Source organism: Luteibacter sp. W1I16 (genome assembly GCF_050434905.1).
Classification (GTDB): domain Bacteria; phylum Pseudomonadota; class Gammaproteobacteria; order Xanthomonadales; family Rhodanobacteraceae; genus Luteibacter.
The window spans coordinates 745,005-856,232 of the sequence record NZ_JBNDJJ010000001.1 but is presented as its reverse complement, the minus strand read 5'-3'; the positions used below and the strand labels follow the sequence as shown (position 1 = coordinate 856,232).

106 protein-coding genes and 2 pseudogenes are annotated in these 111,228 nt (G+C 66.5%); 60 read left to right on the top strand and 48 right to left on the bottom strand.

From position 1 onward, the window contains the following. The first annotated feature begins 81 nt into the window (after positions 1-81). Entirely contained in the window at positions 82-1,668 is a 1,587-nt protein-coding gene (locus QFZ41_RS03855; RefSeq protein WP_429197534.1) for a TerC family protein, read from the top strand. 15 nt (positions 1,669-1,683) lie between these two features. On the opposite strand, the gene QFZ41_RS03850 is transcribed toward QFZ41_RS03855, so the two are convergent. Beyond that, positions 1,684-2,112, bottom strand: a complete 429-nt coding sequence (locus QFZ41_RS03850) for an MAPEG family protein (RefSeq protein ID WP_429197533.1) — start codon at positions 2,110-2,112, stop codon at positions 1,684-1,686. 105 nt (positions 2,113-2,217) lie between these two features. Between QFZ41_RS03850 and ypfJ the strand changes: the two genes are divergently transcribed. The 3 genes from ypfJ to QFZ41_RS03835 all read left to right on the top strand — a co-directional run bounded on the left by ypfJ (position 2,218) and on the right by QFZ41_RS03835 (position 5,401). Beyond that, entirely contained in the window at positions 2,218-3,087 is an 870-nt protein-coding gene (gene ypfJ / locus QFZ41_RS03845) for a KPN_02809 family neutral zinc metallopeptidase (protein ID WP_429197532.1), read from the top strand. 3 nt (positions 3,088-3,090) lie between these two features. Further along, positions 3,091-3,435 carry a YkgJ family cysteine cluster protein gene (locus QFZ41_RS03840; protein ID WP_429197531.1) on the top strand — a complete coding sequence of 115 codons (345 nt, stop codon included), beginning with the start codon at positions 3,091-3,093 and terminating at the stop codon, positions 3,433-3,435. A gap of 787 nt (positions 3,436-4,222) precedes the next feature. Beyond that, positions 4,223-5,401, top strand: a complete 1,179-nt coding sequence (locus QFZ41_RS03835) for an IS30 family transposase (protein WP_429197367.1) — start codon at positions 4,223-4,225, stop codon at positions 5,399-5,401. Between the two features lie 298 nt (positions 5,402-5,699). Here QFZ41_RS03835 and QFZ41_RS03830 read toward each other — a convergent pair whose 3' ends face one another. Further along, a complete protein-coding gene (locus QFZ41_RS03830; protein ID WP_429197530.1) occupies positions 5,700-7,541 on the bottom strand; it encodes a DEAD/DEAH box helicase in 1,842 nt (613 codons plus the stop codon). A 146-nt stretch (positions 7,542-7,687) separates the two neighbouring features. Between QFZ41_RS03830 and fghA the strand changes: the two genes are divergently transcribed. Together fghA and rimJ are read left to right on the top strand one after the other, a co-directional pair. Beyond that, positions 7,688-8,536, top strand: a complete 849-nt coding sequence (gene fghA, locus QFZ41_RS03825) for an S-formylglutathione hydrolase (RefSeq protein WP_429197529.1) — start codon at positions 7,688-7,690, stop codon at positions 8,534-8,536. Next, complete coding sequence (gene rimJ, locus QFZ41_RS03820; RefSeq protein ID WP_429197528.1) at positions 8,533-9,087, top strand: ribosomal protein S5-alanine N-acetyltransferase; 555 nt, start codon at positions 8,533-8,535, stop codon at positions 9,085-9,087. The genes fghA and rimJ overlap by 4 nt, the downstream gene beginning before the upstream one ends. 46 nt (positions 9,088-9,133) lie before the next feature. Here the strand turns inward: rimJ and QFZ41_RS03815 are convergent, their stop codons facing one another. From QFZ41_RS03815 to QFZ41_RS03805, 3 genes are all read right to left on the bottom strand, one after another. Next, on the bottom strand, positions 9,134-10,516 hold the full coding sequence (locus QFZ41_RS03815) for a DEAD/DEAH box helicase (RefSeq protein ID WP_429197527.1): 1,383 nt from the start codon (positions 10,514-10,516) through the stop codon (positions 9,134-9,136). A gap of 228 nt (positions 10,517-10,744) precedes the next feature. After that, complete coding sequence (locus QFZ41_RS03810) at positions 10,745-11,407, bottom strand: class I SAM-dependent methyltransferase (RefSeq protein WP_429197526.1); 663 nt, start codon at positions 11,405-11,407, stop codon at positions 10,745-10,747. 58 nt (positions 11,408-11,465) lie between these two features. Beyond that, positions 11,466-11,744, bottom strand: coding sequence for a hypothetical protein (locus tag QFZ41_RS03805; RefSeq protein ID WP_429197525.1), 279 nt, complete (start codon positions 11,742-11,744; stop codon positions 11,466-11,468). A gap of 122 nt (positions 11,745-11,866) precedes the next feature. Between QFZ41_RS03805 and QFZ41_RS03800 the strand changes: the two genes are divergently transcribed. Together QFZ41_RS03800 and QFZ41_RS03795 are read left to right on the top strand one after the other, a co-directional pair. Next, positions 11,867-13,102 (top strand): MFS transporter, encoded by a 1,236-nt coding sequence (locus QFZ41_RS03800; RefSeq protein WP_429197524.1) that lies wholly within the window; start codon positions 11,867-11,869, stop codon positions 13,100-13,102. A gap of 53 nt (positions 13,103-13,155) precedes the next feature. Next, positions 13,156-13,644 (top strand): FKBP-type peptidyl-prolyl cis-trans isomerase, encoded by a 489-nt coding sequence (locus QFZ41_RS03795; RefSeq protein WP_429197523.1) that lies wholly within the window; start codon positions 13,156-13,158, stop codon positions 13,642-13,644. Between the two features lie 167 nt (positions 13,645-13,811). Here the strand turns inward: QFZ41_RS03795 and QFZ41_RS03790 are convergent, their stop codons facing one another. Next, positions 13,812-14,270: an organic hydroperoxide resistance protein gene (locus tag QFZ41_RS03790; protein WP_429197522.1), complete on the bottom strand. Its 459-nt coding sequence runs from the start codon at positions 14,268-14,270 to the stop codon at positions 13,812-13,814. Positions 14,271-14,396: 126 nt separating this feature from the next. Then, on the bottom strand, positions 14,397-14,969 hold the full coding sequence (locus QFZ41_RS03785; protein ID WP_429197521.1) for a C40 family peptidase: 573 nt from the start codon (positions 14,967-14,969) through the stop codon (positions 14,397-14,399). Positions 14,970-15,101: 132 nt separating this feature from the next. On the opposite strand from QFZ41_RS03785, the gene QFZ41_RS03780 reads away from it, so the two are divergent. The 3 genes from QFZ41_RS03780 to hutG all read left to right on the top strand — a co-directional run bounded on the left by QFZ41_RS03780 (position 15,102) and on the right by hutG (position 18,599). Next, positions 15,102-16,361, top strand: coding sequence for an NAD(P)/FAD-dependent oxidoreductase (locus tag QFZ41_RS03780; RefSeq protein WP_429197520.1), 1,260 nt, complete (start codon positions 15,102-15,104; stop codon positions 16,359-16,361). A 62-nt stretch (positions 16,362-16,423) separates the two neighbouring features. Next, positions 16,424-17,785, top strand: coding sequence for a glutathione-disulfide reductase (gorA, locus tag QFZ41_RS03775; RefSeq protein WP_429197519.1), 1,362 nt, complete (start codon positions 16,424-16,426; stop codon positions 17,783-17,785). Positions 17,786-17,801: 16 nt separating this feature from the next. Next, positions 17,802-18,599 (top strand): N-formylglutamate deformylase, encoded by a 798-nt coding sequence (hutG, locus tag QFZ41_RS03770; protein ID WP_429197518.1) that lies wholly within the window; start codon positions 17,802-17,804, stop codon positions 18,597-18,599. Between the two features lie 106 nt (positions 18,600-18,705). Here the strand turns inward: hutG and QFZ41_RS03765 are convergent, their stop codons facing one another. The 6 genes from QFZ41_RS03765 to asnS are packed head-to-tail and all read right to left on the bottom strand — an operon-like array spanning position 18,706 to position 23,962. Further along, on the bottom strand, positions 18,706-19,125 hold the full coding sequence (locus tag QFZ41_RS03765; protein ID WP_429197517.1) for a RidA family protein: 420 nt from the start codon (positions 19,123-19,125) through the stop codon (positions 18,706-18,708). Further along, positions 19,115-20,566: an aldehyde dehydrogenase gene (locus QFZ41_RS03760; RefSeq protein ID WP_429197516.1), complete on the bottom strand. Its 1,452-nt coding sequence runs from the start codon at positions 20,564-20,566 to the stop codon at positions 19,115-19,117. Before QFZ41_RS03760 ends, QFZ41_RS03765 begins: the two co-directional genes overlap by 11 nt. A 7-nt stretch (positions 20,567-20,573) precedes the next feature. Next, a complete protein-coding gene (locus QFZ41_RS03755) occupies positions 20,574-21,362 on the bottom strand; it encodes an SDR family oxidoreductase (protein ID WP_429197515.1) in 789 nt (262 codons plus the stop codon). A 35-nt stretch (positions 21,363-21,397) separates the two neighbouring features. Then, the gene (locus tag QFZ41_RS03750) at positions 21,398-21,730 is read right to left on the bottom strand and encodes a hypothetical protein (RefSeq protein WP_429197514.1); all 333 of its coding nucleotides are present in this window, start codon (positions 21,728-21,730) and stop codon (positions 21,398-21,400) included. A 3-nt stretch (positions 21,731-21,733) separates the two neighbouring features. Continuing rightward, positions 21,734-22,543, bottom strand: a complete 810-nt coding sequence (locus QFZ41_RS03745) for a MalM family protein (protein WP_429197513.1) — start codon at positions 22,541-22,543, stop codon at positions 21,734-21,736. 15 nt (positions 22,544-22,558) lie between these two features. Continuing rightward, positions 22,559-23,962, bottom strand: a complete 1,404-nt coding sequence (gene asnS, locus QFZ41_RS03740; protein ID WP_429197512.1) for an asparagine--tRNA ligase — start codon at positions 23,960-23,962, stop codon at positions 22,559-22,561. Between the two features lie 121 nt (positions 23,963-24,083). On the opposite strand from asnS, the gene QFZ41_RS03735 reads away from it, so the two are divergent. The 8 genes from QFZ41_RS03735 to radA all read left to right on the top strand — a co-directional run bounded on the left by QFZ41_RS03735 (position 24,084) and on the right by radA (position 31,170). Continuing rightward, on the top strand, positions 24,084-24,410 hold the full coding sequence (locus tag QFZ41_RS03735) for a HesB/IscA family protein (protein WP_429197511.1): 327 nt from the start codon (positions 24,084-24,086) through the stop codon (positions 24,408-24,410). Between the two features lie 183 nt (positions 24,411-24,593). Continuing rightward, positions 24,594-25,016: a 30S ribosomal protein S6 gene (gene rpsF / locus QFZ41_RS03730; RefSeq protein WP_429197510.1), complete on the top strand. Its 423-nt coding sequence runs from the start codon at positions 24,594-24,596 to the stop codon at positions 25,014-25,016. 15 nt (positions 25,017-25,031) lie between these two features. Further along, positions 25,032-25,262, top strand: a complete 231-nt coding sequence (gene rpsR, locus QFZ41_RS03725; RefSeq protein ID WP_029214018.1) for a 30S ribosomal protein S18 — start codon at positions 25,032-25,034, stop codon at positions 25,260-25,262. 72 nt (positions 25,263-25,334) lie between these two features. Next, positions 25,335-25,781, top strand: a complete 447-nt coding sequence (rplI, locus tag QFZ41_RS03720; RefSeq protein ID WP_429197509.1) for a 50S ribosomal protein L9 — start codon at positions 25,335-25,337, stop codon at positions 25,779-25,781. 170 nt (positions 25,782-25,951) lie between these two features. Next, complete coding sequence (locus tag QFZ41_RS03715) at positions 25,952-27,367, top strand: replicative DNA helicase (RefSeq protein ID WP_429197508.1); 1,416 nt, start codon at positions 25,952-25,954, stop codon at positions 27,365-27,367. Positions 27,368-27,531: 164 nt separating this feature from the next. After that, a complete protein-coding gene (locus QFZ41_RS03710; RefSeq protein WP_429197507.1) occupies positions 27,532-28,500 on the top strand; it encodes a CsgG/HfaB family protein in 969 nt (322 codons plus the stop codon). A 109-nt stretch (positions 28,501-28,609) separates the two neighbouring features. Next, on the top strand, positions 28,610-29,698 hold the full coding sequence (alr, locus tag QFZ41_RS03705) for an alanine racemase (protein ID WP_429197506.1): 1,089 nt from the start codon (positions 28,610-28,612) through the stop codon (positions 29,696-29,698). A gap of 83 nt (positions 29,699-29,781) precedes the next feature. Continuing rightward, entirely contained in the window at positions 29,782-31,170 is a 1,389-nt protein-coding gene (gene radA / locus QFZ41_RS03700; protein ID WP_426287260.1) for a DNA repair protein RadA, read from the top strand. Between the two features lie 63 nt (positions 31,171-31,233). Here the strand turns inward: radA and QFZ41_RS03695 are convergent, their stop codons facing one another. Further along, complete coding sequence (locus QFZ41_RS03695; protein ID WP_429197486.1) at positions 31,234-32,160, bottom strand: IS110 family transposase; 927 nt, start codon at positions 32,158-32,160, stop codon at positions 31,234-31,236. Positions 32,161-32,458: 298 nt separating this feature from the next. Next, a complete protein-coding gene (locus QFZ41_RS03690) occupies positions 32,459-33,256 on the bottom strand; it encodes a cytochrome C assembly family protein (RefSeq protein ID WP_429197505.1) in 798 nt (265 codons plus the stop codon). 122 nt (positions 33,257-33,378) lie between these two features. Here QFZ41_RS03690 and ffh point away from each other — a divergent pair, with 122 nt between their 5' ends. From ffh to rplS, 5 genes are all read left to right on the top strand, one after another. Beyond that, on the top strand, positions 33,379-34,758 hold the full coding sequence (gene ffh, locus QFZ41_RS03685) for a signal recognition particle protein (RefSeq protein WP_306851335.1): 1,380 nt from the start codon (positions 33,379-33,381) through the stop codon (positions 34,756-34,758). 126 nt (positions 34,759-34,884) lie between these two features. Further along, a complete protein-coding gene (gene rpsP / locus QFZ41_RS03680) occupies positions 34,885-35,136 on the top strand; it encodes a 30S ribosomal protein S16 (RefSeq protein WP_429197504.1) in 252 nt (83 codons plus the stop codon). Continuing rightward, on the top strand, positions 35,136-35,651 hold the full coding sequence (gene rimM / locus QFZ41_RS03675; protein ID WP_429197503.1) for a ribosome maturation factor RimM: 516 nt from the start codon (positions 35,136-35,138) through the stop codon (positions 35,649-35,651). Before rpsP ends, rimM begins: the two co-directional genes overlap by 1 nt. Before the next feature lie 19 nt (positions 35,652-35,670). After that, on the top strand, positions 35,671-36,432 hold the full coding sequence (gene trmD / locus QFZ41_RS03670) for a tRNA (guanosine(37)-N1)-methyltransferase TrmD (protein ID WP_429197502.1): 762 nt from the start codon (positions 35,671-35,673) through the stop codon (positions 36,430-36,432). 34 nt (positions 36,433-36,466) lie between these two features. Next, positions 36,467-36,862, top strand: coding sequence for a 50S ribosomal protein L19 (rplS, locus tag QFZ41_RS03665; protein ID WP_029213713.1), 396 nt, complete (start codon positions 36,467-36,469; stop codon positions 36,860-36,862). A gap of 326 nt (positions 36,863-37,188) precedes the next feature. Here rplS and QFZ41_RS03660 read toward each other — a convergent pair whose 3' ends face one another. Together QFZ41_RS03660 and epmB are read right to left on the bottom strand one after the other, a co-directional pair. Continuing rightward, positions 37,189-39,252 (bottom strand): EAL domain-containing response regulator, encoded by a 2,064-nt coding sequence (locus QFZ41_RS03660; RefSeq protein WP_429197501.1) that lies wholly within the window; start codon positions 39,250-39,252, stop codon positions 37,189-37,191. 98 nt (positions 39,253-39,350) lie between these two features. Continuing rightward, positions 39,351-40,376, bottom strand: a complete 1,026-nt coding sequence (epmB, locus tag QFZ41_RS03655) for an EF-P beta-lysylation protein EpmB (protein WP_429197500.1) — start codon at positions 40,374-40,376, stop codon at positions 39,351-39,353. A gap of 88 nt (positions 40,377-40,464) precedes the next feature. Here epmB and efp point away from each other — a divergent pair, with 88 nt between their 5' ends. From efp to folE2, 7 genes are all read left to right on the top strand, one after another. Continuing rightward, complete coding sequence (efp, locus tag QFZ41_RS03650; protein WP_429197499.1) at positions 40,465-41,043, top strand: elongation factor P; 579 nt, start codon at positions 40,465-40,467, stop codon at positions 41,041-41,043. Positions 41,044-41,139: 96 nt separating this feature from the next. Next, a complete protein-coding gene (locus QFZ41_RS03645) occupies positions 41,140-42,477 on the top strand; it encodes a TRZ/ATZ family hydrolase (protein WP_429197498.1) in 1,338 nt (445 codons plus the stop codon). Next, a complete protein-coding gene (locus tag QFZ41_RS03640; RefSeq protein ID WP_429197497.1) occupies positions 42,474-42,758 on the top strand; it encodes a YciI family protein in 285 nt (94 codons plus the stop codon). Before QFZ41_RS03645 ends, QFZ41_RS03640 begins: the two co-directional genes overlap by 4 nt. A 3-nt stretch (positions 42,759-42,761) precedes the next feature. Then, entirely contained in the window at positions 42,762-43,469 is a 708-nt protein-coding gene (gene ubiG, locus QFZ41_RS03635; RefSeq protein WP_429197496.1) for a bifunctional 2-polyprenyl-6-hydroxyphenol methylase/3-demethylubiquinol 3-O-methyltransferase UbiG, read from the top strand. Beyond that, positions 43,466-44,146 carry an HAD family hydrolase gene (locus QFZ41_RS03630; RefSeq protein WP_429197495.1) on the top strand — a complete coding sequence of 227 codons (681 nt, stop codon included), beginning with the start codon at positions 43,466-43,468 and terminating at the stop codon, positions 44,144-44,146. Before ubiG ends, QFZ41_RS03630 begins: the two co-directional genes overlap by 4 nt. Further along, positions 44,143-44,979 (top strand): squalene/phytoene synthase family protein, encoded by an 837-nt coding sequence (locus QFZ41_RS03625; RefSeq protein ID WP_429197494.1) that lies wholly within the window; start codon positions 44,143-44,145, stop codon positions 44,977-44,979. The genes QFZ41_RS03630 and QFZ41_RS03625 overlap by 4 nt, the downstream gene beginning before the upstream one ends. 98 nt (positions 44,980-45,077) lie before the next feature. Continuing rightward, positions 45,078-46,001, top strand: coding sequence for a GTP cyclohydrolase FolE2 (gene folE2 / locus QFZ41_RS03620; RefSeq protein WP_429197493.1), 924 nt, complete (start codon positions 45,078-45,080; stop codon positions 45,999-46,001). A gap of 287 nt (positions 46,002-46,288) precedes the next feature. On the opposite strand, the gene QFZ41_RS03615 is transcribed toward folE2, so the two are convergent. The 3 genes from QFZ41_RS03615 to yidD are packed head-to-tail and all read right to left on the bottom strand — an operon-like array spanning position 46,289 to position 48,613. Continuing rightward, positions 46,289-47,062: a M23 family metallopeptidase gene (locus tag QFZ41_RS03615; protein ID WP_429197492.1), complete on the bottom strand. Its 774-nt coding sequence runs from the start codon at positions 47,060-47,062 to the stop codon at positions 46,289-46,291. A 14-nt stretch (positions 47,063-47,076) separates the two neighbouring features. After that, complete coding sequence (locus QFZ41_RS03610; RefSeq protein ID WP_429197491.1) at positions 47,077-48,414, bottom strand: dihydroorotase; 1,338 nt, start codon at positions 48,412-48,414, stop codon at positions 47,077-47,079. Continuing rightward, positions 48,407-48,613, bottom strand: coding sequence for a membrane protein insertion efficiency factor YidD (yidD, locus tag QFZ41_RS03605; RefSeq protein WP_429200177.1), 207 nt, complete (start codon positions 48,611-48,613; stop codon positions 48,407-48,409). The genes QFZ41_RS03610 and yidD overlap by 8 nt, the downstream gene beginning before the upstream one ends. A 170-nt stretch (positions 48,614-48,783) precedes the next feature. Here yidD and dksA point away from each other — a divergent pair, with 170 nt between their 5' ends. After that, positions 48,784-49,875 carry an RNA polymerase-binding protein DksA gene (gene dksA, locus QFZ41_RS03600; RefSeq protein ID WP_429197490.1) on the top strand — a complete coding sequence of 364 codons (1,092 nt, stop codon included), beginning with the start codon at positions 48,784-48,786 and terminating at the stop codon, positions 49,873-49,875. Between the two features lie 67 nt (positions 49,876-49,942). Here dksA and QFZ41_RS03595 read toward each other — a convergent pair whose 3' ends face one another. Further along, positions 49,943-50,380: a SufE family protein gene (locus QFZ41_RS03595; protein ID WP_429197489.1), complete on the bottom strand. Its 438-nt coding sequence runs from the start codon at positions 50,378-50,380 to the stop codon at positions 49,943-49,945. Further along, on the bottom strand, positions 50,377-51,756 hold the full coding sequence (cysS, locus tag QFZ41_RS03590) for a cysteine--tRNA ligase (protein ID WP_429197488.1): 1,380 nt from the start codon (positions 51,754-51,756) through the stop codon (positions 50,377-50,379). Before cysS ends, QFZ41_RS03595 begins: the two co-directional genes overlap by 4 nt. A gap of 204 nt (positions 51,757-51,960) precedes the next feature. Here cysS and QFZ41_RS03585 point away from each other — a divergent pair, with 204 nt between their 5' ends. From QFZ41_RS03585 to QFZ41_RS03540, 10 genes are all read left to right on the top strand, one after another. After that, positions 51,961-52,524, top strand: a complete 564-nt coding sequence (locus tag QFZ41_RS03585; protein ID WP_429197487.1) for a glycine zipper 2TM domain-containing protein — start codon at positions 51,961-51,963, stop codon at positions 52,522-52,524. A gap of 364 nt (positions 52,525-52,888) precedes the next feature. Beyond that, positions 52,889-53,815 carry an IS110 family transposase gene (locus tag QFZ41_RS03580; RefSeq protein ID WP_429197486.1) on the top strand — a complete coding sequence of 309 codons (927 nt, stop codon included), beginning with the start codon at positions 52,889-52,891 and terminating at the stop codon, positions 53,813-53,815. Positions 53,816-54,154: 339 nt separating this feature from the next. Continuing rightward, positions 54,155-55,189: an N-acetylornithine carbamoyltransferase gene (locus QFZ41_RS03575; protein WP_429197485.1), complete on the top strand. Its 1,035-nt coding sequence runs from the start codon at positions 54,155-54,157 to the stop codon at positions 55,187-55,189. A 43-nt stretch (positions 55,190-55,232) separates the two neighbouring features. Continuing rightward, a complete protein-coding gene (locus tag QFZ41_RS03570; protein WP_429197484.1) occupies positions 55,233-56,438 on the top strand; it encodes an argininosuccinate synthase in 1,206 nt (401 codons plus the stop codon). A 9-nt stretch (positions 56,439-56,447) separates the two neighbouring features. Continuing rightward, positions 56,448-57,545 (top strand): acetylornithine deacetylase, encoded by a 1,098-nt coding sequence (locus QFZ41_RS03565; protein WP_429197483.1) that lies wholly within the window; start codon positions 56,448-56,450, stop codon positions 57,543-57,545. Next, positions 57,535-58,851, top strand: a complete 1,317-nt coding sequence (locus tag QFZ41_RS03560; RefSeq protein WP_429197482.1) for an acetylglutamate kinase — start codon at positions 57,535-57,537, stop codon at positions 58,849-58,851. The genes QFZ41_RS03565 and QFZ41_RS03560 overlap by 11 nt, the downstream gene beginning before the upstream one ends. Positions 58,852-58,857: 6 nt before the next feature. Beyond that, entirely contained in the window at positions 58,858-59,805 is a 948-nt protein-coding gene (argC, locus tag QFZ41_RS03555) for an N-acetyl-gamma-glutamyl-phosphate reductase (RefSeq protein ID WP_429197481.1), read from the top strand. Between the two features lie 16 nt (positions 59,806-59,821). After that, entirely contained in the window at positions 59,822-61,117 is a 1,296-nt protein-coding gene (locus tag QFZ41_RS03550) for an argininosuccinate lyase (RefSeq protein ID WP_429197480.1), read from the top strand. A gap of 97 nt (positions 61,118-61,214) precedes the next feature. After that, a complete protein-coding gene (proB, locus tag QFZ41_RS03545; protein ID WP_429197479.1) occupies positions 61,215-62,342 on the top strand; it encodes a glutamate 5-kinase in 1,128 nt (375 codons plus the stop codon). A gap of 11 nt (positions 62,343-62,353) precedes the next feature. Further along, positions 62,354-63,619, top strand: coding sequence for a glutamate-5-semialdehyde dehydrogenase (locus QFZ41_RS03540; RefSeq protein WP_429197478.1), 1,266 nt, complete (start codon positions 62,354-62,356; stop codon positions 63,617-63,619). A 121-nt stretch (positions 63,620-63,740) separates the two neighbouring features. Here QFZ41_RS03540 and QFZ41_RS03535 read toward each other — a convergent pair whose 3' ends face one another. The 12 genes and pseudogenes from QFZ41_RS03535 to QFZ41_RS03480 all read right to left on the bottom strand — a co-directional run bounded on the left by QFZ41_RS03535 (position 63,741) and on the right by QFZ41_RS03480 (position 75,579). Next, positions 63,741-64,442, bottom strand: a complete 702-nt coding sequence (locus QFZ41_RS03535) for a hypothetical protein (RefSeq protein ID WP_429197477.1) — start codon at positions 64,440-64,442, stop codon at positions 63,741-63,743. After that, positions 64,439-65,716 (bottom strand): kynureninase, encoded by a 1,278-nt coding sequence (gene kynU, locus QFZ41_RS03530; RefSeq protein ID WP_429197476.1) that lies wholly within the window; start codon positions 65,714-65,716, stop codon positions 64,439-64,441. The genes QFZ41_RS03535 and kynU overlap by 4 nt, the downstream gene beginning before the upstream one ends. Positions 65,717-65,732: 16 nt before the next feature. Then, positions 65,733-66,230, bottom strand: a complete 498-nt coding sequence (locus tag QFZ41_RS03525; protein ID WP_429197475.1) for a hypothetical protein — start codon at positions 66,228-66,230, stop codon at positions 65,733-65,735. Positions 66,231-66,325: 95 nt separating this feature from the next. Further along, entirely contained in the window at positions 66,326-67,351 is a 1,026-nt protein-coding gene (locus QFZ41_RS03520; RefSeq protein WP_429197474.1) for an amidohydrolase family protein, read from the bottom strand. A gap of 111 nt (positions 67,352-67,462) precedes the next feature. After that, positions 67,463-69,532: an FUSC family protein gene (locus tag QFZ41_RS03515; RefSeq protein ID WP_429197473.1), complete on the bottom strand. Its 2,070-nt coding sequence runs from the start codon at positions 69,530-69,532 to the stop codon at positions 67,463-67,465. 64 nt (positions 69,533-69,596) lie between these two features. Beyond that, positions 69,597-70,163 carry an elongation factor P-like protein EfpL gene (efpL, locus tag QFZ41_RS03510; RefSeq protein ID WP_429197472.1) on the bottom strand — a complete coding sequence of 189 codons (567 nt, stop codon included), beginning with the start codon at positions 70,161-70,163 and terminating at the stop codon, positions 69,597-69,599. A gap of 20 nt (positions 70,164-70,183) precedes the next feature. Further along, on the bottom strand, positions 70,184-70,951 hold the full coding sequence (locus tag QFZ41_RS03505; protein ID WP_429197471.1) for an SDR family NAD(P)-dependent oxidoreductase: 768 nt from the start codon (positions 70,949-70,951) through the stop codon (positions 70,184-70,186). A 103-nt stretch (positions 70,952-71,054) separates the two neighbouring features. After that, complete coding sequence (locus tag QFZ41_RS03500) at positions 71,055-71,624, bottom strand: N-acetyltransferase family protein (protein WP_429197470.1); 570 nt, start codon at positions 71,622-71,624, stop codon at positions 71,055-71,057. Next, positions 71,621-71,956: a GNAT family N-acetyltransferase gene (locus tag QFZ41_RS03495; RefSeq protein ID WP_429200176.1), complete on the bottom strand. Its 336-nt coding sequence runs from the start codon at positions 71,954-71,956 to the stop codon at positions 71,621-71,623. Before QFZ41_RS03495 ends, QFZ41_RS03500 begins: the two co-directional genes overlap by 4 nt. Positions 71,957-72,106: 150 nt before the next feature. Continuing rightward, a pseudogene (locus tag QFZ41_RS03490) lies at positions 72,107-72,592 on the bottom strand (GNAT family N-acetyltransferase); the annotation flags it as partial. Between the two features lie 84 nt (positions 72,593-72,676). Continuing rightward, positions 72,677-73,573 carry a hydroxymethylglutaryl-CoA lyase gene (locus QFZ41_RS03485; protein ID WP_429197469.1) on the bottom strand — a complete coding sequence of 299 codons (897 nt, stop codon included), beginning with the start codon at positions 73,571-73,573 and terminating at the stop codon, positions 72,677-72,679. Then, entirely contained in the window at positions 73,570-75,579 is a 2,010-nt protein-coding gene (locus tag QFZ41_RS03480; protein WP_429197468.1) for a biotin carboxylase N-terminal domain-containing protein, read from the bottom strand. Before QFZ41_RS03480 ends, QFZ41_RS03485 begins: the two co-directional genes overlap by 4 nt. Positions 75,580-75,765: 186 nt before the next feature. Between QFZ41_RS03480 and QFZ41_RS03475 the strand changes: the two genes are divergently transcribed. Next, positions 75,766-76,248 (top strand): FKBP-type peptidyl-prolyl cis-trans isomerase, encoded by a 483-nt coding sequence (locus QFZ41_RS03475; protein ID WP_429197467.1) that lies wholly within the window; start codon positions 75,766-75,768, stop codon positions 76,246-76,248. Between the two features lie 42 nt (positions 76,249-76,290). Here the strand turns inward: QFZ41_RS03475 and QFZ41_RS03470 are convergent, their stop codons facing one another. Continuing rightward, positions 76,291-77,358, bottom strand: coding sequence for a phospholipase A (locus QFZ41_RS03470; RefSeq protein ID WP_429197466.1), 1,068 nt, complete (start codon positions 77,356-77,358; stop codon positions 76,291-76,293). A 137-nt stretch (positions 77,359-77,495) separates the two neighbouring features. Continuing rightward, positions 77,496-78,020, bottom strand: coding sequence for a hypothetical protein (locus QFZ41_RS03465; RefSeq protein ID WP_429197465.1), 525 nt, complete (start codon positions 78,018-78,020; stop codon positions 77,496-77,498). A 119-nt stretch (positions 78,021-78,139) separates the two neighbouring features. Here QFZ41_RS03465 and QFZ41_RS03460 point away from each other — a divergent pair, with 119 nt between their 5' ends. Further along, the gene (locus QFZ41_RS03460) at positions 78,140-79,408 is read left to right on the top strand and encodes a winged helix-turn-helix domain-containing protein (RefSeq protein WP_429197464.1); all 1,269 of its coding nucleotides are present in this window, start codon (positions 78,140-78,142) and stop codon (positions 79,406-79,408) included. Here QFZ41_RS03460 and QFZ41_RS03455 read toward each other — a convergent pair whose 3' ends face one another. After that, on the bottom strand, positions 79,409-79,882 hold the full coding sequence (locus tag QFZ41_RS03455; RefSeq protein WP_429197463.1) for a hypothetical protein: 474 nt from the start codon (positions 79,880-79,882) through the stop codon (positions 79,409-79,411). It lies immediately after the preceding gene. Positions 79,883-80,208: 326 nt separating this feature from the next. Between QFZ41_RS03455 and QFZ41_RS03450 the strand changes: the two genes are divergently transcribed. The 4 genes and pseudogenes from QFZ41_RS03450 to QFZ41_RS03435 all read left to right on the top strand — a co-directional run. Then, entirely contained in the window at positions 80,209-80,418 is a 210-nt protein-coding gene (locus QFZ41_RS03450; protein ID WP_371024729.1) for a cold-shock protein, read from the top strand. A gap of 303 nt (positions 80,419-80,721) precedes the next feature. Further along, entirely contained in the window at positions 80,722-80,925 is a 204-nt protein-coding gene (gene cspE, locus QFZ41_RS03445; RefSeq protein WP_429197462.1) for a transcription antiterminator/RNA stability regulator CspE, read from the top strand. 98 nt (positions 80,926-81,023) lie between these two features. Continuing rightward, positions 81,024-81,890, top strand: coding sequence for a pirin family protein (locus tag QFZ41_RS03440; protein ID WP_429197461.1), 867 nt, complete (start codon positions 81,024-81,026; stop codon positions 81,888-81,890). An 11-nt stretch (positions 81,891-81,901) separates the two neighbouring features. Next, positions 81,902-82,027: pseudogene (locus QFZ41_RS03435) on the top strand (Mpo1-like protein); the annotation flags it as partial. Between the two features lie 33 nt (positions 82,028-82,060). Here QFZ41_RS03435 and cqsA read toward each other — a convergent pair. From cqsA to QFZ41_RS03415, 4 genes are all read right to left on the bottom strand, one after another. Beyond that, positions 82,061-83,326, bottom strand: coding sequence for an alpha-hydroxyketone-type quorum-sensing autoinducer synthase (gene cqsA / locus QFZ41_RS03430; RefSeq protein WP_429197460.1), 1,266 nt, complete (start codon positions 83,324-83,326; stop codon positions 82,061-82,063). A gap of 279 nt (positions 83,327-83,605) precedes the next feature. Next, the gene (locus tag QFZ41_RS03425) at positions 83,606-84,643 is read right to left on the bottom strand and encodes a response regulator (RefSeq protein ID WP_306847883.1); all 1,038 of its coding nucleotides are present in this window, start codon (positions 84,641-84,643) and stop codon (positions 83,606-83,608) included. After that, entirely contained in the window at positions 84,643-86,019 is a 1,377-nt protein-coding gene (locus QFZ41_RS03420; RefSeq protein WP_429197459.1) for a sensor histidine kinase, read from the bottom strand. Before QFZ41_RS03420 ends, QFZ41_RS03425 begins: the two co-directional genes overlap by 1 nt. A 49-nt stretch (positions 86,020-86,068) precedes the next feature. Continuing rightward, complete coding sequence (locus tag QFZ41_RS03415) at positions 86,069-86,458, bottom strand: cytochrome c (RefSeq protein WP_429197458.1); 390 nt, start codon at positions 86,456-86,458, stop codon at positions 86,069-86,071. A 65-nt stretch (positions 86,459-86,523) separates the two neighbouring features. Between QFZ41_RS03415 and QFZ41_RS03410 the strand changes: the two genes are divergently transcribed. Continuing rightward, positions 86,524-87,342: a tRNA threonylcarbamoyladenosine dehydratase gene (locus QFZ41_RS03410; RefSeq protein WP_429197457.1), complete on the top strand. Its 819-nt coding sequence runs from the start codon at positions 86,524-86,526 to the stop codon at positions 87,340-87,342. 4 nt (positions 87,343-87,346) lie between these two features. Here the strand turns inward: QFZ41_RS03410 and QFZ41_RS03405 are convergent, their stop codons facing one another. Continuing rightward, complete coding sequence (locus QFZ41_RS03405; protein WP_429197456.1) at positions 87,347-88,417, bottom strand: PLP-dependent aminotransferase family protein; 1,071 nt, start codon at positions 88,415-88,417, stop codon at positions 87,347-87,349. A 24-nt stretch (positions 88,418-88,441) separates the two neighbouring features. On the opposite strand from QFZ41_RS03405, the gene QFZ41_RS03400 reads away from it, so the two are divergent. The 4 genes from QFZ41_RS03400 (at position 88,442) to QFZ41_RS03385 (ending at position 92,866) form a co-directional block, all read left to right on the top strand. After that, entirely contained in the window at positions 88,442-88,693 is a 252-nt protein-coding gene (locus QFZ41_RS03400) for a GIY-YIG nuclease family protein (protein WP_429197455.1), read from the top strand. Positions 88,694-88,764: 71 nt separating this feature from the next. Beyond that, a complete protein-coding gene (locus QFZ41_RS03395; protein ID WP_429197454.1) occupies positions 88,765-89,625 on the top strand; it encodes a 2OG-Fe(II) oxygenase in 861 nt (286 codons plus the stop codon). Between the two features lie 74 nt (positions 89,626-89,699). Further along, entirely contained in the window at positions 89,700-91,958 is a 2,259-nt protein-coding gene (locus tag QFZ41_RS03390; RefSeq protein ID WP_429197453.1) for a M1 family metallopeptidase, read from the top strand. Then, on the top strand, positions 91,955-92,866 hold the full coding sequence (locus tag QFZ41_RS03385; RefSeq protein WP_429197452.1) for a hypothetical protein: 912 nt from the start codon (positions 91,955-91,957) through the stop codon (positions 92,864-92,866). The genes QFZ41_RS03390 and QFZ41_RS03385 overlap by 4 nt, the downstream gene beginning before the upstream one ends. 8 nt (positions 92,867-92,874) lie before the next feature. Here QFZ41_RS03385 and QFZ41_RS03380 read toward each other — a convergent pair whose 3' ends face one another. The 3 genes from QFZ41_RS03380 to QFZ41_RS03370 all read right to left on the bottom strand — a co-directional run bounded on the left by QFZ41_RS03380 (position 92,875) and on the right by QFZ41_RS03370 (position 94,335). Beyond that, positions 92,875-93,411 (bottom strand): GNAT family N-acetyltransferase, encoded by a 537-nt coding sequence (locus QFZ41_RS03380; RefSeq protein WP_306847975.1) that lies wholly within the window; start codon positions 93,409-93,411, stop codon positions 92,875-92,877. A gap of 21 nt (positions 93,412-93,432) precedes the next feature. Continuing rightward, complete coding sequence (locus QFZ41_RS03375; RefSeq protein WP_429200175.1) at positions 93,433-93,894, bottom strand: SET domain-containing protein-lysine N-methyltransferase; 462 nt, start codon at positions 93,892-93,894, stop codon at positions 93,433-93,435. Between the two features lie 105 nt (positions 93,895-93,999). Next, complete coding sequence (locus QFZ41_RS03370; RefSeq protein ID WP_429197451.1) at positions 94,000-94,335, bottom strand: ComEA family DNA-binding protein; 336 nt, start codon at positions 94,333-94,335, stop codon at positions 94,000-94,002. A 195-nt stretch (positions 94,336-94,530) separates the two neighbouring features. Between QFZ41_RS03370 and QFZ41_RS03365 the strand changes: the two genes are divergently transcribed. The 4 genes from QFZ41_RS03365 to QFZ41_RS03350 all read left to right on the top strand — a co-directional run bounded on the left by QFZ41_RS03365 (position 94,531) and on the right by QFZ41_RS03350 (position 99,231). After that, positions 94,531-95,973 (top strand): M20 family metallopeptidase, encoded by a 1,443-nt coding sequence (locus QFZ41_RS03365; protein WP_429197450.1) that lies wholly within the window; start codon positions 94,531-94,533, stop codon positions 95,971-95,973. Further along, complete coding sequence (locus tag QFZ41_RS03360; protein ID WP_429197449.1) at positions 95,970-96,680, top strand: YggS family pyridoxal phosphate-dependent enzyme; 711 nt, start codon at positions 95,970-95,972, stop codon at positions 96,678-96,680. Before QFZ41_RS03365 ends, QFZ41_RS03360 begins: the two co-directional genes overlap by 4 nt. A 267-nt stretch (positions 96,681-96,947) precedes the next feature. After that, complete coding sequence (locus QFZ41_RS03355) at positions 96,948-97,655, top strand: C40 family peptidase (RefSeq protein ID WP_429197448.1); 708 nt, start codon at positions 96,948-96,950, stop codon at positions 97,653-97,655. Positions 97,656-98,427: 772 nt separating this feature from the next. Beyond that, a complete protein-coding gene (locus QFZ41_RS03350) occupies positions 98,428-99,231 on the top strand; it encodes a pseudouridine synthase (RefSeq protein ID WP_429197447.1) in 804 nt (267 codons plus the stop codon). Positions 99,232-99,335: 104 nt separating this feature from the next. Here QFZ41_RS03350 and kbl read toward each other — a convergent pair whose 3' ends face one another. From kbl to tdh, 3 genes are all read right to left on the bottom strand, one after another. Next, positions 99,336-100,535, bottom strand: a complete 1,200-nt coding sequence (kbl, locus tag QFZ41_RS03345) for a glycine C-acetyltransferase (RefSeq protein ID WP_429197446.1) — start codon at positions 100,533-100,535, stop codon at positions 99,336-99,338. Between the two features lie 83 nt (positions 100,536-100,618). After that, positions 100,619-104,206, bottom strand: a complete 3,588-nt coding sequence (locus QFZ41_RS03340; RefSeq protein ID WP_429197445.1) for a DUF748 domain-containing protein — start codon at positions 104,204-104,206, stop codon at positions 100,619-100,621. 80 nt (positions 104,207-104,286) lie between these two features. Further along, positions 104,287-105,309 (bottom strand): L-threonine 3-dehydrogenase, encoded by a 1,023-nt coding sequence (gene tdh / locus QFZ41_RS03335; protein ID WP_429200174.1) that lies wholly within the window; start codon positions 105,307-105,309, stop codon positions 104,287-104,289. A 173-nt stretch (positions 105,310-105,482) separates the two neighbouring features. Between tdh and QFZ41_RS03330 the strand changes: the two genes are divergently transcribed. From QFZ41_RS03330 to QFZ41_RS03320, 3 genes are all read left to right on the top strand, one after another. After that, positions 105,483-107,636: a S46 family peptidase gene (locus QFZ41_RS03330; protein ID WP_429197444.1), complete on the top strand. Its 2,154-nt coding sequence runs from the start codon at positions 105,483-105,485 to the stop codon at positions 107,634-107,636. A gap of 174 nt (positions 107,637-107,810) precedes the next feature. Next, positions 107,811-109,973, top strand: a complete 2,163-nt coding sequence (locus tag QFZ41_RS03325; protein ID WP_429197443.1) for a S46 family peptidase — start codon at positions 107,811-107,813, stop codon at positions 109,971-109,973. 43 nt (positions 109,974-110,016) lie between these two features. Continuing rightward, positions 110,017-110,868, top strand: a complete 852-nt coding sequence (locus QFZ41_RS03320; protein ID WP_429197442.1) for a helix-turn-helix transcriptional regulator — start codon at positions 110,017-110,019, stop codon at positions 110,866-110,868. Positions 110,869-111,228 lie beyond the last annotated feature (360 nt).

Sequence of the window (111,228 nt, the reverse complement as noted above, 5' to 3'; positions counted from 1 at the left end):
TTACGGCACAGTCCGTCACGCGGCCCCTGTATAGTTGACCGTCCCTGAAGGAGGAAGACGGGCGCCCCGACGCGCCGACCCATGTTTGCATTCGACTGGTTAGCCGACCCTTCGGCCTGGGCGGGACTCCTCACGCTGATCGTGCTGGAGATCGTGCTCGGCATCGATAACCTGGTGTTTGTGGCGATCCTCGCCGACAAGCTCCACGCGCGCCAACGCGACCACGCCCGCCTGCTCGGCCTGGGCCTGGCGCTGGTGATGCGCCTGTGCCTGCTCGCCGCCATGTCCTGGCTGGTGACACTCACGCGCCCCTTGTTCGAATGGAACGGCTTCGGCCTGTCCTGGCGCGACGTCATCCTGCTGGTCGGCGGCGCCTTCCTGTTGTTCAAGGCCACGCTCGAACTGCACGAGCGCCTGGAGGCTTCCGAACATGACGAAGGACGCAACGGCCGCCGCGCCAGTTTCTGGCTGGTCGTCGCGCAGATCGTCGTCCTCGACGCGGTGTTCTCGCTCGACTCGGTGATCACCGCCGTCGGCATGGTGGATCACCTCTCGATCATGATGATCGGCGTGGTCGTCGCCATGGCCCTGATGATCACGGCGAGCAAGCCGCTCACCGTTTTCGTCAACGCGCGTCCGACGGTGGTGATCCTTTGCCTGTCGTTCCTGTTGATGATCGGTTTCAGCCTCATCGCGGAAGGCTTCGGCTTCCACATTCCGAAGGGCTATCTGTACGCCGCGATCGGCTTCTCGATCATGATCGAGGTGTTCAACCAGACGATGCGGCGCAATCGCCGGCGCTCGCTGCTGGTCGGCGGCCGGATCATGCGCGACCGCACGGCCAAAGCCGTGTTGCGCCTGCTCGGCGGCGCGCCGGACGAGGAAGGCGATGCCAGCAAGGGTGGCAAGGGCGACGGCGCCACCGAGGTCGCGGAGACGGCGGTGTTCGGCAAGGACGAGCTGGAGATGGTGCAAGGCGTGCTGGATCTCTCCCAGCGGCCGGTGCGTTCGATCATGACGCCACGTACCGAGATCGTCTGGGTCGATCCCGGTGAAGACCTGCCGACGCTGCTGAGCGAAGCGCGTGAGTCACCGCATCACTGGATGCTCGTGGCCCATGGCGACCTCGATGAACTGGTCGGTGTGGTGTCGTCACGTGACCTCCTGGCGAGCCTGGCGGACCATGGCCGCCTGGACACGGAAACGGTCGTGCGCAAGCCGATCACGGTGCTCGAATCGCTGAGCGTGTTGCGCCTGATCGACGAGTTCCGCCGAGCCTCCTTGCAGGTGGCGCTGGTGGTGGACGAATACGGCAGCATCCTCGGCGTGGTCACCCCGGCCGACGTGCTCGAGGTGATCGCCGGCGAGTTTCCGGACGAGAGCCGCGAGGGCGACCCCTCCGCGGTAAGCGAACCCGATGGCGCCTGGCTGCTCGATGCCAGCCTCGACGTGCGTCGCGTGGAACACCTGCTGGGCCATCGCCTGCCTGGCGCGGGCGACGGCAATTTCTCGACGCTGGCCGGTTTCGTGTTGCAACGGTTGGGCCGCCTGCCCACCGCGGGCGACCGCTTCGAGTCCGACGGGCTCGAATTCGAGGTCACCGCGATGGAAGGCGCACGCATCCAGCGAGTGCGCGTGCTGGCGCTGGCGCGGGACGACGAGGACTAGAGGCCGCGCACCGGCTCAGACGGCCGCCGCGTCCTCCGCGGGCGCGGCGTTGTTCTCCATGATCGCCATGCCGATTCCGCCCGCGGCCATCAGCACCAGCGCGGCCCAGGCGATCATCGAGACCAGGTAGCCCGGGCCCCGGCGCGATGGATCGCGCAAATAGGCCAGGGCGTACCAGACGCGGCCCGCCAACCAGACCATGCCTGCGATTCCGGCCCACAGCGGATCCACGTACTGCGCGGCCAGCCACAGGGCCGGAATGAACATCACCGCGTTCTCGAGGGTATTCATCTGCACACGCCAGGCGCGCTCGAACGCGGGATCGCCCGAGATCGAAGGGGCCTTGATGCCATAACGTTCACGCGCCCGGCCTACCATCCAGACCGTGGCGAACATCAGGAGCAGGGTGAGCAAGGTGACGACGGCAGGGAGCTGACTGGTCATGAAACGATCCGGGGGGCGACATCAGCCGCGGAGTGTACCGGCAACGGTCCGTGCGATCATGCCGACCGCGTCTCGCTTGGGACGCATTCACGGGAGGGCGATGCCATGCTTTGGCAAAAAGGCCGTAGAAGCGACAACGTGGAAGACGCCGGCCAGGGCGGCGGCGGTGGGCCGTCTTTTGGCGGCAGGGGCCTGGGCATCGGCGGCATCGTCATCCTCGCCATCCTGGGACTGGTCTTCTTCAAGGATCCCACGGCGCTGCTGGGGCAGGGCGACCCGGGGGCGGCACCCACGCCGCAAACCCAGCAGGCACCTCACCAGGCGGCTTCGAACGACCCGCAGGTCGATTTCGTGCGCGCCATCCTGGGCGAGACCGAGGACACCTGGGGCGAGATCTTCGCCGCCAATGGCCAGCAGTACGAGCAGCCGAAACTGGTGCTGTTCCGCAACGGCGTACGCACGGCCTGCGGCTCGGCGTCGTCCGCGGTCGGCCCGTTCTATTGCCCTGGCGACCATCGGGTGTACCTCGACCTGGGCTTCTTCCAGGACATGCAGGCGCGCTTCCACGAGGCAGGGGATTTCGCTCGCGCCTATGTCATCGCCCACGAGGTCGGACACCACGTGCAGAACCTCGTCGGCGTGTTCGACAAGGTGAGCGACGCCCGTCGCCGTGGGGCGCGGCTCGAAGGAGCATCGGGTTTGTCCGTGCGCCAGGAATTGCAGGCGGATTGCTTCGCCGGCGTATGGGCGAATCATTCGCAGCAGCGCCAGCACTGGTTGCAACCGGGTGACATAGAATCCGCGATCAACGCGGCCACGGCGATCGGTGACGACGCCTTGCAGGAGCAATCCCAGGGTAGGGTCGTGCCCGATTCCTTCACCCATGGCACGTCGGCCCAGCGCGTGCGTTGGTTTCGCACGGGCCTGGAAAGCGGCGACATCGGCAAGTGCAACACGTTCTCCGGCACGATCTGAACCATGACTCATCCTTGCCTGCGCTGCGGCGCATGCTGCGCGACGTACCGCGTCGCCTTCCATTGGCTGGAAACGGACGTGGCCGGCGGCGTGACGCCGGCCAACCTCACCGAGCACCTCGACCCGCATCGCGTGGCGATGCACGGCACGAATGCATACGAACCGCGATGCAAATCGCTGGTGGGCGAGGTAGGCGTGGCCGCCCACTGCGGCGTTTACGCGGTGCGTCCGTCGCCATGCCATGAACTGCAACCGGCATGGGAAAACGGGGAGCCGAGCCCTCAATGCGACAAGGCGCGCATCCGCCACGGCATGCCGCCATTAACTCCAGCCGATTTCGCGACATAAGCCCCGCCCCGGCGAAAGCTCTGGTGGGAGCCGACCCTGTCGGCGATCCCGCGGCAGCGGGCCGGCGGTGGGGCAGAGCCGTCGGCCGCCACCCTCGTCGCTCCGAGCTGCACCGTCGCTTGGGAAAGGATGCCGCTGCGCGGCCATGTCTGATGGCTGACGCCCCGTCGCGCCCGTCACGCCGGGCGGGGTTTCCGACTCGCCTTCCTGGCTCGGCGGAAACGGCCGGCCCTCCCTGGCCGGCCCCCTGACGGGCCTTTTCGCCCGGCGCTCCTCGGTTCCACAAGTCGCGCCGAGGGTGGCGGCCGACGGCTCGTCCGGGCACTGAGGGGTTGTGTGGCAAGAGCAAACGCCCACGACCTGGGCAAGCGATTCCGTGTGAATCCGCTCGCCCTTACCCGGGTGGGAAGCGGGCTGGCCCGCGATTCGCCACCCTGTGTCGAGCGAATGAGGCGGTGCATCGCAACCGAGCGAGCGGTAAAAGCTTGGCCCGATCACCGCAAAGCTTCCTTTGCCAGCAAGAAGATTGAGGACTCGCGGGCCAGCCCGCTTCCCACCCCGGGTGCGGCAACCGGTAAGGGCAGACGGCTCTTCCCCACCAACCCACCGCAGTGTCGAGTGAGCTGCCGGGCGCCACCCTCGGCGCGACATGAGGAGCCGAGGAGGGGCGGGTGGAAAAGGCCCGAAGGGGATCGGCCATGGATGGCCGATCGTTTTCGCTGAGCCACGGGGTGATCTCAACCGATCGATGCAACACCGTAGTCTGATCAAGACGGAGGTGGGCATCATGAGCAGAGCAGTCAGGCTTTGGCGTCATTTGTCGACGGCGGACCGTGAACGGATCTGGGCGGACTGGCGGGCCGGCGTGTCGCCCGCGGCCATCGGCCGGTCGCTGGATCGGCACCCTGAGACGATTCACTACGTGTTGAAGAAGCACGGCGGATTCGCCCCACCGCCTCGGAAGCGGGCGGCCCAGGCGCTTCAGTTGGCGGATCGCGAAGAGATTTCCCGCGGCTTGTGTCAGGGCCATTCCCTGCGCCGGATCGCCCAGAGCCTGGGGCGAGCCCCCTCCAGCATCAGCCGTGAGGTGAGACGTAACGGAGGCCGTGAGGCCTATCGCGCGGCGAATGCCGACCAGCGAGCCTGGGCGCAGGCCAAACGACCCAAGGCGTGCCTGCTGGCCCGCCACGGCGCCCTTCGTCGCGTGGTCGCCCACAAGCTGGCCCATCGCTGGGCACCCCAGCAGATCAGCGGATGGCTTGCCCGACGCTATCCAGACAACGACAGTATGCGGGTGTCCCACGAAACCATTTATCGAAGCCTGTTCATCCAGGCCCGCGGCGTGCTTAAAAAGCAGCTCCTGGCGCATCTGCGCACCCAGCGATCGGTCCGTTACCCGCAGGCGCAGGGGCGTCACGGCAAGGGCCGCAAGGGCGGCCCTAACCTGATTGCCCAGGCCCTGACGATCAGCCAGCGCCCCGCCGAAGCGAATGACCGGGCGGTACCCGGTCACTGGGAAGGCGACCTGCTAGCCGGCACGATCCACTCGCATATCGTCACGCTCGTGGAGCGGCGATCACGCTTCGTGATGCTGATCAAAATTCCCGCTCGCGACAGTGCGACCGTCGTGGATGCCGTGGCTAAACACATCCGCCGGCTGCCGGCCGAGCTGAAGCGCTCGCTGACCTGGGATCGCGGTCCGGAGATGTACCAGCACCAGCGTTTCAAACTGGCCACCGACCTGCAGATCTATTTCTGCGACCCGCATAGTCCCTGGCAACGCGGATCCAACGAAAACACCAACGGCTTGCTTCGCCAGTACTTCCCCAAGGGCCAGGATCTAAGCCATTACACCCAGGCCCAGCTCAACGCCGTGGCTAAGGAACTTAACCAGCGACCGCGGCAGACGCTGGACTTCCAGACCCCTGCCGAGGTACTCAATCAAACCGTTGCATCGACCGGTTGAGATCGCCGGAGGGCGAATCGAAAACCCCCGCCCGACCGTCCGAGCCCGAAGGGGCGCCAGCCATAAGACACGGCCGCGTAGCGGCATCCTTTCCCAAGGGACGGCACCGCCTGTCGCGCCGAGGGTGGCGTCCGGCAGCTCCCCCGCCACGCCGCACACAGCGAGTGCGAGGGCGAAGCCGAGCCCTCAGAAGCGCGAAGTACTGGCCCGCTGCCGCGGGATCGCCGCTGAAGCGGCTCCCACCAGGGTTGGATCCCACCAAAAGAAAAGGCCTCGTTTCCGAGGCCTTTTCGATCGATCAGTAGTCGCGCTTCTTGCGCGGGGGTTTGCCGCCGCCGCTGGCACCCGGGCGGGCGCCGGAGGGACGGAAGCCGCTGCGCTGGGGCGGACGCGAGGCGCCGCCGCCACCGCTCTGCGGTGCTTCCTTGCCGTCCCACTCGGCGATCTTCAACTGCTGTTGCGCGACCCACACCTTCTTCAGGTGGTTGAAGGTCTCCGCCGGCATGCCGTCCGGAAGGTCGATCAGGCTGTAGTCGTCACGAATGCTGACGCGGCCGATGAACTTCGCTTCCACGCCGCCCTCGTTGGCGATCGCGCCGACGATGTTGCCCGGCTTCACGCCGTGCTCATGGCCGACCTCGATGCGATAGGTGCGCTTGCCGGCCTCGGTCACGTGCGGACGGGGCTGGCGCATGCCTTCACGCACCGGGCGGCGATCGTTGAAGTCGCCGCCATCGCGCGACGGACGCTCACGCTCGTACTCGCGCGGCGGCCGTTCCGTGTATTCACGCTTGGCTGGCGGTTCGAGCAGCAGCGGCTGGTCGCCCTGGGCGATGCGCGCCAGCGCGGCGGCGATCTCGATCGCCGGCACGTCGTGTTCCTGCTCGTACTTTTCCACCAACTGCTGGAAGAGGCCGAGGTCACCCGTGGCCAGCGTATCGGTGATGCGCTGGTTGAACTTGTTGACGCGGGTGTCGTTCACCGCTTCGATGGTGGGCAGCTGCATCTGCTCGATCGGCTGGCGTGTCGCACGCTCGATCTGGCGGAGCAGGTTCTTCTCGCGCGGCGTCACGAAGAGGATCGCTTCGCCACTGCGGCCCGCGCGGCCGGTGCGGCCGATGCGGTGCACGTACGACTCCGTGTCGTGCGGGATGTCGTAGTTCAGCACGTGGCTGATGCGTTCGACGTCGAGGCCGCGTGCGGCGACATCCGTGGCGATCAGGATGTCGAGCTTGCCGGTTTTCAGCTGGTCGATGACGCGCTCGCGCTGTGCCTGGGCGATGTCGCCGTTGATCGCGGCGGCGGCGAAACCGCGCGCCTGCAGCTTGCTGGCGAGTTCTTCGGTGGCGGACTTGGTGCGCGCGAAGACGATCATCGCGTCGAAGCTTTCGGCTTCGAGGATGCGCGTGAGCGCGTCGAGCTTGTGCACGCCGCTGACCCACCAGTAGCGCTGGCGGATGTTCGCCGCGGTGGTGGTCTTGTTCTTGATCGTGACTTCGACCGGCTCTTTCAGGTAGGTCTGCGCGATGCGGCGGATCGGGGCCGGCATGGTCGCGGAGAACAAGGCCACCTGACGGCTGGCGGGCGTCGCCTGTAGCAGCTTCTCGACGTCGTCGATGAAGCCCATGCGGAGCATCTCGTCGGCCTCGTCGAGCACCATGAAGCGCAGGCCCGAGAGATCGAGCGTGCCCTTGTCGAGGTGATCGATGACACGGCCGGGCGTGCCGACGATGACCTGGGCGCCGCGCTTCAGGCCCTGCAACTGCGGGCCGTAGCTCTGGCCGCCGTAGATCGGCAACACCTGGAAGCCGGGCAGGTAGGTGGCGTACTTCTGGAACGCCTCGGCCACCTGGATGGCCAGCTCACGCGTGGGTGCGAGCACCAGCGCCTGCGGCTTGTTGCCGGCCTTCAGGTCGATGCGCGACAGCACGGGCAGCGCGAACGCCGCCGTCTTGCCGGTACCGGTCTGCGCCTGGCCGATGACGTCACGGCCTTCGAGCAGGGCCGGGATGGTGGCGGCCTGGATGGGGGAAGGGGTCTCATAGCCCACTTCGGTCAGCGCGCGCACGACGTTCGCGTCGAGCGCGAGCGCGCTGAAACCGGGCAGGGCCGGAGCGTTATTTGTATCGGGGGATGACATGGCGACCTCGAAAGGGGCGCGGCGGCGACATTCGGCGCCGGGCAGTAAAGGTATTGTAGCAGCGATGTGCGTGGTTCGCCGTGGGTCGTGGCCCTCTCGCGTGACGGCGTTACACTCTTTGGTCAGCTTCGGTAAGGGACGGGCAGATGACGGCGATCGAGACGGTGTCGGAACAGCGTTGCTTCGGCGGTGTTCAAGGCTTTTATTCACACGTTTCCGACGCGTGCGGCGGTCCCATGCGCTTCGCCGTCTACCTGCCCCCGGCGGCCGAACACGGCCCCGTCCCGGTGCTCTGGTTCCTGGCCGGACTGACCTGCACGGCCGAGACCTTCACGATCAAGGGTGGTGCGCAGCGCATGGCGGCGGAACGGGGCCTGGCCCTGGTCATGCCCGACACGAGCCCTCGTGACACCGGCCTGGCGGGAGCCACTGGCGACTGGGAGTTCGGCGAAGGCGCGGGCTTCTACCTCGACGCCACCGAGACACCGTGGAGCGCGCGCTTTCGGATGTACAGCTACGTCGTGGACGAGTTGCCGCGCCTCCTGGCCGAGCGATTCCCGCTGGACCTGGGGCGGCAAGGCATTTTCGGCCACTCCATGGGTGGTCATGGCGCGCTCGTGATCGCGCTGCGCAATCCCGGCCGCTACCGTTCGCTTTCGGCCTTCGCCCCGATCGTGGCACCCGCCAGCGTTCCATGGGGCCACAAGGCCTTTTCCCGCTATCTGGGCGCGGACCGGTCGGCCTGGGCGAGGTACGACGCCACGCAGCTGGTCGAGGACGGTGCCCGGTTCGACGGAACGATTCTGGTGGACCAGGGCGAAGCCGATGGATTCCTGCTGGATCAGCTGCAACCCCAGCGCTTCGAGGCCGCCTGCGAAGAAGCCGGCCAGCCCCTCGACCTGCGCATGCGCCCGGGCTACGACCACAGTTACTACTTCATCCAAACCTTCCTCGAGGACCATCTCCGCCACCATGCGAAAGCATTGACCGCATGAGCGAGCCCATCCGGATGCGCACCTCGCGCACGGTGATCCGCCTGCTCGACGTGGAGGAAGCGGAACTCCTGCAGCGCTATCGCGTGGAGAACCGGGACCACCTCGCGCCGTGGGAACCGTTGCGCGGCACATCGCATTTTTCATTGGAAGGCTGCCGGCAGGCGATCGAAGCGGGACTCGAAGCGGCGCGTGCCGATCGGGGTTATCCGTTCGCGGTGTTGACGCCCGACGGTGGCGAGATGATCGCCAGCTTCACCTTCGCCAATGTGGTGCGCGGCGTGTTCCAGGCCTGTCACCTCGGCTATGGCATCGCGCGGCGGCACGAAGGCAAGGGATTGATGTACGAAGCCATCGATGCGGGCATCCGCTATGCGTTCGGGCCGCTGGATTTCCATCGCGTGATGGCGAACTACATGCCCCGCAACGACCGCAGTGGCCGGCTCCTCGAACGCCTGGGCTTCGAGAAGGAAGGCTATGCGAAGCGCTATCTGAAGATCGATGGCCTGTGGGAGGACCACGTCCTCACGGCGAAGATCCGGGCGCAGGGCTGAGCGGCGATGGCCGCATGGGCGGACGAGCGCCCATGCGGCCAGGCCGTCAGGCCTTGTTCGTGGCGGGACCGCGACGCTGACGGCGGCGCTTGTGGCTGCCCGTGCTTTCGCCCGTGCCCGCGGCGGAATGGCCGTGCGGGCGATGCGAAGGCGGACGTCCGCCGCCGCTGCCCGTGCCCTGGCGCGACTGGCCGCCATTGCCTCCGGCGCGGCCCTGGCCACCACCGCTCTGCGAACGCGGCTGGCGCTGCTGCTGCTTCGGACGCGGCGCACCCGCGTCCAGGCGCAGCGGCGTGCTCGGCTCGTAGCCCGGCACGTTGCTGATCGAGAGATCGGTCTTCAGCAGGCGGCCGATGTCGCGCAGCAGGCCCGATTCGTCATGGCTGACCAGTGAGATGGCCTGGCCTTCGGCACCGGCGCGGCCGGTACGGCCGATGCGGTGCACGTAGTCCTCGGCGACCATCGGCAGGTCGAAGTTGATCACCACCGGCAACTGATCGATGTCGATGCCGCGCGCGGCGATGTCGGTGGCGACCAGCACCGTGACGCGGCCGGACTTGAAGTCGGACAGGGCGCGCGTGCGCGCGTTCTGGCTCTTGTTGCCATGGATCGCGGCGGCCTTCACGCCCGCCTGCTCGAGGTGGCGGACGAGCTTGTCGGCGCCGTGCTTCGTGCGCCCGAAGACCAGCGTCTGGCGACGGCTGTCCTGCGAGAGGATGTGCAGGAGCAGGTCGCGCTTGGTGGCGGCGTCCACCGGATGCACCACGTGCGTCACGGTGTTGGCCACGGTGTTCGCGGGCGTCGTGGATATCTCGCGCGGATCGCGCATGAACTGCTGAGCGAGGGCCTTGATCTCGGGCGCGAACGTGGCCGAGAAAAGCAGCGTCTGGCGCTGGCGCGGCACGGCGGCGAGGATGCGCTTGAGCGCCGGCAGGAAGCCCATGTCGAGCATGCGGTCGGCCTCGTCGAGGACGAGCACGTCGACCTTGGACAGGTCGACCGAGCGCTGCTGCATGTGATCGAGCAAGCGGCCCGGCGTGGCGACGACGATATCGACGCCACGGCGCAGCGCCTGCAACTGGTTGCCCATGCCGACACCACCGAAGATCACAGTGCTGGAAAGGCGTACGTACTTGCCGTAGTCGCGCAGGTTTTCCTGCACCTGGGCGGCGAGTTCGCGGGTGGGCGTGAGGATGAGCGCGCGGATCGGGCGGCGGCCTTCGTTGCGTTCGTCGCGGGCCAGGCGCTGCAACACGGGCAGGGCGAACGCGGCGGTCTTGCCGGTGCCGGTCTGCGCGGCGGCCATCAGGTCGTGGCCGGCGAGGACTTCGGGAATGGCGGCGGCCTGGATGGGCGTGGGCTTTTCATAGCCTGCCTCGGACAACGCGCGCAGCAACGCGGGCGCAAGGCCCAGCGAATCGAAAGACATGGAGAAACTCCTGCGTGACCCGAGCGTTCCCTGGAACCGCGCTGCGAGTTATTGATTTGGCGGCCGCGAACCATGACGAAGACAGCAGGCTGGCCGGTGTCGTGCGCGCTTCCGGAGGTGGGGGAACGGGCGGGAAAATCTCCACGCCGGGGGTCCGCAAGGGAGTCGGAGCGCAAGCACGACCCGCCGAGTATACCTTATTGCAGCGCACAATGGGTGGCCGCCGATTCAGGCCTGGCGGGACGCCGTCATCAGGTAGCTGTTGTACGGCGTCCGCCCGAACAGGGGACGGAAGTCGACCCGAATGCCGCGCGGCTCCAGCACCCCGCGGATATCCTCCTCGGTCGGAAAATATTGCGCTCCGCCCGGGATCCAGCCCACGGCCTTGATGAATTTCTCTTCCCAGACCGTGGCCCGGTAGCGCCACGAGCCGTCGCGGATGACATTGCGCAGGATCAGCACGCCGTCGTCCGCGAGGTGGTCCACGGCGAAGGCCAGCAGCTCGCCCTGGCGCTCCTGCGGCAGGTAATGCAGGACATCGAGCATGGCGACGTGGCCGCGCAGCGCTTGTGGCGTCGCGGCATCGCCTTCACGCAGCGCGATTTCCCCGCCAAGCCCCGCCCGTTCGGCGGCGACACGGCCCATGGCGATCTTGCGTGCGTCGTGGTCGAGGCCGATGTATCCATCCAGCGCATCGCACGCGTGCAGGTAATGACCGAGCAGGCCCAGGCCGCAGCCGATGTCGAGCAAGGGCAGCCTGCGCCCCGCGATGGCCTGTGCGGCGGCGGCGTACACGGGATCGGTGGCCAGCTTGCCGTGGATGTAGATCCGGTCGCCGCGGCGACTGAATCGGGAGGCGATGCGCTGCCTCGTCCGGCTGTCGGGAATCATGCGGGGATATCCGTCCTTAGAGAGGGCCGCGCGCGAACATCGCACGCGGCCCCGGATACTAGCGCTGTTGCTGCGGCTGGTTGCTCTTGTTGACGTAGGCGTCGTACTCGCCCTTGTCGACCTTGCCGTCGTGGTTGAGGTCGGCTTCGGGGAAGTGCGCACGCAGTTGCTTGAGTGCGTCGACGTCCTTGGGAACGTCGCTGCGCTTGATGCCTTTACCGTCCTTGCTGATGTCGGAAAAGGCCGGTGCGCCGCCATTTTCCGACTGTGCCGATGCCATGCCGATGCCGAACACGGCCAGCAAGGCGAGTGAAACGATCGATCGCGAGTACTTCATGAGTCCTCCGTCTGTCGTGGTGGCGGCCAGTGTAATGGCGCGCCGTCATCGCGCCGTGAGGCGCACGTCCGATCTTAACGCTGTGCTAGCCTCGGCGCCGCCCGATCGTTGAGGAAATTCTTATGCCGCTTCCCGCCGCGCTGCGCGAACTCGACCACACGCAGCGGCATACCGTGATCGCCAGCTTCCTGGGCTGGACCCTCGACGCCTTCGACTATTTCTTGCTGACCTTCGTCATCCTCGCCGTGGCGCACGAGTTCAACGTGCCCAAGCAAGAGGTGACCTATGGCCTGTTCCTCACCCTGGCCGCGCGGCCGATCGGCGCCCTGATCTTCGGCCGCCTGGCCGACCGCTACGGGCGCCGGCCGGTGCTCATGTTCGACATCGTGCTGTTTTCGCTGCTGGAGGTGGCTTGCGCGTTCTCGCCGTCACTGGGCGTGCTGCTCGGCCTGCGCTTCCTGTTCGGCATCGCCATGGGTGGCGAATGGGGGATCGGCGCGTCGCTGGCGATGGAATCGATCCCGGCGAAGTCGCGCGGCTTCGTTTCCGGCCTGCTGCAGAGCGGGTACCCCTGCGGATTCTTTCTCGCCGCCCTCGCCAACTGGTTGCTGGTGGACCACATCGGCTGGCGCGGGCTCTTCGTGGTGGGCGCGTTGCCGGCGCTGCTGGTGTTGTACATCCGCCGCAAGGTGCCGGAGTCGCCGGTGTGGGAGAGCCGGCGGACGCATGCGCGCGAGAGCGTCTTCGTTTCCATGCGGGGGCACTGGAAGCTGTTCGTCTACCTCATGCTGCTGATGGCGGCGTTCAACATGTTCAGTCACGGGTCGCAGGACATGTATCCGACCTTCGTGCAGGAGACCCTGAAGATTCCCGCCGGCTCCGGCACCGCCTTCCTGTTAACGGCGTTGCTCAACCTGGGCGCGCTGGCCGGTGGCCTGACCTTCGGCTCGCTGTCGGAGCGGATCGGCCGGCGCAAGGCGATCATGATCGCGGCGCTGCTGGCGATCCCGGTGGTGCCGTTGTGGATGTACGGCGGGTCCTTGCTCCTGCTCGGCCTGGGCGCGTTCCTGATCCAGGTGATGGTGCAGGGCGCGTGGGGCGTGGTGCCCACGCACCTCAATGAACTGTCGCCCGATGCCGTGCGTGGCACCTTGCCGGGCTTCGCCTACCAGATGGGCAACCTGCTCGCCGCCATCACCGCCACCGCGCAGACCTGGCTGGCGGGACAGCGCGGTGGCGACTTCGCCTTCGCCATGTCGACCTGGATAGCGGCCGTGGCCCTGATCCTGGCCTTGTTGACCTGGCTCGGACCGGAAGCGCGTGGGGTGGGCTTCGGCCGCCACCGCGACCCGACGTGACGCCGCGGCCGGGCACGGCTAAAATCCCCGGTTTTCCTCCGGTAGAAACGAACATGCAGGCTGGCAAGGGCAAGGTCATCTCGTTCCATTACACCCTCACCGTCGATGGCGAGAAGGTCGAAAGCTCGATCGAGGGCGGCGAGCCGTTGTGGATCCTGCTCGGTCACGGCCAGCTGATCCCCGGCCTGGAAGCCGGCCTGGAAGGCAAGGCGGTCGGCGACACCTTCGATGTCGAAATCGCGCCGGAACAGGGCTATGGTCCGCGCCAGGAAGGCATGACGCAGCGCGTGCCGAAGAAGTATTTCCCGCAGCAAGGCAAGGGCCTGAAGGCCGGCGACAGCACCGTGCTTTCCCTGAAGGAAGGCGGCAGCCGCGTGGTGGTCGTGCAGAAGATCGGTTCCAGCGTCGTCGACATCGACCTCAACCACCCGATGGCGGGCAAGACGCTCAACTTCCACGTGGACGTGCAGACCGTGCGTGACGCGACGGAAGAGGAAATCGCGCACGGGCACGCCCATCCCAACGGCGACGCCGCGCACTGAGGACCGCCGGATCGCCGACAGGGTCGGCTCCCACCCAAGCCATGCAACCTGTTGCAAACAGGGCGGCCTGGTGGGAGCCGACCCTGTCGGCGATTCGCGATGACCTCGAAAACAAAGACGGCGCCCCAGGGCGCCGTCTTTGTTTTTCAACCCGTAACCAGCAGGTCTTAGACCACCGGCTGGCCGTTCACCGAAATCTCGACATCGATGTTGCCGCGCGTGGCGTGCGAGTACGGGCAGACATTCTCGTGGGCGGAGGCGACGATCTCCTTCGCGGTCGCATCGTCGACTCCCGGCAGGCTCACCTCGAGCTTGGCGCGGATGGCGAACCCGTTTTCCTGGCGCTTGCCAATGCTGATGCTGCTGGCGACGGAGGCATCGTCGGCCTTGATCTTCTTCTGGCCGGCGACGTAACGGACCGCACCCTCGAAACACGCCGCGTAGCCGGCGGCGAAGAGCTGCTCCGGATTGCTGCCTTCACCGGTGCCGCCCATGGACTTCGGCAGGCGCAGGTCCATGTCGATACGGCCATCGTCGCTCTTGACGTGACCGTTGCGGCCACCGGAGACCTTTGCGTGTGCGGTGTACAGAGCGTCGCCGTCGAACTTGGAGATGTTGTTGCTCATGGGTTTGTCCTTTCTCGTCAGGGAGGGGGGGGAGGCCGGTCGGCCAGCCACGGAACGTAGTAAAGCACGCAATTTAATCGCGCACAATTCAATTTCCGGAACCATGAACGGCGTGTTGCCGTCCGTTCAGTTTAGGACGCGGCGCCCGTAGGCAAAGTTCTCTTTCCAGTAGGCGCCGTCCAGATCGTCCAAACGTACCGTACCGCCCGAGTTCGGCGCATGCACGAAACGACCCTTGCCGACATAAACCCCTACGTGGGTGATGTGGCCACGACCGAAGAACACGAGGTCGCCGCTGGAAAGCTCGGTCTCGCCCACCTTGGGCTTGTCGAGCGCCGCCATCTCGGCGGACGTGCGGGGCAGGCGCAAGCCGGTGGAGGTCAGGTAGATGTAGTTGATGAGCCCGCTGCAATCGAATCCGCCCTGGGGCGTGTTGCCTCCCCACCGGTAAGGCGTGCCGACCAGGCCGATGGCGCGGAAGAGCACGTCGTTGGCCGCATCGGCCGGTGGCGCCTCCGCCGGCTTGGTGGACCAGCCAAGGTTTTTCGCCAGCGGCACCGCTGAGGCCGGATTCCGTCGTTGCGAGGACGAGGGCTTATGGGGGGCGCTGCCGCAGGCGACGAGCAAGGTCACGACGGCGGCCACGGCGAGCGGCCCGAGCCAGGTTCGGAAGCGGAAAGGACGGGCGGCTGGCGACATCGGGCGTTTCCCCTGTCAGGAACGGCGCGACGAGGTTATCAAATCAACGAGTTGCGTGGAATACCTGCTAAAGCGCGCGAATTCATCCACGGGACAGGCGGTAACGGCGGGTCGCGTCGCTAAAATGGACCGATGGATAGGTCCCGAAGCGACGTTCTGATCATGGGTGGCGGAGTGATCGGGCTCGCGTGCGCCCTTTACCTGCTCAAGGCGGGAGCGACTGTGCGGGTACTCGAACAGGCCCAGCCCGGCAGCGGAAGCTCTCATGGCAACTGCGGCACGATCACGCCCAGCCACGCTGGCCCGCTGACCATGCCAGGCATGGTCGGAACGGCGCTGGGTTCGCTGCTGCGGCGGGATGCGCCACTCTATGTGAATCCCCGTCCCGACGCGGCCCGGGCGCGCTGGCTGCTCGGCTTCGCCCGGAATTGCACATGGGCGAGGTACCGGCAAGCGGGCGAAGCGCGAGGAGCGATCCTCGCGCGCTCCCGGACCTTGTTGGGCGATCTGGTCGCCAGCGAAGGCATGGCCTGCGAATTCGAGGAGATCGGCGAGCTCTACGTGTACCGCCAGGCGCGCACGCTGCGCGACGACCGGCCGCACGTCGACCTGCTGCGCCGGCTCGGCATGGACGTCCGGGCACTGGATGCCGACGAGGCCATCGCGTTGGAACCAGGCCTGTGCGAGGGCGTGGTGGGTGCGTTGCTGCACCCCGGCGACGCTCGGCTGAGACCCGACCGGTACGTCGCCGAACTGGCGCGGCGGGTGCGCGAACTCGGCGGAGCGATCGAGACCGGCGCGCGGGTGGATTCGTTCGTCCTCGACGGTGCGCGCGTTTCCCACGTGCGTACCACGCGTGGCGTCTTCCAGGGCGATCGCGTCGTCATGGCGCTCGGTGCGTGGTCGCCGTTGATCGGCAAGCTGCTCGACATCCGTTTGCCGATGCAGCCGGGCAAGGGTTATTCGCTGACCTGGGAGCGGCCGCCCGAACACGCGCCACGCCATTCGCTGGTGCTGCGCGAAGCCGCCGTTTGTGTCACTCCATGGACCTCCGGGTTCCGGCTCGGCAGCACGATGGAATTTTCAGGCTTCGACGAAGGCCTCAATCCGTTGCGCATCGACGCGTTGCGTCGTGGCGCGGCCAGGTATCTCCGGGAGCCCGAAGGGCGCGGCGAGGTCGTGCCCTGGTGGGGTTGGCGGCCGATGAGCGTGGACGAGGTGCCGATCATCGGCCCGAGCGCGCGATGGTCGAACCTGATGTACGCGACGGCGCACGGCATGCTCGGCATCAGCATGTCGGCGGCGACGGGAGAACTGGTGGCGAGTCTCCTGGCGGGCCCGGCGCCGACGCTGGACCCGGCGCCATATTCCCCCACGCGGTTCGGGCTGTAGAAGCAAGAACCTCCGCGTTCGCATTTGCTACGGTGTCACCTCCCCATCCCAAGGAACATGGCATGACTTCGGAAGCTTTCGACCTGATCGTGATCGGCGGCGGCTCGGGCGGACTCGCCGCGGCGATCAGGGCATCGAAGCACGGCGCGAAGGTCGCGCTGCTGGAACCGAAGGAGCTGGGTGGCACCTGCGTCAATTCCGGCTGCGTACCGAAGAAGGCGATGTGGTACGCGGCGCAGATGGCCGAGGCGCAGTACATCGCGGTGGATTACGGGTTCCACGACAAACCCGGCAGCCTCGACTGGCCCCGTTTCATCGAGCGGCGCCAGGCGTACGTCGAGCGCATCCGGGTGAAGTACCAGCAGGCGCTCGACACCGGCCATATCACCGTCCTGCGTGAATACGGGCGTTTCCTCGCCCCCGATCGCGTCCAGGCGGGCACGCGCGAATTGACCGCGCCGCACGTACTCATCGCCACCGGCTCGACACCCAACCGGCTGGACAAGCCGGGCTTCGACCTCGGCATGACGTCCGATGGCTTCTTCGACCTCCGTGCCTGCCCGCGCCGCACGGCCATCGTGGGCGGCGGCTATATCGCGGTGGAACTGGCGGGCGTACTGCGAGCCCTGGGCAGTGACGTGGACATGTACGTGCGCGGCCGCCTGATGAGCGGCTTCGACGAGGAAATGGCCTATGGCCTCGGTGACGAGATGCGCCAGCACGGCATCCGTGTCCACTACGAATGCCAGATCGACGCGGTGCACGAGAAAGACGGCGTACTCCTCCTGGATTGCGACCGTGGCGACCATCCGGCGCCTTACGACGCCTTGATCTGGGCCGTGGGCCGGCATGCCGATACCGCCTCGCTCGACATCGGCCGCATCGGCCTCGTCACCGGCGACGACGGGCACGTGGAGATCGACGATTACCAGAACACCAACGTGCCCGGTGTCTACGCGGTGGGCGACGTGACCCAGCGCATGGCGCTGACGCCCGTGGCCGTCGCGGCGGGCCGCAAGCTCGCCGACCGCCTGTTCGGGGGCAAGCCGGAGGCGAAGCTCGACTACCAGAACATCCCCAGCGTGGTCTTCTCGCATCCGCCGCTGGGCACCATCGGCATGTCGGAGCAGCAGGCGCGTGAGCAATACGGCGCGGACGTGCACCTGTACAAGCAATCGTTCGTGCCGATGCAGCTGGCGCTGGCGCACCGGCCGATCACCACGCGCTTCAAGCTGATCTGCGTGGGCGGTGATTCCCGCATCGTGGGAATGCAGATGCTCGGCCCGGGGGTGGACGAGATCCTCCAGGGCTTCGCCGTGGCGATCAAGATGGGTGCCACCAAGGCCGACCTCGACGCCACCCTGGCCATCCATCCGACCTCGGCCGAAGAGATGGTGCTGATGGGCGATCGGGTGCCCGGATGAGCGGTACACTCCTTTCATGAGCCCGTACACCCTTCATCGCGGCACCGCGCCGCTCCTGATCAGCCTGCCGCACAACGGCAGCGCCATTCCCGACGACCTCGCCGCCCGGATGAAGCGCCCCGCGCGCCGGTCACCCGATACCGACTGGCATGTGGCCGAGTTGTACGACTTCGCCCGTGGCATGGGCGCGAGCGTGATCAAGCCGTTCGCGTCGCGGTACGTGGTCGACCTGAACCGCCCGGCCGACGGCCACGCCCTGTATCCGGGCCAGAGCGAGACGGGCCTCGTGCCGACCATGCTCTTCAACGGCGAGCCGATCTACCGCGCGGGCGCCGAGCCCGACGCGGCGGAAATCGCCGATCGCGTGAAACGCTGGTGGAAGCCCTACCACCGTGCGCTCGCCGACGAGTTGGCGCGCCTGAAGGCGGAGTTCGGGCATGTCGTGCTGTGGGAAGGTCATTCCATCCGCAGCCATGTGCCGATGCTGTTCGATGGACGCCTGCCCGACCTCAACCTCGGCACGGCCGACGGCGCAAGTTGCTCACCCGGTCTGCAGGCGAAGCTGGCCGACCTGCTGGAAAAGCAGGACGACCATTCCTTCGCGGTGAACGGCCGGTTCAAGGGCGGCTATATCACCCGCCATTACGGCAAGCCCGCGCATGGCATCGACGCCGTGCAACTCGAACTCGCGCAGCTGAACTACATGGACGAGGACTCGTTCGAGTACCTGCCGAAGAAAGCGGCAAGCGTGCAGGTGCTGATCGGGGAGATGCTGAAGGTCTGCCTCGACAGCGCGCGGACGGTCACTCCGTAGGCCAATCGCCGACAGGGTCGGCTCCCACCAGGTTGCGGCGGCCTGGTGGGAGCCGACCCTGTCGGCGATGCTCCTGCACTTGTGGGAGCCGACTTGTCGGCGATGCCTACGGAGCCGCGGCCACGCACTTCAGCTCGATCGCGATCGCCGTCGGCAACGCAGTGACGCCCACCGTGGTCCGGCAGGCATCCACTCCCCGAAACGCTTCCGCATAAAGCCGGTTGTACGTGGGGAAGTCGCGCGCCATGTCGGTCAGGTATACCGTCACATCCACCAGGTCTTCGAAGCGTGCCCCGCTCGCCTCGAGCACGGCGCGTACATTGGCGAACACCTGCCGGCATTGCGCTTCGATGTCGTACGAGACCAGTTTCCCCGCGCCGTCCACGACATTGCCGGGAATCGCATCGGTAGCAGGCACTCGCGGACCGATGCCCGAAAGGAACAGCAGGGGACCGACACGGCGTGCGTGCGGATAAGCGCCAACCGGCGCGGGTGCGCCTTCGGCGCGGATGACGTCATTGCCCATGGTCGATGCAGATGTTCCTGGCTTCGGTGAAGAAACGCATAGCCTCGAAACCGCCTTCGCGGCCGACGCCGGATTGCTTCGTGCCGCCGAACGGCGTGCGCAGGTCGCGCAGCATCCAGCAGTTCACCCAGACGATGCCGGATTCCAGGCGCGCCGAGAAACGATGCGCGCGTGAGACGTCGCGCGTCCACACCGAGGCGGCGAGGCCGTAGGGCGTACCGTTGGCGATCGCCAGCGCCTCGTCCTCCGTGTCGAACGGGATCAGCGTGACGACCGGGCCGAAGATTTCTTCCTGGTTGGTGGCCGTGTCGGGCGCGAGGCCCTCGATGACCGTCGGTGCGATGAACCAGCCTCCGGAACAGCGGCCTTCCACGGCGACGCGTCCGCCTCCGGCGAGAAGGGTGCCGCCTTCCGCGCGTGCCCGCTCGATGCAGGCGACGACCTTGTCGAAGTGCGCGCGGGAAACGAGTGCGCCGAGTTGGCTGGCGCCGTCCAGCGGATCGCCCACGCGCAGCGCCCGTACACGTTCCAGATAGGCCTCGCGGAAGCGGTTGTAGATCGACCGCTGCACCAGCAATCGCGATCCGCAGAGGCAGATCTCGCCCTGGTTGGCGAAGCCGGAGCGCACGATCGTCGCCATCGACGCGTCGTTGAAATCGAAGTCGTCGAAGACGATGGTGGGATTCTTGCCGCCGAGTTCGAGCGACACTTTCTTCAGTCGGGGAGCGGCCGCGGCGGCGATGGTCACGCCGGTCCGCGTGCTGCCGGTGAAGGAGATCGCCTTCACCATGTCATGGGTGACGATGGCTTCGCCAACCGCCGGCCCCGTGCCATGCACGATGTTCAGTACGCCGGGTGGAAAACCGGCTTCCTCGGCCAGCGTCCCCAGCAGCCACGCCGTGTACGGCGTCACTTCGGAGGGCTTGGCGACCACGGTGTTGCCCGCGGCCAGGGCGGGAGCGATCTTCCAGGTGAACAGGTAGAGCGGCAGGTTCCACGGGCTGATGCAGCCGACGACGCCGAGTGGAAGGCGCAGCGTGTAGTTGATCGCGCCCTGTTCCATCGCATGCGACTCCGAGTTCCACTGCCCGGCGGCGGCCGCGAAGAAACGCAGGTTGGCAACGGCGCGGGGAATATCGAGCGAGCGGGCGAGGGCGAGGGGTTTGCCGCTGTCCTGCGATTCGGCTTCGGCGAACGATTCCAGGCGCGCCTCGATGGCATCGGCAAGACGTTGCAGGCAGCGGGCGCGCCGCTCGGCCGGCGTGGCGGCCCAGCCGGGAGCGGCGCGGGCCGCGGCTTGCACCGCGTCGGCGACGTCGTTGGCACCCGAGTCGGGACAGTGAGCGAACGGCTGTCCCGTCGCGGGATCGACGACGTCCAGGTACTGGCCGTCATGCGGTGCGCGCGAACGGCCGTCGATCAGGTTGGCCAGGACGATCATGCCGGCCTCAGTTCAGGCCGCGGGTACGCCCGCCATCGATGGAGATGCTGGTGCCGTTGACGTAGCCCGCGGCGGGGCTGGCGAGGAAGGCGATCATCGCGGCGATTTCCGCCGGTTCGCCGAATCGCGCCGCGGGTACGCTGGCGAGCAGGCCCCGCTCGACCTCTTCGCGCGTGCGGCCGGCGTCCACGCTGGCTTTCACCAGGGCCTCCAGCCGCGGCGTGCGGGTATAGCCGGGAAGGATGTTGTTCACCGTGATGCCGTCGGAAGCCACTTCGGCCGCGAGGGTCTTCGCCCAGCCGGCCATGGCGGCGCGCGTGGTGTTGGAAACGCCCAGGTTCGGGATCGGTTCCTTCACCGACGTGGAAATGATGTTGACTATCCGGCCATAACGCGCCTCTCGCATGCCCGGCAGGCAAGCGTGGGTGATCACCTGCGCGGCGATCACGTGCTGGCGGTAGGCCGTCAGGAACGCCTCCGGTTCCGCGCTCCAGACCGGCCCCGGCGGCGGGCCGCCGCTGTTGTTGACCAGTACGTGCACGGCGTGGTTCTTCACCACGCCGGCGATGGCGCTGGCCAACGCGGCGGTATCGAGCATGTCGACGGCGACGTGGCTGTGCGTTTGCCCCGGCTGCGTGGAAGGAAGTTCGGCGGCGAGCGCGGTGAGTGCGTCGGCGGAGCGGGAGAGCAGCGTGACGCTGGCGCCCAGTTCGGCGAGTTCGAAGGCGGTGGCGCGTCCAAGGCCTTGCGAGGCGCCGCAGACCAGCGCGTGACGACCGGTGAGGCGAAGATCCATGCGGCACTCCCTGGAGTGAAGGGTGGGTGGGGCGGTCAGCCCTGTTTCATTGCCCACCACTGTATCGCCATTGCGGCGAACCAGCACGGCCAGGCGAACCACGGTGCGCGTTTCCACCAGGCCTGCCAGCGGCTGAGGGCGTCGTCGTTGAACAGCGCCGGTGCGTCCGAACGCAGCACGCGGCGCACGCGAAGCCAGTTGGCCATGCCGTTGGGGCGGCCGGTGTCGGCCTCCACGATGGTTTTCCACTGGTCGGGATAACGCTTGCGCAGCAGCGCGGTGAAGCGCCATTGCGCGATGAAGTGCAGGACGAAGAAGGCGACGGCGCCCAGCAGAAGCAGTAGGTAGACAAAGACCGCGCTCTGCATGGGTCAGCTGCCTTTCTCTTTGTCTTTCTTCGCGTCATCGGTACGGAGGAGGTCGGTGGTGACCACCTCGCGGATCGTCGAGATCACGCCATTGCCTTGCTGGGCCTTCGAGCAGACCGCGTTGTTGATCGCTTTCTTGTAAGTGTCGTTCTGCATGCCGACATAGAGTACGCCGTCGGGTCCGTGGGCGATCTTGAAGCTGCCGGCCGGATTCATCTTCACCGGCGCTTCCGCCGAGAAGGTGGTGGGCGACTGCTCCCAGTAGGTCTGGCTCTTCTGTTGCTTGGCCGACGAATACACCACCAGGTAACGAGCCTTGTCGTCGACGACCTTGAACTTGCCGAACGCCCCGGTCGTCTCGCTCGTCCAGCCGATGTATTCGCACAACTGGATGTCTTCGGAATGCAGCGGCTGGAAGGCGTCGTCCAGCAGCACCACCGTGGGCGCGAAGAGGTAGCTCGAACTGAGCCAGCGGCCGTTGAGCTCGGACTTCATCGCGATGGTGTAGGGCAGGTGCGCACCCTGCGGAAGGCGGAACGCGAGGAAGTAACTGCGATCGCCATTGAGGTTGGCGACCGGGCTGTCCTTGCTCAGTTCGAACCGCTGCGGCTGCCAGGGCAGCATGTCCTGGTAGGAGAGGTCGGCGAAGCTGCCACAGCAAGGCGATGCGTCGTCGAGCGTCTTCCGGGCGATGTCGATGGTGTTCGTCGGATTCTCGGGCGGGCGGAAATTCGGCGGCACGATCGTGCGGCAAGCCCCCAGCGCGGTGAGCGCCAGGGCGAGGAGCAGGAGACGGGGGAGGGATGGGGGCATGATCGTCTCAGTGGTTCAGAACTCGGCACTCCCTGCCGCTCGGGGATACGGAATGGCGTCGCGAATGTTGGCAAGGCCGCAGACGTAGACCAGCAGGCGTTCGAAGCCGAGGCCGAAGCCGGCGTGGGGCACCGTGCCGTAGCGGCGCAGGTCGCGGTACCAGTCGTACGTGGCCTTGTCGAGGTGGAACTGGTCCATGCGCCGGTCGAGGTAGTCGAGGCGTTCCTCGCGCTGGGCGCCGCCGATGATCTCGCCGATGCCGGGGGCCAGGACGTCCATCGCCGCCACCGTCTTGCCGTCGTCGTTGAGGCGCATGTAGAACGCCTTGATCTGTTCGGGGTAGTTCATGACGACCACGGGCCGGCCTATATGTTCCTCCGCGAGGAAGCGTTCGTGCTCGGTCTGGAGGTCCACGCCCCAGGCGACCGGGTGCTCGAACTTCTTGCCGGACTTCTGCAGGATCGCCACGGCCTCGGTGTAGTCGATACGCTCGAACGGCTTGGCGATGAAGGCTTCCAGCCGCGTGATGGCGTCCGGCTGCACTCGTTCGGCGAAGAACGCCATGTCGTCGGGACGTTCGTCGAGCACGGCCTTGAAGATGCCCTTGAGGAACAGTTCGGCGAGGTCGGCGTTGTCGTCGAGGTTGGCGAAGGCCACCTCGGGCTCCACCATCCAGAACTCGGCCAGGTGACGCGTGGTGTTGGAGTTCTCGGCGCGGAACGTGGGACCGAAGGTGTAGACCTTGCTCATCGCCAGGGCATAACCCTCGACGTTGAGCTGGCCGGACACGGTGAGGAAAGCCTCACGGCCGAAGAAATCCTTGCGGAAATCGATGCCACCCTTGTCGTCGCGCGGCAGGTTGGCGAGGTCGAGCGTCGACAGGCGGAACATGTCGCCCGCGCCCTCGGCATCCGACGTGGTGATGATCGGGGTATTGATCCAGAAGAAGCCCTGTTCGGTGAGGATCCGGTGGATCGCCGTCATCATCGTGTGGCGAACGCGGGTCACGGCGCCGAACAGGTTCGTGCGCGGGCGCAGGTGGGCGACCTCGCGGAGGAACTCCATGGAGTGCTGCTTGGGCTGGATCGGGTAGGTGAGCGGGTTCTCGACGAAACCGGTGACCTCGATCCGGGTGGCCTGGATCTCATAGGCCTGGCCCTTGCCCTGTGAAGGCACGAGCTTCCCGGTGGCGATCACGGCGGCACCGGCCGAGAGGCGCTTGACGTCAGTCTCATAATTGTCGAGATCGGACGTGGCCACGATCTGGATCGGGGCGAAGCAGGAGCCGTCGCTCACGTTGACGAACGAGAGGCCGCCCTTGGACTCGCGCAGGGTGCGGACCCACCCGCGGACCGTGACTTCATGTTCCCCCGCGGCCGTGCCGCCGGCGAGGGCCTGCTTGACGCTTACCACCGTCATCGATTGAAACTCCAGAAGAGGCGCCGCATCTAAGGGCGCGTAGGACGCGACCTTGCATGATAATGTAAGGGTCGCGTGAACGGCACCGTTCATCGGTATACCACGGGCAGAAAACGTTTTCATGAGCATCCAGATCACCCCAGCCGCCTCCGACCGCATGCGCGCGTTCCTCGACAAGGCGCCCGGCGCCGCAGGCGTGCGCTTCGCCGTCAAGCGGATGGGCTGCTCGGGCTTCGGCTACGTGGTCGACCTTGCCGACACGGTCGCCGAAGACGACAAGGTGCTGGACATCGACGGCATCCGCGTCGTCGTCGACCCGAAAAGCATGCCGCTGGTCGATGGCACCCTGATCGATTTCCAGCGGCAGGGGCTCAACGCGTCTTTCGTCTTCCACAACCCCAACGCCACCGGCGAATGCGGTTGCGGCGAGAGCTTCACCGTCTCCTGAGCCTGCCCTCGAGGTCCCACCTTCCTGGTGGGAGTCGACCCTGTCGGCGATACAAGGCTTGCCGCAACCCCCCGTTTCTCCTTACAATGCGCGGCTGGCCCTCCCGCAGGAGGGTCTTCTTGCCTCACCGCCAGTCGCGGGAGGCTGCCATCCCCGGAAGGGGTGCATCCACAAGGAGCCACCATGCGTCATTATGAAGTCGTGTTCCTGGTCCATCCGGACCAGAGCGAACAGGTGCCCGCCATGATCGAGCGTTACAAGACGCTGATCGAAGGCGACAACGGCAAGATCCACCGTCTCGAGGACTGGGGCCGCCGCCAGCTGGCCTATCCGATCGAGAACCTCGCCAAGGCTCACTACGTGATGCTGAACATCGAGGTTTCGCAGACCGTCCTGAACGAGCTCGAGACGGGTTTCCGTTTCAACGACGCCGTCCTGCGCCACCTCGTGATCCGTCGCGACGAAGCCGATGTCGAGCAGTCCTTCATCCTCAAGAGCAAGGAAAAGGACGAGCAGAAGGGTTCGCGTCGCCGTGACGACGACAGCGACGGCGACGACCGCCGTGGCGGTCGCGACAACGACAACGATCGCGACAGCGACGACTAATCGGGGATTACAACCATGTCCAAGTTTTTCCGCCGCCGCAAATTCTGCCGCTTCACCGCCGAGGGCGTGAAGGAGATCGATTACAAGGATCTCAACACCCTCCGTCAGTACGTCACCGAAAACGGCAAGATCGTCCCGAGCCGCATCACCGGCACGAAGGCCCGTTACCAGCGCCAGCTGGCGACCGCGATCAAGCGCGCTCGCTTCCTCTCGCTGCTGCCGTACACCGACAACCACGACGTCTGATCGTCGTGAACCCTCGGACAACCATCATTGGCTGCACGGGGCCCATCCCGTGCTAACGAAAAGGAACATCCCATGGAACTCATCCTCCTCGAGAAGGTGAAGAACCTCGGCAACCTCGGCGACAAGGTCACTGTCAAGCCGGGCTACGGCCGTAACTTCCTCCTCCCGACCGGCAAGGCCGCCCGCGCGACCGCCGCCAACCTCGAAGCGTTCGAAGCCCGTCGCGCCGAGTACGAAGCCAAGGCCAAGGAGCAGCTCTCCGGTGCCGAGGCTCGTGCCGCCAAGCTCGACGGCGCCGAAGTCACGATCGAAGTGAACGCGTCGCCGGAAGGCAAGCTGTTCGGCTCGGTCACCCCGCGTGACGTCGCCGAGGCGCTCACCGCCAAGGGTCTGGAAGTCGACAAGAGCGAAGTGATCCAGGCCGAAGGCCCCTTCCGCGTCGTGGGCGAATACGAGGTCGTCATCGTCCTCCACGCCGACGTGCAGCAGACGGTCAAGGTCAAGGTCGTCGGCGCGTAAGCTCCGCACTACCCGCGATCCCGAGACGGGCGCCGAAAGGCGCCCGTTTTCGTTTCCACCCACAAGTTATCCACAGACTTATCCTCTCAACGGGTGAGACCAGCCCGCGTATGATCGACGTCGCGGCCAGCCGTTCCGGTGTGGGCGCCGTCTGCAACACGAGGTAATCCATGTCCTTCAATCCCGAGCGAGGCGAGCGCGGCGAACGTAAGCGCCGTCGTGAGCCGTCCGCCATCGATTCACTGCGCATTCCGCCGCATTCCATCGAGGCCGAGCAGGCCGTGCTGGGTGGCCTGATGCTTTCGCCGGATTCCCTGGACAAGGTCGCCGACAAGCTTTCTGAGGAAGACTTCTACCGGAGGGATCATCGCCTCATCTGGCGTGCGATCAACGAACTGGCGAACAAGGGCATGCCTTGCGACGCCATCACGCTCGGCGACTGGTTCGTCGCCAACGAGACCGCCGAGATGGTCGGCGGCGCCACCTACCTGATGGAACTGGCGAACTCGACGCCCAGCGCCGCGAACATCGGCGCGTATGGCGACATCGTTCGCGAGAAGTCCGTGCTGCGGCAGTTGATCGACGCCGGCACGTCGATCACCGAGGACGGCTTTCGCCCGGAGGGCAAAAGTGTCCAGGAAGTGATGGAACTGGCCGAGCAGCGCGTCTTCCGCATCGCCGAATCCGGTGCCCGTGGCAAGAAGGACATCGTGTCGGTGCGCGAGGCCGTGGGCGAAGCCTTCCGCATGCTTACCGAGCGTTACGAGAAGCGCGGACAGCTCACGGGGCTGTCCACGGGCTTCACCGACCTGGACGAACTGACCTCCGGATTGCAGCCGTCCGACCTGGTCATCATCGCGGCGCGTCCGTCGATGGGTAAGACCGCGTTCGCGTTGAACCTCGCCGAGGCCGCCGCCATGCGCGGAAAGAAAGCGGTGGCGGTGTTCTCGATGGAAATGTCGGCCTCGCAGCTGGCCTTCCGACTCATCTCTTCGCTGGGCCGTGTCCACGCGCAGCATTTGCGCAACGGTGATCTCGCGGAAGAAGACTGGCCGCGCGTCACCTCCGCGATCACCATGCTTTCCGACGCGAAGATCTTCATCGATGACACGCCGGCGATGTCGCCGGTGGAGATGCGTTCGCGAGCCCGCCGCTTGCAGCGCGAGCACGGCCTGGGCCTCATCGTCATCGATTACCTGCAGCTGATGCAGGTGCCCGGCAACTCCGAGAACCGCGCGACGGAAATTTCCGAGATCTCGCGGGGATTGAAAGCGCTGGCGAAGGAACTCAATGTGCCGGTGATCGCCCTGTCGCAGTTGAACCGCTCGCTGGAGCAGCGTGCCGACAAGCGTCCGATGATGTCCGACCTGCGCGAATCCGGCGCTATCGAGCAGGACGCCGACGTGATCATGTTCATCTACCGTGACGAGTACTACAACAAGGAATCGCCTGATAAGGGCCTGGCCGAGATCATCATCGGCAAGCAGCGAAACGGACCCACCGACACCGTGAAGCTGGCCTTCCTCGGTCATTACACGAAGTTCGAGAACTGGGCTCCGGATTCCTACGTGGGTTCCTTCGACTAGTCCGTTCGTTCCACCAGGTGTAGCTCGCTCTACAAAGGACAGCTGGCTCCGGTGGAAACCGACACTTCGCGGCGTCTATCGCTTGTCACTTTTAGGACGACATCCTACTGACCTTGGGGTTGCGGTTCTTTAGCATTCCCGTCGCCCTCAGCACAGGATCGCCCATGGAACGTCTCATCAAACCGGCCGCCATCGTCGCGGCCGCGGTCTTCTGCGTCTCGCTTGCGTCGCCCGCTCACGCGGGTTTGCCTTTCTTCAACAAGAAGAACAAGGAGCACGACGCCAAGGTGGCGCAGATTCCCCATTGCACGAAGAAGCTCGGGTCCATTTCGGTCATCGAACCGGAAACGGCATTGAAGTGGTGGACGGGACAGCAATTGCCCGCGCCATCGAAGCTCATCAAGGTGTTCGTCTCGAAATCCGGCTGCTTCACCCTCGTCGATCGCAGCAGCGGCATGGATGCCGCCATGCGCGAACGTGCCTTGGCATCGGGCGGCGAACTGCGCGGTGGCTCGAACGTCGGCAAGGGACAGGTGAAGGCCGCCGATTACGTGCTCGTGCCCGACCTCGTCGACAGCAACCGCGACGCGGGTGGTGGCGGTATTTCAGCCATCGCGCAGAGCGTGCTCGGAGGAACGGCGGGACGTATCGCCGGTTCGGTGCAGCTCAGTTCCAAGACTGCGGACGTGACGCTTACCGTCACGGACGTGCGTTCGTCCGAGCAAGTGGCGATGGTGGAAGGCCATGGCGAGAAGAACGACATCGGTTTCGGCGGCCGGGGCCAGGTGTGGGGCAGCCAGAATCTCGGCGCGGCGGGCCTCGGCGGATATACGAACACGACGCAGGGGCAGGTGATCACCATGGCTTACCTCGATGCGTACACCAAGCTCGTTTCCGAGTTGGGTGGCCTGCCTTCCGACGCGTCGGCGGCGAACGCGCGCCAGTCCGGCACGATGCGTGTCACCAGCCGCATGACCTCGAACGCGGATGGGAAGGGCAAGACGATCCGTTCGCTGGAGCCCGGCATGCTGGTGTATCCGACGGGCGACCGGGTCGGCCTCATGTGGGAAGTGGAGGATGAACACGGCAATCGCGGTTGGGTATCGTCAGCCGACTTCGACCTCGCCAGGTGACCAAAGGTGACGACCTATCCGCCGTGACGCGCCATCTTTGCGCCACACGGTCGCCCAATCGTTGCGGCTAGACTGGGCGACCGACCACTACCGCGTTGCCCCGACATCCATGAGCCGTACCACCGTCGCGACCATTCATCTCGGGGCTTTGCGCCACAACCTGGCCCGCGTGAAAGCCATGGCCGGAAGCGCCAGGGTCATGGCGGTAGTCAAGGCCGATGCCTACGGACACGGTCTCGAACGCGTCGCCCGCGCGCTGGACGAGGAGGCCGAGGCCTTTGCCGTGGCGGCGATCGCGGATGGCTTGCGTTTGCGCGCGGCCGGGCACCGGCAGCGGATCGTCGTGCTTTCCGGCCCGGATACGCCCTCCGACATCGCGGAGATGCAGCGCCTGCGCCTGGAGGCGCTGATCCATCACGATGCGCAGTTGCCGTGGCTGGCCAAGGCCGATCCCGCCCGCGGTCCGTTGCGGGTCTGGATCAAGGTGGACACCGGCATGCACCGGCTCGGCTTCCCACCCGGGCGGGCTCGCGACGTACACGCCACCGTGCTCGCGATGCCCGCGATCGATCCCGATGTCGGCCTCATGACGCACTTCGCTTCGTCGGAGGAGTTCGACGGGCGTGACACGGCGGTGCAGATCGCACGCTTCAAGGAAGCCACCTCCGGTCTCCACGGCCCGCGCGCCCTGTCCAACTCGGCCGCCGTGCTCGGCTGGCCGGACGCACGCGGCGACTGGGTTCGCACCGGTGGCCTGCTGTACGGATTGTCGGTCGTGGAAGGACGTTCCGGGGCCGATTTCGGGTTCCGTCCGGCGATGTCGCTGACGACGCGGCTCGTGGCGATCAACCATCTCGCGAAGGGCGAACGGGTCGGCTACAACGGCACCTACGTCTGTCCCGAGGACATGGCCGTCGGCGTCGCCGCGATCGGCTACGGTGACGGCTACCCACGCAGTGCCGTGGCCGGCACGCCGGTACATGTGAACGGGCGACTCGCCCCCTTGGTCGGCCGCGTCTCCATGGACCTGATCACGCTCGACCTGCGTCAGGTTCCGGACGCGCGCGTCGGCGACAGGGTGACCCTGTGGGGTGATGGCCTGCCGGTGGAAGCCGTCGCGGCCTCGGCCGGCACGATCTCCTACGATCTCACCTGTGGCATGACCCGGCGCGTGCTCTTCGTCGAAGACGAGGCCTGACCAGGGGGCGGATTTTCCGCGTATCGTCCCCTGCGACCGCCATGCGCTATACAGCGTCTACTTCTCCACGGATATCCCGAACGATGGCCAAGGCCAAGACCGCTTACGTCTGCACCCAGTGCGGCGCCGAACACAGCAAGTGGCAGGGGCAATGTGCCGAGTGCAACGAATGGAACGTCCTCTCCGAGTTCGTCGTCCAGGCGGCGAAGCCGAATGCGGTTTCCACCGGTGCGCGCCGTGGCGGCTACGCCGGCGAGGCGGCGGGCGCTCCAAGGATCACGCCGCTCACCGAGGTGTTGCTTACCGCGGAGGCCCGCACGAACACGGGCATCGGTGAGCTGGACCGCGTCCTCGGTGGCGGCCTGGTCGACGGATCGGTGGTACTGATCGGCGGCGACCCCGGCATCGGCAAGTCGACCCTGCTCCTGCAGATGCTCGGTACCCTGGGTGCGGTCCTGCCGAGCCTGTACGTCACCGGCGAGGAATCGCTGGCGCAGGTCGCCGGGCGCGCCCAGCGGCTGGATCTTCCGCTCGCTCCACTGCATGCCTTGGCCGAGACGTGCATCGAGCGCATCCTGGAGCAGGCCGCGTCGGCGCGGCCGCGTGTCCTGGTGATCGATTCGATCCAGACGATCTGGACGGAATTGCTCACCGCGGCCCCGGGTTCGGTCAGCCAGGTTCGCGAGTCGGCGGCGAAGCTCACCCGCTTCGCCAAGGAGACCGGCACCTCGGTCTTCCTGGTGGGTCATGTGACGAAGGAGGGCGGCATCGCCGGTCCGCGTGTGCTCGAACACATGGTCGACGCCGTGCTCTATTTCGAGGGGGAATCCGGTAGCCGTTTCCGCGTCTTGCGTGCCTTCAAGAACCGTTTCGGCGCGGTGAACGAACTCGGTGTTTTCGCGATGTCCGAAAAGGGCCTGCGCGAGGTACCCAATCCCTCGGCGATCTTCCTTTCCGCGCACTCCGGTCCGACGGCCGGCAGCGCGGTGATGGTCACCCGCGAAGGTACCCGTCCCTTGCTCGTGGAAGTGCAGGCGCTGGTCGACCAATCATCGCTGGGCAATCCGCGGCGCGTCGTGCTGGGCCTGGAACAGAATCGCCTGGCGATGCTGCTCGCCGTGTTGCACCGTCACGGCGGCGTGGCCGCCTACGACCAGGATGTCTTCGTCAACGTGGTTGGCGGTATTCGCGTGCAGGAAACCGCGTCGGATGTCCCGGTGCTGATGGCGGTCCTGTCGAGCCTGCGCGACCGGCCCCTGCCGGAGAAGAGCATCGCGTTCGGTGAAGTCGGCTTGTCGGGCGAGATACGTCCGGTGCCGAACGGCGAAGAACGCCTGAAGGAAGCCGCGACGCATGGCTTCCGCCGCGCCGTGGTTCCGGCGGCGAACGCTCCCAAGCGTGGCCGTGTCGGCGAGATGGAAGTCATCGGCGTGGAACGCCTCTCGCAGGCGATCGACGCCAGCCGCGAGTGACAATGTGAGCCGACCCTGTGGGAGCCGACTCTGTGGGAGCAACTGTCTTTTTGCTTTGGCTCCTCAAGGTGCGGAAGATCGCCAGCCGACCTGATCACGGACCATGGCGTTGATGGCGGTGATGAAGCTGCGCATGCAGGCGACGAGGGCGACCTTGGCCAGCTTTCCGCGCGCCCGTAGGGCGCGATACCGTGCGCCGAGGGCGCTGCCCTTGACGCGGATGGCGGACCAGGTAGCCATGTAGAGCGCACGTCGGACGACCCATCGGCCGGCGCGGACGCGTCGAGGCCCGTCGCGCCGGCCGCTTTGGTCGACGTACGGCGCGACACCGACCAGCGCCGCGATCTGTTGTCGCGACAGTCGCCCCAGCTCGGGCAGGTAGGCCAGCAACGTCGCTTCCGTCACCGGTCCCACGCCGGGCACCTCGCGCAACCGTGACGCGGGCGCCGCCGCCGTCGTGGCCGTGGCGATGCGCTTGTCCAGGTCGGCGATCTGGACCTTGGCCGCCTCGATCATGGCCTGCAGGGCATGCCGTGCCGCGGCCAGCCGGGTCTGCGCCAGGCGGCGGCGGTTGTCATCGCGCTGTCCGACCAGTTGCAGACGGCAACGCAGCAACTCGGCCAGTTCCGCTCGCCCGGGCGAGGGCGCTTGATACGGTTGGGGCGTCACATGGGCGGCCATGCGGGCCAGGACCTGCGCGTCCAGGGCATCGCTCTTGGCGAAGTGGCCCAGGGCCCGTGCGTAGGCGGTGGCCCGGTGCGAGGCCAGGCGCGTGACGCAATAACCGGCCTGGGCCAAGGCGTCGAGAATGCCTCGTTCGTAACCGCCCGTGGCCTCGATGGCGATGTGCTGGACCGCCTGTGGCGCCAGCGCATCAAGCAACGCGCGGTGCCCTTGGGGCGAGTTGGCGAAGCGCCCGCCGGGGCCGCGGGGATGGCAGGCCACGTCCAGCGTGGCTTTGCCCACGTCGATACCTACAAAGATGCTCATGGCTTCACTCCGGAGTACGATCGGCAGTGAGAGCACCTCCACCATGCCCCGGCTTGTGAATTCGAGGTACGACTCGAGCAACTGTTCGGGCTGTAGTGGAGGGAGTGCGGCAGCCCTAGCTCCCACACGTGCTCGCAGCACTGCCGTCCATCGGCTTGCCGCACTCCGCTCTCACCTCCAAGCCTAGCCCTTCGGAAAGACACAAGCCGACCTTGTCGGCGATCCCGCGGCAGCGGGCCAGGTCACGGCAAGCACCCATCGCCGCTGAAGCGGCTTCCCACCAGAGCGGCTTCCCACCCTACGCCGTGCGATGCAGGATCAACTCGAGCACCGCCTTGGTGCCGAAGAACGCAAGCAACAGGATGCCCATTCCGATCAGCGTCAGGTACACCGCGCGGATGCCGCGCCAGCCGTACTTCCAGCGGCCCCACAGCAATACCCCGAAGACGATCCACGCGATGATCGACAGCACCGTCTTGTGCACGAGGTGCTGGCCGAACAGGTCGCCGACGAAGAGGGCGCCCGTGATCAGCGTAAGTGTCAGCAGCACGAAGCCCACCGCGATCAGGCGGAACAGCAGCACCTCGGTGAGCGTGAGCGGGGGCAGGGCGCGCAGCCAGTGCCCGAAGCGGCTGCGACGCAGGGCGCGTTCCTGGATCGCCAGCAGGATGGCCAGGGCTGCGGCGATCGATAGGATGCCGAAGGCGAACACCGCGATCGTCACGTGCAGTTCGATCTGCCAGCTCATCGACTCCGGTGCCGTGCGCGGCGCAAGGAAGGCATCCACGGCGAGGAAGGCGGCGGACAGCGGGAAGATCAGGATGCCGAGCCCAGCGACGGGACGCGACAGGTTCACTGCCAGGGTCAGGGCCGAAGCGATCCACGCGACGAGCGACAGCGCGGCGAAGAAGTGCAGGTCGAGGGTGCCGCGATGTGCGGTGAGCAGCAGCGCGGCATGGGCCAGCGCCGCAATCGTCGCCAGGGCCATGCCGACACGGGCAAACGGCTGCCCCCCTGTCACCAGGGGACGCGCGAGCACGCCTGCGGCGGACAGGTAGAAGGCGACGGCGGCCAGCGAGAGGATGGTGACGATCATGGACGCGCAGTGTGGCATAGCCATCCGGCAGCGTGAATGCGACACGTTGGCATTCGAAGCGGCGCGATGCGGCGGGAGTCCGCTATAATCCGTCGTTTACAGCATTCCGACCCGAATCCCCCATGTTCGAATCGCTCAGCCAACGCCTTTCCGAAACCGTCAACCGCCTGCGTGGTCGCGGCCGGCTGACCGAGGAAAATATCCGCGAGACCCTGCGCGAGGTGCGCATCGCGCTGCTGGAGGCCGATGTGGCCCTGCCGGTGGTGAAGGCGCTCATCGAGCGCGTGAAGGTTCGTGCGGTGGGTCAGGAAGTACTGAAGAGCCTTTCCCCGGGCCAGGCCCTGGTCAAGGTCGTCAGCGACGAATTGACCACGCTGATGGGCGCGGCCAACACGGAGCTGAACCTGGCTGCCCAGCCGCCGGCGATCGTGTTGATGGCGGGCCTGCAGGGCGCCGGCAAGACCACCACGGTGGGCAAGCTGGCGCGGTTCCTCAAGGAACGCAAGAAGAAGCGCGTGATGGTCGTCAGCTGCGACGTCTATCGTCCGGCCGCGATCGAGCAGTTGCGCACCCTGGCCGCCCAGGTCGACGTGTCGTTCTTCCCCTCCGAAGCGGGCCAGGATCCGGTCGCCATCGCGAAGGCCGCCGTCGCCGCCGCCCGGCGCGAGGTGATCGACGTACTGCTGGTCGATACCGCCGGCCGCCTGCACGTCGACGAAGCGATGATGGGCGAGATCAAGGCCCTTCATGGCGCCCTCGATCCGATCGAGACGCTCTTCGTCGTCGATTCCATGACCGGTCAGGATGCCGCCAACGTCGCCAAGGCCTTCGCCGATGCGCTGCCGCTCACCGGCGTGGTGCTGACCAAGACCGATGGCGACGCCCGCGGCGGTGCCGCCTTGTCCGTGCGTTACATCACCGGCCGCCCGATCAAGTTCCTCGGTGCGGGCGAGAAGAGCGACGCGCTGGAGCCTTTCCATCCCGACCGCGTCGCGCAGCGCATCCTCGGCATGGGCGACGTCCTGTCGCTGGTCGAGGAAGTCGAGCGCAAGGTCGACCAGGAAAAGGCGCAGAAGCTCGCCGAGAAGGTCATCAAGGGCAAGCGCTTCGATCTCAACGACATGCGAGACCAGCTCGAGCAAATGAGCAACATGGGCGGTCTTGCGGGTCTCATGGACAAATTGCCCGGCATGTCGAGCATCCCGGACAGCGTGAAGTCCAAGGTCAACGACAACGAACTCAAGCGCATGGTGGCCATCATTGGTTCCATGACGAAGAAGGAGCGCCGCCACCCGGATCTCCTGAACGGTTCGCGCAAGGCCCGCGTCGCGCGCGGGTCGGGTACGCAGCCGGCGGACGTGAACCGCCTGCTCAAGCAGTTCATGCAGATGGAAAAGATGATGTCCAAGCTGTCCAAGGGTGGCAGCAAGGGCCTCCTTCGCCAGATGCGCGGCGCCATGAAGGGCATGGGCGGCATGGGTGGGATGATGCCGCCGCGCTGAGCGCTATTTGCGGAAGGGGCTGAACCCCCTTCCATTTTTGGAAACTTTCGCTAAAATGTCCGGCTTTACCGCGCCCGCTTCTCGCGCGCGCCTTGCCGGTCTGCGGCATTCTGGAGCTCGTAACTTATGGTCAAGATTCGTCTTTCGCGCGGTGGCGCCAAGGGCCGTCCGTTTTATCACGTCGTTGTGACCGACCAGCGCAGCCCGCGCGACGGTCGTAACATCGAGCGTGTCGGCTACTACAACCCGGTGGCTTCGGGCGCCGACAAGCGCCTCGAACTCGACGTCGCCAGGGTCCAGGCCTGGGTGGCGAAGGGTGCGCAGCTGACCGACAAGGTCCGTGCCCTCGTGAAGGAAGCCGGCAAGCTGGCTGCTTGATGTCGACGGAGTCCGGTAAGCGCGTCCGTGTCGGACGCATTGTCGGGCTCCACGGCGTGCAGGGTCAGGTCAAGCTCGAAAGCTGGACCGAACCCCGCATCCAGATTTTCCGTTACCAGCCCTGGCTGCTGACCGCGCCGGGCGTGGAACGGGAGATGGACGGAGTCCGAGGGCGCGCGCAGGGTAAGGGCATCGTCGCCAACCTGCCGGGCATCGAGGACCGCGACCAGGCGGCTGCGCTGGTCGGCTGCGAGATCACGGTCTCGCGCGATACGCTGCCGCCACCCTCGCCAGGCGAGTTCTACTGGACCGATCTCGAGGGCCTCGAGGTCGTCACCACGGAGGAAGCCAACCTGGGGCGGGTGAGTCATCTTTTCGCCACCGGCGCCAACGACGTCATGGTGGTGAAGGACGGCGACAGGGAGCGGTTGATTCCGTTCGTCCAGGGCCCCTACGTGCATTCGGTCGATTTCGACGCCGGGCGCATCGTGGTGGACTGGGACCCCGAGTTCTGAACAGCGATACCTGAAGATCATGCGCATCGACGTGGTTTCGCTGTTTCCCGATTTCGTCCGCCAGTCGGCCGCGATCGGGGTGGTCGGCAGGGCGCAGCAGCGCGAACTGTTGCAGGTGGAAACCTGGAACCCTCGCGACTTCGCCACCGACAATTACCGTACCGTGGACGGCCGTCCCTTCGGGGGTGGACCGGGCATGGTGATGCTGATCGAACCATTGCGGGCGGCGCTCGCGGCGATTCGCGAGGCGGCACCGGAACCGGTGCACGTGATTTATCTCAGCCCGCAAGGTGCGCGGCTGACGCAGAAGCGGGTGGAAGCGCTGGCAGGAATGCCGCGAATCGCCCTCATCTGTGGACGTTACGAGGGTGTGGACGAACGCCTGCTCGAGCACGAGGTCGACGAAGAGCTCTCAATCGGCGATTATGTGCTGTCTGGCGGTGAACTCGGCGCAGCGGTGATCATCGATGCGGTGGGTCGTCTACAGGAAGGCGCGTTGAACGACGCGCAATCCGCCCAGCAGGATTCCTTCTCGGATGGTTTGCTGGATTGCCCGCATTACACCCGTCCCGTGCAGCACGACGCATGGGGCGGCGTGCCGGAGGTGCTGCTTTCCGGCGATCACGCGGCCATACGCCGCTGGCGTCGGAAGCAGTCGCTGGGTCGTACCTGGCTACGCCGGCCGGATCTGTTAACGCAGTGTGCGCTCGACGATGAGTCGAGGGCATTGCTGGATGAATTCCGCCGTGACTATGCACGGTCAAACGGTGCGGCCGAATAACTCGGTCGCCGTAAACAATTGCGACAGGTGTGCCATGAACAAACTTCTCCAACAGTTCGAAGCCGAGCAGATCACCCGCCAGCTGCCGGATTTCGGTCCTGGCGACACCGTGATCGTCAACGTCAAGGTGAAGGAAGGTAACCGCGAGCGCGTCCAGGCGTTCGAAGGTATCGTCATCGCCAAGCGCAGCCGCGGCCTGCACTCCGCCTTTACCGTGCGCAAGATCTCGCACGGCACCGGCGTCGAGCGCGTGTTCCAGTCGCATAGCCGTGCGATCGACTCGGTCGAAGTGAAGCGCAAGGGCAAGGTCCGCGGCGCGAAGCTGTACTACCTGCGTGGTCTGGAAGGCAAGGCTGCCCGCATCAAGGAAGACGTCGCCGCCGCCGCTGCCGCCAAGGCCGCGAAGAAGGCTGCTGCCGCCGCCGAGTAATCGGTTGCCGCACGGCGAAGAAAAAGCCCGCGAGCGATCGCGGGCTTTTTTTGTTGTGCCCGAATCGATGGGCGCGCTCGCTGGTACCCGCTCGCTGTAACCTGCTCGGTGGAGCCGACCTTGTCGGCGATGGGTGCTTGCCCAGCCCTCGACCCATGTGTGGGAGCCGGCTATGCCGGCGATGGTGCTTGCCTCAATCTGGCCCGCTGCCGCGGGATCGCCGACAAGGTCGGCTCCCACCAGTCACCGGATGACTGGCCGGTGTTCAGATGACTGGCCGGTGTCCAGATGACCGGCCCGTCCTCGGATGACCGGCCAGCCAGCCATCAAACCGGCATGTATTCCTCGGCCAGCACTTTCGCCGGCTCCTGGAGGAAGTTGCCCTGGATGAAGTCCACGCCACACGCGAACAGTAGCGACGTGCTGACGGCGTCCTCGACCCATTCGGCCACCGTCTGCTTGCCGGAGGCATGGCCTTCCTTGCAGATTTCGGCGATTTTCTTCTGGTTTTCCGGGTGCTGCGGCAGGTCGGTCATGAAGCTGCGGTCGATCTTCAGGAAATCGGCTTCGACATGGTTGAGCATCTGGAAGGAGTTCAGGCCCGAACCGAACTGTTCGATGGCGAAGCCACCGCCCGCCTTGCGCCAGCCGCTCACGAATTCCTGCGTAGGGCGCAGGCTCGTGAGCACTTTCGATTCCGGCATCTCGATCACCAGCTTGCTCCGGCGCAGGTTCGCCGATTCGAGGCGGCGAACGAGCCAGGGAAGCAGGTCGGGATCTTCCAGCGACTGCAGGGTCATCTTCACGAAATAGGTGGTGGTCAGCCCGTCGTTCTCGCGATGGGCGAGGGCGTCGATCGCATGGCCGAGCACCCAGCGGTCGATGGCGGGAAGCAGGCCGTTGCGCTCCGCCACGGGGAAGAAATAGGACGGCAGCACGTCGCCCTTGGGGCCGCGCATGCGCACCAGGATCTCGTAGAACTCGCCCGCCGCGTCCTGCAGGCTGATGATCTGCTGGTGGTACAGGCGCAGGCCGTCCTCGGCGAGCGCCTGGCGGACGAGATCCAGCCAGTACTGCTCGCGTTCCGCGTCGGCCTTCTCGCGGGCGCTGGGGTCGTGCAACTCCACGCGGTTGCCGCCCTGGTTCTGTGCGGCCCGGAGGGCCGCGCTGGCCTGGTCGAGCACCGTTTCCGTGTTCGCGTTCTTCTCGGCCAGCAGCGTTCCGCCCAGCGTGATGGTGACCGTCAGCGAGCGGGAGCCGGCGTCGAAGATGCTTTCGGCCACGGCGTGGCGCAGGCGTTCCGTGAGCGCGGCATGCTCGAGGTCGCCGCGGGAATGAAGCACCAGTCCCAGCGTGTGGTCGCCGAGGACGCCGGCGATGTCTTCATCGTCGATCGATTCATTGACCTTGGCGGCGATCGCGGCGAGCAGGTGGTCCGCATTGCCGATGCCCGCGCTGGCGACGATGTCTTTCCAGTTGTCCGGTTCCAGCAGGACCACGGCCTGGCCGGCGCGTCCGGCCGCGGCGGCGGCCACGGCTTCGTCGATGTGGGCGAGCGTATGGGCGCGATTGAACAGCCCGGTCACCGGATCGCGCTGCAATTGCGCGACGAGGGCCGCGTCGACGGTTTGCTGGCGGAACACGATCTGCAGGCAGGCCTCGCCTTCGAACGTGGCGTGGGCGAACTCGACCATGGCCTTGAACGTGCCGCCATCGTCGCGGCGTGCGAGCAATTCCAGCGGTGGCGGTGTCTTGTCGCCCTTGGAGAGTCCGCGCAGCACGGCCTTGAACTCATCGGCGTGCGTGCCCGCGATGAGGTCGAGGATCGGCAGTCCGATGATGTCGTCGAAGTCGGCGAGGCCGAAGGCTTCCAGGTACGCCTGGTTGACGCGCACGTGCATGCCTTCGTGGACGTACGCGATGGCGTCGCGCGAGGAATCCAGCAGGGCATCGCAACGGCGTTCGGTTTCGCGCAGCGAGGTTTCCAGCCGGCGCACCTGGCGCCGTGTGGACAATGCGTCGAATTCACGTTGGACCACGGCCAGCACCTGGTCGGGACGCTTGCGCATGGCCACGCCGCGGGAACCGCTGGCGAAGAGATCGGCGATGGCGTCGTCGTTGAGGCTGTCCACGACGGCGATCAAGGCCAGGTCGCGGCCGCTGGCGTCGAGCTGGCGCATCACCGAGGCGGCGTCGATGCCGGGCACGGCGGGGTTCATGAGGACGAGGTCGGGCGCCATGTCGTCGAGCGCGCCCCTGATTTCGTCCGCGTTCGTCGCACGGGCGGGGCGAACGGCGATGCCGCCGTTGCGCAGTACGTTGATCAAGAGTTCGGCGTCTTCCACCGAGTTCTCGATGAAGAGGATCCTGATGACGTTGTCGTGTTTCATGCCGTTCCGATGACCGCTTGCCCACCCCGCGAACCGGCTTGCCGGCCCGTTCCCCCCAGCGCGTCCGGACAGGTCATGCTGACCGGATGGCGCCCATACTAGCGCGCGAAATCGGCAATAGGTCGCTTGGAGGCGTCGCCCTGCAGTTCCCGTACCAGCTTGGGCACGAGGAAGCCGGGCAGGCGGGCGCGCAGTTCCTCCATCAGGGCGAGGGCGCGGGTGTCGTCCACTTCGAAATGGGCGGCGCCCCGCACCTTGTCGAGCTGGTGCAGGTAGTAGGGCAGCACGCCGGCGGCGAACGATCGCTCGCAGAGGCTCGCCAGGGCGTCCGCCTCGTCGTTGACGCCACGTAGCAGGACCGACTGGTTCAGCAAAGTGGCGCCTGCGGCACGCAGGCGCGCGCAGGCGGCGTCCACGGCTTCGTCGAACTCGTTCGCGTGGTTGGCATGCAGCACGACGACCTTCTGCAAGGGCAGCGCGGCCAGCCATGCCGTGAAGGCTTCGTCCACGCGCTCGGGCAGGACCACCGGCAGCCGGGTGTGGATGCGCAGGCGGACCACGTGCGGCACGCTGGCGAGGCCGCGGGTGAGTTCCTCGAGCTTGTGCGTTGCCAGCGACAGCGGATCACCACCCGACAGGATCAGTTCGCGGATGGAGGTGTCGGCCTTCACGTGTGCCAACGCGTCGCGCCACTGGGCCGCCGCGGCGATTTCCTCGCCATAAGGGAAGTGACGGCGGAAGCAATAGCGGCAGTTCACGGCGCAACTGCCACTGGCGATCAACAGTGCGCGTCCATCGTATTTGTGCAGCAGGCCATGCCCGGCGCGCGCCGCCATGTCGCCCACCGCGTCGACGGCGAAACCTTCCGCCATATCGTGCTCGGCCGCCCGCGGCAGCACCTGCAGGAGCAGCGGATCGTGGGGGTCGCCCTGGCGCATGCGTGCCACGAAGCCCCGCGGCACGCGGAGCGGGAAGCCCGCGTCGTCCGCGGGAAGCAGGTCGGGGCGGTGGCCCAGGCCGACGGCGGCCAGCAATTCCCCGGCGTCGGTAATGGCATCCCGCCACAGTTCGCGCCAGCCGGGGGCGGGCGACGATAGGCGGGAAGTGGGGCTTGCGGTTATCATTACGGACCTTGGATCGGGCCTAGGAGCCCGTGACAGACCCCATTTTAGCCGCCCAGCGGGGCGGATTTAACCCTGGAGCAGAAAGCGCATGGCGACCCTTGGCCTCAATGATGTCAAAACGGGCAAGAAGATCCTTCACAACGGCGATCCGTGGATCATCACCGAAGCCGACTTCATCAAGCCGGGCAAGGGCCAGGCCTTCACCCGCATCCGCATCCGCAACCTGAAGGACGGCCGCACCACCGAACAGACGCTGAAGTCCAGCGATTCGTTCGAGGAAGCCGATGCCGTCGATACCGATGCCCAGTTCTCGTACGTCGAGGGCACCGGCAGCGAGCGCGAATGGGTGTTCATGCATTCGGAAACCTTCGAGCAGTACCGTGCGAACCTCGCCGCGATGGGCGATGCGTGGAAGTGGCTCAAGGGTGACGAAGAGTGCGTGGTGACGCTGTTCAACGGCAACATCATCGCCGTGACCCCGCCGAAGTTCGTCGAACTGAAGATCACCGAGACCGACCCGGGCGTCCGTGGCGACACCTCCGGCGGTGGCGGCAAGCCGGCGACCCTCGAGACCGGCGCCGTGGTCCGCGTCCCGCTCTTCGTCAACCAGGATGAAGTGATCAAGGTCGATACCCGCACCGGCGAGTACGACAGCCGCGTCAAGTAAGGCCACCAGCGTTTTGCCTGGTATCGCGGCACGGCGGCCCCCGAGGGCGCCGTGCCGTTCTTGTATGAGGCTCCCGTTTCCCCACCGAGGCCCCGAATGACAGCCAGCCTTACCGACATCGACCTCCTTATCGAGGCCCGCTGGGTCGTCCCCGTGGAGCCGCACGCCGTGGTGCTCGACGACCACGCCGTCGCCGTGCATGGCGGCGCGATCCTGGCGGTGCTGCCCATCGCCGCCGCGCGCGCCGCCTATGCGCCGCGCGAACGGATCGAGTTGCCCGAGCACGCGCTGATCCCGGGACTGATCAACGCGCACACGCACAATCCGATGACCCTGCTGCGCGGCCTGGCGGACGACCTGCCATTGATGACTTGGCTGCAGGAACACATCTGGCCGGCGGAAGGACGCGTGATGGGCCCGGAATTCATCCGCGACGGCGTCGAACTCGCCGTGGCCGAGATGATCCGCGGTGGCACCACCTGCGCCAACGAGAACTACTTCTTTCCGGATGTGATCGCGGCCACCTACCGCCGGATGGGTTTTCGTGCGGTCATCGGTTTACCGGTGATCGATTTCCCCACCGCCTGGGCGACCACGTCCGATGAATATTTCAGTCGCGCCTTGGAGGTTCACGACGCCTTGCGCGGAGAGCCCCTGCTGACCACGGCCTTCGTGCCGCATGCGCCCTACACCGTCTCGGACGAGAACTTCGAGCGGATCCGCATCCTGGCCGACCAGCTCGACATCCCCGTCCACCTGCATACGCACGAGACGGCGCACGAAGTGGAAGAGGCCGTGGCGAAAGATGGCATCCGTCCGTTCGCGCGCTTGCAGAAGCTCGGCATCGTCAACGAGCGCCTGGTGGCGGTGCACATGACCCAGCTCACGGATGGCGAGATCGCCGCCTGTGCCGTCGCCGGGGTTTCCGTGGTGCATTGTCCCGAATCCAACCTGAAACTCGCCTCGGGCTTCTGTCCGGCGGAAAAACTGCGTGCCGCGGGCGTGAACGTCTGTATCGGCACCGATGGCTGCGCCTCGAACAACGATCTGGACATGTTCGGCGAGATGCGCACGGCCGCTCTGCTGGCCAAGGCCGTGGCCGGCGATGCCGCCGCCTTCGATGCGGCGTATGCGCTGCGTGCCGCGACGCTCAACGGGGCGACGGCGATCGGTCTCGGAGACCGCGTCGGGTCCATCGAGCCGGGCAAACGAGCCGACCTCGTGGCCGTGCGTCTCGACGCCCTGGAAACCCAGCCGCTCTACCATGTGGCATCGCAGCTGGTGTATGCCACCGGCCGCCATCAGGTCAGCGACGTGTGGATCGATGGAGTCCGCAAGCTCGCCACGGGCGAACTCGTGGGCATCGACACCGCCGCCATCCGCGCCAAGGCACGCGCCTGGCGTGAACGCATCGCCGCGGAGGATCCGGCATGAACGCGCCCATGCATCTCTATCTGGTACTGGCCATGCGCACGCCCGGCTTCCGGCCGGAAGCGGGCGAGGCGCACCAAGCCTTCCTTGCCGACCTGATCGAGCAGGACCTGCTCGAACTCACCGGCCCGTTCACCGACGGCAGCGGCGGCGCGTACATCCTGCGCGCCACCGACCTCGCCACCGCGGTGCAGATCACGCACTCCGATCCGCTGCACATCACCGGCTCGTCGACGCTCACCGTGCATGAATGGCGTGCGCGGCGACCCGTGCCGAGGGACTGACCCATGCAGAACAACACCAACGTCAGCGCGGAAGAAATCGCGCGTTTCGAAAAACTCGCCGCACGCTGGTGGGACCCCGATGGCGAATCGCGCCCCTTGCATGACCTCAACCCCGTACGTGCCGCCTATGTCGCCGGCCGCGCCAACCTGCGCGGCGCGAAAGTGGCCGACGTCGGCTGCGGCGGCGGCCTGCTCAGCGAAGCACTGGCGCGTGCCGGCGCGAACGTCACGGCGATCGACCTCGGCGAGAAACTCATCCAGATCGCGACGCTGCACCTTTTCGAGTCGAACCTGCAGGTCGACTACCGCGTGCAGTCGTCGACGGAACTGGCGGAAGCCGAGCCGGCGTCGTTCGACGTGGTCTGTTGCATGGAACTGATCGAGCATGTGCCCGATCCGGCCGAGCTGGTCCGCGATCTTTCGGCGATGCTCAAGCCGGGTGGGCAACTGTTCCTGTCGACGCTCAATCGCACGCCGGCCGCGTTCGGCGCGGCCATCGTGGGTGCCGAGTACCTCATGCGCCTGCTGCCGCGTGGTACGCACCATTACGCCCAGTTTCTCAAGCCCTCCGAAGTAGCCACGATGCTGCGCCGCTTCGATCTCGAACTGGAGGACATCAAGGGTCTCGCCTATAACCCGCTCACGCGCAATGCGAGCCTGTCGGCGAACACGGCCGTGAATTACGTGCTGGCCGCGAGGAAGCCGGCATGAGCGTGCTTCCGTTCAAGCCGGAAGGCGTGTTCTTCGACCTGGACGGCACCCTGCTCGACAGCGCGCACGAGTTATATGCGGCCTTGTTGACGTTGTGCGAGGAGCAGGGCATCGCCCCGCCTCCTTACGAACGCGTACGCCCCGTGGTCTCGCGTGGTTCCCGCGCGATCATCGGCGCCGGGTTTCCCGGGATCGATCCGGACGCGTTGCTCAGGCTCGTTCCGCGCTACCTGGAAATCTACGAAGCCGGCATGGCCAGCCACACCGTGATCTTCGAAGGCGTGGATCCCTTGCTCGCCGCGCTCGATGCGGCGGGTATCCGTTGGGGCATCGTGACCAACAAGCCGGGCTTCCTCACCGACGCCTTGCTGCCACGTGCCGTGCCGCACTGGAACCCCGCGGCCGTGGTGTCGGGCGATACCTTGCCGGTCAAGAAACCCGATCCGGCGCCCGTGCTGCATGCCTGCGCGGTGGCAGGCTGCGATCCGGCGCGCTCGGTGTTCGTCGGCGATGACCGCCGCGACATCCTGGCGGGCAACGCCGCGGGCCTCTTCACGGTGGCGGTGCGCTGGGGCTACCTCGACGGGGGCGATCCTGACGCATGGGGCGCGGATGTCGTGCTCGACCATGCCGACGAGCTGGCCACCTTGCTCGGTGTGGGGGAGGTCGCGGCGTGACCGACGGTGCGACCGGCAGCTTCGTCGACAAGTGGCTCGCGGTACAGCCGCAGCAGCGGGTCGCGCTCGGTTTCGTCGAACAAGGCACGCGCGACGAGCGGGTCGCGCTGGCCGCGCTCGAACAGGAACTGGTTGCCTCGGCCTATGGCATCCGCGAACCGCAGGTCGCCGCCGCCAAGCTGCAATGGTGGGCGGAGGAACTGTCCGGCGCCGCCGCCAGCGGCGGCCGTCACCCGCTGACCAAGGTCCTGTTCGGCAGCGATCGCGCACGCGACGTCCCAGCCAACCTGTGGCTGGCGCCCGTGCTCGCGGCGATGGCCCAACTGGAACAGGGCACGCCGTCGGACTTCGCCGCGCAGGTCGCTGCGTCGCGCGGCCTGCATGGCGCGCTCGCCACGCTGGAGAACGCATGGTGGTTCGGGACCGGCGCGCCGGTCGAATCGGCATCGCGGATCGCCACGCTGGCGCACCTCGTCTTCGCCTTGTCTCGACTGGAACTGGACGCCGAGCGTGAGCGCCTTCCATTGCCGATGACGCGACTGGCACGCCACGGCCTCGCGCGTGGCCAGCTGAAGAATGATTCCCCGGCGCGGCGCGACGCGCTGCGCGCGCAGTTGGGCGAACTCGCCGTCGGGCTAAATGACGCACTGGCGCTGGGCGAACCGCTGAGCACGTTCCGGGGACTGGAAGGCCGCACGGCGCTTTCCACGGCCCGTGGCGCCGCCCGGGCGGGCGAGCCGCTGGCCGAGTTGCACCGCCGCCAGTCACGCTCCGGTCCGGCCACGGCCATCCGCGCCTGGCTCGCGGCTCGCCATGCCGGCCGATTTACCTGAACGGATCGTTTCCCTTTAAGGACCATTGAGCCCACCTCCGCGGCCCCCATGTCGGGCACGGTAAGCCGGATACCGGCACGTCCCAAGGATATCCCTCGATGTACATCCACGATTCCCCGACCCGACTGCTGCCTGACGTGGCATCGCAGGAGCATGCCCTGGCCATCGGCACGCTCGACTGGGTCGGCATGGACGGCATGGAAATGCCGGTGGCCTTCGACGCGGGGGATGGCGACGTCCGCTCCACGGGAGCGAGGGTGGGAGCCTTCGTCAACCTCAACAAGCCCGAAGCGCGCGGGATCCACATGTCGCGGCTGTACCTCCTGGTCTCGGACGCCCTTTCGGCGGGACCGCTCACGATCGGCGGCATTCGCGAACTCCTGGACTCCTTCCTCGCGTCACACGAGGGGCTGTCGGATCACGCGCGGATCACCATCGGTTTCGAACACCTGGTCCGGCGCAAGTCGCTGCGTAGCGAGAACAGCGGCTGGCGCGCGTATCCGATCACCATCGACGCCACGCTCAGCGGCGACGCGTTCCGCATCGAAATCACCACCGACGTCGTCTACTCGTCGACCTGCCCGGCCTCGGCGGCCCTGTCGCGCCAGCTGATCCAGGACAACTTCGCGAAGACCTTTTCCGCCAGCGAGCCGCTGGACCGCGAGACGATCCTGGCCTGGCTCGGGACGGAGCAGGGCATCGTCGCCACGCCGCACGCGCAACGCAGCACCGCCACCATCCGCGTGCGCCCGGCGGGCGAGGGCGTCTTCCCTCTGATCGGCATGATCGACAATGTGGAATCGGCACTCGGCACGCCGGTGCAGACCGCGGTGAAACGCGCGGATGAACAGGCCTTCGCGTTGGCGAACGGGCAGAACCTCATGTTCTGCGAGGATGCCGCGCGGCGCATCCAGAAAGCGCTGGAAGCCGACGCGAACATCGCCGACTTCCACCTTCGCGTGGCGCACCACGAAAGCCTGCATCCGCACGACGCGGTGGCGTTCGCTTCGAAGGTGCGCTGAGGCCGCTGGCCAGTCTCCCGGCTCCCACCCGGTCGCGATGACCTGGTGGGAGCCGACCTTGTCGGCGATCCCGCGGCAGCGGGCCAGGTTACGGCCAGCACCCATCGCCGCTGAAGCGGCTTCCCACCAACGGCGTCGGGCGAACCAGTTGGGAGCACACCTATGGGAGCCGACCTGTGGGAGCCGACCTTGTCGGCGATCCCGCGGCAGCGGGCCAGGTTACAGGCAGCACCCATCGCCGACAGGGTCGGCTCCCACAGGTCGGCTCCCACCAAAAACACAGCCGCTCAGTGGATGCCCGGCAGCAGTAGCGGGTCGAGGCGCGTTCCGAACCAGTTGAAGCCCCAGTGCAGGTGCGGACCGGTCGCCCGGCCGGTCTTGCCGGCGGCGCCGATCACCTGGCCCTGGCGCACGTGCTGGCCGACCTTCACGTCGATCCGTGACAGGTGCAGGAAATTGGACGACAGGCCGAAACCGTGGTCGAGCAGCACCGTGCCGCCCGTGAGATAGAGGCCCGGCTTGGCGAACGTGATCAAGCCATCGGCCGGAGCCTTCACCGGCGTCCCTTCGGGCACGGCGATGTCCATGCCCGAATGGGGCGCCTTGGGATCGCCGTTGTAGATTCGCTGGTTGCCGAACCGCCCGCTGATGCGTCCGCTGACGGGCCAGACGAACCCGTGCGCGAAGTCCTCGCGGGCATCGTCGCGGTCACGCGCCGCGATCACCTCGGCCTGCTCGCGTTCGATACGGGCCGCGATCTCCGGGGGCGGATTCACTGTTTTCGGCGGGACGCCGTTCACGCGTTCGATCGGCCAGTCACGCGGGTTGACCACGACGCTGCGCCGCGCGCTCCCCAGCGTGACGACGATCGGACCTCGTTCGTCACGGCCGGCACCGAAGACGAAGAGACCGTCGTCGCCCACATGCACCGGTTTCCCTGCCACGGTGACGCGCGTGCCCGGCGTGGCATGCCCGATGACGAGGCCACCTTGCGAGACGGATGCCGGCACGTCCGGCACGGCGGCGACCGCCACGGCGGGAAGGACGAGCGCGGCGAGCATCCCTGCGAAACTTCTCATCGATCGAAGGCGAGACGCTGGCCGCGAACCTCGCCATCCACCTGCTTGCCATCCCACACGCGCTGGCCGTTGACGAAGGTCGCGGCGATGCTGCTGCTGAAGGTCGTGCCTTCGAACGGCGACCAGCCGCACTTGGACAGCACTTCCTCGCGCGTGACCGTGTGCTTGCGCTTCGGATCCACCAGCACGAGGTCGGCCGCATAGCCTTCGCGCAGGAAGCCGCGCTTGTCCACGTCGAACAGCTTGGCCGGCGCGTGGCTGACCGCCTCGACCACACGCTCCAGGGTGAGCTTGCCCTCGAAAACCCGCTCCAGCGCCGCCTGCAGGGCGAACTGGACCAGCGGCAGGCCGGAGGGGGCTTTGTCGTACTTCTGCGCCTTTTCATCGAGCAGGTGTGGTGCATGGTCCGTGGCGAGCACGTCGAGCCGGCCTTCGGCCAGCGCCCGGATGATGGCCTCGCGGTCGGCTTCGTCCTTGATCGCCGGATTGCACTTGATCAGGAAACCCAGGCGTTCGTAGTCCGGTGCCGCGAAGTGCAGGAAGTGCACGCAGGTTTCCGCGGTGATCTTCTTGCCCTCGATCGGACCGGGTTCGAACAGGGCGAGTTCGTCCGCGGTGGAGATGTGCAGCACGTGCAGGCGCGTGCCGTGTTTTTTCGCCAGCGAGATCGCCAGCCGGGTGGACTTGATGCAGGCCTCGCGCGAGCGGATCAGCGGATGTTCACGCGCGGGGATGTCTTCGCCGTAGGTCTCGTGCGCCTTCTCCAGGTTCGCATCGATCATCGGCGTGTCTTCGCAATGCGTGATGATCGGCGTGGGCGCGTCGCGGAAGATGTGATCGAGGGTCTCGGGATTGTCGACGAGCATGTTTCCGGTCGACGCGCCCATGAACACCTTGATGCCGGGTGCGCTCTTCGGATCGAGTGCGCGGATCGCCTCGAGGTTGTCGTTGCTGGCGCCGAGATAGAACGCGTAGTTGACGACCGAGGTTTCCGCCGCGCGGGTGTACTTCGCTTCGAGCGAATCACGGTCCAGGGCCGGGGGCCTCGTGTTGGGCATCTCCATGAAGCTGGTGATGCCGCCGGCGGCGCAGGCCCGGGACTCGCTGGCGATATCCGCCTTCTGCGTGAGTCCCGGCTCGCGGAAATGGACCTGGTCATCGATCATGCCCGGCAGCAGCCATAGGCCGGAGGCGTCGATAACCTCTTCGTCACGATCTTTTTCCAGACTCTGCGCGATGGTCGCGATTTTTCCGTCGCGAAGGCGGACGTCGGCGGTGAAACGCCGGCCTTCGTTGACCAGTTCGGCGTTCTTGATGAGCCAGGCGTCAGTCATGGGTAGATGCTCCTTGGGCGCCGCAGCGGCGCAGGATGAAATGTTCCGGGACGGGGTCGTGGCCGCCTTCGCACAGCGGCTGGCAGCGCAGGATGCGCCAGGCGGCAAGGGTCGTGCCGCGCAACGGGCCGAAGCGCGCTATGGCAACCCGTGCATAATCGGAACAGGATGGATGGAACCGGCATCGGGCCCCCAGCATCGGGCTCAGCCATCGTTTGTACGCAGAGAGCAGGAATAGGAGGAGGCGGGTCACTGTGGATCCGGTGTCGACCGGCGTAGGGCCAATCGACAGTATCCCAGAAGATAGGTTGCTGGGGTAACGCATCTGGGCTATAACACCCCGCCGCCACGGCCACCGAGGTGAAGGAAATGGCGAAAAACGCTCGTAGTTCCACAGCTGCCAAGGGTGCCGCCAAGAAGGGCGGGACCGGTGATGTGAAGGCGACCAGGAAGGACGTGGCCGCGGTGAAGGCGGCCAAGGCGCCGGCGAAGAAGGCTGTCCAGGCCGCGGTCAAGTCCGCGACGAAGACGGCCGCCAAGGCGGCCCCGAAGAAGGCCGCAGCCCCCGCCAGGAAGGCTGCTCCGAAACCGGTGGCGAAGGCCCCGGCCAAGACGTCGGCCGCCAAGGCGGCACCGGCGAAGACCGCCAAGACGGCGGCGCCCAAGGCGACACCGAAGCCCGTGGCGAAGGGGCCGGCGAAGCCCGCTCCCGCCGCGGCGAAGAAAGCGGCGCCTGCCGTGACCAAGACACCGGCGACCAAGACGCCGGCGAAGAAGACCCCCGCAGCGCCCGTGAAGGCCGCGCCCGCCCCGGCGCCCGCGCCTGTGGCGAAGAAAACCGCACCGGCCGCTCCCGCCGCCGCGCCCGAGAAAGGGCGCACGGCATCGGCCGTTGCAGCTGCGACACCGCGGACAGCGTCCGCGGTGGGCAGCACCACCTCATCCAGAAACGAGAAGTCCGCTCAGTCCAGCATGAATAGCACTGCCTCCAATACCGCCGACAACGGCATCACGCGCGAAGACGGCCGCTATGCGCTGCCGGCTTCCACCGTCATCGACCTGCCGAAGGGTTACAAGCCGAACGACGACGAGGAGTACATGAATCCTCGCCAGCTCGCGTATTTCCGCAACAAGCTGAAGGACTGGCGCGAGCAGCTGGTCGAGGAATCGCGCCAGACGATGGACAACCTCCGTGAGGAAGTCCGCGACGTGGGCGACGAAGCCGAGCGTGCCACGCGTGAGACCGAGAACTCGCTCGAACTGCGCACGCGCGACCGCTACCGCAAGCTGATCTCCAAGATCGACAAGGCACTGCGCCGGATCGAGGAAGGCCGCTACGGCTTCTGCGAAGAGACCGACGAGGAAATTGGCGTGGACCGTCTCGACGCCCGCCCGATCGCCACGTTATCGCTCGATGCGCAGGAGCGCCGCGAGCACCTGCAGAAGCAGATGGGCGACTGATCCCTCCCCACTGTTTCGATACGAGACGGCCCCGCTTGCGGGGCCGTCTTGTTTTCCACCCGGGGGATCAGCCTCTGGCCAGCGTGTCCGCCGCGTAGGCCTTCAACTTGGCCAGCATCGCCGCCAGCCCGTTCGAACGGGTGGGGGAGAGGTGCTTGGCCAGGCCGATCTCCTGGATGAAGGATGGCTCGGTGTCGACGATTTCCCGTGCGGAGCGGCCGGAATAGACCCGTAGCACCAGGGCGATGAGGCCGGAGACGATCGCCGAATCGCTGGCAGCGTCGAAGTGCATCCGCGAGGCGTCCCCGGAAGGGATCAGCCAGACCATCGACTGACAACCGTGGACGCGGTTCTCCTCGGTCTTCCGTTCGTCGGGGAAGGGCGGGAGTTGCCGGCCCAGGTCGATCAGGTATTGATAACGCTCGGTCCAGTCACCGAAGAATGCGAATTCCTCCGCGATCGCCGACTGGGCTTCGGTGGCCGTGGCTTCCATCGGTTCGTTCATGCCTTCACCACGCTCCAGCGCGTGCCTTGCGCGCCGTCCTCGATCGCGATGCCCAACGACTTGAGCTGGTCGCGGATGGCGTCCGAGCGGGCGAAATCCTTCGCTGCACGGGCCGCGCGGCGTTCCTCGAGCAAGGCCTCGATGGCGGCCGCGTCGATCGTCTCGCCGGCATTGCCCTGGCGGAACCAGGCCTCCGGTTCCTGCTGAAGCAGGCCGAGCAGGGCGGCGCCTCCGAGCAGGGCGGCCTTGGCCGGACCCCTTGCGGCGCCCGTGGCGCGGCGGGCCGCGTCGGCGAGCTGGGAGATCTCGGCCAGCGCCTGCGGGGTGTTGAGGTCGTCGCAGAGCGTGCTTTCCACCGATGCCGGGACCACCACCTCGCCGGCGTCCACGTCGGCCATGTCGCGCAGCACGCCGTACCAGCCGTCGAGCGTGCGCACGGACTGGGTCATCGCGGCATCGGACCAGTCCAGCGGCTGCCGGTAATGGCCGCGAAGCAGCATAAGGCGCAAGGCTTCGGCAGGATGCTTGCCGAGCAATTCGTGCAACTGGAGCACGTTACCCAGCGACTTGGACATCTTCCGGCCCTCGAACGTGAGCATGCCGTTGTGCAACCAGTAGCGCGCGAAGGTCTTGCCACCGTGCGCGCACACGCTCTGGGCGATCTCGTTCTCGTGGTGCGGGAAGGTGAGATCCACGCCACCGGCATGGATGTCGATCGTCTCGCCCAGGTGCGCCTCGCTCATGGCGGAGCACTCGATGTGCCAGCCGGGGCGGCCCCGGCCCCAGGGGCTGTCCCAGCCGGGCAGGCTGGCGTCGGAGGGCTTCCACAGCACGAAGTCGCCCGGGCTCTTCTTGTAGGGAGCCACTTCGATGCGGGCGCCGGCGAGCAGTTCGTCCGGGTCGCGGCCTGAAAGCGCGCCATAGGCGGAGAACGACTCGACGTGGAAGAGGACGTGCCCCTCCGCCTCGTAGGCGTGGCCCCCGGCGACGAGCCGCTCGATCATCGCGACGATCTGCGGGATGTGTGCCGTGGCGTGGGGTTCGACGTCCGGCGGGGCGACGCCGAGGCGGGCCATGTCGTCCCGGTAGGCCTGGGTATAGCGATCGGTGATCGTCGCGATCGGCACCCCCGCGGCGGCCGCGGCGGCGTTGATCTTGTCGTCCACGTCGGTGATGTTCCGGGCGTAGACCAGGTTCGGGTAATGCCGGCGGAGCAGGCGGGCCAGCACGTCGAAGACCACCGCCGGCCGTGCGTTGCCGATGTGGATGTAGTTGTAGACGGTGGGCCCGCAGACGTACATCGTCACCCGCTGCGGATCGAGCGGTGCGAACGCCTCCATGCGGCGCGACAGGGTGTTGTAGAGCGAGATCGGCATCGTGAATCCATGGACGGGCGCGGCGGGCAGGCCGGTCGGAGATGATAGCAAGCCAGCCAGAACCGGACGCACGCGCGGGGGCGGAATCGGTTGACAGGGTGCGTCGTCATTTCGCCTGCCGGTTCTAAGCGTGGATTCAGCGTGAACTTGCTGAAATGCACGCCAGTAGGCGCTATTCGTGCGCCTGGCTGGAGGTTCTCCTAAATGTCTCGCCTGCTCATCCCCGCGCTCATTCTCGCCCTGTTCGCCACCGGCGTCAGTGCACAGGACGGCCGCTATGTCCCCGGCCCTCCGGGCCCCGGCCCTTCGGCGGGTCCGGACGACAACACCCACTACGGCTGGGCGGACGTCCTGCGCGTCGATCCGGTGTACGGCGTGGCACGCGTGGAAACGCCTCGCCAGGAATGCTACGACCAGCCGGTGGTCCGCCGTGAATCCAGCGGCAGCAGCACCGCCGGCACGATTCTCGGCGCGGTGGTGGGCGGCGTACTCGGCAATACGGTGGGCAAGGGTGACGGCCGCAAGGCCGCCACGGTCGTGGGCGCCGTCGCCGGTGGCGCGGTCGGCAACGGCATCGCCCGCAATGGCGACCGCACCTACGAGAGCACCGAGACGCGCTGCCGGGACGTCAGTACCGTGTCCGAGCAGCGCCGCATCGCCGGCTACGACGTGGAATACCGTTATCGCGGCGAGGTCTACGTCTCCCGCTTGAACTACGACCCGGGCGAGCGCCTGCGTGTCCGCGTTAGCGTGGCCCCGGCGGACTGACCTCCGTCCCCCTTCCACCAAAATGTTCCGCTTATAAAAAGGCCGCGAGCGATCGCGGCCTTTTTGGTTCCGGCTTGGCTTTGGTGGGAGCCGACCCTGTCGGCGATGGGTGCTTGCCCCGAACGGCCCCGCTGCCGCGGGATCGCCGACAAGGTCGGCTTGTGTCTTTCCGAAGGGCTAGGCTTGGAGGTGAGAGCGGAGTGCGGCAAGCCGATGGACGGCAGTGCTGCGAGCACGTGTGGGAGCTAGGGCTGCCGCACTCCCTCCACTACAGCCCGAACAGTTGCTCGAGTCGTACCTCGAATTCACAAGCCGGGGCATGGTGGAGGTGCTCTCACTGCCGATCGTACTCCGGAGTGAAGCCATGAGCATCTTTGTAGGTATCGACGTGGGCAAAGCCACGCTGGACGTGGCCTGCCATCCCCGCGGCCCCGGCGGGCGCTTCGCCAACTCGCCCCAAGGGCACCGCGCGTTGCTTGATGCGCTGGCGCCACAGGCGGTCCAGCACATCGCCATCGAGGCCACGGGCGGTTACGAACGAGGCATTCTCGACGCCTTGGCCCAGGCCGGTTATTGCGTCACGCGCCTGGCCTCGCACCGGGCCACCGCCTACGCACGGGCCCTGGGCCACTTCGCCAAGAGCGATGCCCTGGACGCGCAGGTCCTGGCCCGCATGGCCGCCCATGTGACGCCCCAACCGTATCAAGCGCCCTCGCCCGGGCGAGCGGAACTGGCCGAGTTGCTGCGTTGCCGTCTGCAACTGGTCGGACAGCGCGATGACAACCGCCGCCGCCTGGCGCAGACCCGGCTGGCCGCGGCACGGCATGCCCTGCAGGCCATGATCGAGGCGGCCAAGGTCCAGATCGCCGACCTGGACAAGCGCATCGCCACGGCCACGACGGCGGCGGCGCCCGCGTCACGGTTGCGCGAGGTGCCCGGCGTGGGACCGGTGACGGAAGCGACGTTGCTGGCCTACCTGCCCGAGCTGGGGCGACTGTCGCGACAACAGATCGCGGCGCTGGTCGGTGTCGCGCCGTACGTCGACCAAAGCGGCCGGCGCGACGGGCCTCGACGCGTCCGCGCCGGCCGATGGGTCGTCCGACGTGCGCTCTACATGGCTACCTGGTCCGCCATCCGCGTCAAGGGCAGCGCCCTCGGCGCACGGTATCGCGCCCTACGGGCGCGCGGAAAGCTGGCCAAGGTCGCCCTCGTCGCCTGCATGCGCAGCTTCATCACCGCCATCAACGCCATGGTCCGTGATCAGGTCGGCTGGCGATCTTCCGCACCTTGAGGAGCCAAAGCAAAAAGACAGTTGCTCCCACCAGGCTCGGCCACCGGAGAGGGCCGGGCTTGTTGCGCGCCGCACCAAATCCCGGCATGATCACGGTTCCACCTTTCAAGACCTTGCCGTGTCCCACGCCGTCTACACCGCGATCGTCCTTACCAGCGCCCGTATGGCCGCAGGAATGACCTCGCGTGCTCGTCGACCGTACATCGGACCATTGGCCGGGTAGGCTGTCGCGCGCGTTTCATTCGTATCGACTAAAAAACCCGGCCATGCGCCGGGTTTTTTCGTTTTCGATTCCTCTTTCCTCCACGGCCCTGTGGCCATCGACCGAACTGGATTGCCATGACCGTTCGCCACTTCCTTTCCACCCAGGACTACAGCCGCGCCGAACTCGACGCCCTGCTCGAGCAGGCGGCGGAGTTCAAGCGTTCGCCGCAGGGCCAGCAACTGGCCGGCAAGTCGATCGCGCTGATGTTCTTCAACTCGTCCATGCGCACGCGAACGAGTTTCGAACTGGGTGCCTTCCAGCTCGGCGGCCATGCGGTGGTGCTTTCGCCGGGCAAGGACGCGTGGCCGATCGAGTTCGAGGTCGGCTCGGTGATGGACGGCGATACCGAGGAACACATCGCCGAGGTGGCCCGCGTGCTCTCACGCTACGTGGATCTCATCGGCGTGCGCGCCTTCCCCAAGTTCGTCGACTGGTCGGTGGACCGGCAGGATAAGGTGCTGGCGTCGTTCGCGCAGTACGCGACGGTGCCGGTGATCAACCTCGAGACGATCACGCACCCGTGCCAGGAACTGGCCCATGCGCTGGCGCTCAGGGAGCACCTGGGTGACTTGCAGAACAAGAAATACGTCCTGACCTGGACCTACCATCCGAAGCCGCTGAACACGGCGGTAGCGAATTCGGCTTTGCTGATCGCGACGAAGATGGGCATGGACGTGACCTTGCTGTGCCCGACGCCGGACTATGTGCTCGACGAGCGCTACATGGAATTCGCCAGGAGCAATGCCCGCGATAACGGCGGTTCGCTGCAGGTGTCGCACGACATCGAGGCCGCATATCGCGGCGCCGACGTGATCTACGCGAAGAGCTGGGGCGCCATTCCCTACTTCGGCCGCTGGGACGAAGAGAAGGCGATCCGCGACGCCAACAAGCATTTCATCGTCGACGAGGCCAAGATGGCGTTGACCAACAATGGCCTCTTCAGCCATTGCCTGCCGCTCCGCCGGAACATCAAGGCGACCGATGCGGTGATGGACTCGCCGGCCTGCATCGCCATCGACGAGGCCGAGAATCGCCTGCATGTGCAGAAGGCGGTCATGGCTTCGCTCATTTCACATTCGTCGGGCGTGAAGTCCGGCCTCGGTTTCTGATTCGCCTTTCCCGATCGCCCCTCGTTTTCCTTTCGGAGCCAGCATGTCCAGCAAAGATATCGTCCTCGCCTTCTCGGGCGGCCTCGACACCAGCTTTTGCGTCCCCTACCTGATCGAGCGCGGCTACGCCGTGCACACCGTGTTCGTCGATACCGGTGGTGTCTCGTCCGAGGAACGCGAGTACATCGAGCAGCGCGCGCATGAACTGGGTGCGGCCTCGCACCGCACCGTGGACGCCGCCCAGGCGATATGGGAGAGCTTCGTCACGCCGCTCATCTGGGCCGGCGAGTTCTACCAGGGCCAGTATCCGTTGCTGGTCTCGGACCGCTACCTGATCGTGAAGGCCTCGCTGGAGCGCTGCGATGAACTGGGCACGAAATTCTTCGCGCACGGTTGCACCGGCATGGGCAACGACCAGGTTCGCTTCGACCTGACCGTGAAGGCGCTGGGTGATTACACCATCGTCGCCCCGATCCGCGAGATCCAGCGCGAGCACACCCAGGTTCGCGCTTACGAGCAGAAGTACCTCGAAGACAAGGGCTTCGAAGTGCGTGCGAAGACCAAGCACTACACCATCAACGAGAACGTGCTCGGCGTGACCATCTCGGGCGGTGAGATCGACGCGTGGGAGATCCCGGGCGAAGGTGCCGTGGGCTGGTGCGCGCCGCGTTCCGAATGGCCGTCCGAACCGCTGCGCATCGAACTGGGTTTCGAGAAGGGCACGGCGGTGTCGCTCGATGGCAAGCCGGCATCGGGTCCGGAGATCCTCGGCTTCCTCAACCGTGAACTGGCGAAGTACGGCGTCGGCCGCAGCATGTACACCGGCGATACCAACATCGGCCTGAAGGGCCGCATCGTGTTCGAGGCACCCGCGCTCACGGCGCTGCTGACCGCGCATCGCGCCCTGGAGGAAACGGTGCTGTCCAAGCAGCAGAACCGCTTCAAGCCGGAAATCGGCCGCAAGTGGACCGAGGTGGCTTACGAAGGCTTCTTCAACGATCCCGTCAAGGCCGATCTCGAAGCCTTCCTCGTCTCCACCCAGCGCAAGGTCGACGGCAAGGTGATCATCGAGACCCGTGGCGGCACCGTATACGCGGTGAAGGTGGAGTCGAAGAACATCCTGCAATCCTCCAAGGCGACCTATGCCCAGGCCGCCGACTGGGGCGTGGCCGAAGCCGAGGGCTTCATCAAGCTCTACGGCATGAGCTCCACGCTCTGGGCGGAAGTCGACCGCGCCAACGGAAACTGACCCTCACCCATGGATACGCTCCTCAAGGACACGCTCACCCATCTGCGCGCGCTGGTCGGCTTCGACACGCGCAATCCGCCGCGAACCATCGGCACCGGCGGGATCTTCGATTACCTGCGCGCGAACCTTCCGGGCTTCGACGTGCAGGTGACGGACTTCGGTGCAGGTGCCGTGAATCTCTACGCCGTGCGCGGTACGCCGCGGTACCTGTTCAATGTGCACCTGGACACCGTGCCCGATTCTCCGCACTGGACGGCCAGCCCGTTCGAACTGCGGGTGACGGAAGACCATGCCATCGGCCTCGGTGCGTGCGACATCAAGGGTGCGGCGGCCGCGCTGGTCGCGGTCGCCAATGCCTCGCAGGGCGACATGGCGTTGCTGCTGTCGACCGACGAGGAAGCCAACGACGCCCGTTGCATCGATGGCTTCCTGAAGACGCCACGCGACTACGAGGCGATCATCGTCTCCGAGCCGACCCGGGGCGAAGCCGTGCTGGCGCATCGGGGCATCCATTCCGTGCAGATGCGATTCCAGGGCAGGGCAGGTCACGCCTCCGGCGAGCAGAAGCCTTCGGACAGCGCGTTGCACCAGGCGATCCGCTGGGGAGCCGCCGCGCTGGACCATGTGCAGGCGCAGTCGCACGAACGCTTCGGTGGACTCACCGGCCTGCGCTTCAACATCGGAAAGGTCGAAGGCGGCATCAAGGCCAACGTGATCGCGCCGACGGCGGACGTCCGCTTCGGCTTCCGCCCGTTGCCGTCGATGGATGCCGACCGCCTGCTGGAAACCTTCCGTACCCTCGTCGAACCGCACCCGGTCGAGTATGGCGAAACCTTCCGTGGCGACTCCCTGCCGGCGGGCGACACCGCCACGGCCGAGACGCGCCGCCTGGCCGCGCGCGATCTCGCCGACGAGCTGGGTATCCCGGTGGGCAACGCCGTCGACTTCTGGACCGAGGCCGCGCTGTTCTCGAAGGCCGGCTACACCTCCTTCGTCTATGGCCCCGGCGATATCGCGCAGGCGCACAGCGCCGACGAGTGGGTCGCGCTCGACCAATTGGCTCATTACGCCCAGACCATCCATCGGATCGTGGACAGTGGACTCTAATAAACATACCCGCAGAACCATCGTGCGCCTGCTGTCCTCCATGGGCAGCGCACGCGAGATCCAGCAGTATCTGAAACGCTTCTCGCAGCTGGACGCCGCGCGCTTCGCCGTGGTGAAAGTAGGTGGCGCGGTGCTGCGCGACGAACTGCCCGACCTCACGTCCTCGCTGTCCTTCCTGCAGCAGGTGGGCCTCACGCCCATCGTGTTGCACGGCGCCGGTCCGCAGCTTGACGAGGAACTCTCGGCGGCCGGGATCGAGAAGAAAACCGTGAACGGCCTGCGGGTGACCTCGCCGGAAGCACTGGCGATCGTCCGGCGCGTGTTCCAGGCGCAGAACCTGCGTCTGGTGGAAGCGTTGCAAGAGGCCGACACGCGCGCCACCTCCGTGCCCTCGGGCGTGTTCGCGGCCGACTTCATGGACCAGGAGACCTTCGGCCTCGTCGGCCGCGTGCGCGCCATCAACCTCGCGCCGATCGAGGCCAGCCTGCGTGCCGGCTCGATCCCGGTCATCGCCAGCCTCGGCGAAACCGATTCCGGGCAGATCCTCAACATCAACGCCGACTTCGCCGCGAACGAACTGGTCCGCGTGCTGCAGCCGTACAAGATCGTGTTCCTGACCGGCACGGGTGGCTTGCTCGACGGCGACGGCAACGTCATCGATTCGATCAATCTCTCGACCGAGTACGAGCAGCTGCTCCAGCAGCCGTGGCTTCATTCGGGCATGCGCCTGAAGATCGAACAGATCAAGGATCTCCTCGACGACCTGCCGCTCACCTCGTCGGTCTCGATCACGCGGCCGGCGGAACTGGCCAAGGAGCTGTTCACGCACAAGGGGTCCGGCACGCTCGTGCGCCGCGGCGAGCGGGTGCTTCGCTTCGAGTCGTGGGAGGGCGTCGACCTGGCCCGCATGCGGCAGCTGATCGAGTCCAGCTTCGGCCGCACCCTGGTGGACGATTACTTCGAGCGCACCGATCTCTACCGTCTCTATGTCTCGGAGAACTACCGGGCGGCGATGGTGTTGACCGCGGAGGAAGGGTACGCGTACCTGGATAAGTTCGCGGTGCTCGATGAAGCCCAGGGCGAGGGTCTCGGACGCGCCGTGTGGCAGGTGATGCGCGACGAGAACCCGCGGCTGTTCTGGCGATCGCGCCACGGCAACGTCATCAACCATTTCTATTACGCGGAATCGGACGGCTGCTTCAAGCAAGCCCGCTGGAAGGTGTTCTGGTACGGCCTGGACAATTTCGCCGACATCGAACGTTGCGTCGCGCATTGCGCGACGCGCGAACCCACCCTGCAGGACTGAACGCTCATGGCCAAGAAGACCATCGGCATCGTCGGCGCACGCGGTCATACGGGTGCGGAACTGATCAAGCTCATCGCCAGCCACCCGGGACTGGAACTGGCTTTCGTGTCCTCGCGCGAACTGGACGGCCAGCGTCTGGCCGACCACAGCGAAACTTATGAGGGCGATCTCACGTACGGCAATCTCGATCCCGATGCCGTCGCCGCCGCGCGCGCCGACGTGGTGATCCTGGCCTTGCCGAACGGCAAGGCGGCGCCTTACGTGGAAGCCGTCGACAAGGCGGCCGGGCCAACCGTGATCGTGGATCTCTCGGCCGACTATCGCTTCGACGAACGCTGGTACTACGGTTTGCCCGAGCTATACCGCGATCGCTGGCGTGGCGAGAAGCGCATCAGCAACCCCGGCTGCTACGCCACCGCCATCCAGGTGTCCATCGCGCCGCTCAAGGACCTGCTGGCCGCGCCACCGGTGTCCTTCGGCGTGTCCGGCTATTCCGGCGCGGGCACGACGCCGTCCGATCGTAACGACCCGGAAAAGCTGCGCGACAACCTGATGCCGTACTCGCTCACCGGGCATATGCACGAGAAGGAAGCGAGCCGTCATCTGGGCCTGCCGGTGGAATTCATGCCACACGTCGCCCCGCATTTCCGCGGCCTGACGGTCACCACCAATCTCTATCTGGCCAAGCCGGCCAAGCGCGAGGAGATCGTCCGCCGCTTCGAAGGACGCTTCGAGAAAGAGAAACTGATCCACGTCGTGGACGAGGCCCCGTGGGTGAGCCAGGTGGCGAACAAACATCATCTCGACGTCGGCGGTTTCGCCGTGTCCAACGACGGTCGCCGCGTGGTCGTCGTCGCCACGCTGGATAACCTGTTGAAGGGCGCCGCCACGCAGGCGATGCAGAACGTCAACCGCGCGCTCGGTTTCGATGAACTGACCGCCATTCCGCTGTGAGCCAAAGGAACCCATCATGACCCAGCCGCTCTGGCAGAAATCCGATACCCAGGTCGACGCGCGCATCATGCGCTTCCTCGCCGGTAACGACGTCGTGCTCGATCGCGAATTCTTCCTGCACGACATCACGGCTAGCAAGGCGCACGTGGAAGGCCTCGCCAACATCGGCGTGGTTTCCATGCAGGAGCGCGATGCGCTGCTGCGGGAGCTCGATATCCTCGCGGCAGACTTTTCGGCGGGGGCCTTCGTCCTCGACGAGCGTTTCGAGGATGGCCATTCGGCCATCGAGGCGCGGCTGACCGAACGCCTCGGCGACGCGGGGCGGCGCGTGCACACCGGACGCAGCCGCAACGACCAGATCCTGGTCGCCACGCGCCTGTGGCTCAAGGAGAAACTGGCGACGCTGGAAGCGCTCTGCCGCCGCGTCGCCGGCGTCTGCCTCGACCGTGCGGCTGGCGAACCGCTGCCGATGCCGGGGTATACGCATATCCAGCGGGCCGTGGTTTCCTCTACCGGCATGTGGTTCGCCGCGTTCGCCGAAGCCTTCATCGACAACACGCTGCGGGCCCGCCAGGCTTCCGAGTTGATCGACGCCAATCCGCTCGGCACGGCCGCGGGTTACGGCGTGAACGTCGCGCTCGACCGTGCGCACACGACGGCGGCGCTCGGTTTCAGCCGCATGCAGGTGTCGCCGATCTACGCGCAGCTGTCGCGCGGGAAGTTCGAGATGGCGGCATTGGAGGCCGTCGGCACCGCGCTGCTCGACACCCGGCGGCTCGCCTGGGACCTCTCGCTCTTCACCACCGCGGAATTCGATTTCGTGAAACTGCCGACGGAATACACGACCGGTTCGTCGATCATGCCGAACAAGCGCAATCCGGATGTCGTGGAATTGTTGCGCGCCAGCTACGCCAGCGTGGCCGCGGCGCGCACCGAGATCGAGCAGTTGTTGTCGTTGCCCTCGGGCTATCAGCGTGACCTGCAGCTTTCGAAGGGCTCGCTGTTCCACGGGTTCTCGATGGGCCTGGGCGCGCTCGAGCTGCTGCCGGACATGCTTGCCCGCTTCGAGTGGAAGGCGGACAGGATGCGCGCGGCGATCGAGCCGGCGATGTACGCCACCGACGTGGCGATCAAGCAGGCGGTAGCCGGCGTGCCGTTCCGCGACGCGTACCGCGCCGCGGCGGAAACCGCGGCTTCGGCAGGGGAAGGGCGTACACCGGAATCGAGCCTCGCGGCGCGGACCTCTCCGGGGGCGGGCAACGGTTTGATGCTGGATACCTTGCGGGCGCGGTTGGCAGCCTTGGCCGGCTGACGCCGCCCATCGCCGACAGGGTCGGCTCCCACCAGGCTGCGGTAGCGGGATGGCTCGGTGGGAGCCGACCCTGTCGGCGATAACGAGGGTGCGAATCATGACCAGGTCGACCGGCTTCACCGAACAATCGCTGCCTCCCTGGCGCCGCGCCGTCCTAAAGGTCGGCAGCAGCCTGTTGACCGCGCCCGGTGGCGCGCTCACGGGCATCCATGCCGAGGCGCTGGCGGCGTTCGTCACCCGCAGCCGCGAGGCCGGCCGTGAAGTCGTCATCGTCTCTTCCGGCGCGGTGGCGGCGGGCCGTGGCCTCGCCGCGCCCGAACGCGGTGCGGGACTGGCCGGAAGGCAGGCGTTGGCCGCGCTGGGCCAGACGCGGCTGATCGCGCTCTGGCAAGGATTCTTCGTCGACCCCGTCGCCCAGGTCCTGCTCACCCACGACGACCTGCGCAACCGCCGTCGCTACCTCAACGCACGCTCCACGTTGCGGGAGCTCCTCGCCCTCGGCACGATCCCGGTCATCAACGAGAACGACACCGTCGCCGTCGACGAGCTCAAGCTCGGCGACAACGACAACCTCGCCGCCATCGTCGCCGCGCTCGTCGACGCCGACCTCTTGCTGGTCGCTTCCGACATCGGCGGCTTGTACACGGCCAATCCCCGCACCGATCCGGACGCGCGGGCTGTCGACGACGTCGCCGAGGTCACGCCCGGCCACATGGCCAGCGCGGGTGGCGCGGGCAGTGCGGCGGGTACCGGAGGCATGCGGACGAAGCTGGAGGCGGCGATCAAGGCAGCGGCGGCCGGTATCGAGACCATCCTGTTCGATGGCCGCGATGCCGCCTGCGTGGGCCGCCTGGCCTCGGGCGTGCTCACGGGGACACGCCTGCGCGCGCCACGGAGCCGCCTTGCCGCGCGCAAATACTGGCTGCGGCATACCCCTGCCGGAGGCCGCATCGTCGTGGATGAGGGAGCGGCGGATGCGCTTCGCTCGCGCGGTGCGTCGTTGTTGCCGGGCGGTGTCGTCGGCGCCGAAGGCGAGTTCGCGCGAGGCGACGTCGTCGAGATCGGTGACGGCCACACCGTGTTCGCGCGAGGCGTCTCGCAATATGCCGCCGGCGATGTCCGCCGCATCGCCCGGCGCCATACGCGGGAGATCGATGGTGTGCTCGGCTACAGTTACGGCGAGAGCGTCGTGCACCGCGACGATCTCGTCGTCTTTCCCGAATGAGCGAGGTCGCCATGCCATCCTCCCTGCGTGAACGCGCCATCGCCTGCCGGGACGCCGCCGCCGTGGTGGCCGGCCTGGACACGGTGGCGAAGCGGCGCCTGCTCCACCGCATGGCCGATGCGTTGGCCGCCGACGCGGCCGCCGTCATCGCGGCGAATCGACGCGACATGGATGCGGCGGTGGCCAACGCGACGAGCGGCGCGATGCTCGATCGCCTGCGTCTGGACGAAGACCGTGTCGATGCCATCGTCGGCGCCATCCGCGAGGTGGCCACGTTGCCCGATCCCGTCGGGGTGATCACCCGTCGCGAAACGCGGCCCAATGGCATCGTCGTCGAACGCGAGCGCATCCCGTTGGGCGTGATCGCCATGATCTACGAAGCCCGCCCCAACGTCACCGCCGATGCCGCCGCCCTGTGCCTCATGGCGGGCAACGCGGTGATCCTGCGGGGCGGATCGGATGCCATGCATTCGAACGTGGCGATCGCCAGGGCCTTGTGCCGCGCGTTGCGCGAGGAAGGCATACCCGAATCCGCGTTGACGCTGCTGGACGACCCGCGCCGCGAAACGATGGTGGAACTCCTCCAACTTACCGATATCATCGACCTGGCCATTCCGCGCGGTGGCGAAGGGTTGATCCGCTTCGTCGCCGAGCATGCCCGCGTGCCCGTCATCAAGCACTACAAGGGTGTCTGCCATCTCTACGTCGACGTGGATGCCGACCAGGAGCTCGCGTTGCGCCTGCTCCTGGACGGAAAGACGACTCGTCCGGGCGTATGCAACGCGCTGGAGACGATGCTGGTTCATCGCGATGTCGCCGCGACCTTCCTGCCGCGCGCCATCGCACGCTTGCGTGAGCGCGGTGTCGACGTGCGGGGCGACGACGGTGTCCGCGCCGTGGTAGCCGATGTCGCCGCCGCCGGTGAAGACGACTACGCCGCCGAATTCCTCGACCTGATCATCGCCGTCCGTGTCGTCGATGGCGTGGAGCAGGCGATCGCGCATATCCGTCGCTACGGCTCCGACCACACCGAGGTCATCGCGACACGCGACCAGGCCACAGCGGAACGCTTCGTGCATTCGCTCCGCTCGGCGGTCGTCATGGTCAACGCGTCTTCGCGCTTCAGTGACGGTGGTGAACTCGGTCTCGGGACGGAGATCGGTATCTCCACCACGCGTTTGCACGCCTATGGCCCGATGGGCGCCGAGTCGCTAACCGTAGAGCGATTCGTGGTGCGCGGGGAAGGGCAGGTGAGGCATCCCTCGTCGTTGCAGTGATGGCCGGCGCTTCGTGCTATGGTGGGAGCCGACCCTGTCGGCGATGGGTGCGTGCCGCAACCTGGCCCGCTGCTGCGGAATCGCCGACAGGGTCGGCTCCCACCCACTCCTCTCGACGCGATCAACGCAGTCGCCCGAGCTCCGCGCCGATGCGTTCGGACACATCCATCATCGCGTACCACGCGCGCTCGATCGCGTCCGCCAGCGCATCGCGGTCCAATGCCACTGTTTCCGCGCGCCCACCTTCATCGGGCGTGTATTCGATCAATACGCGCTGGCCATCGATCCATGCCTGTTCCCCCGCGAGGAACAAGGGGTCCTCGAAGCTGCCCATGCCGGGCTCCAACGGCATGGCGAACGCCGTGCGCGTATCGCGCGGAGCGCCGCGCAGGAGTGCCATGGCGCGTGGGAATGAGCCATCCTCATCGTCCAGTTCCAGGTTGACACGGTCGAGCCGCGGGCCTGCGAACAGCTCCACCGATCCCATGAAGATGGCATGCGTGGCATAGCCGTCCAGGCGCACGCGCGGCTGCTTCAGGACCTCGCGAAGCGCGGCGACATAGCGATCGCACGTTTCCGGATGTTCGCGCAGCCAATGGCTGCTGACGTCGTCGATAGCTGTTTCATAGCCATTGGCCTTCGCCTTGATGCCGGGGTGGCTGAGACCGGCCGGGCGTTCCGGCAGGGACACGGGAAGGCCGCCGGCCTTCAGTCCGAGCAGGACCCGGCCCGGCACGACACGCAGCCAGTGCGTGACGCCCTGTACAGCGAAACCAGGGCCGCGTTCGCTGTACGGCGAAGGATAGACATCGCGTTCGCTCATGCCTGCGACCGCCATGCTTCGATGGCTTCCATGGCCCCGAGGCAATCGCTGTAGCGGTTGTAGAGTGGGGTGGGCGAGAGGCGGATGACGTCGGGCTCGCGCCAGTCGCCGATGACGCCCTGCCGCTCGAGATACTCGAACAACGAACGTCCGGCGTCGCGTCCTTCGCGTACGCGCACCGACAATTGCGCACCGCGCTGCGCCGGGTCGTCGGGAGTGACGATGTCCAGCGTGTCGCCGAGACGCGCGCGGATCAGCCAGTCGAGGTACGCGGTGAGCCGCCGGCTTTTTTCGACCAGGCGCGGCATGCCCGCACGGCCGAACACCTCCAGCGAAGCGCGCAGCGGCGCCAGCGCCAGGATCGGCGGGTTGGACAACTGCCATCCATCGGCGCCCGGTGTGGGAACGAATCGCGGGCCCATCTTGAAGCGCGTGTGCTTATCGTGACCCCACCAGCCGGCGAAGCGCGGCACGTCCGCGTGCGCATGCCGATCGTGGACGAAGCAGCCGGCGACGGCACCGGGGCCGGCGTTGAGGTATTTGTATGTGCACCACACCGCGAAGTCCGCGCCGCTGTCGTGCAGCGCCAGTGGCAGGTTGCCGGCGGCGTGGGCGAGGTCGAAGCCCACGATGCATCCGTGTGCGTGGCCGAGGCGCACGATGGACGCGAGATCGAAGACTTGCCCCGTGCGGTACTGCACGCCGGGTAGCAGGATCAAGGCGACCCGGTGGCCGTGCGCGGCGATGGCGTGTTCGAGGGCGGCCATCGAAAGCGTGCCGCCTTCGCCGTCGGGCTGGATCTCGATCAGGTCGGTGGCCGGATCGAAGCCATGGAAGCGTACTTGTGATTCGAGGGCGTAGCGGTCGGTGGGGAACGCGCCGGCCTCCATGAGGATGGCCGGCCGTTCGGCCGTGGGACGGTAGAAGCTGACCAGCATGAGGTGCAGGTTCACCCCGAGCGAATTCATCGCCACTACTTCATGCGGTTGCGCGCCGACCACCTCGGCCATCGCGTCGCGCACGTATTCGTGATAGTGCATCCACGGCGATCGTCCGCGGAAATGCGCTTCCACCGCCAGGCCGGACCAGTCCTCGAGTTCGCCCTCGATCGCGGCACGCACCCCCTTCGGTTGCAGGCCGAGCGAGTTGCCGCAGAAGTACAACGTGTCGTGTCCCGCGTGCCGCGGAATATGAAAGTCGGCGCGGAAGCCGCGCAGCGGATCCGCGGCGTCCTGGGCTTCGGCCCATGCGCGCGTCGCTTCGAAAGCAGTCATGAAAGGAGTCCGGCGATCAGGAAGGCATGCGGGCGGCCACGTCGGCGCAGCCCTTGTCGAAGGCCGCGCTGAATTTCGCGTCGCCGGCGGGGCGGATGCAGCGCAACTGGATGGCGTAGCCCTTGCTGTAGAAATAGCGCTCGAAATATTCCAGCTTCACCGTGCCTTCCTTTGCCGTATAGACGTTCTCGGTGGGCGAGCTGGCCTTGCCTGCCGCATATTCGGGCAAGGCGGTGGCGTGGCTGCGCAAGTTGCCGGCGAACTGCTGGAAGCCGTTGAGATTGGGCACCTTCTGCACGGCGATCGAGACGCGGGCCAGTGTCGCGTCGGCGGCGCTGGATCCCGGCACCTGGAACACCTGGGTTTCCTTTTCGCCCTCGGACTGCATGATCGGCACCCAGCCATCGGGCACGGGAAAGCGGATGTCGCCCCCGGCCATGGAGACGTCGGTCGCGCCGAGGGCGGGGCTTGCCAGAACGGCGGCGATCAGGAGGGCACGCAAAGGGCGGTTCACGATGAGGGGTCCCTGGAATGGCGGCGCGGCCGCGTTAACAGCGGCATTCTGGCACAGCGGCCGTGGACGGATGGCGTACGCCGTTGTGCGCCCGGTCACGCCACGGCGGATACCGCCTGGAAGCGCGTCTTGGGCACGCCCAGCCACTCCAGCGCGGTGCCATGGAACAGGCGGGCGCGCGCGGCATCGTCGAGGCCGAGCGCCTCGATGCCGCTGCCTGGTTCCTGCTCGCCCAGCGGGAAGGGATAATCGGTGCCGAGCATCACGCGATCCGTGCCGGCGGCCTGCAGGAGGTAGCGCAGCGCGGCGTCGTCGTGCACGCAGGAATCGAAGTAGAGGCGCGACATGTACTCGCGTGGGTTGCGCGCGTTGTCCGTGGCGACGAGGTCCGGCCGCATGCGGAAACCGTGCTCGATGCGGCCGATGGAATACGGAAAACTCCCGCCGCCGTGGGCCAGCATGATCTTCAGTTCAGGCAGGCGTTCCAGCACGCCGCCGAAGATCAGGGCGCAGGCCGCGCGCGATTGCTCGGCGGGCATGCCGACGAGCCACGGCAGCCAGTACTTGGGCATGGAATCGGTGCCCATCATGTCCCAGGGGTGGACCAGGATCGCCGCGCCGAGATCGGCGGCGGCTTCGAAAAACGGAAAGAGCTCGGGCGCGTCGAGGTTCCATTCGTTACAGTGCGAGCCGATCTGCACGCCCTGCAGGCCCAGCTCGTCGATGCAGCGTTCCAGTTCGCGTATGGCCAGGGCGGGCGACTGCAGGGGCACCGTGCCGATGCCGGCGTAATGGCGGGGATGCGCTTCGCACACGCCGGCCATGGTGTCGTTGAGATGCGTATGCAGCTCGAGCGCCTGATGGCCCTTGGCCCAGTAGCAGAACATCACCGGCACGGTGGAGACGACCTGCACGCCCACGCCGAACCGCGCGTAGTCGGCGATCCGGTGCTCTGCGTCGAAAGCCGAGTCCCACACCTCCCTGAAGAATTTGCCGTCCTTGTAGATCCGGTGGTGACCGCCGGAATGGGTCATCACCGGAAAGCGATCGTCGCCGTGGCGTGCGGCCAGATCGGGCCAGTCACGGGGCAGGATGTGCGCGTGGGTATCGATCTTGAGCATGGCCCGAGTGTAGCGCCGGGGCCATGACGGGGCCTCTCGCGGTGCAGCAAGCGGCGCCGGCGGGCGATGCCCGATGGACGTTGGCCTTTGTGGGAGCCGCTTCAGCGGCGATCAGGCCGGAGCCGTGCTTCGCCGGTTGACCACGTGCGCGATCGTGTCGACGTTGTCGGTGAGGCGGTCCGTCAGGCGGCCGGCGGCCTCGGCCAATTCACGGTCCTTGGCTCGCGACAGCGCCTCCACCAGTGTGCGCTGGTGTTCGCGCAGGCCAGGCGGCGTGGCGATGGGCTCCGCCCGCGTCAGCGCCCCGGCCTGCGCGCGCAAGGCCACCGAGGCTTCGCGAATGAAGGGCCCGACATGCGCCCAGGCTTCCGGGACGTCGTCGGCATCGATCAGCGACTCGAGGCTCATCGCCGTCCGCGCGAGCCGGTTGCCGTTCGCGTAGAGCGTTTCCGCCAGTTCGAGCAGCACCGCCGGCGTGCCGGGTTCGGCGCGCATGCGGTCCAGCGACGCCTGCGCGTTGGTGCGCGCGGTGCGCGTGCCCATGCGCACTTCGTGACGGGTGCCGCGGTCGGCGGGCTCGACAAGCGCATCGAGGTACTCCGCGTAGGCGCAGAGCATTTCCGAAAGGGCGCTTCGCGCGCGATGCCGCTCCCACGACGGCCAGAGCACATAGGCGATCAGGGCCAGCCCGCTGCCCAACGCCGTGTTGAGCACGCGGTCGGACATGGCCGAGAACGGATCCACGCCTTCGAACGACAGCAGCACGACCACGGTGCCGGTCAGCGCGGCGACGGCGATGCCGTAGTGGGCACCGGCGAGATAACGGAAGGCGACGCAGAGCACGCCCATCACCGCGATGTGCGCCCAGGCGACGTCCGGGGTGAGGCGAAGCACCAGTGTGGTGAGCATGAGGCCGAGCACGGTGCCGACGACGCGCAGCAAACCGAAATTGAAGGTGGCCGCGAAGTCGGGACGGAGCACGATGGCGGCCGTCATCGGCAGCCAGTAGCCATGCGGCAAACCGTAATAGCGCGATACCGCGAAGGCGAGGGTGAGGACGACCGCGCAACGCACCGCATGGCGGAAGGCGACCGACCCTGGTGTGAGGTTGGCGCGCAGGGTGGCCAGTGCCGAGGCACTGCGCAGGGTCTCCGGCAACGCCGTCTCCGCCCGCTGCGCGCGCTCCTCGCCGCGTGAACCGGCCCAGTTGGTGTTGCGCACCACGGCGGCGAGCTGTCCCGAAAGCGCCTGGATGTGGACGCCGAGGCCCATGCCGGTGGAGCCGGCAAGCAGGGCCCGCTCGCTCGCTTGCAAGGTGGCCAGCGCGCGCTCCGCGCGTTGTGGTGGCTCGGCGGCATCGAGCGCGTCGGCGGTCGCGGCGAGCACGCGCGCCGCGTCGTTGCGGAACATTTCGCCCATGCCGTCGCGGCGCGTCTCGAGTTCCGCCATGGCGATAAGCTCGAGGCGGATGCGTTCGGCCAGCTCGAGCAGCACGCGGAAGGCTTCCATCGCGCGGCCGCGCGCATGGTGGCGGCCGAGGAGGGTGCTTTGCAGCGCGTTCATGGCATCGGTGAGGCCGGGTGCCTCGCCATCCTTCTGTGGCTTGCGCGCGAGGTCGGCGAGGCCCCGGTAGACCGTGGCCAGGGCGAGCCGTTCGGGACGGTAGCGTTGCAGCGGCCACGCGGCGATCGAGAACACCGCCAGCAACATGCCACCGGCGAAGATGAGGCTGCCCCCCGCCATCGATCCGTAGAGATCCTTCGGCGTCGCCGCGGTGATCACGAGCAGCAGCATGCTCGTCATGCCCACGCGGGCGATATCCGGGCCGAACACGACCAGCAGGCCGCCGAAGAACCCGCACACCGCGCAGGCGACGCACATCGGCAGGATCCAGTCGCCGATGAGGAAGCCGACCAGCGAAGCGGCACCGGCCGCCAGCGCGGCGAGGAAAAGGCGGCTCAGGCGCTGCTGGTACGGGCCCGGCTGGTCCGAAAACATCGTATCGAGGGCCCCGGCGGCGATACCGGTGCCTACCTGCGGATAACCCAGCCACATGCCGAGCGCCATCGGCAACACCACCGCCGCGGTGTTGCGCAGCGCGACCCTCAGCGGAACGTCGGGTCGCTTCGTGCGGATCAGCGTATCGATGACGCTGGCGCGGAGCGAATAACCGTTGCTCATGGCGTATGCGGAAGACGGGCGGCGCGGGACGGAGTCGCGCTATCGCGATTCCGTCCCGCCACGATCACGAGGCGCGCCCCGCGAACTCCCCGGTGAGGGTGTTCACGGTGACCTTCTCGCCGGTGGTGATGTACTCGGGCACCTGCACTTCGATGCCGGTTTGCAAGGTGGCCGGCTTCGTCCGCTTCGTGGCGCTGGCGCCCTTGAGCTCCGGCGCGGTGTCCGTGACGGCGAGAACGACCGAGGTGGGGACCTGGAGGCCGACCGGCGCATCGTCGATCACCTGCACGTAGTATCCCTCGAGGTCTTCCACGACGTAGCCGGCGTTGTCGCCGACCACCTCGGGCCCCAGTACGTACTGGGTATAGTCCTCGTCGTCCATGAAGACGAACGCGTCGCCGTCCATGTACGAAAACTTCGCCGCGCGCCGGCTCAGTTCGACTTCCTTCAGGTCGTCGTCGGCGCGCAGGCTGAGGTCGAACTTGCGGTTGCCCGGGATCGAATACAGCGTGAAGCGAAACGTGACGTTGCCGCCACGCGCGGTGGGCGCGCTACGTTCGATGTCGCGGACCTGGTACACGGTGCCGTCGTTCTCGACGACGTTACCCTTCTTTACTTCGGATGCTTTCATGTCGTTCGACTTGGAGTGGGTTATTTCGGAGCGAGACGCACGGCGCCGTCGAGGCGGATGGTCTCGCCGTTGATGTAGCGGCTGGTGAGGATGAAAGCGACGGTGTCGGCGAACTCCCCGGGCTTGCCCAGGCGCGAGGGGAAGGGAATCGACGCGGACAACGATTCCTGCACCTGAGGCGGCATGCCGTCGACCATCGGCGTCCAGAAGATGCCGGGGGCGATCGTGTTGACGCGAATGCCGAAGCGCGACAGTTCGCGTGCCATCGGCAGGGTCATGCCGACCACGCCTCCCTTGGAGGCCGAATAGGCGGCCTGGCCGATCTGTCCTTCGTACGCGGCGACGGAGGCCGTGTTGACGATCACGCCGCGTTCGCCGTCTTCGCCCGCGGCATTGGACTGCATGAACTGGGCGGCTGCCTTGGCGACGTTGAAACTGCCCACGAGGTTGACCATCACGGTGCCCGTGAACGTGGACAAGGGCATCGGCCCTTCCTTGCCAAGCACACGCCCCGCACCGAGGATGCCTGCGCAGTTCACCACGACGTTCAGGCCGCCCATCGCTTCACGCGCGGCGGCGACGTTCGTGGCGACGCCTTCCTCGGAGGTGACGTCGGTGCGCTGGAAGGTGGCGTTCGCACCGAGCGCGGCGATCGCGGCCTGGCCCTTTTCCTCGTTGACATCGAAAAGCGCGACCTTCGCGCCGGCGGCGATGAGGCGTTGGGCGACGGCGTGACCCAGACCGGATACGCCGCCGGTGATGACGGCCCTGACCTGTTCGAGTTGCATGAAAGCTCCGCTGGTGCGACTGGCAAAGAGGCACATCTTAGCCGAGGGCACGAAGGTTGGCGTTGTGCGGCGGCACATGCGGCCGCACCTGCCTGGAAGGGCCTCAAGACCGGGCCAGGAGTGCCTTCAGCTCGTCCGATGCGGCCAGGCTGGCGAAGGGGACGACCGCCGGCGGCGGCGTGGCGGGTTCGGAAAGGAACAGGTTCCACACGCCCACGTCCCACCATCGGCCGAGCTTGTAGCCCGCCTTTGGCCAGACGCCGGCAGGCGCGAAACCCATCGACTCGTGCATCGCCACGCTGGTGTCGCCGGGAAGGGTGATCACACCCACGGCCTGGTTGATGCCCTGCAGGTGCATCGCGCCTAGCAACGCACCGTAGAGGCGGCGGGCGATGCCACGGCGGCGGGCCTTTTCGTGCACGTAGATGGAGGTCTCGGCGATCCAGTCGTACGCGGCGCGTTCGCGGAAGCGACCGGCGTAGGCATAGGCGAGCACCTCGCCGTTTTCTTCCCAGACCAGCCAGGGATGGTGGGCGAGCTTGCCGCGAATCCGCCCACGCATGGCTTCCTCACCGGGCAGCTCGGTCTCGAAGGTGATCGCACTGCTTTCGACGACCGGCGCATAGATGGCATGGCACGCGGCGGCGTCCGCATCGGCGGCGATACGGATCACAGCGGCTTCTCCATGAAAACACTGGAGGGTTGGGCGCCGTGCTCTCCGAATGGCCGGCAACGGCGATACCCCGAACGTTCGTACAGTTCGATGGATTCGGTCTGGGCCGTGCCGGTCTCCAGCTTCACCATGGTTCCGCCGTTGGCGCGCACCTGTTGTTCGAGTGCCTCGAGCATCTGCTTGCCCAGGCCCATGCCGCGGCAGGCCGGCAGCACGTACATGTATTTCAACTCGACGTAGTCGCCGTGGTCGACGCCCGCGCCACAGGCCAGCGGAATGCCGTCGACGCGAGCGGTCATGAAAGTGGTGTGCGGCTGGCGCAGGCTTTCCACGCTTGCCGCCGGCGGCGGGAGGTGCCGGTCGAGGTCGGAGAGGTAGCCGTGCAGCTGCTCGATCAGCGGAAGCACGTCCTCGCGGCCCGGGTCGTCGATGGCGAAGACCAGCGACGGCGGAGTCGGCGCGACGATGAGGTCGCCGTCGTTGAGGTTGCGCAGGAAAAAGCGGTCGCAGCTGAAATGGCCGGTGCCGCCCATGGGGGCGTCGATGCGAGTGAAACCATGGCGGAGATAGAGCGTCTGCGCGGCATCCATGCCTGTGAGTGTCTCGAGGTAGCAGCGCGAGAACCCGGCGCGGCGCGCGGCGTCCAGGCAACGGCGGATCAGCTGCGACGCGGCGCCCGTTCCGCGCGCTTCGCGCAGGAAATACATCTTGCGCAGTTCGCACGTCTCGGCATCGCCGCCCTCCAGTGGGGCGATGCCACCGCCACCGATCGCGTGCCCTTCTTTCTCGACCACGAAATAGGCGGTTCGCGGCTGCGAATACGCGGCCGACATGCGATCCACTTCGGCATCGTGAATGGCGAAACCGGGCCCGTCGGCGCCGAATTCAGGCATGACGGTACGAATGACGGCGGCGATGTCGGCATCGTCGCGCGGCTCGATGGGGCGGATGAGGTAGTCGGCGGGCATGGATGGATGCTGCCATGAAACACGGTCTGGTGGCAGCCGCTCCGGCGGCGGTGAACCGGCGAAGCGATGGCATGTCGCGGGCGTTCAGGCCGTGCGCGCCCGCGTGACGCGGCTGGCGGTTTCCTTGCCCAACTGTCCGGCCAACCAGGCTCCCGTCTCGACCAGCTTGTCGAGGTCGATCCCCGTCGTCATGCCCATGCCGTGGAGCATGTACGCCACGTCTTCGCTGGCGACGTTTCCCGTGGCTCCCTTCGCATAGGGGCAGCCGCCCGTGCCGGAGACGGCGCTGTCGACCACACGGACGCCCTCGTCGAGGCAGGCGAGGATATTGGCCAACGCCTGGCCGTAGGTGTCATGGAAATGGACGGCCAGGGCGGACATCGGGACCTCGCGGGCGACGGCCCGCAGCATGTCGCGGGCCTTCACCGGCGTACCCACGCCGATCGTGTCGCCGAGGGAGACTTCATGGCAACCCAGTTCATGGAGCCGGCGCGCGACGCGGACCACGTCGGCCACGGGCACCTCGCCCTGGTAAGGGCAACCAAGCACGGTGGAGACATAGCCGCGGACGGCCACGCCGTCCGCTCGCGCGCGTTCGAGCACGGGCACGAAACGGTCGATGGATTCGTCGATCGACGCGTTGATGTTGGCGCGGTTGAAGGCCTCGGACGCCGCGGTGAACACGGCGATTTCGGTGGCGCCCACGTCGCGCGCGCGTTCGTAGCCCTGCAGGTTCGGCACGAGCACGGGATAGGCCACGCCCGGTGTCTTGCGAATGCCGCGAAACACCTCTTCCGCGTCGGCCAGTTGGGGGACCCACTTCGGACTGACGAAACTGGTGGCCTCGATGGTGGCCAGGCCCGTGGCGGAGAGGCGGTCGATCAGTTCGATCTTCACCGCCGCGGGCAACAGGGTTTTCTCGTTCTGCAACCCGTCGCGCGGACCGACTTCGACGAGGCGGACATGGTTCGAAGCGTTCATGCGGATTCCTGCGGGGCCGTTTCCGCGAAGCGGACGAGGATCGCATCGGCGTCCACGAAATCGCCTTGCGCCGCGGATATCGACTCGATGGTGCCGGCACGCGGCGCCTTCAAGGCCAGTTCCATCTTCATCGCTTCCATCACCAGCAACTCCTGGCCTTCCTCGACCGCTTCGCCCGGCGACACGCGGACCAGGACGATACGCCCCGGCATGGGCGCGACGAGCTGGCGGGCACCGGCGGCGGCCTCGCCGAACCATGCGTATGCCGGCGCGCGTTCGAATGTCCACCGGTGTCCCGCTTCGTCGTGCAAGCGCACGCGCTGTCCTTCGATGGACAAGGGAACGCGCCGCGCACGGTCGTCGAACCGCGCGGACAGGATGCCGTCCGCCATGCGGGCGCCTGCCACGATGCACGAGCTATCGCCGTGGTGGAGGACATAGTCGCCGTCGTGGCCATGCGCGTCGATCTCGTGGCGGACATCGCCTTCCATCAAGGCGACCACGCGCTTCCCGGGGTGACCCAGGCGCCACGCATCGGCGCTGGCCCACGGTGAGTGAGGATCGCCGGCGGCCGCGGCCGGCGTCGCTTCGTCGGTGAGCAGCACGGCCGTGGCCGCGGCGAAGCGGCCGAGATCGCCCGCCTGCGCCCTGCCCACGAGGAATTCATCGAGATGGCGATCGAGGTAGCCCGTGTCGATGCGTCCTTCCACCACCGCGGGGTGGCGGGCAAGGCGCTCGAGGAAGGCCACGTTGGATTTCGGCCCGACGATCTCCGTCCGCGCCAGCGCTTCACGCAGGCGCTCGAGTGCCTGCGCGCGGTCGCGGTCGTGGACGATGAGCTTGGCGATCATGGGGTCGTAGAAGATCGTCACCGTGTCGCCCGCGACCACGCCGCCGTCGAGCCGCACGTGCCTCGACGGTTCGGGCAAGCTCAGCGCGAGCAGGCGGCCGGAACCCGGCAGGAAATTCGCTTCCGGATCCTCGGCGTACAGGCGCACCTCGATCGCGTGGCCGCTGGCGCGGACATCCTCCTGGCGCAGCGGCAAGGCCTCGCCGTAGGCCACGCGGAGCTGCCATTCGACGAGGTCGACGCCGAGGGTCTCCTCGGTGACCGGATGCTCCACTTGCAGGCGCGTATTCATTTCCATGAAGAAGAATTCGCCATCCTGGCCGACGATGAATTCGACCGTGCCCGCACCCACGTAATCGACCGCGCGCGCGGCGGCGACGGCCGCCGCTCCCATGCGTGCGCGGCGCTCGCCATCGAGGAAGGGCGAAGGCGTTTCCTCCAGGACTTTCTGGTAGCGGCGCTGCGCGGAACATTCGCGTTCGTTGAGGTGGATGATGTTGCCGTGAGTGTCGCCGAACACCTGGAATTCGATGTGCCGCGGGTGTTCCACGTAACGCTCGAGGATCACGCGCGTGTCGCCGAAGGCGTTCGCCGCTTCGCGTTGCGCTGAGGCGAGGGCTTCGGCGAAGCCGGCCGCGTCGCGCACGATGCGCATGCCCTTGCCACCGCCCCCCGCGGCGGCCTTGATCATCAGCGGGAAGCCTGTCTTCGCGGCTTCGGCGGCCAGGTGCGCCGGGTCCTGGTCCTCCCCGTGATAACCCGGCACCAGCGGCACGGCGTGCTTCTCCATCAGCGCCTTGGCGGCGGCCTTGGAACCCATGGCATCGATGCTTTCCGGACGCGGGCCGATGAAGGCGATGCCGGCCCCGGCACAGGCCCGGGCGAAATCCGTGTTTTCGGAGAGGAAGCCGTAACCGGGATGGATGGCCTGTGCGCCGCTGCGGCGAGCCACCTCCAGGATCGCCTCGCCGCGCAGGTAGGATTCGGCGGGGCGCGGTCCACCGATGGGCCACGCTTCGTCAGCCAGGCGTACATGCTGGGCGTCGGCATCGGCCGTGGAGTACACGGCGACGGTGCGGATGCCGAGGCGGCGGCAGGTCCGGATCACGCGGCAGGCGATCTCGCCACGATTGGCGATCAGAATGCAGTCGAACATGCGGCTCCCATCAGGATCTCGCCAGGGGTGGGAAAAGCGGGAAAGCTAGCAGATCGCGGCGTCGCGGCGGGTTGCGCCGCAGCATCCGGACCTCTTCGATTTGCAGTACGCGGACGGGTCGCCTAGCCTTGGAGGTCCCGGAGGGCATCCACGTCTTCCCTCATCCCCTCCAGAGCGAGAATTTTCATGCAGATCGCCAATCGACACGCCGTTTCCTTTCATTACACGCTGACCGATGACCAGGGCAACGTCATCGACAGTTCGGACGGGCGTGAGCCGCTGGCCTATATCCATGGTGAAGGCCATATCGTGCCGGGGCTGGAAAAGGCGCTGGAAGGCCGTTCGGCCGGCGATCAGTTCAAGGTGGACGTCGCTCCCGAGGAAGGTTACGGCCCGCGTCACGCCGAACTGATCCAGGTGGTGCCGCGCGCCGCGTTCCAGGGGGTCGAAGACCTCCAGCCGGGCATGCAGTTCCAGGGTCGCAACGACCAGGGCAGCATCAACGTGACCGTGAGCAAGATCGAAGGCGACAACGTCACCGTCGACGGCAACCATCCGCTGGCCGGCCAGACGCTGCACTTCGCGGTCGAGATCACCAACGTGCGCGAAGCCACCGACGAAGAACTGTCGCACGGCCACGTGCACGGCGAAGGCGGCCACCACCACTGATCGCCTTGCCTGCCCTGTGGGACGCATCCCACAGGGCAGGAGTCAATACCAATCCAGCAGCGATACACCCAGGCCCAGGTACGTGGCCCGGTGGTTGTAATCGATCAGGCTTTCGCCGTAGCCGTTGAATATCTCGAGGTAGCCGCGCAGGTTGCCCGCCACGGGAAAGCTCCACGTTCCACGCAGCGACCCGTGCGACCGATCCCCTCCGCGGAACGAATGGCGCGCGGTAAGGCCGAATTCCTGGCGGCCCACCTCGTGCACCACCTGGATCTCGCCGCGGCCCATATAGTCCTGGATGTCGGGATTGTCGTCGTCCTTGCGATCTTCCGGAATGCGCCACCATGGGCGCAGCATGATCGTCCAGCCCTCGCGTTCCAGCCCGATATCCGCGACCACGCGGTTCCAGCTGCGCGAGAGGGGGTCGGCACGTCCATTGGATTGGTGGTTGATGCCGATGCCGGCCAGGCGGCCATTCCATCCCAGGATCTGGTAGTTGGTGTTGAACACCAGCATCGCTTCCGGCTCGTAGTTGGTTTCCCGGAAGGGGCGTGAGTTGTCGGTGTTGTATACCTGCCACCGGGAGGACTGGGTGTAGCCCACCCAGACGTCGCCGTTGTCGTCGAACAGGTTCTCCGCGACCTTGGTCTTCAGACTGATCTGAAACTTGGCCTCGACGCTCTGCAATTCCTGCGGTGTCGACACCGTATGGTCCGGCGCGGGACTGTGCGGCGTGGTGTTCTGCTTGGTCGTACCGAAGAACGGCAGTGCATACGTCGGCTTGTAGCCACGCAGGTTGAACGTGCCGAGCTTGGATTCGGGCGACAGTTCCCATCGGCTGTCGAGCAGCGAGAGTGGCTTGGCCACGCCGCCCGAGTTACGCGTCGCGAGATCGACGCTGATGGACTCACCGCTGCGGTCTTCTTTCTTCTGTGCCTGCGGCAGCTGGTCGCGGCCCACGGCCTTGTCGTAGCAGAGCAGTCGCTGCGAGTCGGTTTCGATCCCCGCGCAGGCGCGGATATCGATGGGGCTGGGGTTCTGCGCGAGGGCGAGACCGGTGTGCAGGCACGCGTAGGCGCCGAGAGCGCCGGCGGCGCGGAATGGCTTCATCTTGGTGTGACTCCCTGCGAGCCGGAATAGCGCCGGCGAGGGAGAAGTGTAGCGGTCGGCGACGTGTGAAGAACGTGCAGCGTCGCGCAGACGGAAGCCACCGCCGGGTTTCCGGCCCGGCGGTGGCTTGAGGGTTCCTACTGTCCGCTGGCTCCGGACTTGCTCACCCAGCGTTGGTATTCAGCCTTCGAGATTCTCCCGTCGCGATTGCTGTCCGCGTACTGGAAGTCGTTGGCCAGCAGTGGATAGGCGGACGCCTGCTGCTCGCTGATCGAGCCCTTTCCTCCGGCAAGTGTGGCGAAATCCGGCGCCGGGCCCGACGGCTTCGCCGGTGCGGGGCCGCTGTTCACCGTGACCTGGCCTTGCGGCGTCGGCATGGTCGTGCCTGAGGTGCCCGCTTCGGCGCCCGGGGCCGCGGGAGCCGGTGGCGGTGCGTTGGTCGCGGGCGGCGGCATGCTCGGGTCGGGCGCCTGCGTGGTCGGCGGCATGCTGTCCGCCGGTGGGGCGGGTGGTACCGCGCCGGGTGGCGGGGGCGGTGGGGGCGTGGCTTCGCCCGGCGGCGGAGGCGGGACTCTTCCAGCCGGCGGGGCGTCCTGGGCGAATGCCGCGCCTGCCAGCAGCAGCGATGCGCCGAAAGCGACGGCGCGAACTTGCTTCTTCATCGAAAGCCTCCTTTCGTGAGCGTGGGTGGGACACACCGCCGCGCATCGGCGCACGGTGACATTGCCCACGCTAGCAAGGAACGATTTAATGGCTGCCCAACTGCGATAAGGCCTCCACCGTGTCGTCACGCGTATCCGACGGTGCCTCCACGGCCCCCGTGCTTCGTCTTTCCTCCCGGTCCGCGCAACTGCTGCACCTGGCGGCGCAGGGATTGTTGAAGCGTCGCACGCGCAAGGCGCGCAAGTCCGACATCACGCCGACGATCTCGCGGATGGCCTTGCTGCAGATCGATACGATCAACGTGGTCGCGCGCAGTCCTTACATGACCTTGTTCTCGCGACTTGGCGCATATCGCAACGAATGGCTCGACGAAGCGTTGGCGGAGGGACTCATCGCCGAATGCTGGGCACATGAAGCCTGCTTCGTCCCTTCCAGCGAGTACCGGTACCACCGGGATTACCGGACAGGTCGCGCAGGTCATTGGGCACACAAGATCGCCGAGCGCACGCACGCCGAAGCCCGGGCCGATATGGACGCGCTGCTTGAGCGTATCCGGCGCGAAGGTCCGTTGCGGGCCGCCGATTTCGAGCGCGACGCCCCGGCGGCTAAGGGCTGGTGGGGCTGGAAGCCCGAGAAGCGCTGGCTGGAGGCCTGGTTCGCGCTCGGCAGGTTGATGGTCACGCGACGTGAGCGCTTCCAGCGCGTTTACGATCTGGCCGAACGGGTCACCGCCCGTTGGGCCGAGCCGCCGCCCGCGGGCGTCATGGACGAGGCGGCGGTGCGCCGGCATTTCATCGCCGAGAGCGTGCGCGCGCTGGGTATCGCGAAAGCGCGCTGGCTTGCGGATTATTTCCGTCTCCGGCCGCGCGTCACCGACGACGAACTGGCACCGATGCTGGCGGACGGCTCGGTGATCCAGGTGGCCGTGGAGGGTTGGGACGAGCCGGGGTACGTGCACCGGGAGCATGCCGCGTTGCTGGAGGAGGCCACCCGGGGTGGCCTGAGGGCGACGAAGACCACCTTGCTGTCGCCGTTCGACCCCGTCGTATGGGATCGCGCACGGGCATGGGAGCTATTCGGCTTCGAATACACGATCGAATGCTATACGCCCGCGCCAAAACGGAAATATGGCTACTACGTGCTTCCGATCCTGCATCGTGGGCGGCTCGTGGGGCGCATCGATGCGAAGGCCCACCGCCAGGGTGGTCTGTTCCAGGTTCTGGGCATATGGCTGGAACCCGGCGTGGCGGTCTCGCCGGCGCTGGTGGAAGGACTGGCGTCGGCGATCGGCGAGTGTGCGGCTTGGCACGGGACGCCTCGCGTGGTCGTGGAGCGAGGCCAGCCCCAGGGACTGGCCTCGCTCATCGGCAAGGCGCTGGCCGGCTGATCAGCGTGTGGAGGCGGGAGCCGGCACGTCCGCGCACGACTTGCCGTGCAAGGCTTCCTTCAGCTGGTTGGCCAGCGACGTACAGCGGTTGGAGAGTTGATCGCGCATGTCGGCGTCCTGCGACTGGCGCAGCAGGCTGGTCCGCATGAGTTCGTAGCGGCTCTCGATCTGATCGCGGGCATAGATGCCGGCGGCCAGGTGGCAGCTCTTGTAGCTGGCCAGGTATTCGTCGCAAGACGCGATGCCGGTGCTGTCGGGCAGGGGCGCCTGCTTGCCGCCGGTACGGGCGCCACTCTTGGGCGCGGCCGTGGTCGAGGTCGACGAACTGGTGGACTTGGTGCCGCCGCTCGCCGTCGTGGTCGAGCTTACGGTACGGGTGGTGGTGGGTTCCGGCTTGGTCTTGTTGTCCGAACAGGCGGCCAGCGCGATGGCGCCGATCAGCAGTGGGGCGAGGCGGGTCGTGAAGCGGTTCATAATCGTCGGTCCCCTTGGCGAGCGTGGACGGATGGTAGCCAAAGTCGCACAGGTAGTGCGACGCGGGGCAAGCATGTCCCCAAACAAGGTGAAATCGATGTCAGCGACGGGCTGAGGACCGGGGATTCGCGGCCATCGCTATTTCCTTCAGGGACGAGTATAGTCGGCGGACTGTGTTTGCCGGGGTCATAGAGTTAGTTTGACCCGATGCAGCTGATCGCGTATCCGCAACATCGCTTCGCTCCTCGCGTTTCCTTGCACACCAGTAATGCAGCTACTTAAACCAAGTGGCTGGTTTCATTCGTAAATCGTATTGGAGTGTTTCTATGTCGGATCGTGAGATCGGCACCGTAAAGTGGTTCAACGACGCCAAGGGCTTCGGCTTCATTTCCCGTGAGGCTGGTCCGGACGTGTTCGTCCACTTCCGCGCTATCCAGGGCAATGGCTTCAAGTCCCTTGCCGAAGGCCAGAAGGTCTCCTTCAAGGTCGTGAACGGCCAGAAGGGCCTGCAGGCTGAGGAAGTCCAGGCCGCTTAATCGGCCGGGGCAACCCAAGTTTTGCGAAAAGCCGGGCGGCGACGCCCGGCTTTTTTTATGGGTTTTTTCATTTTCTTCACGTATTTCTTCGTGACCGACGTCAAAAAACCGTCCCTTGTAGGGGTTCCCCTACAGAACTTCCGGAAAATGTGGTTATTATCGGAGCCACTGTGTCTGCGCGGTCACGCGAGTGACCCGATGTAAGCGAGCAGTCTGACGCTCCATCGCTTCACCCGGTCCTGCATTCCCAGTAAGTCGCCGGCTCGCGAGCCGGTTTTCGAGTGTTGGATAGAGGTGTGTGTGATGGCAACTGGTACTGTTAAGTGGTTCAACGACGCCAAGGGCTTTGGCTTCATCACTCAGGATGAGGGTGGTCCGGACGTGTTCGTGCACTTCCGCTCCATCCAGGGCAACGGCTTCAAGTCGCTGCAGGAAGGCCAGAAGGTGGAATACAAGGTGACCCAGGGCCAGAAGGGCCCGCAGGCGGACGAAGTCGTTCCGAAGTGATTCGTTCGGGCCGGCCTTGAGCTGCCCGTCCTTGCATGACTTCCGCCCCTTCGGCGCAGCCGCGCCGAAGGGGCTTTTGCGTGTCTTGCGGAGCGCCCATGACCACCATCCCCATCGACGGCAAGTCTCGCGATCTCGGCGACGGCTTCGTCGTACGGCGCATGCTTCCCCACCTGAAAGCGCGGCATGTCGGTCCGTTCGTGTTTTTCGACCAGATGGGACCCGCGGCCTTTGCCGATGAAACCGGACTCGACGTCCGTCCGCATCCGCATATCGGCCTCGCCACCGTCACCTGGCTGTTCGACGGCGTTATCCGCCATCGCGACAGCCTCGGTAGCGCCGTCGACATTCACCCGGGCGACGTCAACTGGATGACCGCGGGCCGGGGCATCGTCCATTCCGAGCGCACGCCGCCCGAGGCGCGTCACGGCGGCAACCTGCATGGCATCCAGGTCTGGGTCGCCCTGCCGAAGTCGCATGAAGGCATCGATCCCGAATTCCACCATCACGCCGCGAGCGCCTTGCCGAAAGTGGAGCGCGACGGGGCAAGGCTGGTCGTCATCGCAGGCGATGCCTTCGGCGAGACGTCTCCGGTGCGCGTGTTCGCACCCATGTTCTTTGTCGAGGCACGGATGGAGAAAGGAGCCCGGCTCACCATGCCAGGACAGCACACGGAGTGGGGCGCCTACGTGGTCGAAGGCGCCGCGCGATTCGGCGATGTCGATCTCGCCGCGCTGGACATGGCCGTCGCACATGAGGGCGAGCCGCCCGTGCTGGAGGCGAGGGAGCCGTCCCTGATCGTGCTTTTCGGTGGCGCGCCCCTCGATGGCGAGCGCCACCTGTGGTGGAATTTCGTGGCCAGCTCGAAGGAGCTGATCGAGGCGGCCAAGACCGATTGGTCCGAGGGCCGTTTTCCGGTCGTGCCCGGTGACGAACACGAACGGATTCCCTTGCCTACCTATTGAACGGGGTCGCCGCCTGGATCGGGCACTTCGTGTTCGAGAAGAACCGTCCGGCGACGTTTCGCCATCCGTTGTACAGCCTCATGGGCGACTGGGTGATGTTCGTCGACATCTTGCGCGGGCGAGTATCGTTGCGCTGAGCGCGGATGGTTCGAGCCGGTGCTCCCTCATCGTCAGGCGACCTCGGCCGCGGCGAGAAGCCGTTGGCCCTCGCGTTGCGCACGTCGTGCCGCGCTCCACGACGGCAGAGCCATGTCGTCGCGCGCCACGCGGCACACCTCGACCAGCCTTTCCACGTCCGGGTCACTCATGCCGGCGTTCAGCGTCAGTCTCAGCAGCGAGCGATTGACGGTGGTCGCGGGCGCGCTGAATACCGAGCCGAATACGCCATGACGCTCCATGACGTCGCGTACGCGGCCCGTAAGGATCTCTTGTCCCGCCTCGAACGCCACGATCTGCTCCGTTCCATCTCCGATGGGATACCCGAGCGCCGTCAGTTCGCCACGTACGTGCCGGGTGATGTCGCGCAGCCGGCGCCGGCGCCAGCTCTCGGCCTGGATGACGCGGTGCGCGGCGGAGAGACCCGCCAGTTCATGCGGCAACAGGGACGAACTGAAAATCGCCGGCAGCGCCTCGCAGCCGAAGTAGTCCTTGAACCGCGTGGTGCATGCGATGAAGCCCGCGCGCGCGCAGTACGCCTTGGCGAGGCTCGCGGTGATGAAGTGCACGCGATCGTTCAGGCCGAGGCTCGCTACCAGTCCTTCGCCACGCGGCCCGTGCGTTCCCAGCGAGTGGGATTCGTCCACGACCAGCACGCAGCCGCTGCGCTGGGCCACGCCGGCGATCTCCGCGAGCGGTGCGATGCTGCCATTGGTGCTGTAGACCGCGTCGACGACGATCACGCCGGGCCCGTTGCGCAGGACCTGCCGTTCGAGGTGTGGCACGTCGTTATGCAGCACCGGCACCGCCTTGGCTCCGGCGCTGCGGATGCCTTCCCACAGGGAGGCATGGGCCAGCATGTCGACATAGACCGGTACCCGTTCCGAGGCGATCGACTGGATGAGGCCCACGTTCGCCGCGAAACCCGATTGCGCGAGGATGCCGTCCTCGCTGCCGACGGCGCGCGCGAGTTCGGCTTCCACGCGATGCAACGGCTGGTCGGCGTCTTGCTGGAACAGCGCCGACATCATCATGCCCAGGCCGCCTTCGGCCAGCGTGGCCCGCTGGGCTTCCACGATCGCGGCGTGGCCGGCGATCGCGAGGTAGTCGTTGCTCTGGAGCATGAGGTCGCCGTCTTTCGGCCGCCGTCCCCTCAAAATGTGACGGCCGCCCCAATCGATGGCGACGCGTTCGTTGTGAAATCGATCGACCCTCCCGGCGACGAAACCGGGAAGCGCGGGTGCCTTGGCAGGGCGATGCAGGACGGAAACATTTTCCATGGTTCATCTCTCTCTCTGGGGTGGGCGGGCGAATTCATGACGCCGCCCCAAGGGGAGGCGCACGCGCCGGCCTCGCCCGGGCAGGCGCGAATTCAGGGAGAGAGGCGTCCTGCCAGGGGCACCGCCGCGGAGCCCCACGCCTCGTGTCGTTACGAGAAAGACGTCGTAAGGACCGGGTGGTCCGAACGTGATGATGGTTTTTCAGCCCGAATGACTACCGTGCGCGCCGGAAGATCCGCCACGGGGAGGTGAGCCCGGCTGAGGATGAGTTACGCCCGGCTAGATGAAGCGTGGCCTGCTGTCCGCGGCAAGGCTCAGGTCCTGCTCACGTAGCCATGTGCGATACGACTTCACATGCTGCAGGCGGAATCGCTCCACATCGTCGATGAGAGCGTAGTAGTACCACTGTTCGCCGGATATGGCCGTCGCGGGGTAGAGGTGCGACTCGGGGTGGCTGACACCCTTGTGATAGAAGCCGTCCCGCGAGTTGAACCAGGGCAGGGCCTCGCCGCTGCGCAAAGCCTCAAGGACCGTGGCCGGCGCCCCCAGATCTGCCGCAATTTCATAGTGCGTGCGAAGGTCTTCGTCCGTCTGCACGAGAAGGAAGCGGCCGATGCCCCAGGCGTCGACCAGGAGCAGGCCGGTGGGGTTGCAGTGCACGTAGCATTCCACCGGCTGGAAGGTCGCCGTGACGCTCTGCAGGACTTCCCGGAAAGCCGGGTCGCGCAGGAAACGGAAGTTGCCCAGGGCCAGGGTTTCGGCGACGAAGGCGCTGGCGCGTTCGAAATAACGATGCTGCAGTTCGGTGATGGCGGTCTGCAGCTTCTCGATGGCGAGCGGATCGTTCTTCCGGATGAAGCGGTCGATCACCCCGGAATTGAAGGCGTCGATGGCCGTCGCATCGTCGGCGCGGCCGGTCAGGAGGATCTTGCCGATATGCGGATTCGGCAAGCGCTTGCAGAAGGTGATGCCGTCCATCTCGGGCATCGCCTGGTCCACCACCACCACGGAGATCTCGGCGAACCGCTCCGGGTCGTAGACCACCCGGTGGATCGAGTCGATATCCAGGGCGACCAGTTCCTGCGTTTCCGAGGGACGGTCCTTCCAGCGATACAGCCAGCCGCCGCCGGGTACGGGCCGGCTGCCGTTGTTGCCCAGGGTGGCCAGGGCGCTGCGCGGGGAACTGAACGTGCGTACCCGCACCATCGGATCGAGCAGCAACGGGACGACGTCGAGGTATTCCTCGTGGTCGTCCACGAGCACCGTCGTGGTCGGGAAATGGAAGGGCTGGATATCGCCCTGAGAGTTCAGCGTCATCACTGCCGGTCCCCGGTCTCCGGATGCGGGAAGGTAAGGGTGAACTCGGTGAATTCGCCCAGGTTGGTACGGCATGCGATGCCACCGCCCATATGCTCCATCGCCGCGCGACAAAAAGCGAGACCTATGCCGAGTCCGGTGATCGTCCCGCTCCCGGCGCTGTCGCTGGAATAGGAATAAAAGCGGTTGAAGATCCGCGGAAGCACGTCTGGCGGGATGCCCGGGCCGGTGTCGAGGACACGGATCCGGTTGGATTGCTCGTCCGGCTCGATGTACACCCCGATCTCCCCCTTGCCCGCACGGTCGATGTGGAAAAGGGCGTTGCGCAGCAAATTGAAGAGCACATGGACCACGAGCGCTTCCTCCCCGAGCAGGCGAAAATCGCCCGTGGGTGACAGAGTGATCCTTTCGCGCTCCGCGCGCGAGCCATAAGGGAAGCGGCGCAGGGCCTGCTCCACGCACTCGCGGGCGCCCAGCGGGGTGAGCGGAACCTCGCCGATGGGCCTGGCGGAGAGCAGCAGCATGTCGATGATGGTGTTCGCGTAGGTGACCTCGCGCTCCATGACGCCGATGCTGCGCTCCAGTGCGTGCAGGTTCTGTGCCCGCACTTCGGGCACGGGCAGGCCCTGGCTTTCGGCCAGCCGGTGGCTGCGGAGCAGGTCGGGCATGAAACGGGCGACGGCGCGGGCGGCGATGCGCAGGGAGCCCAGAGGGGTGCGCAATTCGTGGGCGATGTTGTTGGATGCGGCCGTCAGGGCGTCGATCCGGGACTGCTCGGCCATGTTGGACGAGACGGTGCAGGTGGCGCCACCGACCATCCCGAACAGCAGCAACGGGATGTACTCGAGCATGGTCCGGGTCTGCAGGTGCGCGTCCGGCGAGAGCGCGAACACCACGGCGGCGATCACGCTGCCCACGGTGAACACCACCAGGAAACTGGCGATGTCGAACAGCATCATCAGGAGCATCACGCAGGCGAGGTGGGTCATGAGCCACGCGGGCGTGGCGTTGCGCAGCGTCATGTAGCCGACGAAGAACGGCATCGCCACCGTCATCGCGAAGTACCAGTACGTGGGCAGGTGCGTGCGCAGGCGGCGCGGCCACCACGGCAGCAGGGCCAGCGGGATGAACGTGGCGCTGCACAGCAGCCGCATGGGCAGGTTTTCGTACGGCTGCGGGAACAGGTAGGCCCATACCGGGTAGTACACCGCGAGGGAAAAACTTCCCACCACGCCGATGGCCACCATCTTCGGCTGCGAGTATCGCGTGCGCAGGAACATGGTCGTTTCGAACCGCGCGAACGCGCGCAGCAGCAGCCACAGTTGCATGTGGAAGAACTGGCGCGGGCGGGTGGATTTGTCCGGAGGCGTGGACATGGGCGGCATGGCGTCCGTCAGTGGCTCGAGGGGCAGGCGAAGGCCGCGTTCATCGGTATTGCCGGTGGCAGGCCTGGCAGGCCTCGCCGATGGGGGCGAGCGCGGCGGCCAGCGCCGCGCAGCTGCCAGGGGTCCCGGCGATGGCGCCGTCGAGCGTGGTGACCAGCTGGTGCTCTCCGTCGTAGAAGGGCGCGTCCATGCCCGGGAATGCTTCCCCGATGTCGCCGGCGGCGTCCCGCATGCGCGACAGGTGAGCGAGCGAGCCCTTGGCTTCGCATTGGTTCGCCCGCACGTTGCCTCGCAACACACCCATGTGGTGCTGCATGACCGCCATCACGCTGAGGTGGAACGGTGTCCCCTGGCGCAACGCGGACAAGGCGAAGGTCGCTCCCATCGCGCCGACCACGAGTCCGAGGATGACGAGTAGCAACGGGCGCATCGGTGGTCCATGGCAGCACGAGGCCGCCAGCATAGCCGACGGTCCCATTCTTTCGATATGAGACAATGAGCACGGATTCCCTGATCGAGACCCACGTGAGCACGGCCCAGGCCGAACGTTTCGCCGGCATCGAGCGGCTGTACGGCCGCGGCAGCCTGGACCGCCTCGCCCACGCGCACGTATGCGTGATCGGCGTGGGTGGCGTGGGCTCGTGGGCGGCCGAGGCGCTGGCCCGTAGTGGCATCGGCCGGTTGACCCTGATCGACGGCGACGACGTCTGCCTGTCCAACACGAATCGCCAGTTGCACGCTCTGGATGGCCAGTATGGCAAGCCCAAGGTGGGTGTCGTCGCCGAACGGGCGCATGCGATCAGCCCGACCATCCGGCTGGAGGCCATGGAGCGCTTCCTCACCCCATCGACCCTCGACGAATTGCTGGACCGCAACTACGACGTCGTGATCGACGCCTGCGATGCGCTCAAGGTCAAGCTCGAGACCATCGTCTGGTGCCGCCGGCGCAAGGTCCCGCTGATCACGGTCGGCGCGGCCGGCGGCCGTACCGACCCTACGCAGATCCGCGTCCGCGACCTGTCGCGGACGGAGCACGACGCCATGCTCAGCATGATCCGGAAGAAGCTTCGCCAGGAACACGGCTTCCCGCGCAACCCAGACCGCTTCTTCGGCGTGTCCGCGGTCTATTCGCTGCAGAACGTGCGCTATCCGCAGGCCGATGGCAGTGTCTGCGGCGTGCGTCCTCCCGGCGGGGATGCGCTGAAGCTCGACTGCGGCGGCGGCCTCGGCGCGGCCACCCACGTCACCGGGGCGTTCGCTTTCGCGGCGGTGGGAAAGGCGCTCGAAAAGCTCACGAGCCCCGCCAGGGGCTGAACCTTCAGCGTTCCGCGGCGACGATTCGCAAGGCTTCCTCGAACCGGGCCGCGTCTTCCTCGGCACCGAGGGCGAGGCGGATGCCGAGGGCTCGCCCATGCGTATCGACGAAGTGCTTCGACGCGGCGACGTGAACGCCGCGCGCGAGCAGGTGCGCCTCCATGGCGGGTGCGTCGGCTGACGGAAGCCAGGCGTGCAGGCTCGCGTCCGCGGTGACCAGGTCTTCACCGACGATCCGCCGCGCCATCTCGCCGCGCTCGCGCATGGCGCCGGTCAGCTCGTCGAGCAGCGCTTCCGCCGTGCCGTCGTCCATCCAGCGGGCGACGATGGAGGGCGGCAGCGTCGGCAGGCCGTCCTGTTCGAGTTGGATCCTGGCGGTCGTCGCGGCTTGCGACGCCGTATCGGGATGAAGCAGCCAGCCGACGCGCAGGCCGGGACCGAGAATCTTTCCCATGCCGCCACAGTGCAGGGTGCGATGGGGCGCGATGCGGGCGAGGGGTGGCAGGCCATCGCGTACCGGCCGATGCAACGACGCGTAGACGTCGCCTTCGATGATGGTGAGGCCGAACCGTTCCGCGACCGCCGCGATCTCTTCGCGCCGTGCCAGGGGCATGGTGGCGGTGGTCGGGTTCTGCAGCGTCGGTTGAACGTAGAGGGCGGCGGCTTGGGAGCGGGCGGCCGCCAGCGCGAGCGCGTCGGGCCGCATGCCATGCCGGTCCATCGCCACGTCGACGCAACGCGTGCCCATGTGATGCGCCATGCGGCGAACGCCATGGTAGGTGTGCTCCTCGACCAGGACGGACGGGTTTCGATCCGTTGTCGCCGCCGCCAGCGCGATGCCGAGCGCGTGCCGCGCCCCGATCGTCAAGGCGATGCGCGCCGGGTCCACGGGCCCGTGTCCGCCCAGGCGTTCGAGCCAGCCCGCGATCGACGCCCTGATCCACGGTGCGCCGGCGGGATCGGGATAGGCGAGCGTGTCGGCATCCACCGGTGTGCTGGCGAGGGCGGCGCGGAGGCGGGGCAGCACCGAGCCGCGAAGGGGAAGGTTCACCGCCAGGTTGTAGCTGGGTTCCATGGATGCATTGTAGGGTTCGCGTCCATGTGGTGCGTCTATCTCATCGAATGCCGCAACGGCGCCTGGTACGCGGGGATCACCAACGATCTCGATGCGCGGTATGCCGCCCATGTGGCGGGCAAGGGAGCGCGTTACACACGGGCGAATCCGCCGGTGCGCCTGCTGGGCTTCCGTCGTTTTCCCGATCGGTCGGCGGCGTCCAGGGCCGAGCATGAGGTGAAGCGCCTGCCGAAGGCGAGGAAGCTGGCCTGGCTGGAAGCCTGCGACGGCGTGTAGCCCGCGAGGTTGGACTGGCTTAGGATGGGCATGACGAGAAAGGGAATTCCCCAGACGAAGGAGGCCATGCCATGGAAGCTCGCCTGCACACGAAGATCACCCCCGATTGGCACCGATGGATCGGCGAGTCGCTGGCCGCCGGCCACGCGCCCGCCGACCTGCTCGGCATCATGAAACAAAATCGTTTCGACGAATGGGCCGCCCGCGACGCGATCGCCGAGGCCTTGTTCGGCGCCGCGGCGCCGCGGCAGCCGGCGCAGGCGCCGGAGCCCGCCACTTTCACCAGCCGCCTGGAGGACGGTCACGTCCTCTACGTCGGCGACCGTCCGATACGCGTGCTCGTACGCGTTTCCCGGCCGACGATCGCCGTGCTCGACGGCGTGCTTGATCCGGTGGAATGCGAGCAGTTGCGCGCTTTGGCCGCCACGCGGCTGGCCCGTTCGGAAGTCGTCGGGCCGGGGACGGGCATCGGCGTCGTGCAGGACATCCGGACGAGCGAGGGCGCCAACTTCGGACGCTCCGAGAACGAACTGATCGCGCGCATCGATGCACGTGCCGCGGCGATCATGCGCATGGCCGAGGACCACGGTGAGGGTCTCCAGGTCATGCATTACGGCGTCGGCGCCCAGTACGTGCCCCACTTCGATTTCTTTCCTCCCGACGATCCCGGCAGCCGGTCGCACCTGAAAAACGGCGGCCAGCGCGTCTCGACCCTCATCATGTACCTCAATGACGTAGAAGCCGGCGGCGAGACCGTCTTTCCCCGCATCGACTTCAGCTACGTGCCGCGCATGGGGCAGGCCGTGTACTTCGAATACACGGCACCGGACGGGTCGCTCGATCCCCTGTCGTTGCACGGTGGAGCGCCGGTGGTCCGCGGGGAGAAGTGGATCCTCACCAAGTGGATGAGGGAGCGTGCCTTTCCCGGCTGAACCGTGACCTCTGGCCTATATCCGGCCCGCGGCGCAGCCCGCAATCTCAACGGCTTCAAGGGGAGGATGGGTCGATGCGCCGACAGGCAGCTGGAGTCGTTCGTTTCGTCGCGCTCGGCGCGTTGACGTGGGCCTGGGGCGCATGGGCACAGAACCCGGGTCCGCCGCTGGCACAGCCTGCCGCGGCGGTGCCCGCCGCCACATCCACCACCGCCCTACCGGGCACGGTGGCTGCCGAACCGGCCGAGATTCCCTTCGCCCCGGCGCATGCCGGCGCCGTGCGCACGCCCAGCGCGCCGGCCGCGTGGGGCGGGCCGCGTACCGGCTCGGAACCGACGCTATCCGACCGCGTGGTCTCCTATCGCATCCAGGCCCGGCTCGATCCGCTCAAGCACACGGTGGATGGCCAGCAGCAGCTGACATGGCGCAATCGTAGCGACCGCCCCGTGGGTGCCGTGTTCCTGCACCTCTACCTCAACGCTTTCGAGGGCGAAGGAAGCACGTTCTTCACCGAGCGCCGCGTGCTCGCGGCCCACGGCGGATCGCGCGGCGTGGCCGAAGTGAAGAAGGGCGAGTGGGGCTACATCGACCTGGGCGACGTGGAACAGGACGGCGCGGCGCTGAAGTGGCGTTATGTGCATCCGGACGGTGGCCCCGATACCGATCACACCGTGGTCAGGGTCGATCTCGCCCGTCCGGTGCCCGCGGGCGGAAGCGTCACGCTGGACATGAATTTCCATAGCCAGTTGCCGCGCGTGATCGAGCGGACAGGCTACGTCGGCAAGTTCCATCTCGTGGCCCAGTGGTTTCCCAAGATCGGCGTGCTGGAGTTGCCTGGCGAGCGGGGCGCCACCGAGCCGCGCTGGAACGTGCACGAATTCCACTTCAACAGCGAGTTCTACGCGGACTTCGGCGAGTACGACGTTCGCATGACCGTGCCGAAAGGCTACGTGGTCGCGGCCGTCGGTGAGCAGCAGGGCGAACCGACGCCCGAGGGCAACGAATGGACGTGGCATTTCGCCCAGGCCGACGTGCACGACTTCGCGTGGATGGCCGCACCCGGCTACAAGACGCTCGATGGCGAATACACCGGGCCGGGCAGTCCACGGGTGAAGATCAAGGTGATCTATCCCCCGGAATACGAGGCGAGCGCGAAACCGGTACTGAAGGCCACCATCGACTCCCTCGGCTATTTCTCCTCGACGCTGGGCCCGTATCCGTACAAGACGGTGACCGCCGTGGTGCCGCCGTTCAACGCGTCCGAAGCGGGTGGCATGGAGTACCCCACGTTCTTCACCGCGGACAGCTTCACCGAGGTGAAGCCGAAGACGCTGGACGAATACATCCTCGACTTCGTGACCATCCACGAGTTCGGCCATGGCTATTTCTACGGCTTGCTCGCTTCGAACGAATTCGAGGAGCCGATGCTCGACGAAGGCCTCAACGAATACTGGGATGACCGCATGCTGCGCGAACGCAAGCAGCGGGTCTACCTGACCAAGCCGCTGTGGCGGTTCTTCGGCGTGGAAGCGCCGATGGACGTGTTCGCACTCGAACGGATGGTCGCCCTGCTGCCGCGTCCGTCCGATCCGCTCGGGCAGAACGCGTGGGACCGCTTGTCCAGTGCCGACTACGGCACCGTGTATTCGCGCACCGCCACCGCGATGCACGACCTGGAGGAACGTCTGGGCAAGGACGTGACGGAGAAGGCGTATCGCCGGTACTACGCGACCTGGCATTTCCGTCACCCGTCGATCGCCGATCTCCAGTCGACCCTGGCCGAGGTCTCGGGCAGACCCGAGGTCGTGGCGCAGGTGTTCGACCAGTACGTCTACGGCACGGCACGCATCGACGACCGCGTGAAGGAAATCGTCAGCGAGGAAGTGCTGCCGCTCGCGGGCACCGTCGTCAAGGACGGGCGCCGCATCGAGCTTTCCTCGGACCAGAACGACGAGGCGGTGACGAAACAGCGAGAGGCATGGAAGGACGCGCATCCCGATGCCCCCGACGGTACCGGTCCCTTCCCGTGGAAGACGACGGTGACGGTGTGGCGGGACGGCGCGTCCGTTCCGCAGACACTCAAGGTGTCGTTCGCCGATGGCTCGGTCGAGACCGTGCGCTGGGACGATGACAGGCGCTGGGCCCGTTTCGTCTTCACCAAGCCCGTAAAGGGCACGTCGGCCGAACTCGATCCGGACAGGAAGATCTATCTGGACGCGAACAAATTGAACGACAGCCGCACAGTGGACGCCAACCACGCCGCATCGCATCGATGGGGCGCCGATGTCGCCGCCCTGTTGCAAGGCCTCTACGCCCTCCTGGTGACGCTATGAACGATCGTCAGAAACGCTCCGCCTTCGCAGCCATCGGCCAGGGCGCCCTGGGCGGTCTCCAGTGGCGCTTGATGCTCTTGTGGGTACTCATCACCTTGTTGCCGACGCTGGTGGTTGCCTTGCCGCTATGGGCGTTGCTCGACCGCCTCCTGGGCTATTCGGTGCATGCGGAATCGTGGGCCGCGCATTTCGACGGGCTGATGTTTTCGGATGTCTTCTCCGCTCTTCGCGACGCCAACGGATGGTTGGGCATGGCCTTCGTGGCGGGCGTCCTGATCACGCTGGCGATATCGCCATTTCTCACCGGCATGGTGGTGGCTGGCGGCCGTGCGAACCGGGCCCTCGGCTTCGGCGGCCTCCTGCAAGGCGGGGCGATGGAATACGGGCGCATGCTTCGTCTGCTGATCCTGTCGCTGGTCCCGTACGGACTTTTCGCGCTGGTGGCGCAGGGTGCGTCCACGTTCGCGGAAGGCAAGGTCGACGCCGCCATGCTGCCCTCGACGGCCGACCTGTACGAACATGGCACACTGGCCGTGGGCCTGCTCTTTTTCGTCATCGCGCAGGCCATCGTGGAGTCCGCGCGCGCGCAGTTCATCGCCGACATCGGCTTGCGCTCGGCCTTTCGCGCGATCGGCAGGGGGTTCATGCAGTTCGTGCGCCGCCCGTTCGCGACCGTGTTCGTTTACCTGGCGATCACGGTCGTGGGTGGCGTCCTCGCGGTGCTGATCGCATCCTGGCGTGGACATACGACGGGCGTGGGCAGTGGATTGCCCGCCGGCTTCCTGATCGTCCAGCTAGGGGTGGTCGTCGTGGCGTGGATGCGCACGGCGCGGCTGTTGGCGCTGGCCGGCCTGGTGGCGGTGAGTCCGCATCGCCGCCGCCGCACGGATTTCGCCCCCGCGCTGTAGGAGACGCGTCAGCCGGCGCGGCGGACTTCGCGGTGCGGTGGGTAATACGCGAACAGGTGCGTCGCGCCGCCGAGGAAATCGATATTGTCGATGTGTTCGCCACCGAGGCGCTCGGCGACGTGGTCGGACGCTTCGTTGCCGATGCGCACCAGGCTGATCACACGTTGCGCGTGCATCTGCTTCCAGGCGAAGTCGAGGATGGCTTCGCCGGCTTCGGTCGCGTAGCCGTGGTGGCGATGCTCGGGCTTGAGCATCCAGCCCAGTTCGAGGTCGGGCCAGCCTTCCGGCTTCATCAATCCGGCACGGCCGATGAATTCGCCGGTGTCCTTCAGTTCGATCGCCCACATGCCGCAGCCGCGCAGCGCCCAGTGGCCCAGCAGCATGGCCATGGAGCGCCAGGCGTTCATGCGGTCCAGGGGCTGGCCGTCACCGATCCAGCGCGTGCTTTCGGCGTCCGCGAGCATGGCCGCGTAATCGTCGAAATGGCGTTCGGTAAGGGCGGTGAGCCGCAGGCGCGGCGTTTCCAGAACGGGAATGTCTGCTATTGCCATCGAAGTGACCAAGTGTCAGCCGAGCAGTCGGGCCAGAGCGTGAGTGCTCAGCGCGAGGCTTTCCTGCCAGGACAAGCCGGTTATTTTCTCACCAGTGGCCGCGTCTTGGAAGCTTTCATCCTGCCCGGGGGCGAGGAGGTGGCGGTAATCCACTGTGATTTCAGTGCCTTGCACTAGATCCTTCGAGGCGAAGATGAAGCCCAGGTGCCATAGGCCAGTGGGCTCGAAGCTATGGTTCACGTAGCACTCGTCCGGCCATTCGGGCGAAACGGTGTAGCGATCCTCGAACCAGCGAGCCGCAGCGTGCAGGTCGGCGGACAGCGTGGGGGAGGCCATGATCTCGGCCCAGGCATGCGTGCGATCGATCTGGTCCGGAGCGGTGACGACACGCCCGGCGGCCACGAATTCGTCGACGAACAAACCCTTGCCGGCGCCTGGGATGGCGGAATCGGCGATACGGTAACGCGGCAGGATCATTGGATCATCAAGCCCCTGTTCCTGGCGGGGGCGCAAGTGCGCCGCCGGCATGGGGCGCGAGTGTAGCGCGTTCGGCCGGCGGCGGTAGTGGCGAAGGGAAGGGGCTCAGTCTTCTTCGGCGCCCGGCCGGGTCCTGGACGGCTTGGCCGCCTTGGCTTTTTTGGCCGCCTTGCCGCCGTCTACCTGGATGGCGTCACGGTTGCGCTCGACCAGCGACGCGCCGATGCCTTTCACCTCGGCAAGCTGATCGGCCGACTCGAAAGCCCCGTTCGCCTCTCGCCAGGCGACGATCGCCTGGGCCTTGGCCAAGCCGACACCGTCCAGCGACTGCGCGAGGGTCGGCGCGTCGGCGGTATTGATGTTCACGGGCGAGGACGCGATAGCGAGCGGGGCGAGCAGCAGCAAGGCGAGCGCGGCGAGGGTGGCGAGATGACTGTTCACGTGGATTCTCCATGTTGGGCAGCGTCGGACGACGCAGGGGCACTCTGCGTCGTGCCAGGGTCGGCGCGAACTGGCGCGACGATGAAATCCGGGTGAGGGGATGCCATCGCGCATGCCGTGCTCGTGCCGACGTCGCCGAAGGCGCCGCTGTCGTCGCTGTTACAATCGGCCTTTGCCCAACGAGTCCGGCCCGCCATGGATACCTCCCGCATCTCCTCCTTCGTCAGCGGCCTCTGGGACGCGGAAATCGTCCCGCAACTGGTCGAGTACATCCGTATCCCGAACAAGTCGCCGATGTTCGACGCGCAGTGGCGGGAGCACGGCTACATGGATCAAGCCGTCGCGCTGATGGAGTCGTGGGCGCGTTCGAAGCTGCCCGCACTGGAAGGCGCATCGCTGGAAGTCATCCGTCTGGAAGGCCGTACGCCGCTGATCTACATCGATGTGCCCGCACAGGGCGTGCAGGACAAGGGCACGGATGAAACCGTCGTGCTCTACGGCCACCTCGACAAGCAGCCGGAGATGACGGGCTGGTCCGAGGGCCTCGGTCCGTGGACGCCCGTGCTGAAGGGCGACAAGCTCTACGGCCGCGGCGGCGCGGACGACGGTTACGCCATCTTCGGGTCGCTGGCCGCACTGCTCGCATTGCGCGACCAGGGCGTGCCACACGCGCGTTGCGTGATCCTCATCGAGGCCTGCGAGGAATCGGGCAGTTACGACCTGCCGTACTACGTGGACCACCTCGCCGGCCGCATCGGCAACCCCGCGCTCGTGGTCTGCCTCGACTCGGGTTGTGGCAACTACGACCAGCTCTGGCTGACCACGTCCTTGCGCGGCATGACCGGCGGCAACCTGACGGTGCAGGTGCTGGAAGAGGGTGTCCATTCCGGCGACGCCTCGGGCGTGGTGCCTTCGAGCTTCCGCATCCTTCGCGAGATCCTCAACCGCCTGGAGAACCCGCGGACGGGCGAGATCGTGCCGCCGGAACTCTACGTCGACATCCCGCCCCAGCGTATCGAGCAGGCACGGCGGTCGGCCGAGGTGCTCGGTACCGCCGTCTACGACAAGTTCCCCTTCGTCGAAGGCATGAAGCCGGTGACCGACGATCTCGCCGAACTCGTGCTCAACCGCACATGGCGCCCCCAGCTCGCCGTCACCGGCGTCGGCGGCATGCCCGCGCTCGACAGCGCGGGTAACGTATTGCGCCCGAAGACGTCGGTGAAGCTCAGTCTGCGTGTGCCGCCGACCCTTTCCGGGGCGGAAGCGGGCAAGTTCCTCAAGCAGTTGCTCGAGAAGGATCCACCGTATGGCGCGAAAGTCACCTTCGACCTGGAGAAGGACGGCAGCGGCTGGAACGCGCCGGCGCTGTCGCCGTGGCTCGAAGAAGCCGTCGCGAAGGCCTCGCAACACTACTTCGGTGCCCCGGCGGCCTACATGGGCGAGGGTGGCAGCATTCCTTTCATGGGCATGCTGGGCGAAAAATTCCCGCAGGCGCAGTTCCTCATCACGGGCGTGCTCGGCCCGCATTCGAATGCCCATGGCCCGAACGAGTTCCTGCACATTCCGACGGGTAAGCGGGTGAGCATGGTCGTGGCCGACGTCGTGGCGCGGCACTTCCAGGAAGCGGCGAAGGCATGAGCGCCGGCGCCGGCGCCGGCGCGCTGGCCGCGAACCTCGCGGCGGTGCGCGGCTCGATCGCGACGGCGTGTCGCGACGCGGGCCGCGATCCGTCCGGGGTCGTCCTGCTGCCGGTCAGCAAGACATTCGGTGAGGACGTCGTCCGCGAGGCGGTGGGGCTCGGCCTTCGCCGTTTCGGCGAGAACAAGGTGCAGGAGATCCAGGCCAAGGCCACCGCGCTGGCCGGCGAGCGGCTCGACTGGGTCGTGATCGGCCACTTGCAGACGAACAAGGCGAAGGCGGTGGCGAAGTTCGCCGCCGAGGTGCAATCGCTGGACCGGCTGGACCTCGCCATCGCCCTGGACAAGGCCCTGCAGGCGCAGGGGCGTGCGATCGACGTACTCGTCCAGGTGAAGACATCCCGCGAAGAAAGCAAGTTCGGACTTGCCCCCGAAAGCCTTCCCGCATTCCTCGACGAACTGAAGGCCTTCTCGTCACTGCGGCTGCGGGGGCTGATGACGCTTGCCGAGGCCTCCGATGACGAAGCCGTGGTGCGCGGCTGCTTCCGCACCCTGTATCGCCTTCGTGACAGCGCGCGCGAGGCCGGTCATCCGGCGGACCGGCTGTCGATGGGCATGAGCGGCGACTTCGCCCTGGCCATCGCGGAAGGGAGCACGGAGGTACGTATCGGCAGCGCGATCTTCGGGGCAAGGTCCTACAAGCCGTAGCGAGACCCGATGCACGAATTCGGTAACCGCCCCGCCGCGACGGCGCTGGCGGGCCCTCACATAGGTGAAAGTAAGTCCTTATCTCCGTTCAGGAATTCGCCCTGCAGGCCGCAGTTTCCTGCGACTTCTCTGAATGTTTCCTAGGAATGACCGTTTTTAACCTTATGCGAACAACTTGTTGAATCCGGTTTGGTAACTTCACCCCTCGTTCACGGTCGTCTCACCTTCACGGCGGCTTAACTTCACGATGAATAGGCCTTTTCGCTCATGCATTTAAAGCGACTGACCGCTCTCGCGTTAGCCACGTTTTGTATCGCCGCCGTAACACCCGTCATCGCCGACACGGTCACCGTCCCGCAGGGGCTCGACCAGTCCGCCGCGCTCCTCCTGACCGACCTGCCGGTGTTCGCCCCGGCCACCGCCCTGGCCCAGTCCGCCGTTCCCGACGCCACTTCGCTGATCGCATCCGCGGCTCCCGTCGCGACCAATGCCCCGGTGGCGGTCAGCGACGACGCCACGGCCGACGATGACGACGACAGCCTCGTCGCCGCCGCCACGGCCAAGCTGGCCGGCCACGTCGATGGTCATGCCCGCGAGGCGCTTCTCGCGTTCGCGATGAAGTTGCGCGATATCCGCTACCACCGTGGCGGCCGCGCGCCGTCCACCGGCTTCGATTGCAGCGGTTTCGTCCGCTACGTGTTCATGCACAGCATCGGCCTCGATCTTCCGACCAATTCCGCCAGCCAGTTCCTCGCCGGGCTGAAGGTCAAGCGCAATGAAATGAAGACGGGCGACCTGGTCTTCTTCCGCACCCGCGGCAAGGCCGTCTCGCATGTCGGCATCTACATCGACAACGGACAGTTCATCCATTCGCCGTCGGCGGGCAAGACCGTCCGTGTCGACAGCCTCAACGAGGCCTACTGGGCCAAGCACTTCGTCGGCGCCAAGCGCCCCGAAGGCATCGCAAAGATCTGACGGGCACCTTCAACGTATATTTCCGAAACGGCATGCTCCGGCATGCCGTTTTTTTTGGCCTTCTGGTGTGAGATCCCTCACCCCGGTGGGAGCCGACCCTGTCGGCGATCCCGCGGCAGCGGGTCGGTTTCATGCACGGCTCGGCTTCGCCCTCGCGTTGGGGTGTGAGGCAGAGCCATCGGCCGCCACCCTCGTCGCTCCGGGCTGCACCGTCGCTCGGGAAAGGATGCCGCTGCGCAGCCGTGTCTTATGGCTGGCGCCCGTCGCGCCCGTCGCGCCGCGATGGGATGCCATTTCTTGTGAACCCCTCACCCGGGTGGGAAGCGGGCTGGCCCGCGACTCGCCACCCTGTTTCAAGCGAATGAGGCGGTGCATCCAACCGAGCGAGCGGTAAAGCCTCGCCCGATCATCGCAAGGCTTCCGTCGCCAGCAGAAAGATCGAGGCGTCGCGGGCCAGCCCGCTTCCCACCCCGGGTGCGGCAACCGGTAAGGGCAGACGGCTCTTCCTCACCAACCCACGCCAGTGTCGAGTGAGCTGCCGGGCGCCACCCCCGCCCGACCGTCCGAGCCCGAAGGGGCGCTAGCCATAAGACACGGCCGCGCACCGGCATCCCTTCCCAAGGGACGGCACCGCCTGTCGCGCCGAGGGTGGCGCCCGGCAGCTCCCCCGCCACGCGCATAACGAACGCGAGGGCGAAGCCGAGCCCTCAATCCGTCTCCTTCAAAAAAAATCCACCGTGAAGCTTCGCCCGCCAGACACTATCCTTGGCGAATGCCCCGCCAGCCGCCCCGCACGCCGACATCGCGTCCGCGTCCTACCGCCACTCCCGTGTTCGGCCTCGCCCGCGTGCTTTCCAAGCGCGGTATCTGCTCGCGCAGCCAGGGCGAGAGGCTGGCGCGGGAAGGAAGGGTGCGGGTGGATGGGCGAATCGTTCGGGACCCTGAATTTCCCATCGCCGGACACGAGCGGATCGAACTGGATGGTGGGGCGGCGCAGGCGGCGGCGCCCGTTTACATCGCGGTGAACAAGCCGCGCGGCATCGTCGTGTCGGCTTCGGACGAGCGTGGCCGTGACACGGTCTACTCGTTACTCGAAGGGGCCGGGCTACCATGGCTAGGACCGGTGGGAAGGCTCGACAAGGCCAGTGAGGGCTTGCTCTTGCTTTCGAACGATACGGCATGGGCCGCCGGAATCACCGATCCGGCGACCCACGTGCCCAAGACCTACCACGTGCAGGTGGCGGGACAGCCGGATGCGGCGACGGTCGCCGCGATGTGCGAAGGCGTGGTCGACGCGGGTGAGACCTTGCGTGCCGCTGCCGCGTCGCTGCTACGCCAGGGCGAGCGCAACGCGTGGCTGGAAGTCACCCTCGACGAGGGACGCAACCGGCATATCCGTCGCTTGCTGGCGGCGCTGGGATTCGACGTGTTGCGGCTGGTGAGGGTCGCGATTGGCGGTCTGGTCCTTGGCGAGTTGGCCAAAGGCCAGTGGCGGCATCTGAGTGAGGGGGAGGTGGCGGGGTTGCGGAGGAGTGAGGGCGCGCGATCGCGGCCGAGGCCGCTTCCCACCCCGTAGCGCCTTGGTGGGAAGCGGCCTGGGCCGCGATCGCTTTCCATAGCGAAGCGGCCTGGGCCGCGATCGCTTCTTTCCATAGCGAAGCGGCCCTCGACGGCCAGGCCTCAGCCCTTCAGCACGCCCAGCTTCCTGCCCACCTTCGTAAACGCCGCGATGGCCTTGTCCAGGTGCTCGCGCGTATGCGCCGCACTCATCTGCGTGCGGATACGGGCCTTGCCCTGCGGCACGACGGGGAAGAAGAACCCGGTGACGTAGATGCCTTCGTCCAGCAGTTCCGCCGCCATGGCTTGCGCCTGCTTCGCGTCGTAGATCATCACCGGCACGATGGGGTGCTGTCCGGGGCGGATGTCGAAGCCTGCTTCGGTCATCTTCTCTCGGAAGTAGCGCGTGTTTTCCTTCACCTTCTCACGAAGATCGCCGGCGGCGGCGAGCATGTCGAATACCTTGCTGCCCGCGGCGACGACGTGCGGCGGCAGCGAGTTGGAGAACAGGTACGGGCGGGACCGCTGGCGCAGCAGTTCGATGACTTCACGGCGGCCCGTGGTGAAACCGCCCAGGGCGCCGCCGAGGGCCTTGCCGAGGGTACCGGTGATGATGTCGATCTTGTCGAGCACGCCGTGCAGTTCGGCGGAGCCGCGGCCGGTATCGCCGAGGAAGCCCGTGCAGTGGCATTCATCGATGTGGACGAGCGCGTTGTACTTGCGTGCGAGGGCCGTGATCTCGGCCAGGGGAGCGACGAATCCGTCCATCGAGAACGCGCCGTCGGTGGTGATCAGCTTGGTCCGGGCGCCCGCCGCGTCAGCGGCCTGTAGCTGGGCTTCGAGATCGGCCATGTCGCAGTTGGCGTAGCGGAAGCGCTTGGCCTTGCACAGGCGGATGCCATCGATGATCGATGCGTGGTTCAGCGCATCGGAGATGATCGCGTCTTCTTCCCCCAGCAAGGGCTCGAACAGCCCGCCGTTGGCGTCGAAGCAGGCGGCATAGAGGATGGCGTCCTCCTTGCCGAAGAAGTCGGCGATCTTGTGCTCCAGTTCCTTGTGCAGGTCTTGCGTGCCGCAGATGAAGCGCACGCTGGCCATGCCGAAGCCGTGGGTGTCGAGGGCATCCTTGGCGGCCTGGATCACCTCGGGGTGGTCGGCCAGTCCGAGGTAGTTGTTCGCGCAGAAATTCAGGACCTTCCGTCCCCCCTCCAGCTCGATCTCCGCCGACTGCGGTGAAATGATGATGCGCTCGTTCTTGAACAATCCTTGTTCACGGATGGAATCGAGCTCGCTGGCGAAACGGTTCTGGCCGGGGTAGGACATGGTGGAGGTTTCCTGGGACGGAGGAATCTCCCGATTGTGAGGCCTTTGCCCGGATGAGAAAACCTCGATCCGGGGGGGCTTGATCAGTGCAGGCCGAAGTCGACCCGGGTCGTCTTGCCGCCGTCGTCGATGCCCTTGGCGTCGGTCTTGGGCGCCACGACGAAGACCCGCTTGTCGTCCGCCTTGCCCTGGAGCCACTGACGGACGGCATTGGCCCGGCGTTCCGCCAGATGCCGCAAGGCGTCGGCGTCGACCGGCATGTTGGTCTCCATCAGGGTCCGCATCTCCTCGGGCGGCTGCGACTTGGTCAGCCCGATCACGTTCTTCGGCTTGGGGAACGACGCGTGGCGATAGGCGCGCTCCAGGTATTTTTCCTGTTCCGCGGCCGTCGGTGGCGTCGTGTCGTCTTCCTTGTCGTTGACCTGCTCCTGGTGTATCAGGTCGTCGACCATGACGGTGCGCAGGCCGGATTCGTCCTTGGCCGGATCGATGCGGCCGACGATGTCGAGGCTGATCGACGGCTTGTCGGCCAGCACCTTTGCGATCTCCGCCAGCTTGGTCTGCGCGTTCGCGTCGAGCACGGCGGAGCCTGGCGCGAATTCCACGTAGCCGAGATCCTCGCGGCCACCGCCCGCGGAGGCGAGCAGGCGGAAAGGCGACGTCACCGCTTTCACGATGAGGTTGCCTATGGCGCGCCAGACGAGACCACCCACGCTGAACTGAGGATCGTCCAGCGAGCCGGACACGGGGATGCGTACATCGATGCGGCCTTCGGAATCTTTCAGCAACGCCACTGCCAGCTTCACGGGCAGGTGGCTGATGCCCGGGCCTTCGAGGCGATCGCCGAAGGTCAGCTGGTCGATGAAGATGTGGTTGTCGGCAGTCAGCTTGCGCTGGTCGAGCTGGTAGTGCACGTCGACATTGAGCCTTCCCTTGGTGATCGGATAGCCGGCGTATTTGCCCGAGTACGGCGACAGGTTGGCGAGCTGGATGCCCTCCGCCTTGGCGGTGATGTCGAGGGATGCAACCGGAGCGAGCGGATTGATCGTGCCGGCGATGTCGACCGGCGCATTGTCGTCGAGTTGACCCTGGAGGGTCAGGTCCGCGGGGGGCGAACCTCCGTCCGTTCCGAAAGCGCCGATCTTGCCGGCCAGGCGCGTCACGTCCGCGGTGTAGTTGGGCTTGATGAAGTTGTCGGTGTAATTCAGGTGGCCCCTGGTCAGCGTGATCTGGCCGATACGGATGTCCGCCGGTGGCCCGGCCGGCACGGCCGGTGTCGCGGCGTCAGGTGCGGCTGCCGGCGCGGGAGTGGCCTGCGCCTGGGTGACCGACACGGCGCCGGGCGCCTCGGGATTGGCGACGACGTCCTGCAGGTTCAGCCGTCCATTCGCGTTGATGATCACGCGGGCATAGAAGTCGTCCAGCGCCAGGCCGCCGATGACGACGTGCGGCGCCGCCTCGCCCATGCGCACGACCATGTTGCTGGCGCTGAGCGAAGCCCAGCGCAGGAAGTCGGCGTCGGTCACCTTGTCGAGCACACGCACGCGGCCCAGCGTAGCCTGGCCACGATAGGCGACGCGAGCTGGCGCGTTGCCGCGGTCGTTGTATCGCACCTGTCCGTCCAGGCTGAGCAGGCCGCTGTCCACGCGTACGTTCAATGGCACGGTGACGAGCGATTGCAGCGGGGCCACGTCGAGCCGCGTGGTCTTCACACGCAGGTCAGCATCGAGCGGCTGTGGTTTCACCTTGCCGGTGACCGCGAACGTGCCCTTGCCGAGCGTGCCTTTCAGGTCCAGGGCGATCGGGCGGCCCATGTCGTCGGACAGGCCGTCGATACCGAACGACGTCGCCTGCATCAGGATCGCATTGCGCTTGCCCGGCGCCTTGGCGTCGCGCAGCGTGAGCGCGCCGTCGCTGAGGCCCAGGTGGGTGATGCTCCAGCGCCAGGCGGCGGACGGAGCGGCCGGTCTGGCCGCCGCCGCGGATGTCCTCACGATACCGGCGAGGTCGAGATTGCCGTTGGCGAGGCGCCGCAGGTCGAGCGTCAGGCCGTCGAGCGTGAGCTGGTCCAGGCGGGCCTCGCTGCTGCCAAGATCGACCAGCGCGATCGATGCCGCCATGGATTTCCAGGTGACAGGGGAAGCGCGACCATTGCGTGGAACCAGCCGGAAACCGTCGAGCCTGGCCTTCGCATGGGCGATGCGGACGATGGCGGCCTCGTGCCAGTCCAGCGTCAGTTCGCCGTTCGCACCGATGTCGCCGCCGGTGATGTCCGCATCCAGCAGCGGCGGGGTCAGCGGCATCAGCGCCGCGAGCGACACGTTCGCCAGCGACAAGGTTCCCGCGTAGCGGGCCGCGGCGAGGTCGAGCTTGCCTTGCGTGGCGAGCGTGCCGCCAGCCATGCGTGCGGCGACGTCGAGTACGGCTACCGGTGCGGCTACCGTGCTGAGTCCGCGCAGGCTGCCTTGCACGTCGTCGAGCACCAGGTGCGCTGGCGCCGGCGCGGCGAGATCCGCGTACTCGATGCGCGAGTCCTTGAGCGTGAGGTTGTCGATGCGCACGTCCATCGCCGGCGAATCTTTCACGGGCGCGGCCGGGGGGCCGCTCAACGCGTCGAAATTGCTGTGGCCGCCGGGCAGCCGCGCATAACGAATCGCGAAACCGTCGAGCGCGACGGTGCCGAGCCGATAACGGGAAGTCAGCGGTTCCAGCGCCGTCAGCGCCGCGTCGCCATGGCCGAGGGCGACCAGCGCCGCACCGCTCTTGTCGTTCACATGCAGATCGTCGACGACCAGGCGGCCACTCAAGACCACGCGCGGTTTGTCCTCGGTCATCGTGAAACGCAGGTCGAGCAGGCCCGACAGCTTGCCGCTCGGCACGGCGACAGGCAGCGGGGTCGGTACGAAACCGAGATAGCGGGGCAGCTCCAGCTTGTCGAGCCGGAAGCTGACCATCGATTCGCGGCTACTGGCGAAGGGCTTGGTCTGGCCCTGCACGCGCAACGGGCTACCGTCGATATTCATCGCCAGCAGGGGCTGCACGAAAATGTCGGTGGCGCTGGGCAGGCTGGCGATGAAGGGAATGCCGATCTCGATGTGGTCGAGGCGGTGAGTGGCATCGAGCACGCGGTCGTCGAAATCGACCTGCCCGCCGTGCACGGCGATATTGGACACCGCGAAGCGGGCCGGCCCGGTGTCGGGAGCGGCGGGATCCGTCGCGAAGCGCTCGACGATGTCCGAGAAATTGAAACGTTGCGGCGCGCTGCGTTGCAGGTGGATCCGGGGCTCGTCGACGCGCAGTTCGTCGAGGATCGGTGCGGCCCGGAACAGCGAGGCCCAGGAAGCGTTCGCCGTGAGCCGTTCAATATCGACGAAGGGCGCCTTGCCGTCTCGCTCGCCGATGTGCAATCGCTCGGCGGTGAGCTTCAAGGTGAACGGGTTGAGGCTGATCGAGCCGAGGGTGACCGGCCGGCCCAGCGCCGCGCTGGCGCGCGACTCGACCTGCGAGCGGATCAGTGGCGGCGCGGCGAAGAAACCGAGCAAGCCGAAAACGAGGAGGGCAATCAACGCGCCGACGGTGAGGCGTCGGGTCCGGCGTGACCGATAGACGGTGAGGGCGCGTTCGTGCCCCTTCCGCCAGTAAAGCTTGCCCCGCGTCTTGAGTGTTTCCATACCGCCGCTCCTTCACCTCATGGCCCCCGGGCAGTGTACCTGCCGGGGGCGCTGGTAGAAGTGCGGTCAGGCGGCGCGGATCAGTTCCAGGAACAGACGACCTTGCCGCAGTTGCCCGCATCCATCAGGTCGAAGCCCTTCTGGAAATCGTCGATCGCGATCTGGTGCGTGAGCACCTTCTGCAGCGGGAAGCCGGTCAGCACCATCTGGGTCATCTTGTACCAGGTCTCGTACATGCGCCGGCCGTAGATGCCCTGCAGGGTGAGGCCCTTGAAGATCACCTTGTCCCAGTCGATGCCCGCGCCGCGCGGCATGATGCCGAGCATGGCGATCTTGCCGCCGTGGTACATGCAGTCGAGCATGTCGCCGAACGCGCGCGGATTGCCGCTCATCTCCAGGCCCACGTCGAAGCCTTCGATGTGCAGGTCCTTCACCGTGTCCTTGAGCGACTGCTTGGATACGTTGACCACGCGGGTGGCGCCCATGTCGGCGGCCAGCTTCAGGCGGTAATCGTTGACGTCGGTGACCACGACGTTGCGGGCGCCGACGTGCTTGGCGATACCGGCGGCGATGATGCCGATCGGGCCGGCGCCGGTGATGAGCACGTCCTCGCCGATCAGGTCGAACTCCAGGGCGCAATGCGCGGCGTTGCCGTAGGGATCGAAGAACGCGGCCAGTTCCGACGGAATCTGGTCGGGGATCGGCCACAGGTTCGAGGCCGGCATGGTCATGTACTCGGCGAAGGCGCCGTTGCGGTTCACGCCGATGCCGAAGGTGTTCGGGCACAGGTGCTGGCGCCCCGCGCGGCAGTTGCGGCAATGGCCGCAGACGATATGGCCCTCCGCGGAGACGCGGTCGCCGATCTTGTAACCGGTGACGCCCGGGCCGATCTCCGCGATGCGGCCGACGAACTCGTGGCCGATCGTGAGGCCGGGGGTGATCGTGCGCTGGGACCACTCGTCCCACTTGTAGATGTGCAGGTCGGTACCGCAGATCGCGGTCTTCTCGATCTTGATCAGGACTTCGTTCGGGCCGACCTGCGGCACCGGAACTTCTTCCATCCAGATACCTTGCTCGGGCTTGCGCTTGACCAGCGCCTTCATCGTCTGCTGCATGGGGCTCGTGGGTTCCGTGCGGGGGAGGCCCGCGGCGCGGACCCAAACCGGCATTATAAGCCGCACCGGCCCCGGATCGTGGTGCGCCGCGCCATTGCCAGTGGCCCCTCGGGCCCTCTATGGTCGGGACGCTCTGCACGACCCACAGGGGACAACGAAACATGCGAATCCGCTCGATGATGCTGGGAGCCGCCATGGCGCTGGCGCTGGACGCGAAAGCCGACGAGGGCATGTGGCTGCCCTCGCAACTGCCGGGAATTGCGAAGAACCTCAAGGAGGCCGGCTTCCGTGGCGATCCAAAGGACCTCGCCGACCTGACCCGTGCGCCGCTCAACGCGGTGGTCAAGGTGGGTGGCGGGACGGGCTCCTTCGTATCGGCCGACGGGCTGGTGGTCACCAACCACCACGTGGCCTTCGGCGTCATCCAGTACAACTCGAAGCCGGAGCGCGACCTCATCGCCAATGGCTACGTGGCACCGGATCGCGCCGGCGAGTTGCCGGCCAACCCCGACTACCGCCTGCGCGTCACGGTCGGATTCGACAAGGTCACCGATCGCATCCTGGCGCAGGCCAGGGGCAAGACGGGCAGGGCCTATTACGACGCCGTCGATGCCGCGAGCAAGGCGCTGGTGGCCGAATGCGAGAAGGAAGAGGGCATCAAGTGCAGCGTCGCCAACATGTTCTACGGGCGCGACTTCTACCTCGTGAAACAACTGGAACTGCGTGACATCCGCCTGGTCTACGCGCCGCCCCGCGCGATCGGCAACTACGGCGACGAGATCGACAACTTCGTCTGGCCGCGCCACGCGGGCGACTTCACCATCCTGCGCGCGTACGTCGGGCGCGACGGCAAGCCGGCCGATTATTCACCGGACAACGTGCCCTACCATTCGCCTTCGCACCTCAAGCTCGCCACCGACGGCGTCGCCGAGGGCGACTTCGTGATGCTCGCCGGTTATCCCGGCATCACCTATCGCCATCGCACGGCGGCCGAATTCGCGGACCAGGTGGAATGGCGGCTGCCGACCTCGGTGGCGGTGCTGAAGGCGCTCCAGGACGTGATCGAAGCCCAGGGCAAGACCGACAAGGAGGCTGGTATCCGCTATGCGTCGCAGCTGCAAACGCTGAAGAACGGGATCAAGCGTTTCAGCGGTGAACTGGAGGGCTTGCAGCGTAGCGACGCCGTCGCCGTCCGCCGCGACGATGAAGCCGCGATGTTGTCGTGGCTTGCGGGCCAACCCGACGGGAAAGCGTTGAAGCCGGAGATCGACCAGGTCATGGCCCTGATCGCCCAGGGCAAGGACGTGCGCGAGCGCGACCTCCTGGTCGGGCTGCTCTCCACGCAGACCCAGCTCCTGCGCGGCGCCCTGGCGGTGGACCGTCTTTCCGTGGAGCGGCCCAAGGCGGACGCGGCACGCGAGACGGGCTACCAGAAGCGTGACGAGGAATTGATCCAGAGCCAGCTGAAGCAGGTGCAGCGCCGTTACGATGCGCGCGTGGAAAAGGCACTGGTGACGTCGCTGATGCTTCGCTACCAGCGACTGCCCGACGCGCAGCGGCTTCCCGAAGTGGACAAGGTGTTCGGCCGCACGCCAGCCGAACTCGCGCAAGCGCTGGATCGCATTTATGCGGCGACGAAGTTCGGTGACGAAGCCGAGCGCCTGCGACTGTTCACCGCCGCCCCGGCGGAGGTCGAAAAGAGTGGCGATGCGTTGTTGGTGGCGGCACGCACCCTGCGTCCCGCCTTGCTGCGCATCGAGGACGAACGCAAGGTTCGCGAAGGCGATTTGCTGCGCCTGCGTCCCGCCTATATGCAGGCCCTGATCGCCTACCGCGAGAAGCAGGGCAAGGCGGTGTACCCCGATGCCAATTCGACCCTGCGCGTCAGCTACGGCAAGGTCACCCCCTTGATGGCCCGCGACGCGGTGACCTATGCCCCGTTGACCACGGTCGCCGGCATCGTCGAGAAGAACACCGGCAAGGAGCCCTTCGATGCGCCGAAGCCGTTGCTCGACGCCATCCGAAAGGGCGATTTCGCCGGATACACCGATCCGAAGTCGGGCGCCATGCCGGTCGATTTCCTGAGCAACCTCGACACCACCGGTGGTAACTCGGGTTCGCCGGTATTGAATGCGAAGGGCGAACTGGTCGGCCTCAACTTCGACAGCAACTGGGAAGCGGTCAGCGCCAGCTGGATGTACGACCCGCGCTACAAGCGCGCCATCCACGTGGACATGCGCTACATGCGCTGGCTGATCGACAAGGTGTATCCGTCGCCCGCCCTGCTGCGCGAACTGAGCGTACCCGGAAAGTAAGAAGGGTGACCTCCGGCACGTACGTGCCGGAGCAGGATTCGCCAGCATTGGCGTTACTTTATAACATCTGCCCGATGGAAGCCGATCCATCGGCGTTCCCACTACCTGGTGGGAGCCGACCCTGTCGGCGATCCCAGCCGCCCCAACGCGCCCGAAACACCAAGGAGATTCATCATGCGCCGAGCCCTATTGGCCACCGCCCTCGCGGCAGGTCTCATCCCCGCCGCCCATGCCGTCGAAGGCATGTGGCAGCCGGCCCAGTTGCCGAAGATCGCCGCCATGCTGAAACAGCATGGCCTGAAGCTCGATCCGGCCACGCTCACCGACCTTACCGCCTATCCCATGGGCGCCATCGTGAGCCTCGGCGGCTGCACGGCGTCCTTCGTTTCACCCGATGGTCTGGTCGTCACCAACCACCATTGCGGCTACGGCGCGCTGCAGTACAACTCCACGAAGGAAAAGAACCTGATCGAACAGGGCTTCCTCGCGAAGACCTTCGCGGAGGAACTGCCCGGATCGCCCGACATGCGCGTCTTCGTCACCGAGGAAATCCGCGACGTCACCCAGGACGTGACCGCGAAACTCACCCCGGCGATGACCGGCCAGCAACGCTACGACGCCATCGACCTCGCCAAGAAAACGCTGGTGAAGGGTTGCGAGACCGAAGGATATCGCTGCGATGTGTACACCTTCCATGGCGGTTACAGCTATCAGCTGATCCGGCAACTCGAGATCAAGGACGTGCGCCTGGTTTACGCACCGCCCGAGTCCATCGGCAAGTTCGGTGGCGACGTCGACAACTGGATGTGGCCACGCCACACCGGCGACTTCAGCTACCTCCGCGCCTATGTGTCGAAGGACGGCAAATCGGCCACGTATGCCAGGGACAACGTGCCCTACCATCCCAAGCACGTCATCAAGCTCAACCCACAAGGCGTGGAAGAAGGCGACTATGTGATGGTCGTGGGGTATCCGGGAAGGACGAACCGGTATCGTCTCGCCCAGGAGGTGAGCAGCGCGATCGACTGGCAATACCCGACCCAGATCAAGCTCTACCAGGAGCAACTCGACACCATCGCCGCGAACGGCAAGGCCAATCCCGACGTTACGGTGAAATACGCCAGCCTCGTCGCCGGCCTGAACAACTACCTGAAGAACTTCGGCGGCCAGCTTGAAGGCCTGCGCCGCGCCGATGCGGTCGCGGTGAAGCAGAAGCAGGAAGCCGATCTCGACGCGTGGTTGAAGAAGCAGGGCGGTGCGGAGAACCAGGCGCTCGTCGCCGACATCGCCGAACTCAAGGCCAAGCTCGCCACCTACCAGGCTACCCGCGAGCGCGATGTCGACCTCGCCCTCATCTCGCGCACCCAGCTCTTCGCCAGCGGTGTACGCCTTGCCCGCCTCGCCGACGAGCGCACCAAGCCGGACATGGAGCGCGAGGCCGGTTACCAGCAACGCGACGAGGTGCGCATCGAGGGTGCGTTGAAGCAAATGGAACGCCGCTACGACGCGAAGACCGACCAGGACCTCCTGGTCAACGCACTCGTTCGCTACGTCGGCTTGCCGAAGGACCAGCGCCTGCCGGCGCTCGACACCTGGCTCGCCGGCGCATCCACGCGTGCGGCCATCCAGGCCAAGGTGTCGGCGCTCTACAAGGGCAGCAAGCTCGGCGACACGGCCGAGCGCATGAAGTGGTTCAAGGCTGACAAGAAGGCGATCGCCGCGAGCGACGACAGCATGTTGAAGCTGGCCAATGCGGTGCTGCCCGAGTTGAAGACGATCGAGAACGAAGAAGACGCCCGCGATGGTGAACTGGCCCGGCTGCGTCCTCGCTACATGCAGGCGATCATCGCGTGGAAGGAATCTCAGGGACTGCCGGTGTATCCGGATGCGAACAGTTCGCTGCGGGTGACCTTCGGCAACGTGCAAGGCGTCGCTCCGCGTGACGGCGTGAGCTATGCGCCCTTCACCACGGCCGAAGGCATCGTCCAGAAGAACACCGGCGAAGAGCCGTTCAACGCGCCCAAGGCCGAGATCGATGCGATCAAGGCGAAGGCCTTCGATGGCTACGCGTCGAAGAAGCTCGGTACGCTGCCGGTCGACTTCCTTGCCGACCTCGATATCACCGGTGGTAACTCGGGCTCGCCTTCGCTCGACGCGCAGGGCCGTCTCGTCGGTCTCGCCTTCGATGGCAACTGGGAGTCGGTCAGCGGCGACTGGCTGTTCAACCCGAAGCTCAACCGCTCGATCCAGGTCGACGTGCGCTACATGTTGTGGGTGATGCACCACCTCGACCATGCCGACAATCTCCTGAAGGAGATGGGCGTTCCGGCGAAATAACCGGCAGTCGCGAGGACCGCACGCCTGTGCGATCCTCGCGGCCATGCCCCGGTCCGACCCCACCGCGAACGAACTCAGCGTCAACGCTTCGCTGGAAACGGCGAGCGTTTCCGTGCGCAACGTGGTCTGCCACGGCGGGTGCGCGCATCGCAGCCCCGAGGAATGCGCGGCATCCACCTACCTGGTCTTTCCTTACCGCGGGCTCTACGTGCGCCACGTAGGCAGCGACCAGGCCGTCGCCGACGCCAACCACGTGGTGTTCTTCAATGCCGACGAGGGCTACCGGATCGCCCATCCGGTCGAGGGAAGCGACGCCAGTCTTTCGGTCCAGGTGGCCGCGCCCTTGCTGGAGGAACTCGCCCCGGCCAGCCTGCTTGACCAGCGGCCCGTCCCCGGCTTTCGCACGCATCACCGGCGCATCGACCCCGGCGCGCAAGCCATGGTGGCCTTGCTCCGCCACAGGCTGGAGCAGGGGACGATGGAACCGCTGGAAGCGGAAACCCTGTTACTGAACCTGATCGGCCGCAGCCTCGGCCCGCGGACCTCGCACGCACCGGAGGCCACGCAAGGCCAGCGGCGCCTGGCGGACCGGGTGAAGGTGCTGCTGGCCAGCGACGTGTCGCGCCGCTGGTCGCTGGCCGATGTCGGTGCCGAAATCGGCGCGTCTCCGGTGTACCTCACCCAGGTGTTCCAGCGTGTGGAGGGCATACCGTTGTATCGCTACCAGTTACGCCTCCGCCTGGCCCGGGCGCTGGACCTGATGGCGACGCAAGAGGATCTCTCGGCCCTCGCGGCGGACCTGGGTTTTTCCAGCCATAGCCACTTCACGGCCGTGTTCCGCCAGGCCTACGGCCAATCCCCCGCGGATTTCCGCCGCTCGACACGACGCCCCTGACCACCCTGAACGTTCCGGTGGAAGCCGCCCCTGGTGGGAGCCGACCTTGTCGGCGATCCCGCGGCAGCGGGCCAGGTTTATGCACGGCTCGGCTTCGCCCTCGCGTTGGGTGGTGGAGCAGAGCCGTCGGCCGCCACCCTCGTCGCTCCGAGCTGCACCGTCGCTCGGGAAAGGAAGCCGCTGCGCGGCCGTGTCTGATGGCTGGCGCCCCGTCACGCCCGTCGCGCCGGGCGGGGTTTTCGATTCGGCTCCTGCCTCAGCGAAAACGGCCGGCCGTCCAGGCCGGCCCCCTGACGGGCCTTTTCGCCCGGCGCTCCTCGGTTCCACACCTCGCGCCGAGGGTGGCGGCCGACGGCTCTT

What these genes read in the sequence shown, in the direction of transcription:
- gorA (WP_429197519.1), top strand. Translation starts at nt 16,424, where the DNA reads ATGACTTCGGAAGCTTTCGACCTGATCGTGATCGGCGGCGGCTCGGGC.
- QFZ41_RS03695 (WP_429197486.1), bottom strand. Translation starts at nt 32,160, where the DNA reads ATGAGCATCTTTGTAGGTATCGACGTGGGCAAAGCCACGCTGGACGTG.
- QFZ41_RS03755 (WP_429197515.1), bottom strand. Translation starts at nt 21,362, where the DNA reads ATGGATCTTCGCCTCACCGGTCGTCACGCGCTGGTCTGCGGCGCCTCG.
- QFZ41_RS03480 (WP_429197468.1), bottom strand. Translation starts at nt 75,579, where the DNA reads ATGTTCGACTGCATTCTGATCGCCAATCGTGGCGAGATCGCCTGCCGC.
- QFZ41_RS03415 (WP_429197458.1), bottom strand. Translation starts at nt 86,458, where the DNA reads ATGCGCCCGTTGCTACTCGTCATCCTCGGACTCGTGGTCGGCGCGATG.
- QFZ41_RS03640 (WP_429197497.1), top strand. Translation starts at nt 42,474, where the DNA reads ATGAACGCGCCCATGCATCTCTATCTGGTACTGGCCATGCGCACGCCC.
- QFZ41_RS03540 (WP_429197478.1), top strand. Translation starts at nt 62,354, where the DNA reads ATGCCATCCTCCCTGCGTGAACGCGCCATCGCCTGCCGGGACGCCGCC.
- QFZ41_RS03400 (WP_429197455.1), top strand. Translation starts at nt 88,442, where the DNA reads ATGTGGTGCGTCTATCTCATCGAATGCCGCAACGGCGCCTGGTACGCG.
- QFZ41_RS03410 (WP_429197457.1), top strand. Translation starts at nt 86,524, where the DNA reads ATGAGCACGGATTCCCTGATCGAGACCCACGTGAGCACGGCCCAGGCC.
- QFZ41_RS03360 (WP_429197449.1), top strand. Translation starts at nt 95,970, where the DNA reads ATGAGCGCCGGCGCCGGCGCCGGCGCGCTGGCCGCGAACCTCGCGGCG.
- QFZ41_RS03405 (WP_429197456.1), bottom strand. Translation starts at nt 88,417, where the DNA reads ATGGAACCCAGCTACAACCTGGCGGTGAACCTTCCCCTTCGCGGCTCG.
- QFZ41_RS03610 (WP_429197491.1), bottom strand. Translation starts at nt 48,414, where the DNA reads ATGACTGACGCCTGGCTCATCAAGAACGCCGAACTGGTCAACGAAGGC.
- QFZ41_RS03350 (WP_429197447.1), top strand. Translation starts at nt 98,428, where the DNA reads ATGCCCCGCCAGCCGCCCCGCACGCCGACATCGCGTCCGCGTCCTACC.
- kbl (WP_429197446.1), bottom strand. Translation starts at nt 100,535, where the DNA reads ATGTCCTACCCCGGCCAGAACCGTTTCGCCAGCGAGCTCGATTCCATC.
- alr (WP_429197506.1), top strand. Translation starts at nt 28,610, where the DNA reads ATGAGCCGTACCACCGTCGCGACCATTCATCTCGGGGCTTTGCGCCAC.
- QFZ41_RS03520 (WP_429197474.1), bottom strand. Translation starts at nt 67,351, where the DNA reads ATGCTCAAGATCGATACCCACGCGCACATCCTGCCCCGTGACTGGCCC.
- QFZ41_RS03595 (WP_429197489.1), bottom strand. Translation starts at nt 50,380, where the DNA reads ATGAACGAACCGATGGAAGCCACGGCCACCGAAGCCCAGTCGGCGATC.
- QFZ41_RS03390 (WP_429197453.1), top strand. Translation starts at nt 89,700, where the DNA reads ATGCGCCGACAGGCAGCTGGAGTCGTTCGTTTCGTCGCGCTCGGCGCG.
- QFZ41_RS03810 (WP_429197526.1), bottom strand. Translation starts at nt 11,407, where the DNA reads ATGATTCCCGACAGCCGGACGAGGCAGCGCATCGCCTCCCGATTCAGT.
- QFZ41_RS03780 (WP_429197520.1), top strand. Translation starts at nt 15,102, where the DNA reads ATGGATAGGTCCCGAAGCGACGTTCTGATCATGGGTGGCGGAGTGATC.
- QFZ41_RS03805 (WP_429197525.1), bottom strand. Translation starts at nt 11,744, where the DNA reads ATGAAGTACTCGCGATCGATCGTTTCACTCGCCTTGCTGGCCGTGTTC.
- dksA (WP_429197490.1), top strand. Translation starts at nt 48,784, where the DNA reads ATGGCGAAAAACGCTCGTAGTTCCACAGCTGCCAAGGGTGCCGCCAAG.
- rimM (WP_429197503.1), top strand. Translation starts at nt 35,136, where the DNA reads ATGTCGACGGAGTCCGGTAAGCGCGTCCGTGTCGGACGCATTGTCGGG.
- cspE (WP_429197462.1), top strand. Translation starts at nt 80,722, where the DNA reads ATGGCAACTGGTACTGTTAAGTGGTTCAACGACGCCAAGGGCTTTGGC.
- QFZ41_RS03420 (WP_429197459.1), bottom strand. Translation starts at nt 86,019, where the DNA reads ATGTCCACGCCTCCGGACAAATCCACCCGCCCGCGCCAGTTCTTCCAC.
- rplI (WP_429197509.1), top strand. Translation starts at nt 25,335, where the DNA reads ATGGAACTCATCCTCCTCGAGAAGGTGAAGAACCTCGGCAACCTCGGC.
- QFZ41_RS03745 (WP_429197513.1), bottom strand. Translation starts at nt 22,543, where the DNA reads ATGCCCCCATCCCTCCCCCGTCTCCTGCTCCTCGCCCTGGCGCTCACC.
- QFZ41_RS03565 (WP_429197483.1), top strand. Translation starts at nt 56,448, where the DNA reads ATGGATACGCTCCTCAAGGACACGCTCACCCATCTGCGCGCGCTGGTC.
- cqsA (WP_429197460.1), bottom strand. Translation starts at nt 83,326, where the DNA reads ATGGAAAATGTTTCCGTCCTGCATCGCCCTGCCAAGGCACCCGCGCTT.
- fghA (WP_429197529.1), top strand. Translation starts at nt 7,688, where the DNA reads ATGACGGCGATCGAGACGGTGTCGGAACAGCGTTGCTTCGGCGGTGTT.
- efpL (WP_429197472.1), bottom strand. Translation starts at nt 70,163, where the DNA reads ATGAAAGCATCCGAAGTAAAGAAGGGTAACGTCGTCGAGAACGACGGC.
- QFZ41_RS03760 (WP_429197516.1), bottom strand. Translation starts at nt 20,566, where the DNA reads ATGATCGTCCTGGCCAACCTGATCGACGGCCGTTCGCGCGCACCGCAT.
- ubiG (WP_429197496.1), top strand. Translation starts at nt 42,762, where the DNA reads ATGCAGAACAACACCAACGTCAGCGCGGAAGAAATCGCGCGTTTCGAA.
- QFZ41_RS03790 (WP_429197522.1), bottom strand. Translation starts at nt 14,270, where the DNA reads ATGAGCAACAACATCTCCAAGTTCGACGGCGACGCTCTGTACACCGCA.
- QFZ41_RS03840 (WP_429197531.1), top strand. Translation starts at nt 3,091, where the DNA reads ATGACTCATCCTTGCCTGCGCTGCGGCGCATGCTGCGCGACGTACCGC.
- QFZ41_RS03630 (WP_429197495.1), top strand. Translation starts at nt 43,466, where the DNA reads ATGAGCGTGCTTCCGTTCAAGCCGGAAGGCGTGTTCTTCGACCTGGAC.
- QFZ41_RS03340 (WP_429197445.1), bottom strand. Translation starts at nt 104,206, where the DNA reads ATGGAAACACTCAAGACGCGGGGCAAGCTTTACTGGCGGAAGGGGCAC.
- kynU (WP_429197476.1), bottom strand. Translation starts at nt 65,716, where the DNA reads ATGACTGCTTTCGAAGCGACGCGCGCATGGGCCGAAGCCCAGGACGCC.
- QFZ41_RS03330 (WP_429197444.1), top strand. Translation starts at nt 105,483, where the DNA reads ATGCGAATCCGCTCGATGATGCTGGGAGCCGCCATGGCGCTGGCGCTG.
- proB (WP_429197479.1), top strand. Translation starts at nt 61,215, where the DNA reads ATGACCAGGTCGACCGGCTTCACCGAACAATCGCTGCCTCCCTGGCGC.
- QFZ41_RS03645 (WP_429197498.1), top strand. Translation starts at nt 41,140, where the DNA reads ATGACAGCCAGCCTTACCGACATCGACCTCCTTATCGAGGCCCGCTGG.
- hutG (WP_429197518.1), top strand. Translation starts at nt 17,802, where the DNA reads ATGAGCCCGTACACCCTTCATCGCGGCACCGCGCCGCTCCTGATCAGC.
- rpsR (WP_029214018.1), top strand. Translation starts at nt 25,032, where the DNA reads ATGTCCAAGTTTTTCCGCCGCCGCAAATTCTGCCGCTTCACCGCCGAG.
- QFZ41_RS03470 (WP_429197466.1), bottom strand. Translation starts at nt 77,358, where the DNA reads ATGAAGCCATTCCGCGCCGCCGGCGCTCTCGGCGCCTACGCGTGCCTG.
- QFZ41_RS03485 (WP_429197469.1), bottom strand. Translation starts at nt 73,573, where the DNA reads ATGAACGCTTCGAACCATGTCCGCCTCGTCGAAGTCGGTCCGCGCGAC.
- folE2 (WP_429197493.1), top strand. Translation starts at nt 45,078, where the DNA reads ATGTACATCCACGATTCCCCGACCCGACTGCTGCCTGACGTGGCATCG.
- QFZ41_RS03425 (WP_306847883.1), bottom strand. Translation starts at nt 84,643, where the DNA reads ATGACGCTGAACTCTCAGGGCGATATCCAGCCCTTCCATTTCCCGACC.
- tdh (WP_429200174.1), bottom strand. Translation starts at nt 105,309, where the DNA reads ATGAAGGCGCTGGTCAAGCGCAAGCCCGAGCAAGGTATCTGGATGGAA.
- trmD (WP_429197502.1), top strand. Translation starts at nt 35,671, where the DNA reads ATGCGCATCGACGTGGTTTCGCTGTTTCCCGATTTCGTCCGCCAGTCG.
- QFZ41_RS03690 (WP_429197505.1), bottom strand. Translation starts at nt 33,256, where the DNA reads ATGATCGTCACCATCCTCTCGCTGGCCGCCGTCGCCTTCTACCTGTCC.
- QFZ41_RS03355 (WP_429197448.1), top strand. Translation starts at nt 96,948, where the DNA reads ATGCATTTAAAGCGACTGACCGCTCTCGCGTTAGCCACGTTTTGTATC.
- QFZ41_RS03765 (WP_429197517.1), bottom strand. Translation starts at nt 19,125, where the DNA reads ATGGGCAATGACGTCATCCGCGCCGAAGGCGCACCCGCGCCGGTTGGC.
- QFZ41_RS03580 (WP_429197486.1), top strand. Translation starts at nt 52,889, where the DNA reads ATGAGCATCTTTGTAGGTATCGACGTGGGCAAAGCCACGCTGGACGTG.
- asnS (WP_429197512.1), bottom strand. Translation starts at nt 23,962, where the DNA reads ATGACGGTGGTAAGCGTCAAGCAGGCCCTCGCCGGCGGCACGGCCGCG.
- rpsF (WP_429197510.1), top strand. Translation starts at nt 24,594, where the DNA reads ATGCGTCATTATGAAGTCGTGTTCCTGGTCCATCCGGACCAGAGCGAA.
- QFZ41_RS03615 (WP_429197492.1), bottom strand. Translation starts at nt 47,062, where the DNA reads ATGCTCGCCGCGCTCGTCCTTCCCGCCGTGGCGGTCGCCGCCGTGCCG.
- QFZ41_RS03795 (WP_429197523.1), top strand. Translation starts at nt 13,156, where the DNA reads ATGCAGGCTGGCAAGGGCAAGGTCATCTCGTTCCATTACACCCTCACC.
- QFZ41_RS03585 (WP_429197487.1), top strand. Translation starts at nt 51,961, where the DNA reads ATGTCTCGCCTGCTCATCCCCGCGCTCATTCTCGCCCTGTTCGCCACC.
- QFZ41_RS03365 (WP_429197450.1), top strand. Translation starts at nt 94,531, where the DNA reads ATGGATACCTCCCGCATCTCCTCCTTCGTCAGCGGCCTCTGGGACGCG.
- QFZ41_RS03325 (WP_429197443.1), top strand. Translation starts at nt 107,811, where the DNA reads ATGCGCCGAGCCCTATTGGCCACCGCCCTCGCGGCAGGTCTCATCCCC.
- radA (WP_426287260.1), top strand. Translation starts at nt 29,782, where the DNA reads ATGGCCAAGGCCAAGACCGCTTACGTCTGCACCCAGTGCGGCGCCGAA.
- QFZ41_RS03835 (WP_429197367.1), top strand. Translation starts at nt 4,223, where the DNA reads ATGAGCAGAGCAGTCAGGCTTTGGCGTCATTTGTCGACGGCGGACCGT.
- QFZ41_RS03660 (WP_429197501.1), bottom strand. Translation starts at nt 39,252, where the DNA reads ATGAAACACGACAACGTCATCAGGATCCTCTTCATCGAGAACTCGGTG.
- ypfJ (WP_429197532.1), top strand. Translation starts at nt 2,218, where the DNA reads ATGCTTTGGCAAAAAGGCCGTAGAAGCGACAACGTGGAAGACGCCGGC.
- argC (WP_429197481.1), top strand. Translation starts at nt 58,858, where the DNA reads ATGGCCAAGAAGACCATCGGCATCGTCGGCGCACGCGGTCATACGGGT.
- rplS (WP_029213713.1), top strand. Translation starts at nt 36,467, where the DNA reads ATGAACAAACTTCTCCAACAGTTCGAAGCCGAGCAGATCACCCGCCAG.
- QFZ41_RS03515 (WP_429197473.1), bottom strand. Translation starts at nt 69,532, where the DNA reads ATGAGCAACGGTTATTCGCTCCGCGCCAGCGTCATCGATACGCTGATC.
- QFZ41_RS03855 (WP_429197534.1), top strand. Translation starts at nt 82, where the DNA reads ATGTTTGCATTCGACTGGTTAGCCGACCCTTCGGCCTGGGCGGGACTC.
- QFZ41_RS03815 (WP_429197527.1), bottom strand. Translation starts at nt 10,516, where the DNA reads ATGTCTTTCGATTCGCTGGGCCTTGCGCCCGCGTTGCTGCGCGCGTTG.
- rimJ (WP_429197528.1), top strand. Translation starts at nt 8,533, where the DNA reads ATGAGCGAGCCCATCCGGATGCGCACCTCGCGCACGGTGATCCGCCTG.
- QFZ41_RS03575 (WP_429197485.1), top strand. Translation starts at nt 54,155, where the DNA reads ATGACCGTTCGCCACTTCCTTTCCACCCAGGACTACAGCCGCGCCGAA.
- QFZ41_RS03505 (WP_429197471.1), bottom strand. Translation starts at nt 70,951, where the DNA reads ATGCAACTCGAACAGGTCAGGGCCGTCATCACCGGCGGCGTATCCGGT.
- QFZ41_RS03375 (WP_429200175.1), bottom strand. Translation starts at nt 93,894, where the DNA reads ATGATCCTGCCGCGTTACCGTATCGCCGATTCCGCCATCCCAGGCGCC.
- ffh (WP_306851335.1), top strand. Translation starts at nt 33,379, where the DNA reads ATGTTCGAATCGCTCAGCCAACGCCTTTCCGAAACCGTCAACCGCCTG.
- rpsP (WP_429197504.1), top strand. Translation starts at nt 34,885, where the DNA reads ATGGTCAAGATTCGTCTTTCGCGCGGTGGCGCCAAGGGCCGTCCGTTT.
- efp (WP_429197499.1), top strand. Translation starts at nt 40,465, where the DNA reads ATGGCGACCCTTGGCCTCAATGATGTCAAAACGGGCAAGAAGATCCTT.
- QFZ41_RS03535 (WP_429197477.1), bottom strand. Translation starts at nt 64,442, where the DNA reads ATGAGCGAACGCGATGTCTATCCTTCGCCGTACAGCGAACGCGGCCCT.
- epmB (WP_429197500.1), bottom strand. Translation starts at nt 40,376, where the DNA reads ATGATAACCGCAAGCCCCACTTCCCGCCTATCGTCGCCCGCCCCCGGC.
- QFZ41_RS03450 (WP_371024729.1), top strand. Translation starts at nt 80,209, where the DNA reads ATGTCGGATCGTGAGATCGGCACCGTAAAGTGGTTCAACGACGCCAAG.
- QFZ41_RS03550 (WP_429197480.1), top strand. Translation starts at nt 59,822, where the DNA reads ATGACCCAGCCGCTCTGGCAGAAATCCGATACCCAGGTCGACGCGCGC.
- cysS (WP_429197488.1), bottom strand. Translation starts at nt 51,756, where the DNA reads ATGCCGATCTCGCTCTACAACACCCTGTCGCGCCGCATGGAGGCGTTC.
- QFZ41_RS03710 (WP_429197507.1), top strand. Translation starts at nt 27,532, where the DNA reads ATGGAACGTCTCATCAAACCGGCCGCCATCGTCGCGGCCGCGGTCTTC.
- QFZ41_RS03440 (WP_429197461.1), top strand. Translation starts at nt 81,024, where the DNA reads ATGACCACCATCCCCATCGACGGCAAGTCTCGCGATCTCGGCGACGGC.
- QFZ41_RS03475 (WP_429197467.1), top strand. Translation starts at nt 75,766, where the DNA reads ATGCAGATCGCCAATCGACACGCCGTTTCCTTTCATTACACGCTGACC.
- QFZ41_RS03385 (WP_429197452.1), top strand. Translation starts at nt 91,955, where the DNA reads ATGAACGATCGTCAGAAACGCTCCGCCTTCGCAGCCATCGGCCAGGGC.
- QFZ41_RS03570 (WP_429197484.1), top strand. Translation starts at nt 55,233, where the DNA reads ATGTCCAGCAAAGATATCGTCCTCGCCTTCTCGGGCGGCCTCGACACC.
- QFZ41_RS03320 (WP_429197442.1), top strand. Translation starts at nt 110,017, where the DNA reads ATGCCCCGGTCCGACCCCACCGCGAACGAACTCAGCGTCAACGCTTCG.
- QFZ41_RS03465 (WP_429197465.1), bottom strand. Translation starts at nt 78,020, where the DNA reads ATGAAGAAGCAAGTTCGCGCCGTCGCTTTCGGCGCATCGCTGCTGCTG.
- QFZ41_RS03750 (WP_429197514.1), bottom strand. Translation starts at nt 21,730, where the DNA reads ATGCAGAGCGCGGTCTTTGTCTACCTACTGCTTCTGCTGGGCGCCGTC.
- yidD (WP_429200177.1), bottom strand. Translation starts at nt 48,613, where the DNA reads ATGCTGGGGGCCCGATGCCGGTTCCATCCATCCTGTTCCGATTATGCA.
- QFZ41_RS03735 (WP_429197511.1), top strand. Translation starts at nt 24,084, where the DNA reads ATGAGCATCCAGATCACCCCAGCCGCCTCCGACCGCATGCGCGCGTTC.
- QFZ41_RS03715 (WP_429197508.1), top strand. Translation starts at nt 25,952, where the DNA reads ATGTCCTTCAATCCCGAGCGAGGCGAGCGCGGCGAACGTAAGCGCCGT.
- QFZ41_RS03455 (WP_429197463.1), bottom strand. Translation starts at nt 79,882, where the DNA reads ATGAACCGCTTCACGACCCGCCTCGCCCCACTGCTGATCGGCGCCATC.
- QFZ41_RS03395 (WP_429197454.1), top strand. Translation starts at nt 88,765, where the DNA reads ATGGAAGCTCGCCTGCACACGAAGATCACCCCCGATTGGCACCGATGG.
- QFZ41_RS03850 (WP_429197533.1), bottom strand. Translation starts at nt 2,112, where the DNA reads ATGACCAGTCAGCTCCCTGCCGTCGTCACCTTGCTCACCCTGCTCCTG.
- QFZ41_RS03830 (WP_429197530.1), bottom strand. Translation starts at nt 7,541, where the DNA reads ATGTCATCCCCCGATACAAATAACGCTCCGGCCCTGCCCGGTTTCAGC.
- QFZ41_RS03785 (WP_429197521.1), bottom strand. Translation starts at nt 14,969, where the DNA reads ATGTCGCCAGCCGCCCGTCCTTTCCGCTTCCGAACCTGGCTCGGGCCG.
- QFZ41_RS03800 (WP_429197524.1), top strand. Translation starts at nt 11,867, where the DNA reads ATGCCGCTTCCCGCCGCGCTGCGCGAACTCGACCACACGCAGCGGCAT.